At 66.9% G+C, this 114,502-nt stretch carries 102 protein-coding genes and 1 tRNA gene (2 of these 103 cut by a window edge); 37 read left to right on the plus strand and 66 right to left on the minus strand.

The features are described 5' to 3' along the window. Positions 1 to 104, plus strand: partial view of a Yip1 family protein gene (locus BLT71_RS17400; protein WP_091722784.1) — the 3' portion only. Its footprint begins 793 nt before the window's first position; the window shows 104 of its 897 coding nt (coding positions 794-897); the start codon falls outside the window, past its left edge; it ends in the stop codon at positions 102 to 104. Positions 105 to 152: 48 nt separating this feature from the next. Here the strand turns inward: BLT71_RS17400 and BLT71_RS17405 are convergent, their stop codons facing one another. After that, the gene (locus tag BLT71_RS17405; RefSeq protein WP_091722786.1) at positions 153 to 857 is read right to left on the minus strand and encodes a redox-sensing transcriptional repressor Rex; all 705 of its coding nucleotides are present in this window, start codon (positions 855 to 857) and stop codon (positions 153 to 155) included. Between the two features lie 91 nt (positions 858 to 948). Then, on the minus strand, positions 949 to 1,203 hold the full coding sequence (locus tag BLT71_RS17410; RefSeq protein ID WP_015938254.1) for a glutaredoxin family protein: 255 nt from the start codon (positions 1,201 to 1,203) through the stop codon (positions 949 to 951). 88 nt (positions 1,204 to 1,291) lie between these two features. Here BLT71_RS17410 and BLT71_RS17415 point away from each other — a divergent pair, with 88 nt between their 5' ends. Then, on the plus strand, positions 1,292 to 2,110 hold the full coding sequence (locus tag BLT71_RS17415; RefSeq protein ID WP_091722788.1) for an HAD family hydrolase: 819 nt from the start codon (positions 1,292 to 1,294) through the stop codon (positions 2,108 to 2,110). 78 nt (positions 2,111 to 2,188) lie between these two features. Here BLT71_RS17415 and BLT71_RS17420 read toward each other — a convergent pair whose 3' ends face one another. The 12 genes from BLT71_RS17420 to BLT71_RS17475 form a co-directional block, all read right to left on the minus strand. After that, positions 2,189 to 2,287, minus strand: a complete 99-nt coding sequence (locus BLT71_RS17420; protein WP_003792170.1) for a 30S ribosomal protein bS22 — start codon at positions 2,285 to 2,287, stop codon at positions 2,189 to 2,191. A 192-nt stretch (positions 2,288 to 2,479) separates the two neighbouring features. Then, positions 2,480 to 2,692 carry a helix-turn-helix domain-containing protein gene (locus BLT71_RS17425; protein WP_045729294.1) on the minus strand — a complete coding sequence of 71 codons (213 nt, stop codon included), beginning with the start codon at positions 2,690 to 2,692 and terminating at the stop codon, positions 2,480 to 2,482. Positions 2,693 to 2,874: 182 nt separating this feature from the next. Further along, the gene (locus tag BLT71_RS17430; RefSeq protein ID WP_091722790.1) at positions 2,875 to 3,978 is read right to left on the minus strand and encodes a 3-deoxy-7-phosphoheptulonate synthase; all 1,104 of its coding nucleotides are present in this window, start codon (positions 3,976 to 3,978) and stop codon (positions 2,875 to 2,877) included. A 216-nt stretch (positions 3,979 to 4,194) separates the two neighbouring features. Then, positions 4,195 to 5,523, minus strand: a complete 1,329-nt coding sequence (locus tag BLT71_RS17435) for a glycoside-pentoside-hexuronide (GPH):cation symporter (protein ID WP_091722793.1) — start codon at positions 5,521 to 5,523, stop codon at positions 4,195 to 4,197. Between the two features lie 52 nt (positions 5,524 to 5,575). After that, the gene (locus BLT71_RS17440) at positions 5,576 to 6,595 is read right to left on the minus strand and encodes an acetylxylan esterase (RefSeq protein ID WP_091722809.1); all 1,020 of its coding nucleotides are present in this window, start codon (positions 6,593 to 6,595) and stop codon (positions 5,576 to 5,578) included. A 9-nt stretch (positions 6,596 to 6,604) separates the two neighbouring features. Further along, positions 6,605 to 7,258: a LutC/YkgG family protein gene (locus tag BLT71_RS17445; protein ID WP_091722812.1), complete on the minus strand. Its 654-nt coding sequence runs from the start codon at positions 7,256 to 7,258 to the stop codon at positions 6,605 to 6,607. Then, the gene (locus BLT71_RS17450; RefSeq protein WP_091722815.1) at positions 7,255 to 8,727 is read right to left on the minus strand and encodes a LutB/LldF family L-lactate oxidation iron-sulfur protein; all 1,473 of its coding nucleotides are present in this window, start codon (positions 8,725 to 8,727) and stop codon (positions 7,255 to 7,257) included. Before BLT71_RS17450 ends, BLT71_RS17445 begins: the two co-directional genes overlap by 4 nt. Further along, positions 8,727 to 9,530, minus strand: coding sequence for a (Fe-S)-binding protein (locus BLT71_RS17455; RefSeq protein ID WP_091722817.1), 804 nt, complete (start codon positions 9,528 to 9,530; stop codon positions 8,727 to 8,729). Before BLT71_RS17455 ends, BLT71_RS17450 begins: the two co-directional genes overlap by 1 nt. Positions 9,531 to 9,534: 4 nt before the next feature. Then, entirely contained in the window at positions 9,535 to 11,034 is a 1,500-nt protein-coding gene (locus tag BLT71_RS17460) for a rhamnulokinase (RefSeq protein WP_091722820.1), read from the minus strand. Next, a complete protein-coding gene (locus BLT71_RS17465; RefSeq protein ID WP_091722822.1) occupies positions 11,031 to 13,067 on the minus strand; it encodes a bifunctional aldolase/short-chain dehydrogenase in 2,037 nt (678 codons plus the stop codon). Before BLT71_RS17465 ends, BLT71_RS17460 begins: the two co-directional genes overlap by 4 nt. Before the next feature lie 5 nt (positions 13,068 to 13,072). Next, positions 13,073 to 14,239 carry an L-rhamnose isomerase gene (gene rhaI / locus BLT71_RS17470; protein ID WP_091722825.1) on the minus strand — a complete coding sequence of 389 codons (1,167 nt, stop codon included), beginning with the start codon at positions 14,237 to 14,239 and terminating at the stop codon, positions 13,073 to 13,075. 77 nt (positions 14,240 to 14,316) lie between these two features. Then, entirely contained in the window at positions 14,317 to 14,664 is a 348-nt protein-coding gene (locus BLT71_RS17475) for an L-rhamnose mutarotase (protein ID WP_091722826.1), read from the minus strand. 151 nt (positions 14,665 to 14,815) lie between these two features. Here BLT71_RS17475 and BLT71_RS17480 point away from each other — a divergent pair, with 151 nt between their 5' ends. Beyond that, complete coding sequence (locus BLT71_RS17480; RefSeq protein ID WP_091722829.1) at positions 14,816 to 15,829, plus strand: LacI family DNA-binding transcriptional regulator; 1,014 nt, start codon at positions 14,816 to 14,818, stop codon at positions 15,827 to 15,829. A gap of 6 nt (positions 15,830 to 15,835) precedes the next feature. Here the strand turns inward: BLT71_RS17480 and BLT71_RS17485 are convergent, their stop codons facing one another. The 6 genes from BLT71_RS17485 to BLT71_RS17510 form a co-directional block, all read right to left on the minus strand. Further along, on the minus strand, positions 15,836 to 16,510 hold the full coding sequence (locus BLT71_RS17485) for a DUF1961 family protein (RefSeq protein WP_091722832.1): 675 nt from the start codon (positions 16,508 to 16,510) through the stop codon (positions 15,836 to 15,838). Continuing rightward, on the minus strand, positions 16,511 to 17,212 hold the full coding sequence (locus BLT71_RS17490) for a rhamnogalacturonan acetylesterase (protein ID WP_091722834.1): 702 nt from the start codon (positions 17,210 to 17,212) through the stop codon (positions 16,511 to 16,513). It abuts the gene before it with no gap. 26 nt (positions 17,213 to 17,238) lie between these two features. Continuing rightward, positions 17,239 to 18,111, minus strand: a complete 873-nt coding sequence (locus BLT71_RS17495; protein ID WP_015938269.1) for a carbohydrate ABC transporter permease — start codon at positions 18,109 to 18,111, stop codon at positions 17,239 to 17,241. After that, on the minus strand, positions 18,111 to 19,088 hold the full coding sequence (locus tag BLT71_RS17500) for an ABC transporter permease (RefSeq protein ID WP_091722837.1): 978 nt from the start codon (positions 19,086 to 19,088) through the stop codon (positions 18,111 to 18,113). The genes BLT71_RS17495 and BLT71_RS17500 overlap by 1 nt, the downstream gene beginning before the upstream one ends. Beyond that, entirely contained in the window at positions 19,089 to 20,621 is a 1,533-nt protein-coding gene (locus BLT71_RS17505) for an extracellular solute-binding protein (RefSeq protein WP_091722839.1), read from the minus strand. A gap of 185 nt (positions 20,622 to 20,806) precedes the next feature. Next, positions 20,807 to 21,544, minus strand: coding sequence for a YesL family protein (locus BLT71_RS17510; protein ID WP_231994348.1), 738 nt, complete (start codon positions 21,542 to 21,544; stop codon positions 20,807 to 20,809). 180 nt (positions 21,545 to 21,724) lie between these two features. Here BLT71_RS17510 and BLT71_RS17515 point away from each other — a divergent pair, with 180 nt between their 5' ends. After that, the gene (locus BLT71_RS17515) at positions 21,725 to 23,032 is read left to right on the plus strand and encodes a Gfo/Idh/MocA family protein (RefSeq protein WP_091722845.1); all 1,308 of its coding nucleotides are present in this window, start codon (positions 21,725 to 21,727) and stop codon (positions 23,030 to 23,032) included. Further along, positions 23,032 to 26,391 (plus strand): family 78 glycoside hydrolase catalytic domain, encoded by a 3,360-nt coding sequence (locus BLT71_RS17520; protein ID WP_091722848.1) that lies wholly within the window; start codon positions 23,032 to 23,034, stop codon positions 26,389 to 26,391. The genes BLT71_RS17515 and BLT71_RS17520 overlap by 1 nt, the downstream gene beginning before the upstream one ends. Positions 26,392 to 26,401: 10 nt before the next feature. Here BLT71_RS17520 and BLT71_RS17525 read toward each other — a convergent pair whose 3' ends face one another. The 6 genes from BLT71_RS17525 to BLT71_RS17550 all read right to left on the minus strand — a co-directional run bounded on the left by BLT71_RS17525 (position 26,402) and on the right by BLT71_RS17550 (position 32,969). Beyond that, positions 26,402 to 27,688 (minus strand): ABC transporter substrate-binding protein, encoded by a 1,287-nt coding sequence (locus BLT71_RS17525; RefSeq protein WP_091722851.1) that lies wholly within the window; start codon positions 27,686 to 27,688, stop codon positions 26,402 to 26,404. Positions 27,689 to 27,778: 90 nt separating this feature from the next. Further along, positions 27,779 to 29,065 (minus strand): MFS transporter, encoded by a 1,287-nt coding sequence (locus BLT71_RS17530; protein ID WP_091722853.1) that lies wholly within the window; start codon positions 29,063 to 29,065, stop codon positions 27,779 to 27,781. Positions 29,066 to 29,125: 60 nt separating this feature from the next. Then, positions 29,126 to 29,758: a Poxvirus protein I5 gene (locus tag BLT71_RS17535; protein ID WP_091722855.1), complete on the minus strand. Its 633-nt coding sequence runs from the start codon at positions 29,756 to 29,758 to the stop codon at positions 29,126 to 29,128. A gap of 23 nt (positions 29,759 to 29,781) precedes the next feature. Then, positions 29,782 to 30,699 carry a carbohydrate ABC transporter permease gene (locus BLT71_RS17540; protein WP_091722858.1) on the minus strand — a complete coding sequence of 306 codons (918 nt, stop codon included), beginning with the start codon at positions 30,697 to 30,699 and terminating at the stop codon, positions 29,782 to 29,784. Further along, positions 30,696 to 31,649: a carbohydrate ABC transporter permease gene (locus BLT71_RS17545; RefSeq protein ID WP_091722860.1), complete on the minus strand. Its 954-nt coding sequence runs from the start codon at positions 31,647 to 31,649 to the stop codon at positions 30,696 to 30,698. The genes BLT71_RS17540 and BLT71_RS17545 overlap by 4 nt, the downstream gene beginning before the upstream one ends. 30 nt (positions 31,650 to 31,679) lie before the next feature. Continuing rightward, entirely contained in the window at positions 31,680 to 32,969 is a 1,290-nt protein-coding gene (locus BLT71_RS17550) for an ABC transporter substrate-binding protein (protein ID WP_091722863.1), read from the minus strand. Positions 32,970 to 33,145: 176 nt separating this feature from the next. On the opposite strand from BLT71_RS17550, the gene BLT71_RS17555 reads away from it, so the two are divergent. Then, complete coding sequence (locus BLT71_RS17555; protein ID WP_091722866.1) at positions 33,146 to 35,161, plus strand: beta-galactosidase; 2,016 nt, start codon at positions 33,146 to 33,148, stop codon at positions 35,159 to 35,161. 89 nt (positions 35,162 to 35,250) lie between these two features. On the opposite strand, the gene BLT71_RS20445 is transcribed toward BLT71_RS17555, so the two are convergent. From BLT71_RS20445 to BLT71_RS17570, 4 genes are all read right to left on the minus strand, one after another. After that, positions 35,251 to 35,556 (minus strand): hypothetical protein, encoded by a 306-nt coding sequence (locus BLT71_RS20445; protein WP_157693499.1) that lies wholly within the window; start codon positions 35,554 to 35,556, stop codon positions 35,251 to 35,253. Between the two features lie 195 nt (positions 35,557 to 35,751). Then, positions 35,752 to 37,107, minus strand: coding sequence for an ABC transporter substrate-binding protein (locus BLT71_RS17560; protein ID WP_091722868.1), 1,356 nt, complete (start codon positions 37,105 to 37,107; stop codon positions 35,752 to 35,754). Positions 37,108 to 37,371: 264 nt separating this feature from the next. Then, positions 37,372 to 38,313 carry a carbohydrate ABC transporter permease gene (locus tag BLT71_RS17565; protein WP_091722871.1) on the minus strand — a complete coding sequence of 314 codons (942 nt, stop codon included), beginning with the start codon at positions 38,311 to 38,313 and terminating at the stop codon, positions 37,372 to 37,374. Then, on the minus strand, positions 38,303 to 39,247 hold the full coding sequence (locus tag BLT71_RS17570; protein WP_091722873.1) for a carbohydrate ABC transporter permease: 945 nt from the start codon (positions 39,245 to 39,247) through the stop codon (positions 38,303 to 38,305). The genes BLT71_RS17565 and BLT71_RS17570 overlap by 11 nt, the downstream gene beginning before the upstream one ends. 366 nt (positions 39,248 to 39,613) lie before the next feature. On the opposite strand from BLT71_RS17570, the gene BLT71_RS17580 reads away from it, so the two are divergent. The 4 genes from BLT71_RS17580 (at position 39,614) to BLT71_RS17595 (ending at position 45,309) form a co-directional block, all read left to right on the plus strand. Continuing rightward, positions 39,614 to 40,882, plus strand: coding sequence for an ABC transporter substrate-binding protein (locus BLT71_RS17580; protein ID WP_091722878.1), 1,269 nt, complete (start codon positions 39,614 to 39,616; stop codon positions 40,880 to 40,882). An 81-nt stretch (positions 40,883 to 40,963) separates the two neighbouring features. After that, positions 40,964 to 42,106 (plus strand): acetylxylan esterase, encoded by a 1,143-nt coding sequence (locus tag BLT71_RS17585; protein ID WP_091722881.1) that lies wholly within the window; start codon positions 40,964 to 40,966, stop codon positions 42,104 to 42,106. 27 nt (positions 42,107 to 42,133) lie between these two features. Next, entirely contained in the window at positions 42,134 to 44,200 is a 2,067-nt protein-coding gene (locus tag BLT71_RS17590) for a DUF6807 family protein (protein ID WP_172830002.1), read from the plus strand. Then, positions 44,197 to 45,309: a M24 family metallopeptidase gene (locus BLT71_RS17595; protein WP_091722884.1), complete on the plus strand. Its 1,113-nt coding sequence runs from the start codon at positions 44,197 to 44,199 to the stop codon at positions 45,307 to 45,309. Before BLT71_RS17590 ends, BLT71_RS17595 begins: the two co-directional genes overlap by 4 nt. 119 nt (positions 45,310 to 45,428) lie before the next feature. On the opposite strand, the gene BLT71_RS17600 is transcribed toward BLT71_RS17595, so the two are convergent. The 5 genes from BLT71_RS17600 to BLT71_RS17620 are packed head-to-tail and all read right to left on the minus strand — an operon-like array spanning position 45,429 to position 51,357. Next, positions 45,429 to 46,880 (minus strand): aldehyde dehydrogenase (NADP(+)), encoded by a 1,452-nt coding sequence (locus BLT71_RS17600; RefSeq protein ID WP_091722887.1) that lies wholly within the window; start codon positions 46,878 to 46,880, stop codon positions 45,429 to 45,431. 58 nt (positions 46,881 to 46,938) lie between these two features. Next, complete coding sequence (locus BLT71_RS17605) at positions 46,939 to 48,042, minus strand: mandelate racemase/muconate lactonizing enzyme family protein (RefSeq protein ID WP_091722890.1); 1,104 nt, start codon at positions 48,040 to 48,042, stop codon at positions 46,939 to 46,941. After that, positions 48,042 to 48,944 (minus strand): 5-dehydro-4-deoxyglucarate dehydratase, encoded by a 903-nt coding sequence (locus BLT71_RS17610; RefSeq protein ID WP_091722892.1) that lies wholly within the window; start codon positions 48,942 to 48,944, stop codon positions 48,042 to 48,044. The genes BLT71_RS17605 and BLT71_RS17610 overlap by 1 nt, the downstream gene beginning before the upstream one ends. Continuing rightward, positions 48,941 to 49,906 (minus strand): NAD-dependent epimerase/dehydratase family protein, encoded by a 966-nt coding sequence (locus tag BLT71_RS17615; RefSeq protein ID WP_091722895.1) that lies wholly within the window; start codon positions 49,904 to 49,906, stop codon positions 48,941 to 48,943. Before BLT71_RS17615 ends, BLT71_RS17610 begins: the two co-directional genes overlap by 4 nt. Positions 49,907 to 49,944: 38 nt before the next feature. Then, a complete protein-coding gene (locus BLT71_RS17620; protein WP_091722898.1) occupies positions 49,945 to 51,357 on the minus strand; it encodes a Gfo/Idh/MocA family protein in 1,413 nt (470 codons plus the stop codon). Positions 51,358 to 51,715: 358 nt separating this feature from the next. Between BLT71_RS17620 and BLT71_RS17625 the strand changes: the two genes are divergently transcribed. Continuing rightward, positions 51,716 to 52,750, plus strand: a complete 1,035-nt coding sequence (locus BLT71_RS17625) for a LacI family DNA-binding transcriptional regulator (RefSeq protein WP_091722901.1) — start codon at positions 51,716 to 51,718, stop codon at positions 52,748 to 52,750. A gap of 6 nt (positions 52,751 to 52,756) precedes the next feature. Here the strand turns inward: BLT71_RS17625 and BLT71_RS17630 are convergent, their stop codons facing one another. Further along, positions 52,757 to 53,449, minus strand: coding sequence for a FadR/GntR family transcriptional regulator (locus tag BLT71_RS17630; protein ID WP_091722903.1), 693 nt, complete (start codon positions 53,447 to 53,449; stop codon positions 52,757 to 52,759). 67 nt (positions 53,450 to 53,516) lie between these two features. Between BLT71_RS17630 and BLT71_RS17635 the strand changes: the two genes are divergently transcribed. Continuing rightward, positions 53,517 to 54,878, plus strand: a complete 1,362-nt coding sequence (locus BLT71_RS17635) for an alpha-hydroxy acid oxidase (protein WP_091722906.1) — start codon at positions 53,517 to 53,519, stop codon at positions 54,876 to 54,878. A 3-nt stretch (positions 54,879 to 54,881) separates the two neighbouring features. On the opposite strand, the gene BLT71_RS17640 is transcribed toward BLT71_RS17635, so the two are convergent. Both BLT71_RS17640 and BLT71_RS17645 read right to left on the minus strand, forming a co-directional pair. Beyond that, the gene (locus tag BLT71_RS17640) at positions 54,882 to 55,583 is read right to left on the minus strand and encodes an ArsR/SmtB family transcription factor (RefSeq protein ID WP_091722908.1); all 702 of its coding nucleotides are present in this window, start codon (positions 55,581 to 55,583) and stop codon (positions 54,882 to 54,884) included. 77 nt (positions 55,584 to 55,660) lie between these two features. Continuing rightward, a complete protein-coding gene (locus BLT71_RS17645; RefSeq protein ID WP_091722911.1) occupies positions 55,661 to 56,872 on the minus strand; it encodes an acetoin utilization protein AcuC in 1,212 nt (403 codons plus the stop codon). Positions 56,873 to 56,976: 104 nt separating this feature from the next. On the opposite strand from BLT71_RS17645, the gene BLT71_RS17650 reads away from it, so the two are divergent. Together BLT71_RS17650 and BLT71_RS17655 are read left to right on the plus strand one after the other, a co-directional pair. Further along, the gene (locus tag BLT71_RS17650) at positions 56,977 to 58,410 is read left to right on the plus strand and encodes a TrkH family potassium uptake protein (RefSeq protein ID WP_091722913.1); all 1,434 of its coding nucleotides are present in this window, start codon (positions 56,977 to 56,979) and stop codon (positions 58,408 to 58,410) included. A 40-nt stretch (positions 58,411 to 58,450) separates the two neighbouring features. Further along, entirely contained in the window at positions 58,451 to 59,089 is a 639-nt protein-coding gene (locus tag BLT71_RS17655; RefSeq protein ID WP_171059109.1) for a potassium channel family protein, read from the plus strand. Here BLT71_RS17655 and proC read toward each other — a convergent pair. The 5 genes from proC to BLT71_RS17680 form a co-directional block, all read right to left on the minus strand. Continuing rightward, entirely contained in the window at positions 59,086 to 59,919 is an 834-nt protein-coding gene (proC, locus tag BLT71_RS17660) for a pyrroline-5-carboxylate reductase (protein WP_091722916.1), read from the minus strand. The two genes, BLT71_RS17655 and proC, sit on opposite strands and share 4 nt — an antisense overlap. Positions 59,920 to 60,132: 213 nt before the next feature. Beyond that, positions 60,133 to 61,122, minus strand: a complete 990-nt coding sequence (locus tag BLT71_RS17665) for a Ppx/GppA phosphatase family protein (RefSeq protein WP_091722918.1) — start codon at positions 61,120 to 61,122, stop codon at positions 60,133 to 60,135. A gap of 7 nt (positions 61,123 to 61,129) precedes the next feature. Then, complete coding sequence (locus tag BLT71_RS17670; RefSeq protein WP_091722920.1) at positions 61,130 to 61,549, minus strand: SseB family protein; 420 nt, start codon at positions 61,547 to 61,549, stop codon at positions 61,130 to 61,132. A gap of 52 nt (positions 61,550 to 61,601) precedes the next feature. Beyond that, positions 61,602 to 64,340 carry a type I DNA topoisomerase gene (gene topA, locus BLT71_RS17675; protein ID WP_091722922.1) on the minus strand — a complete coding sequence of 913 codons (2,739 nt, stop codon included), beginning with the start codon at positions 64,338 to 64,340 and terminating at the stop codon, positions 61,602 to 61,604. Positions 64,341 to 64,474: 134 nt separating this feature from the next. Continuing rightward, entirely contained in the window at positions 64,475 to 66,115 is a 1,641-nt protein-coding gene (locus BLT71_RS17680; RefSeq protein WP_091722925.1) for a DUF7059 domain-containing protein, read from the minus strand. Positions 66,116 to 66,159: 44 nt separating this feature from the next. Here BLT71_RS17680 and BLT71_RS17685 point away from each other — a divergent pair, with 44 nt between their 5' ends. Next, a complete protein-coding gene (locus BLT71_RS17685) occupies positions 66,160 to 66,663 on the plus strand; it encodes a hypothetical protein (RefSeq protein WP_091722926.1) in 504 nt (167 codons plus the stop codon). 76 nt (positions 66,664 to 66,739) lie between these two features. Beyond that, entirely contained in the window at positions 66,740 to 67,312 is a 573-nt protein-coding gene (locus tag BLT71_RS17690) for a hypothetical protein (protein ID WP_091722929.1), read from the plus strand. Between the two features lie 27 nt (positions 67,313 to 67,339). Here BLT71_RS17690 and trhO read toward each other — a convergent pair whose 3' ends face one another. Beyond that, positions 67,340 to 68,233 (minus strand): oxygen-dependent tRNA uridine(34) hydroxylase TrhO, encoded by an 894-nt coding sequence (gene trhO, locus BLT71_RS17695; RefSeq protein ID WP_091722932.1) that lies wholly within the window; start codon positions 68,231 to 68,233, stop codon positions 67,340 to 67,342. Positions 68,234 to 68,349: 116 nt separating this feature from the next. Between trhO and BLT71_RS17700 the strand changes: the two genes are divergently transcribed. Both BLT71_RS17700 and BLT71_RS17705 read left to right on the plus strand, forming a co-directional pair. Continuing rightward, entirely contained in the window at positions 68,350 to 69,042 is a 693-nt protein-coding gene (locus BLT71_RS17700; protein ID WP_091722935.1) for a GNAT family N-acetyltransferase, read from the plus strand. Between the two features lie 84 nt (positions 69,043 to 69,126). Beyond that, entirely contained in the window at positions 69,127 to 71,514 is a 2,388-nt protein-coding gene (locus BLT71_RS17705) for a DEAD/DEAH box helicase (protein ID WP_091722938.1), read from the plus strand. 25 nt (positions 71,515 to 71,539) lie between these two features. Here the strand turns inward: BLT71_RS17705 and BLT71_RS17710 are convergent, their stop codons facing one another. The 7 genes from BLT71_RS17710 to ssd form a co-directional block, all read right to left on the minus strand. Further along, positions 71,540 to 72,028 carry an Rv3654c family TadE-like protein gene (locus tag BLT71_RS17710; protein ID WP_322788296.1) on the minus strand — a complete coding sequence of 163 codons (489 nt, stop codon included), beginning with the start codon at positions 72,026 to 72,028 and terminating at the stop codon, positions 71,540 to 71,542. Continuing rightward, complete coding sequence (locus tag BLT71_RS17715) at positions 71,932 to 72,375, minus strand: TadE family type IV pilus minor pilin (protein WP_231994349.1); 444 nt, start codon at positions 72,373 to 72,375, stop codon at positions 71,932 to 71,934. The genes BLT71_RS17710 and BLT71_RS17715 overlap by 97 nt, the downstream gene beginning before the upstream one ends. Continuing rightward, positions 72,372 to 72,716, minus strand: coding sequence for a DUF4244 domain-containing protein (locus BLT71_RS17720; protein ID WP_091722943.1), 345 nt, complete (start codon positions 72,714 to 72,716; stop codon positions 72,372 to 72,374). Before BLT71_RS17720 ends, BLT71_RS17715 begins: the two co-directional genes overlap by 4 nt. A gap of 189 nt (positions 72,717 to 72,905) precedes the next feature. Beyond that, positions 72,906 to 73,514, minus strand: coding sequence for a type II secretion system F family protein (locus tag BLT71_RS17725; protein WP_091722946.1), 609 nt, complete (start codon positions 73,512 to 73,514; stop codon positions 72,906 to 72,908). Further along, positions 73,511 to 74,326, minus strand: a complete 816-nt coding sequence (locus BLT71_RS17730; protein WP_091722948.1) for a type II secretion system F family protein — start codon at positions 74,324 to 74,326, stop codon at positions 73,511 to 73,513. Before BLT71_RS17730 ends, BLT71_RS17725 begins: the two co-directional genes overlap by 4 nt. Continuing rightward, a complete protein-coding gene (locus BLT71_RS17735) occupies positions 74,323 to 75,621 on the minus strand; it encodes a TadA family conjugal transfer-associated ATPase (protein ID WP_231994350.1) in 1,299 nt (432 codons plus the stop codon). The genes BLT71_RS17730 and BLT71_RS17735 overlap by 4 nt, the downstream gene beginning before the upstream one ends. Continuing rightward, complete coding sequence (ssd, locus tag BLT71_RS17740) at positions 75,618 to 76,817, minus strand: septum site-determining protein Ssd (protein WP_231994351.1); 1,200 nt, start codon at positions 76,815 to 76,817, stop codon at positions 75,618 to 75,620. Before ssd ends, BLT71_RS17735 begins: the two co-directional genes overlap by 4 nt. Positions 76,818 to 76,946: 129 nt before the next feature. On the opposite strand from ssd, the gene BLT71_RS17745 reads away from it, so the two are divergent. Together BLT71_RS17745 and BLT71_RS17750 are read left to right on the plus strand one after the other, a co-directional pair. Then, positions 76,947 to 78,674, plus strand: coding sequence for a bifunctional 3'-5' exonuclease/DNA polymerase (locus BLT71_RS17745; protein ID WP_091722951.1), 1,728 nt, complete (start codon positions 76,947 to 76,949; stop codon positions 78,672 to 78,674). A 166-nt stretch (positions 78,675 to 78,840) separates the two neighbouring features. After that, a complete protein-coding gene (locus BLT71_RS17750) occupies positions 78,841 to 79,032 on the plus strand; it encodes a YegP family protein (RefSeq protein ID WP_056078207.1) in 192 nt (63 codons plus the stop codon). A 74-nt stretch (positions 79,033 to 79,106) separates the two neighbouring features. On the opposite strand, the gene BLT71_RS17755 is transcribed toward BLT71_RS17750, so the two are convergent. From BLT71_RS17755 to BLT71_RS17765, 3 genes are all read right to left on the minus strand, one after another. After that, complete coding sequence (locus tag BLT71_RS17755) at positions 79,107 to 79,784, minus strand: NUDIX hydrolase (RefSeq protein ID WP_091722953.1); 678 nt, start codon at positions 79,782 to 79,784, stop codon at positions 79,107 to 79,109. Next, positions 79,781 to 80,614 carry an endonuclease III gene (gene nth, locus BLT71_RS17760; protein WP_091724146.1) on the minus strand — a complete coding sequence of 278 codons (834 nt, stop codon included), beginning with the start codon at positions 80,612 to 80,614 and terminating at the stop codon, positions 79,781 to 79,783. The genes BLT71_RS17755 and nth overlap by 4 nt, the downstream gene beginning before the upstream one ends. A 68-nt stretch (positions 80,615 to 80,682) precedes the next feature. Next, positions 80,683 to 82,095, minus strand: a complete 1,413-nt coding sequence (locus BLT71_RS17765; protein WP_091722956.1) for a hypothetical protein — start codon at positions 82,093 to 82,095, stop codon at positions 80,683 to 80,685. Positions 82,096 to 82,498: 403 nt separating this feature from the next. On the opposite strand from BLT71_RS17765, the gene acs reads away from it, so the two are divergent. From acs to BLT71_RS17790, 5 genes are all read left to right on the plus strand, one after another. Beyond that, positions 82,499 to 84,511, plus strand: a complete 2,013-nt coding sequence (gene acs, locus BLT71_RS17770) for an acetate--CoA ligase (RefSeq protein WP_091722959.1) — start codon at positions 82,499 to 82,501, stop codon at positions 84,509 to 84,511. A 207-nt stretch (positions 84,512 to 84,718) separates the two neighbouring features. Further along, positions 84,719 to 86,029, plus strand: a complete 1,311-nt coding sequence (locus BLT71_RS17775) for an ABC transporter substrate-binding protein (protein ID WP_172830004.1) — start codon at positions 84,719 to 84,721, stop codon at positions 86,027 to 86,029. 137 nt (positions 86,030 to 86,166) lie between these two features. After that, a complete protein-coding gene (locus BLT71_RS17780) occupies positions 86,167 to 87,138 on the plus strand; it encodes a carbohydrate ABC transporter permease (protein ID WP_091722966.1) in 972 nt (323 codons plus the stop codon). Next, entirely contained in the window at positions 87,135 to 88,058 is a 924-nt protein-coding gene (locus tag BLT71_RS17785; RefSeq protein ID WP_091722968.1) for a carbohydrate ABC transporter permease, read from the plus strand. Before BLT71_RS17780 ends, BLT71_RS17785 begins: the two co-directional genes overlap by 4 nt. A 58-nt stretch (positions 88,059 to 88,116) precedes the next feature. Further along, on the plus strand, positions 88,117 to 88,920 hold the full coding sequence (locus BLT71_RS17790; RefSeq protein ID WP_091722971.1) for a DeoR/GlpR family DNA-binding transcription regulator: 804 nt from the start codon (positions 88,117 to 88,119) through the stop codon (positions 88,918 to 88,920). A gap of 9 nt (positions 88,921 to 88,929) precedes the next feature. Here BLT71_RS17790 and BLT71_RS17795 read toward each other — a convergent pair whose 3' ends face one another. Beyond that, positions 88,930 to 89,958, minus strand: a complete 1,029-nt coding sequence (locus BLT71_RS17795; RefSeq protein WP_407681224.1) for a LacI family DNA-binding transcriptional regulator — start codon at positions 89,956 to 89,958, stop codon at positions 88,930 to 88,932. Between the two features lie 75 nt (positions 89,959 to 90,033). On the opposite strand from BLT71_RS17795, the gene aroQ reads away from it, so the two are divergent. Beyond that, positions 90,034 to 90,495 carry a type II 3-dehydroquinate dehydratase gene (aroQ, locus tag BLT71_RS17800; protein WP_091722974.1) on the plus strand — a complete coding sequence of 154 codons (462 nt, stop codon included), beginning with the start codon at positions 90,034 to 90,036 and terminating at the stop codon, positions 90,493 to 90,495. Positions 90,496 to 90,510: 15 nt separating this feature from the next. Here the strand turns inward: aroQ and BLT71_RS17805 are convergent, their stop codons facing one another. Next, positions 90,511 to 91,695: a MarP family serine protease gene (locus BLT71_RS17805; protein ID WP_091722976.1), complete on the minus strand. Its 1,185-nt coding sequence runs from the start codon at positions 91,693 to 91,695 to the stop codon at positions 90,511 to 90,513. Between the two features lie 219 nt (positions 91,696 to 91,914). On the opposite strand from BLT71_RS17805, the gene BLT71_RS17810 reads away from it, so the two are divergent. Further along, the gene (locus tag BLT71_RS17810) at positions 91,915 to 92,592 is read left to right on the plus strand and encodes a Crp/Fnr family transcriptional regulator (RefSeq protein WP_009359192.1); all 678 of its coding nucleotides are present in this window, start codon (positions 91,915 to 91,917) and stop codon (positions 92,590 to 92,592) included. A gap of 375 nt (positions 92,593 to 92,967) precedes the next feature. Here BLT71_RS17810 and BLT71_RS17815 read toward each other — a convergent pair whose 3' ends face one another. The 3 genes from BLT71_RS17815 to BLT71_RS17825 are packed head-to-tail and all read right to left on the minus strand — an operon-like array spanning position 92,968 to position 94,584. Beyond that, on the minus strand, positions 92,968 to 93,879 hold the full coding sequence (locus BLT71_RS17815) for an NUDIX hydrolase (protein ID WP_091722979.1): 912 nt from the start codon (positions 93,877 to 93,879) through the stop codon (positions 92,968 to 92,970). A gap of 14 nt (positions 93,880 to 93,893) precedes the next feature. After that, positions 93,894 to 94,427 carry a RidA family protein gene (locus BLT71_RS17820; protein ID WP_015938334.1) on the minus strand — a complete coding sequence of 178 codons (534 nt, stop codon included), beginning with the start codon at positions 94,425 to 94,427 and terminating at the stop codon, positions 93,894 to 93,896. A 1-nt stretch (position 94,428) separates the two neighbouring features. Then, the gene (locus BLT71_RS17825) at positions 94,429 to 94,584 is read right to left on the minus strand and encodes a DUF4177 domain-containing protein (RefSeq protein ID WP_011693223.1); all 156 of its coding nucleotides are present in this window, start codon (positions 94,582 to 94,584) and stop codon (positions 94,429 to 94,431) included. A 37-nt stretch (positions 94,585 to 94,621) separates the two neighbouring features. On the opposite strand from BLT71_RS17825, the gene BLT71_RS17830 reads away from it, so the two are divergent. From BLT71_RS17830 to BLT71_RS17850, 5 genes are all read left to right on the plus strand, one after another. Then, positions 94,622 to 96,931: a transglycosylase domain-containing protein gene (locus BLT71_RS17830; RefSeq protein WP_091722981.1), complete on the plus strand. Its 2,310-nt coding sequence runs from the start codon at positions 94,622 to 94,624 to the stop codon at positions 96,929 to 96,931. Between the two features lie 6 nt (positions 96,932 to 96,937). Continuing rightward, positions 96,938 to 97,882 (plus strand): metallophosphoesterase, encoded by a 945-nt coding sequence (locus BLT71_RS17835; RefSeq protein WP_091722984.1) that lies wholly within the window; start codon positions 96,938 to 96,940, stop codon positions 97,880 to 97,882. 193 nt (positions 97,883 to 98,075) lie between these two features. Next, positions 98,076 to 99,884 carry an ABC transporter ATP-binding protein gene (locus BLT71_RS17840; RefSeq protein WP_091722987.1) on the plus strand — a complete coding sequence of 603 codons (1,809 nt, stop codon included), beginning with the start codon at positions 98,076 to 98,078 and terminating at the stop codon, positions 99,882 to 99,884. After that, the gene (locus tag BLT71_RS17845; RefSeq protein WP_091722989.1) at positions 99,881 to 101,707 is read left to right on the plus strand and encodes an ABC transporter ATP-binding protein; all 1,827 of its coding nucleotides are present in this window, start codon (positions 99,881 to 99,883) and stop codon (positions 101,705 to 101,707) included. Before BLT71_RS17840 ends, BLT71_RS17845 begins: the two co-directional genes overlap by 4 nt. Before the next feature lie 69 nt (positions 101,708 to 101,776). Then, positions 101,777 to 101,853: transfer RNA gene (locus tag BLT71_RS17850), tRNA-Pro, on the plus strand. A gap of 157 nt (positions 101,854 to 102,010) precedes the next feature. On the opposite strand, the gene BLT71_RS17855 is transcribed toward BLT71_RS17850, so the two are convergent. Further along, the gene (locus tag BLT71_RS17855; RefSeq protein WP_056078631.1) at positions 102,011 to 102,235 is read right to left on the minus strand and encodes a hypothetical protein; all 225 of its coding nucleotides are present in this window, start codon (positions 102,233 to 102,235) and stop codon (positions 102,011 to 102,013) included. 133 nt (positions 102,236 to 102,368) lie between these two features. On the opposite strand from BLT71_RS17855, the gene BLT71_RS17860 reads away from it, so the two are divergent. Continuing rightward, on the plus strand, positions 102,369 to 103,634 hold the full coding sequence (locus BLT71_RS17860) for a helix-turn-helix domain-containing protein (RefSeq protein ID WP_091722992.1): 1,266 nt from the start codon (positions 102,369 to 102,371) through the stop codon (positions 103,632 to 103,634). Positions 103,635 to 103,673: 39 nt separating this feature from the next. Here BLT71_RS17860 and BLT71_RS17865 read toward each other — a convergent pair whose 3' ends face one another. Both BLT71_RS17865 and purD read right to left on the minus strand, forming a co-directional pair. Further along, positions 103,674 to 104,615 (minus strand): phosphoribosylaminoimidazolesuccinocarboxamide synthase, encoded by a 942-nt coding sequence (locus BLT71_RS17865; protein WP_091722994.1) that lies wholly within the window; start codon positions 104,613 to 104,615, stop codon positions 103,674 to 103,676. Position 104,616: 1 nt separating this feature from the next. Next, a complete protein-coding gene (gene purD / locus BLT71_RS17870; RefSeq protein WP_091722996.1) occupies positions 104,617 to 105,933 on the minus strand; it encodes a phosphoribosylamine--glycine ligase in 1,317 nt (438 codons plus the stop codon). Positions 105,934 to 106,029: 96 nt separating this feature from the next. Between purD and BLT71_RS17875 the strand changes: the two genes are divergently transcribed. The 3 genes from BLT71_RS17875 to BLT71_RS17885 are packed head-to-tail and all read left to right on the plus strand — an operon-like array spanning position 106,030 to position 109,118. Continuing rightward, positions 106,030 to 107,616 carry a molybdopterin-dependent oxidoreductase gene (locus BLT71_RS17875; RefSeq protein WP_091722998.1) on the plus strand — a complete coding sequence of 529 codons (1,587 nt, stop codon included), beginning with the start codon at positions 106,030 to 106,032 and terminating at the stop codon, positions 107,614 to 107,616. A gap of 47 nt (positions 107,617 to 107,663) precedes the next feature. Continuing rightward, positions 107,664 to 108,680 carry an asparaginase gene (locus BLT71_RS17880; RefSeq protein WP_091723001.1) on the plus strand — a complete coding sequence of 339 codons (1,017 nt, stop codon included), beginning with the start codon at positions 107,664 to 107,666 and terminating at the stop codon, positions 108,678 to 108,680. Positions 108,681 to 108,740: 60 nt separating this feature from the next. Further along, positions 108,741 to 109,118: a sterol carrier family protein gene (locus BLT71_RS17885; protein ID WP_091723004.1), complete on the plus strand. Its 378-nt coding sequence runs from the start codon at positions 108,741 to 108,743 to the stop codon at positions 109,116 to 109,118. Here the strand turns inward: BLT71_RS17885 and BLT71_RS17890 are convergent. The 4 genes from BLT71_RS17890 to BLT71_RS17905 form a co-directional block, all read right to left on the minus strand. After that, a complete protein-coding gene (locus tag BLT71_RS17890; RefSeq protein WP_091723007.1) occupies positions 109,115 to 109,771 on the minus strand; it encodes a Pr6Pr family membrane protein in 657 nt (218 codons plus the stop codon). The two genes, BLT71_RS17885 and BLT71_RS17890, sit on opposite strands and share 4 nt — an antisense overlap. Before the next feature lie 34 nt (positions 109,772 to 109,805). After that, positions 109,806 to 110,561 carry an SDR family oxidoreductase gene (locus BLT71_RS17895; RefSeq protein WP_091723009.1) on the minus strand — a complete coding sequence of 252 codons (756 nt, stop codon included), beginning with the start codon at positions 110,559 to 110,561 and terminating at the stop codon, positions 109,806 to 109,808. A gap of 78 nt (positions 110,562 to 110,639) precedes the next feature. Continuing rightward, positions 110,640 to 111,398 carry an aspartate/glutamate racemase family protein gene (locus tag BLT71_RS17900; protein ID WP_091723012.1) on the minus strand — a complete coding sequence of 253 codons (759 nt, stop codon included), beginning with the start codon at positions 111,396 to 111,398 and terminating at the stop codon, positions 110,640 to 110,642. A 51-nt stretch (positions 111,399 to 111,449) separates the two neighbouring features. After that, on the minus strand, positions 111,450 to 113,018 hold the full coding sequence (locus tag BLT71_RS17905; RefSeq protein ID WP_091723014.1) for an NCS1 family nucleobase:cation symporter-1: 1,569 nt from the start codon (positions 113,016 to 113,018) through the stop codon (positions 111,450 to 111,452). A 329-nt stretch (positions 113,019 to 113,347) separates the two neighbouring features. On the opposite strand from BLT71_RS17905, the gene aceE reads away from it, so the two are divergent. Then, on the plus strand, positions 113,348 to 114,502 hold the beginning of the coding sequence (gene aceE, locus BLT71_RS17910) for a pyruvate dehydrogenase (acetyl-transferring), homodimeric type (protein ID WP_091723016.1). 1,611 nt of this gene lie beyond the right edge of the window; the window shows 1,155 of its 2,766 coding nt (coding positions 1-1,155); it begins with the start codon at positions 113,348 to 113,350; the stop codon falls past the right edge of the window.

Here is a 114,502-nt window from a genome sequence, read left to right on the forward strand (position 1 = left end):
CCATCGTGCTGCTGTACCTGCCGGCCGCTGCCCCGTATTTCCGGAAGCAGCAGCCCTTCGCCAACCCTTATGGTGGCGGTTTCAGCGGCCCGTACGGCCGCTGACCCTTTAGTTCCACTCCCGCGGGCGCGGGTTCCGGACCTGCCGTTTTCCTAGGCAGTCTGCTCCGGGGCCTGCGCCCGTTGTGCGTGGTAGGCAAGGATCTGCAGTTCGGTGGCCATGTCCACCTTGCGCAGGTTAACCCCCTCGGGGACCTGCAGCATCACCGGGGCGAAGCTCAGGACGCTCCGAACGCCGGCTGCCACCACACGGTCGCAGACATCCTGGGCCACGGATGCCGGCAACGCCAGCACCACCATGTTGGCCCCGGTCCGGTGCAGCACCGCCTCCAGGTCCGCGACATCGCTGACCCGCAGCCATCCCACTTCGTTTCCCACCACCATCTGGTCGGCGTCAAAGATGGCCACCACGTCGAATCCCCGGGACTCGAACCCGCCATACCGGGCCAGGGCCTTGCCCAGGTTGCCGGCGCCCACAATGGCAACTTTCCAGTCGTGCGTCAGGCCGAGGGCGGCAGCGATATGGCGGCTCAGGTACTGGACTTCGTAGCCCACTCCGCGGGTGCCGTAAGAGCCGACGTGGGAGAGGTCCTTGCGGAGGGTGGAGGAGCTTACTCCGGAGGCTTCGGCCAGCGATTCGGAGGATACCCGCTCGATGCCGTCGGCCAGCAGGGTGTTGAGGGCGCGGAGGTAGATCGTCAGCCGGGCCACCGCTGCGGGCGGAATCTGCTTGGCTGGCGTACCCGTGGCGTCCGGCAGGTCCGGGACAGCCTGGGGAGTTGAGTCCAGCGAAGTCACCAGCCCCTCCCTTGCATCGCGTTGTGCCTCCACTCTAGAGCCCCATCGCCGGTGCCAACAAAGCAGGTACCGTCACGTCGGACCGCTCCCCCTACTGCGCCATGGCCCGCTGCAGGACGCGTTCCAGCCTGGCTTCGTCGATCTTCCAGAAGTCGCGCTGCACACCGTCCACGAGGACCACGGGAATTTCCTCCGCATAGCGTTCGCGCAGTTCCGGCTGGTTGTCCACCAACTCTTCGCTCCACGTAAGGCCCAATGCGGCAGTGACCCGGCCGACGGCGTCGCGCGCGTCCTCGCACAGGTGGCAGTTCGCTTTGGTGACCAGGACAACATGGGGTGTGGGCATGCTTTAACGGTAGCGCCGTTGAAGCGCGCCCACACCACGCCCGGCATGCCGACCGCGGCCGCCCGGTGGATTGACTAGACTCAAGTCCATGCCCGAGGAGAAATACGTCGCAGTTGTGACCCGGCCGGTCGCTGCGCCGCAGCCGGGCGAGGCGGCGTTTTTCGATGTGGACAACACCCTCATGCGCGGCGCCAGCCTGTTCCATGTTGCCCGGAAGATGCACCAGCGGGGGGCGTTCACGCTGGCCGAGGCAGCCGGGTTCGCCTGGAAGCAGTTCAAGTTCGTGGCCCGCGGCGAGAACATCGACGACGTCCACGCTGTCCGTGATTCCGCGCTCACCCTCGCTGCAGGCATCGCCGTGGACGACATCAAGGCGCTGGGCGAAGAGGTCTACGACGAGATGATCGCCTCGCGGATCTGGCCCGGGGCCAAGGCACTGGCCGAACAGCACCTCAGGGTGGGCCGCCGCGTCTGGCTGGTTACCGCCACCCCCATTGAAGTTGCCACCGTCATCTCAACACGGCTGGGCCTGACCGGCGCGCTGGGAACGGTGGGCGAGGTCTCCGACGGGATGTATACCGGCAGGCTGGTGGGGGATATCCTGCACGGCTCCGCCAAAGCGGTGGCGGTGCAGGGCATCGCCGACGCCGAGGACCTGGACCTCAAGCGCTGCTGGGCCTACAGCGACTCCTATAACGACATTCCGCTGCTGTCCCTGGTGGGCCATCCGGTGGCCATCAATCCGGACGCCAAGCTGCGCCGCCACGCGCGCGACAACAACTGGCCGGTGTACGACTTCCGCGCCGGCCGCCGGGCTGCAACGTTCGGCCTCAAGGCCGCAACCATGGGCGGCGCCGTGTACGGCCTCTGGAAGGGCTTCGCGAGGATCCGCGGCCCCCGGGCGTAAGGCAGGCACCTCTGTAGGCAAAAGAAATGCCCGCCACCTCGGAAGGCGGCGGGCATTTCCACGCTGTTCGAAGTATCTCTACTTCTTATTGCGGCGCTGGTGACGGGTCTTGCGAAGCAGCTTGCGGTGCTTCTTCTTGGCCATACGCTTGCGACGCTTCTTGATAACTGAACCCACGAAAGTTCCTTACAAACTAGATGCAGTACCTGTCTGATGGAAATGGTCCGCGGACAAAGCTACGAACTGAACAACTGACAGATTCTTACAATGACGTAAAACGTTCCTTAACAGGGTACCGCTTCCGGGAGGCCGCTTCTAACCGGCACGGCGTTCACCCGGCACGAATACCGGATTTGCGGCGGGACTGGCTCAGGCGGTGCCTGCGTGCCCGTCCACCACGGCGCCCCTGAGGTACTGGTCCACAGCAGTCTCGGGCACGCGGTAGGAGCGGCCAAAGCGGACTGCCGGCATTTCACCGGAGTGCACCAGGCGGTAGACGGTCATTTTGGAGACGCGCATGACCTCGGCAACTTCTGCCACGGTCAGGAACTTCGCGTTCGAGAAGTTCTGTTCTGCGGACATTTCCCTATTTTCCTTTGCTGACGGATGGACACAGTGGACCCCAGGTTCGTACCAAATGCGGTGTTCCGATGCTGAGCCATCCACCAACCACCTATCCAGATACTCTAGATGTTCCTGTGGCAGAAGTGAAAGTAGTAGGGTCCCCCTATTTGCCCGGCGTACCACCCTTCCCGTGGGCCTCGTCAGCCGCGGCGCTTGCGGGCCGAGGCGGCCAGCTGTTCCAGCACCGATGCCGAGACGTCCCACTCCATGCACGCATCCGTGACACTCTGCCCGTAGACCAGCTCATCCCGGCCCGCAGCGTGCTCCACGACATCCAGGTTCTGGGCGCCTCCCACCAGGAAGCTCTCGAGCATGACGCCGGCGATCGCGTGCGCGGCGGGGCCGCCCTCTTCGAGCTGCGCGCCGATTTCCAGTGCCACCTCCGCCTGGCGGTGGTGGCTCTTGCCGCTGTTGGCGTGGCTGGCGTCCACGATCAGGCGCGGATTCAGTCCCTTGCCGGCCAGGGTGGCGGAAGCGGCTTCGACGTCGGCCGTCGAGTAGTTGGGGCCCTTGCGTCCGCCGCGGAGGATGACGTGCGTGTCCGGGTTGCCGGCAGTGGCCACCAACGCGGCCCGGCCGTCGCCGTCGATCCCCAGGAACGCCTGGGCTGCCGCAGCGGCACCGCAGGCGTCGATGGCAACCTGCAGGCCGCCGTCGGTCCCGTTCTTGAACCCGATGGGCATGGACAGGCCGGATGCGAGCTGGCGGTGGATCTGGCTCTCGGTGGTGCGGGCCCCGATGGCGCCCCAGGAGATGAGGTCGGCCATGTACTGCGGGCTGATCGGTTCCAGGAACTCGGTGGCGGTGGGCAGTCCAAGGGCGGTGACCTGCTGCAGGAAGTGGCGTGCAGTACGCAGGCCGGTGACCATGTCGTGGCTGCCGTCCAGCCGTGGATCGTTGATCAGGCCCTTCCAGCCCACCGTGGTGCGCGGCTTCTCGAAGTAGGTCCGCATGACGATCAGCAGGTCTTCCTTGTGCTTCTCAGCCTGGCTGACCAGCCGGCGGGCGTATTCCAGCCCGGCCTTGGGGTCGTGGATGGAGCACGGGCCCACGATCACCAGCAGGCGGTCGTCCACGCCGTCCATGACGGCGCGGACTTCATCGCGGCCGCGTTCGACGACGGCGGCCACCTGCGCGTCGAGGGGCAGGTCCGCGATCAGTTCGGAAGGGGTGGGCAGCGGGGTGAATTCGCTGACGCGCAGGTTCGAGGTGGATGGTGCTGCTGCGGCTGTTGCGGTGCTCATGTTCGGGTCCTGTTCCAGATGGGAAGCGGGCCCGGATTTCAGAACCCGCCGGAGAAACGGCGAAGGGCAGAGAATGATCTCTGCCCTGTTGGCTCTGAAGGAAAGTTGGATGCGTGTCAGTTAGACGCGGGCCCCTCCAGAGCCAACGAAAAATACGCATACCAACGGTTAGTCATGGGAAGACCATAGCCCCGGAATTGCTCCGGCCGCAAAACGTTACGCAGGATCACGCGCCAGTTCGGCCACCAGCTCGGCATGCCGGCGGTCCGTAAGGCGGTACCAGGACATGGTGACGACGGCGGCCAGCACCAGGATGGCCGGCAGCAGTCCCGCCGAAGCACGGATGGCCAGGAGGGCACCCTCCGCCTGTTCCCGGAGGCCGCCGTCGTAGGCTCCCCAGGCAAGGGCGTACGCCACCAGTCCCCCGCCGAAGCCCATGCCCAGCTTTCTGGTGGCCGCGAGGAGGGCATAGTTGATGCCCTGGACCCGCACGCCGGTCTTCCACTCGCCATACTCCACGGTGTCCGCGATGAGTGCCCAGGTGAGGATTCCCACGGTGGCGGAGGAGAGCTGGGCCAGGACGATGCCGCCCACCGCCAATGCCGGCAGGCTGGCAGGAGCCAGGAAGACCACCACCCCACCCACCACACCCAGGACGCACCCTGCCGTGAACACTGCCTTCTTGCCCCACCGTGCCACGGGCCTGGGGATCATGACCGCCAGGGTCAGGGTGATGACCACCTGGGTGGCGGCCATGACCGGAAACAGGTCCACGCGGGCCAGCACATCGCGCAGGTAGAAGAATTGGGCAGCGCCGGTGGCGGAGTTTCCGGTCACGAAGAGCACGGAACTGACGCAGAGCACCAGCAGCGGCGAATTGGACTTCAGGGCGTCGATACTTTGGCGCAGCGTGATCCGGGGAATGCTTGCCCCCGACTGTTCGCGGCAGGCACTGCCGGTGAATACGTAGAGAACCGAGCCGACCCCCACGAACACGAGGGTGAGGATGGTGAAGATCTGCTGCATGTCCCCGCCGGCGCCGAGCAGGGGTGCGATGACGAATCCCAGGACCGCCCCGGCGGAGAGGCCGCCGATGGTCCGGGCACCGGCCAGCCGTGCACGTTGCCGCGGGTCACGGGTCATGGCCCCCACCAGGCAGCCATACGGAACGTTGACCAGGCTGTACGCCAGGCACACCAGCCCGTAGGTGCAGTAGGCGTAGAGGAGTTTCAGGCCGGGATCCACGTCCGGGACGTGGAACACCGCTGCGCTGAGCACCAGTGGCACGAAGCCGAACATGAGGAAGGGCCGGAACTTGCCCCACCGTTTCCCCTGCACACGGTCCACGAGGCGGCCCGCGGCGATATCCGTGACGGCGTTGAACACGCGGGCCACCACCAGCAGGGTGCCCGCGGCGGCGGCAGCGATGCCGGCAACGTCGGTGTAGTACACCAGCAGGAACATGTTTGCGGTGCTGATGATCATGCTGTTGGCGGCATCGCCGGCGCCGTACGCGACGATGCTGCGCCTGGTGAGCTTCTTCATTTCTCCCTCGCTGCAGGCTTAGAAACCGCTTTCTCAGCCTGCAGGAAGGAAGTTACCCCAAAATCTTGCGCAGAAACAACAGCTGCCTGATCCACTGGTGTTCCTGGCCGCCTTCGTGGTTGTTGAACCGGTAGACCTCGATCTCCTTGGCCGCCCCGGTTCCGGAAGAACCGGCGTCACCCGCGCCGTAGGCGTTGAAGCTGGCGAAGACCGTGGACGGTGGGCAGATGTCATCCATTTGCGCCACCGAGTAGAGCGCCGGCACGGTTGCCCAGCGGGCCAGGTTCACGCCGTCGAAATACCGCAGGACTTCGAGGATGGAGTCGTAGCGGTCGCGGTGGCGGCCAAGGAACTGGGCGATTTCCGGGTAGGGGCCGCGGGGTGTGATGTCGATGGCGCGCGGGAAGTCCTGCAGGAAGGGGACGTCGGGCAGCGCGGCGATGACGCCGTCGAGCCTTCCGGCCGCAAGGCCTGCCGTGGCCACCACAATGCCGCCGCCCTGGCTGACGCCGGCCAGCACCACCTTGCGGGGGTCGACGCCGGGATGGGACTGCGCGGCCTCCACGGCCCGGAAGGCGTCCACGTAGACGCGCCGGTAGTAGTAGTCCTCCCTGCTTCCGGCACCCCGGGTCATGAGGCCCGCGTGGGCTACGTCCCCCGCGGAGGGGTGCGGGTCCGGCGTATCGCCGATGAGGCCGCCGTAACCCTGTCCGCGGGTGTCCATGATGAAGTGCGCGTAGCCTGCCTGGGCCCAGCGGGTGTCCTGGTTGACCAGGCCGCGGCCACCGGAGTATCCGGCATACTGGACCACCACGGGCAGGCGTGCACCCGGTTCGCGGTTGGCCGGCAGGTGCAGCCAGCCTTTGATGGGCGCCCCGCCGTACCCGGCAAATGTGGCGTCGAACGTGTCGATGAGGGTGAGGTAGTTCTCGACAGGTTCGAAGGTGGCTTCCAGCGGAAAGGCCCGCGCCTCTTCGATGGTCGTGTCCCAAAACGCTGCAAGGTCGTTGGGCGGTGTCACGTCGGAGGTATAGCCGCGGAGCTGGGCCAGGGGAAGGTCAAAGAGGGGCATGGCTAGATCCTATGACGCGGGCAGGTTCCCGGACTGCTTGATGATGATGACGTCCAGCCGGCGTGGCCCGTGGACGCCTTCAACGCGTTCGAGTTCGATGTCCGAGGTGGCGCTGGGGCCGCTGATCATGGTGAGCGGGCGGGTGCCGTCCAGGCGGCGGAGGGCTTCGGGGAGGATCTGGGTGATGTCGCGGCTGTGGACCACGCAGATGTGGTGGTCCGGGATCAGCGAGATGGCGCGGCGGCCCTGGTCGGGGCTGCCGTCCAGGATGATGGTCCCGGATTCGGCGACGGTCACCGCGCTGGAGGTCACGACGGCGTCGGTTGCGTCGAGTTCGGTGACGGACCGCGCGCCGTGCCCGCCGCCGTCGTACTTCACCCTGGAAGGTTCGGTTTCCCACGCGAGCCAGGCCGGGTCCAGCCCGGCGGGCACCACGTAGGAGCCCGCGCCGGCGAGGAGGCCCTGGATGGTGGCCGGAACGGCGGATCCGTCCACCACCGTCACACCCGCTTTATAGTCCTCCAGCCGGTCCACCAGCACGTCGATGCGTTCCTGCGCGTTGAGGTCCCCCTCCAGCCGGTAGTCCCGCGGGATGTCCGGGACGGCGGGAGCGTCCTGCAGCGCGGTGCGGACGGCGGCGAGGATGTGTTCGCGGGTGCTCATGATTCCTTGTGCTCCTTGGCCCACCAGTCGCGGAAGGACCGGGACGGGGGCGCGGGGATGTCGCGGCTCTGGGTCCAGCCGGCGGCGATCCCCGGCAGTTTCTTGATCTTCTTGTCCTTGCCGGCGGCGGCGCGGCCCAGGGGCAGGAGCTTTTCAACGGCGCCCAGCCGGCGTCCGTCGGACAGCGCCCAGGAGGCTGCCTTGAGCCCGACGTCCATTTGGGACGGGAGTCCGCCGCGGTGGGCGTCCACGTCCTTTCCGCGGAGGTGGACCAGGATGTCAGGGATGTTGATCTTGACCGGGCAGGCGTCGTAGCAGGCCCCGCAGAGCGAGGACGCGTACGGCAGTGAACCGTTCTCCTCGGCTTCGACGCCGGTCATCAGCGGCGACAGGATGGCGCCGATGGGGCCCGGGTACGTTGAGCCGTAGGCGTGGCCACCGGTGCGTTCGTAGACGGGGCAGACGTTGATGCAGGCGCTGCAGCGGATGCAGTGGAGGGCCGAGCGGCCCATCTCATCGGCCAGGGCGTTGGTCCGTCCGTTGTCCAGCAGGATGACGTGGAACGTGGAAGGCCCGTCCCCTTCGGTGACCCCGGTCCAGAGGGAGGTGTAGGGGTTCATCCGCTCGCCGGTGGAGGAACGCGGAAGGAGCTGCAGGAACACCTCAAGGTCGGAAAAGGTGGGCAGCAGTTTCTCGATGCCCATGACCGTGATGAGGGTTTCGGGGAGCGTGAGGCACATGCGGCCGTTGCCTTCGGACTCCACCACGCTGAGGGTCCCGGAGTCTGCGATGCCGAAGTTCGCGCCGGAGATCGCCACTTTGGCGGTGAGGAACTTGGCGCGCAGGTGGGCGCGGGCGGCCATGGCGAGGCAGCGCGGTTCGTCCGTGAGGTCCGGATCGACGCCGGGCATGTCCTTGAGGAAGATGTCGCGGACTTCGGTGCGGTTCTTGTGGATCGCCGGGACCAGGATGTGGCTGGGCTTGTCGTGGTCCAGCTGGACGATGAGTTCTGCCAGGTCCGTCTCGTAGGCGGCGATGCCGTGTTCTTCGAGGTACTCGTTCATGCCGATTTCCTGGGTGGCCATCGACTTGACCTTGACAACCTCGTTCACGCCCTCGGCCTTCACCAGGTCGTGGATGATGTGGTTGGCCTCGCTTGCGTCCCGTGCCCAGTGCACCGTGCCGCCGCGGGCGGTGACGTTGGCTTCGAAGGCTTCCAGGAGTTCGGGCAGGCGCGCCATCACCGAGGTCTTCAGGGCGCTGCCGGCCTCGCGCAGTTCCTCCCAGTCCGGCAGTTCCCCGGTGACGTTGAGGCGCTTGGTGCGGATGGTGGAGGTGGCGTGCTTCAGGTTGCGGCGGAGCTGGCTGTTTCCCAGCTCCCGCCGGGCCGCCGAGGGGAACTTTTCCTCAGCGAAGAGGTTCCCTGAGCCGGGCCGCAGGCCGGGCATTCCAAGTGCGGTGCGGGACATTATTTGACCACTACTTTCACGGTTTGTCCGGCGGGTCCTGGAACGGTGACGGGTTCGGCTTCGGTGCTGGCGAGGATCTCGGCCAGGTGCAGGGTGGCCACACCTGAGTCCTCCCGGGAGAGGCCACCGCCGATGTGCATCAGGCAGGAGTAGTCCCCGCCGGCGCATACGGACGCCCCGGTGCTGCGGATGTTCGCCGTCTTGTCTGCCAGCATCGCTGAAGAAACGTCGGCGTTCTTCACGGAGAACGTGCCGCCGAACCCGCAGCACTGGTCCGCCTCGGGAAGGTCCAGCAGCTCCAGGCCCTTCACGCCGCGGAGCAGGCCGGCCTGCCGGTCGCCTAGCTTGAGCAGGCGCATGCCGTGGCAGGAGGGATGGTAGGTCACCGTGTGCGGGAAGTAGGAGCCCAACTGTCCGGCGGGATCGGTGACGCCCAGGACGTCCACCAGGAGTTCGGACAGTTCGTAGGTTTTCTTCCCGACGGCGGTTGCCCGCTCCTCGAGCCCGGCATCCCCTGCGCGGCGGGCCACCATGGGGTGCTGGTGCTTCACCGACGCCACACAGGATCCGGACGGCGCCACCGCGACGTCGTAGTCCTCCGATTCGAAAGCCCGGACGTGGTTGGCCACCACGGGCACGGCTTCCTTGAAGTAGCCGCTGTTGACGTGCATCTGGCCGCAGCAGGCCTGGCCCTTGGGGAAGACCACCTCGTGGCCCAGCCGTTCCAGGACCGCCACCGTGGCCTGGGCGGCCCGCGGATACATGCCGTCCACGATGCAGGTGGCGAATAGTGCGATTTTCATAGTGTCAATTCCGGGAGGCGGTAACGGGGAGGTCGAGGGGCTCGTAGCGGTGCAGGCTGGCTCCGGCGGCGATGATGCGGCGCAGCTCAGGCAACCCGCCTGCCACGGCGCCTGCCGCCCGGGCCTGGACGAGCACGTTGCCCAGGGCTGTCGCTTCCACGGGCCCGGCGATGACCGGGCGCCGGGTGGCATCGGCCGTGAGCTGGCAGAGGAGCGCGTTCTGCGATCCGCCGCCCACCACGTGCACCACGCCCGCCGAGCGGTCCGCCAGGCGTTCGGCGTCGGCCAGGGTCCGGGCGTATCCGGCAGCGAGGCTGTCCATGATGCACCGGGTGATCGCTGCGGGATCGTTCGGCAGCACCTCACCAGTTCGCCGGACTGCCGCCCGGATGCGTTCGGGCATGTTGTCCGGGGCGATGAAGTACGGATCATCAGCGTTGATCTGCGGTCCGCCGGCGGGCAGCGCGGCGGCCGCGGCCAGCAGGGCTGTCAGGTCCGGCTGGAACCCTTCCGACGCCCAGGTGCGCTGGCATTCGCTGAGCAGCCAGAGCCCACCGATGTTGCGCAGGTAGCGGACGGTGCCGTCCACGCCGCGTTCGTTGGTGAAGTTCGCCTCCCGGCTGGCTTCGGTGAGGACCGGGTGCGGCAGTTCCAGGCCCACCAGGGACCAGGTGCCGGAGGAGACGTAGGCGAAGTCCCCGCCGTCGGCGTCCGTGTCAGCCGGGACGGCGGCGACGGCGGACGCGGTGTCGTGCGAGCCCACGGCCACCACAGGGGTGCTGGAGGGCAGGCCCACCTCTTCGGCAATGGCCGGGAGGAGGGTGCCGAACGTTTCGCCTGGGTGGATCAGCGGCGGGAACAGGTCCTTCCGCAGTCCCAGGGCCGCCAGGAACTCGGTGGCCCACTCCCCCGCCACGGCGTCGAACAAGCCGGTGGTGGAGGCGTTGGTAGCCTCGGTCCGGCGGGCGCCCGTGAGCAGGAATGCGATGAGGTCCGGGATCAGGAGGGCCTGCAGCCCGTCCAGGTCCTTCTCGGTGGCCAGCTGGTAAATCGTGTTGAACTGCAGGAACTGCAGGCCGGTGGTGGCGTACAGCCGCTCCGGGTCCAGATTCCGGTGGACAGGCTCCACGGCGGCCCGGCTGCGGTCATCGCGGTAGCTGAACGGCTGCGCCACGAGGTTCCCGCCAGCGTCCACCAGGCCGTAGTCCACGGCCCAGGTGTCGATGCCGATGCTGGCGATCCGTTCGCCCTGCCCGGCGGCCACCGTGGCGGCCGTGCGGAGGCCTGCAAGCACCTCCGCGAAGAGGGCGTCGAAGTTCCAGCGGAGGCCGCCGTCGATCTCCACCACGCCGTTGGGGAAGCGGTGCACGGTTTCCAGCGACACCCCGGACTCCGGTGATACACGGCCGAGCATGACCCGGCCGGACGAGGCGCCGATATCGACGGCGGCGAACACACCAGGGGCAGTGTCCGCGCCGTCGATATCGCGTGACAACGTGCTCACCGGAGGAATGCTGCGGCCACTCCGGCGTCCACGGGGATGTGCAGGCCGGTGGTGTGGGACAGTTCGTTGCTGGTGAGGACGGCGGCGGCGTTGGCCACGTGCTCGGGGAGGACTTCGCGCTTGAGCAGGGTGCGCTGGGCGTAGTACTCGCCCAGTTTCTCTTCGTCCACGCCGTAGACCGCGGCGCGCTTGGCGCCCCAGCCGCCGGCGAAGATGCCGGAGCCGCGGACCACACCGTCGGGGTTGATGCCGTTGACGCGGATGCCGTGCTCGCCCAGTTCGGCGGCGAGCAGGCGCACCTGGTGGGCCTGGTCTGCCTTGGTGGCGGAGTAGGCGATGTTGTTGGGGCCGGCGAACACGGAGTTCTTGGAGGAGATGTAGATGATGTCCCCGCCCAGGCCCTGGGCAATCATGACCCTCGCAGCGGCCTTGGCCACCAGGAAGGAGCCCTTGGCCATCACGTTGTGCTGAAGGTCCCAGTCCTTTTCCGTGGTTTCCAGCAGCGGCTTGGAGATGGACAGGCCGGCGTTGTTGACCACCAGGTCCACGCCGCCGAACGCGAGCACCGCGGCGTCGATCGCTGCGGCCACCTGCGCTTCGTTGGTGACGTCAGCCTGGACGCCGACGGCAACGTCGGAACCGCCGAGTTCCTCTGCCACCTTCTGCGCGTTCTCCAGGTTCAGGTCGGCGATGACCACGCAGGCGCCTTCCGCGGCGAGGCGGGTGGCGATGGCCTTGCCGATGCCGGATGCCGCACCGGTCACCAGGGCGATGCGGGTGGCGTGCGACTTCGGCTTGGGCAGGCGGGCCAGTTTGGCTTCCTCCAGGGCCCAGTATTCGATCCGGAACTTCTCGGATTCCTCGATGGGGGCGTAGGTGGAGATCGCTTCGGCGCCGCGCATCACGTTGATGGCATTGATGTAGAACTCCCCGGCCACCCGGGCGGTCTGCTTGTTCGCGCCGAAGGAGAACATGCCCACGCCGGGAACCAGCACGATGGCCGGGTCCGCGCCGCGCAGGGCCGGGCTGTTTTCGTCCTTGTGGCGGTCGTAGTAGGCCTGGTAGTCCTCGCGGTAGTCGGCGTGCAGCTCATGCAACCGGGCGATCGAGTCTTCGATGGAGGCATCGGCGGGCAGGTCCAGGATCAGCGGCTTGACCTTGGTGCGCAGGAAGTGGTCCGGGCAGGAGGTGCCCAGCGCGCCCAGCCGCGGGTGCTCGGCGGCTTCGAGGAAGTCGAGGACGACGGCGTCATCGCTGAAGTGCCCCAGCTGCGGTTTGTCCGTCGAGGCAAGGCCGCGGATCACCGGCGCCAGGGCAGCGGCCTTCGCGCGGCGTTCTGCCTCGGGCAGGGCTGCGTAGCCCGGGAGCTTGGCACCGAAGGGTTCGGCCGCGCCGTTCTCGGCGATGTACTGCTCGGCCTGGTCGATGATCCAGAGCGAGTTGGCCTCGGCCTCTTCGCTGGTGGCGCCCCAGGCAGTGATGCCGTGGCCGCCGAGGATGGTGCCGATGGCCTGCGGGTTGGCGTCCTTGATCGCAGCGATGTCCAGGCCCAGCTGGAAACCGGGGCGGCGCCAGGGAACCCAGACCACCTTGTCACCGAAGACCTTTGACGTCAGCGCTTCGCCGTCCACCGCCGTCGCGATGGCGATGCCGGAATCCGGGTGCAGGTGGTCCACGTGCGCGGCGTCCACCAGGCCATGCATGGCAGTGTCGATCGACGGGGCTGCGCCGCCCTTGCCGTGCAGGCAGTAGTCGAAGGCGGCCACCATTTCATCTTCACGGTCGACGCCCGGGTAGACGTTCTTCAGCGCGTTCAAACGGTCCAGCCGCAGCACCGCAAGGTTCTGCGCCTTCAGCGTGCCCAGGTCACCGCCGGAACCCTTCACCCACAGGAGTTCAACGTCCTCACCGGTGACCGGATCCTTCTCGGTGCCCTTGGCGGACGTGTTGCCGCCGGCGAAGTTGGTGTTCCGCTTGTCCGCGCCCAAGCGGTTGGAACGCGCAATCAGGTCTTCAACAGTCTTGTTGCTCATAGGAATTAAGCGCCCCATCCGGCTTGCTGGCCGCCTGCGCGGTCCTCATTGATCTGTTTCTGGTAACCGCTGGCCTTGTAGGCAGCCATCGGGTCCGCGGGCAGGCCGCGGGATTCACGCCACTCGGCCAGGGCCGGACGGACGTCCGTGTAGAAGGCATCGTTGAAGATGCCGTTGGCGGCCAGGACATCCCCGGCGCGCTGGGCCTCGGTCAGGGCAGCGGTGTCGATCAGCAGGGCGCGGGCCGTCATTTCCTGGACGTTCAGCACGGACCGGATCTGGCCCGGGATCTTCTCTTCCAGGTTGTGGCACTGGTCCAGCATGAGAGCCACACCGGATTCCTTGCCGAAGCCGCCGCCGCGGATCACTTCGTGCATGATGCGGAAGAGCTGGAACGGATCGGCGGCACCCACGATGAGGTCGTCGTCGGCGTAGAAGCGCGAGTTGAAGTCGAAAGAACCCAGCTTGCCCAGGCGCAGCAGCTGCATCACGATGAATTCGATGTTGGTGCCCGGGGCGTGGTGGCCGGTGTCCAGGCAGACGAACGCCTTCTCCCCCAGTGCCAGGGTCTGGGCGTAGGACGTGCCCCAGTCCGGAACGTCGGTGTGATAGAACGCCGGCTCGAAGAACTTGTACTCCAGGACCAGGCGCTGCTCGTCACCCAAGGCCGCGTAAATTTCCTGCAGGGACTCGGCCAGGCGGTCCTGGCGGCCGCGGAGATCATCCTGGCCCGGGTAGTTGGTGCCGTCCGCCAGCCAGATCTTCAGGTCGCGGGAGCCCGTGGCGTGCATGATGTCGATGCAGTCCAGGTGGTGCTCGATGGCGCGGCGGCGCACGCCCTCGTTGGAGGACGTCAGGGAGCCGAACTTGTACTCGTCATCCTGGAAGGTATTGGAGTTGATGGTGCCCAGGCCAACACCCAGGCCCGCGGCGTACTCCTTCAGGGCGGAGTAGTCGTCCACCTTGTCCCACGGAATATGCAGGGCGACCGTGGGCGCGAGGCCGGTCAGCTCATGGACCTTGGCGGCGTCGGCCAGCTTCTCCTGGACCGTCCGCGGCGTGCCGGGCGTGCCGAACACCTTGAACCGCGTGCCTGAATTTCCATAGGCCCACGAAGGGACCTCGATGGCAAGCTCTCCGAGCCTGCCCAGCGCCTTTGCTACGTCATTCATGATGGTTCTTTCCGGTGTCTTGTGCTGCTGTGGTCTGTTGGGTAATGCCCCGCTGCAGGAGCTGGGTTTGGCTTTAGTTACTGGGTTGTGGAGCCTGCGGCCGCAAGCTGGCCGTCAAGGTTGAACACTTCTTCCAGGACCTGGAACCCCTCGTCGGGCGCCTGGCCGGTGTTCTCAAAAAGCGTGGCCATCTCGGCCTGCCAGCGCGCGTTGACGTCGGTCAGGGCCATGCGGGCACGAACGGCGTCGAAGTCGTCGCATTCGACGTAGCCCACCAGGAGCCCGTCGTCCGCCAGGAACAGGGAGTAGTTGTTCCAGCCCGCTTCCTTCAGGGCAAGAAGCATCTCCGGCCACACCGCGGCATGGCGCCGCTTGTACTCGTCGATCAGCGCCGGCTGGATCGAGGACCGGAAGCACACCCTCATCTGGAACTCTCCTGAACTCGCGGATATTTGAATCGTTTCATTGGTACGATTCAAAGTACTCTTGAACCTGAGTAGGTGTCAAGCATTTCCACCCGGCCCCAGCAAATGGCCCGTGGAAGTCAGGGCATCCGGACCAGCAGCTCGGAGAATCATGAACCGCACCGCCAGTATCAAGGACGTTGCCAACCACGCCAGCGTTGCCGTGGGCACCGTCTCCAACGTGCTGAATTACCCGGACAGGGTGTCCCAGCGCACCAAGGAACGCGTCCTGAAGGCCATCGACGAACTGGGGTTTGTCCGCAACGACGCGGCCCGGCAGCTCCGCGCCGGCCACAGCCGCACCGTGGGGCTGATTGTCCTGGACGTGGGCAACCCGTTCTTCACATCGGTGGTGCGGGCGGCTGAGGATGCCGCCAGCGTCCAGGGCAGCGCGGTGCTGCTGGGCGACAGCGGGCACGACGCCGGCCGCGAAGCCAATTACATCGATCTTTTCCAGGAGCAGCGGGTCCAGGGCCTCCTCATTTCCCCCGTTGGCGACGTCACCGAGCGGCTGGACCTCCTCCGCGAGCGCGGCGTGCCCACGGTCCTGGTGGACCGCCTGGCGGACGAGTCCAGGTTCAGTTCGGTTTCCGTGGACGACGACGCCGGCGGGTACCTGGCCGCGCGGCACCTGCTGGACACCGGCCGCCGCCGGCTCGCGTTCGTGGGCGGCCCCACGTCCATCCGGCAGGTATCGGACCGCCTGCAGGGTGCACAGCGCGCCGTCAAGGAGGAGCCGGACGCAACACTGGAAGTGCTGGCGTCGGAGGGGATGACCGTCCTGACCGGCCGCAGCGTGGGCAACATGCTGGTGGAACGCAGGCCGGAGGAGCTGCCGGACGGCATCTTCTGCGCCAACGACCTCTTGGCCCTCGGCGTCATGCAGTCCCTCACCATGACCCATACCTTCCGCATCCCGGAGGACGTGGCGCTGATCGGGTATGACGACATCGACTTTGCCGTCTCGGCAGTGGTTCCGCTGTCCTCCATCCGGCAGCCCACCGAGGCGCTGGGCCGCACCGCCATCGAGCTCCTCACCGAGGAAGTGGAGTCCCAGAACGCCACGCATCGCGCGGTGGTGTTCACGCCGGAGCTCGTGGTCCGGCAGAGCACCGGCAAGGCTTAGGACGCGTCAGCGCAGCTTCTCCACCACCAGGTTCCGGTAGGCGGCCCGCAGCGGGGCCATCTGCCGGAACCCGATGTGGCCGCCGCCGAGGACCTTGCCCGAGGAGTCTGTCCACTCGAACAGGGTCAACCCGTTGATGGCAAAGGACACCAGCGGGCCGTCCTTCACCACTTCCAGGCGATAGAAATCCACCGCGTCTTCCGTGGGCGGCAGCGGGTCAGCGCCCTGCGCCACCAGTTCAAAGCCTTCACTCTTGCGGAGGTTGCACGTCCGGAAGGCCCGCTCCGATTCGTACTTGTGCCGGAAATACGAGACGTGCAGGGCATCAATGTCCCCCGAATGGTACTGCGGGTAGAACCCGGTCCGCGGGGCCAGGTCCGGGCTGAAGAGATCCAGCCCGCCCTGGCCGGCGGCTGCAAAGAACAGCATGGCCAGGCCCGGCTCTTCGAGCGGCCGGAACTCCCAGCTGATGCGGATTCCGTCCGGAAACTCCTCCGGGCACCAGAACGTCCAGTGCGCGTGGTCGCCGAATTCGGCGTCGTCCAGTGCGCCGGACAGCTCCAGCGCCCCGGAGTGGGCGCCAAGGGTCAGCGGCCCTTCGGCCACCCAGTCCGCGACGTCCGCCGGACCGCCCAGCCCATTGCTGTACAGCACACCGGCGTCCCGTATGGCGGTGCCCACTCAGGCGCGTCCCGCCGTCGTACCCGCAAGGGCCGGGGCGGCGGGCCCCAGCTCCGCAAGCCCGGCGGCCACGTGCTCCGCCACCACTGCGGCACCTTCCTGGGAGAAATGCGTGTTGTCCGCCAGCCCGTCCGGCCAATAGGCATGCTCCCCCGGCGCGAAGTGGCAGAACAGCGCCATGGATTCCTCCCGGCCCAGGCGGACGTAAAGCTCCCGCGTCCAGGCATTGAGGTCGATCACCGGGACGCCGAGTTCCAAGCCCAGTTCGCGCACCACCTCGGGGTAGTCCTCCAGGCTTTCCTCCAGTACGTCGCCCATGCCGGCGGACGACGACGGCGCGTCCCGGAAGTGCCGCCGTTCCACGGAGGTGCATAGCACCGGAGCCGCGCCCAGGGCACGCACCTCCCCCACCATGGTGCGCAGGTTGGCCGCGTAGCCGGTGCGGGCTGCCAGGTGCTGCTTCTTCTGGTCGTTATGGCCGAACTGGAGGAGGACCAGGTCGCCTTCGCCGGCCTCTGCCAGCAGCGCCGTCCACAGCCCTTCCTCGCGGAAGGACTCGGTACTGGCCCCTCCCTTGGCGAAGTTGTGGACCGCTGCCCGCCGGTAAACGTGCGGGGCCAGCTGCGCGCCCCACCCGCTCATGGGGTACTCGTGCGTGGGGCAGTTGGCGACGGTGGAATCACCGGCGAGCAGGATCTTCATGGTCTTCTTTCTGTGAGTGGGGGTTTCTAGCCCTTGACGGAGCCGATGAGCATGCCCTTGGCGAAGTGCTTTTGCAGGAAGGGGTAGAAGATCAGGATGGGCAGGGTGGCCACCACGATCACGGCGAACTTGATGCCCTGTTCCGGCGGAATGTAGTTGGGGTCCACGTTGCCGGTTCCCAGCAGGTCCGAGGCCGCAGTGACCTGGCGGAGGTACATCTGCAGGGTCCACTTGGAGTTGTCGCTGAGGTACAGCAGGGGCGACATGAAGTCGTTCCAGATTCCCACGGCATAGAACAGTGCGAACGTGGCCAGGACCGGCTTGGACAGCGGCAACAGGATCCGCCAAAGGATGCCGATCTCCGTGGCGCCGTCCATCTTGGCCGATTCCTCCAGCTCCGCCGGGAGCTCCTGGAAGAAGTTCTTGATGATGATCAGGCTGAACGGGTTGATCGCCGCCGGCAGGATCAGGGCCCAGTAGGAGTTGAGCAGGCCCAGGTCCTTGACCAGGAGGAAGGTGGGGATCATGCCGCCGGAGAACACCATGGCGAAGACCACTAGGGACAGGATGAGCTTGCGTCCCCGGAGGGTCTTCTTGGCCAGCGGGTAAGCCATGGTCACCGTGAACGCCAGCTGGACCACCGTGCCCACTGCGGTGACCAGGATGGTGGTGATGAGCGCCCTGGTGAAGGCCGGCGTCGAGAAGATGTACTCGTAGGAGCCCAGGCTGAACTGCTCGGGCCAGACGAAGAACGCCCGCCGGGTGATTTCCGCTTCGGTGGCGAACGAGCCCGCGAAGACGTAGACGAACGGCAGCAGGGTAACGATGCCCACCAGGGACAGGAAGACGTAGTTGGCGGCGTCGAACACCCTGCCGCCGGTGGTGTTGTGGATCTTCATTAGAACAGTCCGCTCTGGTTGAACCGCTTGGCCAGCCAGTTGGTGCCGAAGATCAGCACCAGGCCCACCAGGGATTTGAACAGGCCCACCGCGGTGGAGTAGGAGTAGGCGCCCTGGGTGATGCCCACGAAGTACACGTAGGTGTCAAAGACATCCGCGACGTCCCGGTTCAGGGCGTTGGTCATCAGGTAGATCTGTTCGAATCCGGTGTTGAGCATCTGCCCGATCGCCAGGATCAGCATCACGATGATGGTGGACCGGATCCCGGGCAGGGTGATGTGCCAGACCCGCCGGAACCGTCCCGCGCCGTCGATGATCGCAGCCTCGTACTGGTCCTGGTCCACCGTGGACAGGGCGGCGAGGAAGATGATGGTTCCCCAGCCGGTGTTCTTCCAGATCTCCTGCAGCACGATCAGCGGCCGGAACCAGGCGGGATCGGACAGGAAGTCGATGTTGGTGCCCATCACGTTGTTCAGGAACTGGAACATCGGGCCGATGTCCAGCGCGAACAGCAGGAAGCTCAGCGACGCCACGATGGTCCAGGACAGGAAGTGCGGGATGTACACCAGGGTCTGGACCGTGCGCTTGAGGACGGAGAGGCGGACCTCGTTCAGCAGCAGGGCCAGCACGATGGTCAGCGGGAATGCGATGCCCAGGTTCAGGAACGCCAGGATCAGCGTGTTGCCCAGCAGGCGCGGGAAATCCGGGTTGGAGAAGAAATCCTCGAAGTGCTGGGTCCCCACCCACCGGCTGCCGTTGACGCCCAGGAACGGGACGTAGTCCTTGAAGGCGATGGACACGCCATACATGGGGCCGTAGCGGAACACAGCGAAGTACAGCACGCCCGGCAACAGCAGCAGGTACAGCCACTTGTAGTGCGCGAAGTGGACGGAGAACTTGGCGTTCTTCCGCTCCCGGGCGGGCGGCCGGCTGGCCGCCCGCCCTGAGGTCTCAGCCTCGACGACGGGGGCTGCCATTTACTTGTTGTCCTGCCAAAGCTTGTTGATCTCTTCTTTGACCTTGTTGCCGCCGCTGGTGTCCCAGAGCTTGATGGCGTCCTTCAGGCCCTGCTCATCGATCTGTCCGGCGAGGTACTTGATCCGGGCGTCCGCCACGATGTTGTCCAGCTGTGCGCCCTTGGCCACGTAGGTGGCGGAGACGTACGGGGCGGCGGGGTTGTACACGGCGCTCTTGAGGTCCTCGGCCATGACTTCGGTGCGCTTGTCGAAGACCTGCTGCTCGTAGTCGCTGGCCTGCTTGACCGGGTAGAAGTTGTTGCCGGCCACGTTCATGCCCAGCTGTGCGTAGCTCTTGATGTCGGTGCTGACGGCCTTGCCCTCGGGGGTTTCGGGCTTGATGGTGGCGGCCTTGCCGTCCTCCACCGTGAAGTTGACGCCCTCGATGCCGTTGTTCAGGAGGGTGGCCACCTCCTTGCCGTTCAGGGTGTTCAGGACCTCAAGGACCTTGTCCAGCTCGGCCTCGGTGCGGACGCTGGACTTGGGGACGGCCAGGAAGCCGGAGTAGCCGTCGGTGGGGTGGGCGTGGAGTTCGCCGTCGGGGCCTTCGAGGTTGCCCACGAAGCCCACCTTGTTCTGGAAGTTGTTGGGATCGGCCTGCTTGAAGAGGTTGACCAGGACGCTGACGCGGGAATCGACGTCCACAATGATGCCGCCCTTGCCGTTGAAGAACGGCTCGTTCCACTTGGTGCCGTCGAACGTGGCGAAGTCCGGGTTGATGAGCTTCTCGTCCACCATCTTCTTCACGAACCGGTTGGCCTCAAGGAACTCGTTGGTCTCGAAGCTGGGGATCAGCTTCCCGTCTTTCTCGGTCCACCGGTTGCCGGCGCCGTACCATTCCTCGATCAGGTCGTAGGGGCTGTTGGTGCCCAGGGCTCCCCACTTGGGGATGGTGATGCCCCACGTGTCATTCTGGCCGTTGCCGTCCGGGTCCTGCTCGGTGAACGCCTTGGCCACCTTGTAGAGGTCCTCGGTGGTCTTGGGCGGCTGGAGGCCCAGCTTGTCCAGCCAGTCCTGGCGGAACATCACCGCAGCACGCATGGGCGCGCGGCCACGGTAGACGCCGTAGACCTTGCCGTTGATGCTGGCGTTCTCCTGGATGTCGGGGAACGTGGTCTTCAGGTTCGGGTACTTGTCGAGCTTGTCCGTCAGGTCCCAGAAGGCGCCCGCTTCGGCGTTCTTGACGAAGCCGGGGGTCTTGCCCTGGATGACCATGATCTGCGGGATGTCGGAGCCTGCCAGCGTGATGTTTGTCTTGTCCTCGTACGAGGAGTTGGGCGTCCAGTTGATGTTGATGTCCTTGCCGGTGAGTTCTTCCAGCTTCTTCTGGACGGCGCCGTCCGCGCTGGGCGGCTGGGCCTCGAGGAACGGGGCCATGATGGACACGCTGGTGAGGTCCGCGGCGGGTTCATTGCCGCCGCCGCTGCAGGCGGTGAGGGATATGGCGGAGATGGTGACGACGGCGGCCGCCAGGGTGAGTTTCCTACGGATCATGGCTTTTCCTTTTCCACTTCTTCGGGGTTTCGTTGGTCATTCAGACGGGGTTGATACGTTTCATTTGTGGACGTGCGGGCAGGACGAGGGTGCGGGGTGGTGCTGGTCAATGGGACGGGCGCTCCGGGGGCCCGCCGAAGTGGGGCTGGGCCGGGAGACGCGCCGCCGGTCAGGCGGTCAGCCGGTCAAGCCGTGGAGACGGCGACGGGCACGGTCCCGGTACCGGCAGCGGCCGGCTCGGCATCGGCGGCAACCGACTCGTCATTGGCGGTAAAGAACCGGTCGCAGAGCCAGCCGGTGGTGTAGAGCCACGCGCCGATGCTGAAGAACGGAATGAGTCCGGGGACGGTGGTGCTGGCATACACCACGGCCGCCGAGACGAACAGGAGGATGACCGTCCCAGCCAGGTGCCGCATGGCAAAGCGGGACGAGAGCATCAAGTACTGCCCCAGGGGCAGTTCGTAGCGGGCATACATCGGGAACACGTAGCAGGCTGCACCCGCCAGGAAGATGGCCGTCACAAAAATTCCGGCCGCCATCAGCTGCGAGAAGAGGTCCCGCCCGCCGGAGAAGAAGTTCCAGTTCATTGCCAGCGCCACTGCCACTGCCAGCAGCGGCAGGGCAAGGACGTTGGCGCGGCCGAAGTTCCGGAAATACTCCGCCGCGAACCCGCGCAGCAGTGGCGCCGCTTCCCCCCGGGCCCGCTTGCGCACCAGGATCTGCGCCGCCGCAGTGGCAGGTCCGATCCCGGCTACGCCCAGCCCGAGGAGGGTGAACACCAGCCACAACAGGTTGAGGCATGCGATCCACAGAAGGGTGTCAAAGAACGAATAGGCCCGAGCGGCGAAGGTTCCGGACAGCATGGCACTTCCCTTCCGTTTCTCCATCGTTGCAGAGGCGAGGGCGCGAGTGGTCCGCGTCACGCCGGTAATCGGTTTCTCGAAAATCTAGACCCAATCCGAGTGTGGGGTCAAGCCATTTTTTGAATCGTTACATAACTGGACTCTGCCGCCAGGGGTGGCGCACACTAATGGTTGGAAAGCGCTTGCTGCACTCAGCCGGCGCGCCTGTAAGCGTGCCCTCGAGGGCAGAATGGAGAACCCATGGGAACGCCCGCTGGCACCCACCTTCCCAACGTTTCCGCCGGTAATGCTTCCGGCGGTAATGCTTCCGGCGGTAATGCTTCCGCCAGTAACGCTTTTACCGGTGAGGCGGCCGAACCGGCAGGACTCCGGACCGGCCCGCAGGGCTCCGGCCCGGCAGCCCGGATCGCGCTGGTAGGCGTGCACGGCTTCGGCACCCACCATCTCCGGAACCTTGCGCGCCTGCAGGCAGCCGGCGCCGTCGAACTGGCGGCCGTCGCCGACCCGCAGCCACCGGCACCCGGTTCCGTGCCGCCGTCGGCCGCTGTCCATCAAGGACTGGAGGACCTGCTGGCCGCAACGGCCAACCTGGACCTCGTCATTGTGGCAACCCCCATCCAGACGCACGCCCCGCTGGCACTGGCCGCCCTGGCCACGGATGCCGAGCTCTACCTGGAGAAGCCACCGGTGGCCTCGCTGGCGGACTTCAACCGGCTGTGCGACGCCGCTGCAGCGTCCGGGCACGGGGTCCAGATCGGTTTCCAGAGCCTGGGCTCGCATGCGCTGACGGCCATCGCGGAACTCCTGGCCGCCGGCACTATTGGAAACCTGGAAGGCATCTCCGCCACCGGCCGCTGGGTCCGTGACCGGGCGTATTACAAGCGGTCGCGCTGGGCGGGCAAGCGCAGCATCAACGGCGTGGACGTAGTGGACGGCGTGGCCACCAACCCGCTCGCGCATGCTGTGGCAACGGCGCTGCGGATCGCCGGAGCCCGCACCGTTGCCGATGTCGCGTCCGTGGAAACCGAGCTGTACCGGGCCAATGACATCGAGTCTGACGACACCTCGGTGATCCGCATCCGCACCACGGCCGGACTGCCCATCACCTGCGCCCTGACCATCTGCGCCACCGAATCCGTTGAGCCGTACGTGACCCTCCACGGCTCCGCCGGCACTGCAGTCTTCCACTACACCGAGGACCGGCTGGTGGTGGAAACAGCCTCCGGCACCACCGAGCAGACCTACGGCCGGGACGACCTCACCGAGAACCTGCTCAAGCACCGCAGCGCCGGCACCCCGTTGCTGAGCTCCCTCCTGGACAGCGGGGCGTTCATGCTGGTGCTCGAGGCAGTCCGGACCGCGCCGCTGCCAGCGCCGATCGATCCCACCTACGTGCAGTGGGAGGGTGAAGGCGAATCCGCCCACGCCGTGGTGGCCAACATCGAGGACGCGCTGGAGCGTGCCGGGCGCGAACATTCAACGTTCAGCGAGCTGGGGCTCCCCTGGGCCACGTCCACACCGGCCTCCTTTCCGGTGCCGTCCGCCTGATGTCCCCTTCAGGCGGCGCAGCCCCCACCGCAGCGGACACACCACAGGAAGCTGCCGGGGCTCTGCTCGCCACCGGCCTCCTGACCGACGGCTTGGCCATGTGCCTCACGGCGTCCGGGCAACCCACGTTCAGCTGGCAGCTGGAGCAGCCGGACGGCACCGACCCCTCCCGGGCCAGCCAGGCGGCGTACGAAGTCTCCGTGCAGGACGCCGGCGGCCATCAGGTGTGGAGCTCCGGGGGCGTGCCCTCAGCTTCGCAGCGCGGTATCTATGGCGGGCCCGTTCTCGACGATGACGCGGACTATTCCTGGCGGGTGCGCCTTCGCGACGCGGCCGGCGTCCAAGGCGCGTGGTCTGCCTGGCGCACCTTCGGCACGGGGCTTTCGGACTCCGCCTGGGAGGCCGACTGGATCAGCCGCGCCCCGGGTGGCCGCGCCCCGCTGGAGATCCTGGACAACGCCCTCAGGGTGGCGGGATCCCCCGGGCTGCCACTGCCGTGCCCTCCGGTCCGCGGTTTCCGGCTTGAGGCGCGGGTGCGGCCCGTGATGGGCTGGGCCGGCCTGATCCTCCGCAGCACCGGCCCCGGAACGGGGCTGCTGCTCGAACTCAACACGGCCGGCGAGCTGCTGCTGCGGCAGGTGCCGCAGTGGGACATCCCCGCCGCCTCCACGCCGGACACCCCCGTCCTGGCCAAGGCCCGCGCAGACCGCACCCACACAGTCCGGCAGGAACGGCTCCCGGGCAAGGACCTGGTTCCGGGGACGTGGCAGGACCTCACCGTCACCGATGACGGGCACACCATCCGCGCCTCCCTGGACGGCGACGAACTGCTGGTGTTCGAGGAGCCGCTCCCGGCAGGCGCTTCGGGCAGGCTGGCCCTCCACCAGGGTCCCCGGAGCCAAGCCGAGTACGCCCGGCTCCGGGTTTCGGAGCCAGGCGCTAGCGCAGACACCGGCACCGTCCTGTTGGACCACCGATTCGATGCCGGCGAACACCACGCACGCGCTGCCCTGGCTCACTGGCCACGCACCACAGCACACCGCCAGCCAGACGAATGGACCCTGTTCCGCACCTCGATCCGGCTCAGCGGCACCGTCCGGCGGGCACGGCTCTACGCCGCCGCCCGGCACCATGCCCAGCTGTCCCTCGCCGGCACACCCTGCCTCACCACCACATCCTTCGGCTATCCCGGCGAGGGCTACTACGATGCCGCGGACGTGACGGAACTGCTGGCATCCCAGCAGTCAGGCGGGGACGCACCAAACAGCGGGGAGGCACCAAACGGCGCGGACATTCCGCTGGCGGCGCTGCTGCATTGGTACGGCCCGGGACAGGGACGGGCCGCGGGCCTTCCCGGCCTGCTGGTCCGGCTCAGCGTGGACTATGCGGACGGCCGCCGCGACGTGTTCGGTTCGGGTCCGGGCTGGCGTGCTGCCGAGGGCCCGTACGGCCAGGCCGGGTACCGGAACGACGAAGGCGACCCCGTTGAGCACCTGGACGGGCACGCTGCCGCCGCACTGGCCGCCACTCCCCTGCAGGACCTGCCGCCCGCCGTCGGCTGCGGGAGCCACCCCACCCCCGAAAGCCCCGCGCTGCATCCGCGCCGGACCTCCATGTCGGAGGAATTCGTCGCTCCCCGCGCATTCCTGACGGCTGATGACGGCACGCTGGTGGCGGACTTCGGCCAGGTGCTTCCCGGCCGGCCCGAGGTGGATTTCCTCGACGGCGTGGCCGGCCGCACGGTAATGATCCGGGCCGGCTACAACCTCCGGAACGACGGCCGGGTGGACACCGGCAAGACACCCACCCAGAACACCGATATGTCCTTCCCGTACACCCAGGCCGCCGGGCCGCAGCAGTACCGGGCCACCGTGCACCTTGGCTTCCGCTACCTGGAGCTTCCCGGTGTGGACGCCGCGGACGTGTCCCGGCTCGGCGCCGTCGTGGTTCACGGCAGGCACCCCGCCGAAGGCAGCTTCAGCAGCTCGGACCCCACACTGGACGCCGTCTTCGGCCTCCTGCGCGACTCGGCGCTGTACGGCGTGCAGGAGCAGTTCGTGGACACCCCCACCCGGGAAAAGGGCCAGTTCCTGGCGGACGCCGTGAACATCTCCTACGCCACCATGTCGCTTTTCGGCGAGCACGCCTACACGGCCCAGGCGCTGCGGGAGTTCGGCTGGTCGGCGGGCAGGTACTGGACCGCGGGCGGGGACAGGGGCCGCTACAACGCGGTCTATCCCAACGGTGACGGCAAACGCGACATCCCGGATTTTTCGCTGATGCTGCCGGAGTGGGCCGAGGAATACCACCACCGCACCGGCGATCTCGCCCTGGTTCGGGAGCTGCTGCCGCACCTCTGCGATACGGCCGACTACGCGCTGCGGTACATTCCGGCGGAAGGCCCGACGGCGGGGCTGGTCACCAGGCTGGGCGGCGGGTCCGGCCCCTACCTGCACGGCATCGTGGACTGGCCGGCACCGGGGCGATTCGGTTACGACATGGAGTGCGCCGCCAAGACCACCGTCAACGTCCAGGCCTACTCCGCACTGTTGTCCACCGCCCGGCTCTGCGGCGTTGCGGGCCAGCACGAAACCGCCGCCCGCTACGCCGAGGCTGCCCGCACGCTGGCGGCGGCCATCCGTACCCGGCTCCGGGTGGACGGCATGATGGTGGACGGACTCCACGGCGACGGCTCCCCCAGCGCCCATGCTTCACAGCATGCGGCATCGTTCCCCCTGTCCCTGGGCATCACGGACGCCAGGTTCGCTGAGGCCGACTCCCGGCGGATAGCGGACATGGGGATGCGGCAGGGGCCACTGACGGTCCACCGCCTGGTCCGGGCGCTGCTGGCACAGGGCCTGACTGACGCGGTCCTGGACCTTCTGACCTCACGCGACCAGCCCGGCTGGGCGCGGCTCCTGGAACGGGGCGCCACCTTCACCTGGGAGGCCTGGGACCTGGAGCCCGGCACCGACTACAGCCAATCCCACGCCTGGTCCGCCTCGGTGGTCAAGGAAATCCTCGAGCACCTGCTGGGCATCCGCTTCCAGTCCCCCGGTGGCAGTGAACTGCTCATCCAGCCGCCATTGTGCCGGTTGGAGCACGCCCGCGGAAGCATCCCGGTGGCCAACGGCTACGCGGAGACCAGCTGGCGGCGCAGGGGCGGCCTGGTGGAGCTGGAATGCACCGTCCCCGCCGGCGTCACAGCGGTTGTCCGTTTGCCCGCCGGCACTTACGGAATTAAGGGACCCACGCCGGATGCCGCCGTCGTGCGTTCCCTCCCGGACGGCGCGCAGACCGCCGCGACGCGCGACTTCCGCGTGCACACCGGCACCTGGAGCTTCGAACCGCAGGCCTAGCCGAAACCGGTCAGAGCAGCGCGCTCTTCGCTTCGTCCAGGGCCTTCTTCGCGGCCTCCTGCGGGGAGAGCCTGTTGAAGTGCACTTCCAGGGAGTAGCGGGTCAGTGCCTCCACCGCGGCGCTTCCTCCGGCCGGCGGAACCGGAACGGCACCGCCCAGTTCGCTGGAGATCTCGTCGATGAACTTCGCCGTCTTGGCATCAGCCGGGGTCAGCTTGGAGACCACCGCAGCACGGATATCCGAGTTTGCGGGAATGCCACGGTCAGCCAGCCCGATCTCCCCCGCCTTGGCGTTGTTGGTCACGAAGTCAATGAACTTCTGCGCCTCAGCGGGGTGCTTGGTCCGTGAACTGGCGGACCAGAACATGGACGACTTATAGAACTGCTGGGCATCCGCCGCCTTGCCGTCCACGCTCGGCGGCCGGCGGATTTCCAGGTCCTGCCCGGAGGCCTTGCTCAGGGCGCCCAGCTGGTTGGACCAGTACATGTTCATGGCGAACTTGCCCGTGGACAGACCCTGCTGGTCAATCGAGGCGGTGGCGTCTTCGGTGATCACCGATGCCGGCGGGACGGCCTTGGAATCCCGCATCCTGGCCTGGTATTCGTACCATTCGGCCAGGTCCGACTCATCGAACCCGAGCTTGCCGTCGCCGGTGAAGAGGGATTTGCCGTGCTGCCGGAACCACAGGTTGGCCGCGGCGTCGGAATTGACCTGGCCCGTGCCGTACACCTTCCCGCCACTGGCCTGGGTGATCGCCGCAGCCGTGCTGTCCAGCTGGTCCCAGGTCCAGGTCTTGTCATCGGGAAGTGCCACGCCGCTGGCAGACACCAAGGCCGGGTTCGCCATCACCACCATGGCGTTGACGCCGCTGGTCACGGCGTACTGCTTGCCCTCCACCTTGCCGGAATCGGCCACAGGCTGGTCAAACTTGGAAAGGTCAACGTCCTTAAGCTCCAGCAGTGCGCCGCGCCCGGAGTACTCGCCGAGGTACGCGGCGTCCATCTGGATGATGTCCGGGGCATCCTGCGATGCCACCTGGGTGGCCAGCTTGTCCCAATAGCCGCTCCAGTCGCCGTATTCCCCCTTGACCTTGATGTTGGGGTTCTCGGCCTCGAACGCCTCGATCAGCTTTTCGGTCATCTTATGCCGGGTATCCGAGCCCCACCAGCTGAAGCGCAGGGTCACCGGGCCGTCCGAAGCCTGCGGCGAGCCTCCGCAGCCCGTCAGCGTCAGCGCGAGGACAGCCGCCGCGGCGGCAGCTTTGGGCAGCAGGGGCTTTCGGGCGCGAAACATCATCGTCTGTCCTTTGGCGTCGGGATGCTGGTACCAGATAGAAACCGGTTTCCCACAGCGTAGGTGTGATCCAGCGCACGCGTCAAGGACTGCTCAGGACTCCGTCAACCCGGCTCCCCGGGCCTTCGCAGCCCTGCCGTGCCGCCACAGCAGGAAGCCGATGGCAGCTGCGGACAGCATGCCCAGGGCACCCGTAACCACCAGTCCGGTGCGGACGCCAAACTGTTCGGTCAGCCACCCGGCCAGAAGGCCGCCCAGGGCATGCCCTCCCAGCAACAGCGGCAGGTACAGGGCCATCACCCGGCCGCGGATGGCGGGGCCGGCTTCGAGCTGGACGGCTGTGGCCGCACTCGTCAGGAACAGGAGCGTCATGAGTCCCACCACCACCAGCATGGCGATGAACAGCGGGAGCGTGGGCATGAGGGCTGCCACCAGTTGGGACAGTCCGAACAGGCCGGCCGCGGCCACAATCCCGCGCCTGCCCATGTTCCGGAGCCGGGCCGCGATCAGGGCACCGGCAAGCGCGCCTACGGCACTGACGGTGTTGAAAAGGCCGAAGCCTTCCACGCCGTTGTGCCACACCCGCTCCGCGAAGGCTGCCAGGACTACCGGCCCGTTCATGCCGAAGGCGCCCAGCAGGCCCGCGAGCAGGATGAGGAACAACAGCCGGGGCCGCTCCCGGACGTATGCGAAGCCGGCCAGCAGCTGTCCGCGGCCCCTGGCAGCGGGAATGCCGGGAAACAGCTCAGCCGTACGGATGGCGGCGATCAGGCCAAGGACCAGCACGCCAATGGCGGCGTTCGCGGCGAAGGCTGCGGCGGGGCCGGCCTGGGCGATCAACACCCCGCTGAGGGCGGGCCCTGCCATGGCACCGAGCTGGCTGAGGGCATTGTTGAGACCGATGGCTGGACGCAGGGCCGCGTCACCCACCACTTCGTTGACGAACACCTGGCGGGCGGGGCCGTCGATGGCGGAGGTAATGCCCAGGGCGACGCAGCTCGCGTACACAGCCCACACGGTGATGGTTCCGCTGGCCACCCACGCGGCAAGGCCCAGGGCAAGGACCACGATCACGGACTGGCACACCATCATGATCCGGCGCTTGGGGAACAGGTCCACCACCAGCCCGGACAACGGCCCCACAATCAGCATGGGGAGGAACTGGAGGGCGACGGCGACACCTACGGCCGCGGGACTGCCTGTGAGCTGCAGGACCATCCAGTCCTGGGCGAGGCGCTGCATCCAGACGCCTACGCTGCCCGCTACCTGCATGCCCAGAAAGAGCCTGTAGTTGTGCCTGGTCAGCGGCTGGTACCACCGCGGCTGGCTGTCGTGGGAAAGGTGGACGGACTGCTCGGAATTCGGGCGGTCGGAAGGCACGTCTGACTCAACTCGGTTGTGGGACGGAAGGTGTAGTGAAGCGGTTGAGCCGGGGGCGGGTCAGGTGTGGCGGGCGGAGCGGATCTTGACGGCCGCCGAGGCGAGGATCAGGGTGCCCGGAACCACCACGAAGAGCGCCACGAGCATCCAGACGAACACTGCGGCGCCGAACAGTGCGGCGGCGAGCAGGGCCGAGCCGGACCAGTCCCTGAGGAACAACGCGCGGCCCGTTTCCAGCGCGGACGTCCACCGCTCCTTCGCCTCCGAGCGGTCACCCGGGAAATCGGACCACGCCGCGGCAGTACGCAGCAGCAGGATGGCGCCGCCGGCCGCCAGGACCAGGGTGGCAGGGAGCACCACTTCGCGGCCGGGCAGCTGGCCCACCCATGCCAGCAGCAGGTTCATGACGATGACGACGGCGGCTCCGGCCGTCAGCCCGCCAAGTTTCCAGCTGCCGGGCAGGGCAGCCTTGAAAGTCCCCCACAGGCTGCGGACGGAATCGTCGCGGCCGTCGAGGTGCCGCTCCAGGTGGGCGATCCCCGCCGCGTAGGCCGCGGGGATCGTCACCAGGGGCACGGACAGCACCAGCACCAGTACCCCTGCCAGGAGGGTTTCGGAGAACAGGGCGAACCGGTTCACCGGAATGGGTTCGTGGTGGTTCGATGCGGGTGTGGTGCGGTCCATGATGCTCATTTCCTTCGTGCTCCCTTGTCCCGTTAGCCCTTGAGGCCCTGGGTGGAGACGCCTTCAACAATGTAGCGCTGGAAGATCAGGAAGAAGATCAGCACGGGGAGCAGGGCCAGGACTGACATGGCGATCATGGCGCCGTAGTCAGAGGACTGGGTCTGGTCCTGGAAGAGCCGCAGCGCGAGGGGCAGCGGGTATTTTTCCGGAGTGTTGAGGTAGAGCAGCGGGCCGAGGAAGTCGTTCCAGCTCCAGATGAAGGAGAAGATCGAGGTGGAGATCAGGGCCGGTTTCATCAGTGGCAGCATGATGGAGCCAAAGATCCGCACGTGTCCGGCGCCGTCGATCCGTGCCGCTTCGTCAAGCTCTGCGGGCAGGCCGCGCATGAACTGGACCATGAGGAACACAAAGAACGCGTCGGCGGCGAGGAACTTGCCGATCAGCAGCGGGATGTACGTATCCACCAGGCCCAGCTGCTGGAAGATGATGTACTGCGGAATGATGACCACATGGAAGGGCAGCAGGAGCGTGGCGATCATCATGCCGAAGAACACGCTCCGGCCCGGGAACTTGATCCGGGCGAACGCGTAGGCCGAGACGGACGCGGAGAGGATGGTGCCCACCACCGCACCGAGGGCCAGGATCAGCGAGTTGGTGAAGAACTGCATCGTGGACACCCCGCCGATGCCGTCCAGAGCGGTGACGAAGTTATCGAAGCTGAAGTTCTCTGACCACAGCGAGGTGTTTCCGCCGCCGATTTCGGAGTTCGGCTTGAACGCCGAGGCGATCATCCACAACCCCGGGTACAGCACGATGCCGGTCAGGATGAGGGCAACGATGTGGAAGACGGTGCTCTTGGCCCGCTTAGCGCCGACGGACTCGGATTTCGGGTTGTACACCGGCGTGCCGGCGTCCGGTGCGGACTTGGTAGGCGTTGCCATGGTTGTCATTTCGAATCACCGCTGTAGTGGACCCAGGACTTGGACGTTTTGAAGAAGATCAGGGTAATGATGCCCACCACGATCACCAGCAGCCAGGCCATTGCCGAGGCATAGCCCATCCGGAAATCGCTGAAGCCGCGCAGGTACAGGTAGAGGGTGTAGAAGAGGGTGGAACCGGCCGGGCCGCCTTCACCGTTGGAGATGATGAACGCCGAAGCGAAGATCTGGAAGGCGTGGATGGTTTCCATCAGCAGGTTGAAGAAGATCACCGGGGAGAGCATGGGCCAGGTGATGTTGAAGAACTTCCGTACCGGCCCGGCACCATCCATCGACGCTGCCTCGTAGAGTTCGTTCGGGATCTGCTTGAGCCCGGCGAGGAAGATGACCATGGGTGCACCGAACTGCCACACCGTGAGCAGGATAAACATCGGCATGGTCATGGTGGGGTTGCCCACCCAGCCGCCGAGGTTGATCCCGAAGAAGGACAGGCCCTGGTCCACCGGGCCCGAATCGCCGAACATCGCTTTCCACACGATCGCGATCGATACCGAAGCGCCGATCAGCGAGGGGGCGTAGAACGCGGAGCGGTAGAAGCCCTGGCCACGGCGCTTGCTGTTGAGCAGCATCGCTACCGCCAGCGCGGCGGCGAGCTTGAGCGGAGTACCGAAGACCACGTAGCCCACGGTCACGCCGACGGACTGCAGAAACCGTTCGTCCTGGAACAGGGTGATGTAGTTATCCAGCCCGATCCACTTGGGCGGTTCGAAGAGGTTGTAGTTGGTGAAGGACAGGTAGAGCGAGGAAATCATCGGCCCAACAGTGAGCGCGATGAATCCCAGCAGCCAGGGCAGCAGGAAAGTGTAGCCGGCGCGGGCATCCACCCCGCCCCGCCTCGACTTGCGAAGCGGGGCAGGACCGGATGGCGTCGAACGCCTGCTCAGGGTTGGGCTTTGAGTCACGAGTTCAGTCCGTCAGTTGTGAAGCCTGTATCAGGCGTTCTGCTTGATAAGGTCTTCGGCTTCCTTGAACCAGGCATCGGTGGCACCGTTGATGTCCAGCTTGCCGTAGTTCAGGTCCGAGGCGATGCGCTTGAAGGAAGTCTCCAGCGTGCCAAAGCCGACGATGGGCGGCTCGGGAGCGTCCTTGAGGTACTGCGAGATGGACGTTTCGTAGTCGACGACGACCTTGTCCGTACCTTCGAAGGTGGTGCCGTCACGCTGCGTCTTGGATGCAGGCACGCCGCGGGAGGTCTTGAAGATCTGGCCCACCTCGGGGTCATTGACCATGAAGTCGATGAAGCGGGCGGCGGCGTCCTTGAACTTGGTCTTGGCGCTGGCCACCATCAGCATGGAGGGCTTCAGGAACAGGCCCAGGTTGTCCGCATCGTCCGACGGGACGGGAACAAGCTTGAGTTCCTTCGCACCGCTGTCGCCGAGGTAGCCGGCCATGAAGTTGTCCCAGGTGACTTCGGTGGCGGTGACATTGGAGCCGAACGGCGACTTCGGGGCCAGCTGGGTGACGCGCTCTTCGGAGACGATCGCCGGGGTGCCGCGAAGATCAGCGGTGAGGTTCCACCACTTCTTCAGGTCGTCCTTGCTGAAGCCGAGCTTGCCGTCGGCGGTGAAGGCCTCGATGTTGTTCTGCCGCAGCCAGACGTTGAACATCCACCAGACGCCCGTGTAGTCGGTGCCGCCGAAGAGGGCGCCCTTGCTCTTGCTGCCCACCTCGGTGAGGAAGGTGTTGAATTCCTTGTAGGTCCAGCTTCCGTCCGGTTCAGCGATGCCCAGGGAGGCCAGCTTGGCGGGATCGTAGTAGACGGCAAAGGCATTGGTGCTGGTGGGGATGCCGTAGGTCTTGCCCTTGATCTGGCCGGAAGGCAGCAGCGACTTTTCGAAGGCATCGGTGTTGATCTTGACCGTGCCCAGGTCCAGCAGCTGGTTGCGCTGGCCGTAATCGCGCAGGTAGGAAAGGTCCCACTGCATGACGTCGGGCAGGCCGCCGCCGGCAGCTTCGGTGGCACGCTTCTGCCAGTAGCCGGCGAAGTCTGTGAAGTTGCCGTTGACCTTGATGTCCGGGTTCTTCGATTCGAACAGGGCAATGGCCTTGCGGGTGCGCTCGGCACGGTCGTCGTTGCCCCACCAGGTGTAGTTGATGGTAACGGGGTTGTCCGCCGAACCGGTCTGTCCTGAGGTGCTGGATCCGGTTCCGCAGGCCGCCAGTACGCCGGCAGATGCGGTGCCGACGGCTACGGTTGTAAGGAAATGCCTTCTGTTGATCACGGGAGCCTCCTTGCTCAATGTGTGCAATCCCTAATCTCATCTACAACGTAAGTAGTGAGCTGGCTTACACGGCTTCTGAAACGATACAATATCGGCATTCCGGGAATTGGGCAAGCGTTTTCCAATCCACAGGTTTTCCCATCCCGTTCCACTGGTTCAGCAGACATAGGAGTCCCATGGCAACGCAGGAAATTAACGGTCCGGCAAGTGTTTGGAGCAACGTCGAAGGCCTTGGATTCGGCGGCGACTACAACCCCGAGCAGTGGCCCGTGAGCGTCCGGCTGGAGGACCTCGAGCTGATGCAGGAAGCCGGAGTGAACTTCCTGAGCGTGGGGATCTTCTCCTGGGCGCTGCTGGAACCGGTTGAGGGCCAGTACGACTTCGGCTGGCTTGATGAGGTGCTGGACAACCTTGCGGGCATCGGCGTCAAGGTTGCCCTCGCCACCGCAACCGCCGCTCCCCCGGCGTGGCTGGTCCGCAAGCATCCGGAAATCCTGCCCGTCACGGCTGACGGAACCGTGCTGGGACCGGGCTCACGGCGGCACTACACGCCGTCGTCGGCCGCCTACCGGCGCTACGCCACGGGCATCACGCGGGTCCTCGCCGAACGCTACAAGGACCATCCGGCGCTGGCTCTCTGGCATGTGGACAACGAGCTGGGTTGCCATATTTCCGAATTCTACGGCGCAGAGGACGCAGCCGCGTTCCGAAGCTGGTTGGAACGGCGCTACGGCACCATCGGCGGGCTCAACGCGTCCTGGGGCACCGCATTCTGGAGCCAGAACTACGCGTCGTTCGAAGAGATCCTGCCGCCCTCGGTTGCCCCCAGCACGCTGAACCCCGGGCAGCAGCTGGACTTCCAGCGTTTCAATTCCTGGGCGCTGATGGACTACTACCGCGAGCTCGTGGCCGTGCTCCGCGAGGTGACCCCGGGCGTTCCCTGCACCACCAACCTCATGGCCTCCAGCGCCACGAAGTCCATGGACTACTTCAGCTGGGCCAAGGACCTGGACGTCATCGCCAACGACCACTACCTCGTGGCCGCCGACCCCGAACGGCACATTGAACTCGCGTTCAGCGCGGACCTGACCCGGGGCATTGCGGGCGGTGACCCGTGGATCCTGATGGAACACTCGACGTCGGCCGTCAACTGGCAGCCCCGCAACCAGCCGAAGATGCCCGGCGAAATGCTCCGGAACTCGCTGGCGCATGTGGGCCGCGGCGCGGACGCCGTGATGTTCTTCCAGTGGCGGCAGAGCTTCGCGGGGTCCGAAAAGTTCCACTCCGCGATGGTGCCGCACGGCGGCCGGGACACGCGCGTGTGGCGCGAGGTGGTGGACCTGGGGGCGGCGCTGAAGCTGCTCGAACCGGTCCGCGGTTCCCGGGTGGAATCCAGGGCGGCCATCGTGTTCGATTACGAGGCGTGGTGGGCCAGCGAGATCGATTCGAAGCCGAGCATCGACGTGAAGTACCTGGACCTGCTGCGGGCGTTCCACCGGTCGCTGTTCCTGAAGGGCGTCTCCGTGGACATCGTCCACCCGTCGGCGCCGCTGGAGGGCTATGACCTGGTGCTCGTCTGCACGCTCTACGCCGTATCCGACGCCGATGCCGCCAACATCGCCGCGGCAGCCGCCGCCGGCGCCACGGTCCTGGTCAGTTACTTCAGCGGGATCGCGGACGCGCACGACCACATCCGGCTGGGCGGGTATCCGGGAGCTTTCCGGGACCTTCTGGGCGTGCGGGTCGAGGAGTTCCATCCGCTGCTGGCCGGATCGCAGCTGAAGCTCGACGACGGCACCGTCTCTTCGGTGTGGAGCGAACACGTTCACCTGGCCGGCGCCGAAGCGGTTCAGGCTTTCACGGAGTTTCCGCTGGAGGGCGTCCCGGCCCTGACCCGCCGGTCCGTGGGCAGCGGTGCCGCCTGGTACCTTGCCACGTTCCCCGACCGCGACGGCATCGATGCACTGGTGGACAGGCTGCTGGCCGAATCGGGCGTCTCCCCTCTTGCCTCAGCTGACGCCGGCGTTGAGCTGGTCCGTCGGCGCTCGGACGACGGGCAGGGCTTCCTGTTCGCCATCAACCACACCCGCTCCTCCGCCGCCGTTTTCGCCACCGGCACCGATTTGCTGACCGGGGAGCCCTTTGGCGGCTCCGTTCCGGCGGGCAGCATCGCGGTGATCAGGGAGGGCTAGGCGCGTTCGCTTTACATACGTACGACGGCGGCGCCTCCTTGGGCGCCGCCGTTTTGCTTTCGTGAGGGTCAGGGACGCAGCTCTGGACGCTACCGACTCTTGGCAGCGTTCTCTTCCAGCCGTACCGTGGCGGCATGTCGATGTTCCTGGATGCGGTCGGGGCTGTCATTCAAGCCCTCGCAGAAGCGGTCGCCGAGCTTCTCTGGCCGGGCGGCGAAGAAAGGCAGCAGGACGACGACGTCCCGGACCCTTAGCCACTCCGGTGCCGGTTTAAAGCACCTGCTGGACGGCCCTGTTGCCACTACTTCGGGCTGCAAAGTCTTGTTTCGGGTTTTATCCACATAGGGCTTTGGGGGCGCCGGAAATGTCGGTGGGTGCTGGAAGACTTTGGTCATGGACGCCCGTAGGCAAAGACCCCGGCGGCTGCACTTGGACTAAGCAGCCTCGCCTTAAACAGCTCCGTCCCGGGAGGAACCAAAGGTTCCTCCCGGGACGGAGCTGCCACCCGCCGTCGGACGCCTGGCCGGAGGAGGCTTCCTGCCAGGCTGTCCAGAGCCGTGTTGGCGGCGTGAAATCTGGTCGCTGCGGGATTAGCTGCTGATGGCCGACTTCATTTCGTCGACGGCCTTCTTGCCTGCTTCATCCGTGGACAGCCGTTCGAAGAGCACCTCGGAGGTGTACCGCTTGATGATCTCCTGGATGGCGCCTGCACCCTTCGGCGGCGGGGCCGGAGCCTCACCGAGTTCGTCCTTGATCTGGTCGATGAACTTGACCACCTTCACGTCCGCCGGGGTCAGCTTGGATTCGATCGCAGCGCGGACTTCCGAGTTGGGGTAGACGCCACGGTCTGCCAGGAGGGTCTCGCCGGCCTTGACGTTGTTGGCCAGGAAGTTGATGAACTTGGCAGTTTCCTCAGGGTGCTTGGTCCGGGAAGATGCGGACCAGAACTGGGATGCCTTGTACCAAAGCCCGGCGTCGGCGGAGGATCCGGTCTTGGAGGGGAACCGCAGGATCTTCAGGTCCGCACCGGATGCCTTTTCAAGGGCGGGTGCCTGGTTGGACCACCAGAATGCCAGCCCGTTCTTGCCCGTGGCCAGGCCGCTCTGGTCCAGCGGTGCTGCCTCGGCCTCAACCACCTCGGATGCCGACGGCACTGCCTTGTTCTTGCTGAGCTCCTTCAGGAATGCCCACCATTCGCTGATGTCGCTTGGCTCGAAGCCGAGCTTGCCGTCGGAGGTGTACAGGGACTTGCCGTTCTGGCGGAGCCAGACACCCAGGGAAGCCTCGTCAGTGCCGTAGGCGGCAGCTCCGTAGGTGCCCTTGGGCGACTTCTCAGTCACCTCGGCGGCGATGCGGCCAAAGTCTTCCCAGGTCCACTTGGAGTCGTCCGGCAGCGGAACACCGGCAGCTTCGAACACCTTGGGGTTGGCCAGGATGGTGGCGGCGTTGATGCCGGCAGGAATGCCGGTCAGTCCGTCGTCGCCCTTGCCGGCGTTGAGGGCGGCTTCGTCCAGCTTGGACGTGTCGATGTCGTACTTGGAGAGGTCCAGCAGCGCGCCGCGGCTGGAGTATTCGGTGATGTACTTTTCGTCCATCTGGATGATGTCCGGTGCGTCGTTGGCGGCAACCTGGGTGGCCAGCTTGTCCCAGTAGCCGCTCCAGTCGCCGAACTCCGGCTTGATCTTGATCTTGGGGTTCTCTGCTTCGAACTGCTTGATGGCTTCCTGAGTCAGCTGGGCGCGCTTGTCGCCGCCCCACCAGGAGAACCGGAGCTCGACCGTTCCGTCGGCACTCTGCGGGGCGGATCCCCCGCCGCAGGCGCTGAGGGCCATGACGACGGCGGCTGCCGCTGCGACGGCGCCCGTCTTGCGGAAACGGCGGGCCGGGCGGGAGGAAGGGGTCTCTGCAGGCTGCCGGGCAGCTGCAGGACGGGGAAATAGCGGCACTGGGTACTCCGATCTTCGTTGATCTGTGGTGCTGGGGATGATGCTCGTAGGTGCTGTGATGCGAGCGGAAGGGCGCCTCCGGGAAGCCTGGAATCAGATCCGGGAAAACGCTTTCTAGATGCAATGCTACAAGTGCCGAACTTGTAGTACAAGATGTCCGGGCAAGAACTTTTGTCTCAATTTGATAGAGGGTTGCCCCGGCAATGGGGAACGGCCCGCCGCAGGGGACGGGCCGTTCCAGGGTAGTGCGTGAAGCGTGTGCGGTTACTTGATGCCGGTGGTGGCGATGCCTTTGATGAGGAATCGTTGGCCGAAGAGGAAGACCAGGAAGACCGGGAGCAGGGACACGATGGACATGGCGAACAGTGAGCCCCAGCTGGTGGCGGACTGGGAGTCCACGAAGGCGCGCAGGGCCACGGGGACGGTGAACATGTCCGGGTCCGTGAGGTAGATCAGGGCGCCGAAGAAGTCGTTCCAGGTCCAGATGAACGTGAAGATGGTGGTGGTGGCCAGGGCCGGGACCATCAGCGGCAGGATGACGCGCAGGAAGATGCGCGGGTGGCCGGCGCCGTCGATGCGGGCTGCCTCGTCCAGGTCCTTGGGGATACCGCGGATGAACTGGACCATCAGGAACACGAAGAACGCGTCCGTTGCGAGCAGTTTGGGGACCAGCAGCGGCCAGAAGGTGTTCACCCAGCCGATCTGCGAGAACAGGATGTACTGCGGGACGATGACCACGTGGAACGGGAGCATGATGGTCAGCAGCATGATGCCGAAGAACAGCTTCTTGCCGGTGAACTGCAGCCGGGCGAACGCGTACGCGGCCATGGAGCACGAGATCAGGTTGCCCAGGATGGACCCGATCACCACGATGGCCGAGTTGAGCATGTAGTGGCCGAACGGGTGGGTCAGCGCGGACCAGCCGGAGGTGTAGTTGCTCATCTCGAGGCTGTTCAGCCACAGCCCGGGTTCGCGGAAGATCAGTTCGTTGGGCCGCAGGGACGAGACGACCATCCACAACAGCGGGTAGATCATCAGGCCGCCGGCGAGGATGAGGACGGCGTGCTTCATCAGTGACTTGGTCCGCTGCGCCCGGCTGAAGGCCAGGGTGCCGCGGGACTCGCGGGGCTTGCGGTGGTTCGTAGGCTTACCGGATCCTGCGGACTTCTTGTCCGAGGCGGGCAGCGTCTCCAGGTTAGTCGTCATAGAAAACCCAATACTTAGAAGCGATGAAGTTGATGGCGGTGAAGACACCGATGATGAGCAGCAGGACCCACGCCATGGCGGATGCGTAGCCCATGTCGAACTGGCCGAAGCCCTTCTGGTACAGGTACAGCGTGAAGAACATCGTCGAATCCGACGGGCCGCCGTTGCCGCCCGAGACGATGAACGCCTGCGTGAACGACTGGAACGAACCGATGATCTGCAGGACAAGGTTGAAGAAGATGATCGGGCTCAGCATCGGCATCGTGATCCGCCAGAACTGCTGAAGCGTCGAAGCACCATCCACCCTGGCCGCCTCGTAATACATCACCGGGATCTGCCGCAGGCCCGCCAGGAAAATGATCATCGGGGCACCGAACGTCCACACGTGCAACAGGATGATCGACCCCAGCGCGGTACCGGGATCAGAGATCCAGCCCGGACCCTGAATACCGAACATCGCCAAAACCTGGTTCACCAGGCCGGTAGTGCCGAAGATCTGCTTCCAGAGAATCGCCACCGCCACCGAACCACCCAGCAGGGACGGCAAATAGAACACCGAACGATAAAACGGCAAACCACGCAGGCCCTTATCGAGCACCAGCGCGATCAGGAGCGCCACCGCCAACTGCAGCGGAACACCCACGAACACGTACGTGAACGTCACCCGCAACGAGTTATGCAACCGCGCATCGGAAAGCATCCGGATGAAGTTATCCGCCCCGGTCCATTCCGGCGGCTGGAGCAGGTTGTAATCAGTGAAGGACAGATACAACGACATCAACATCGGGCCGATAGTGATGGCAACCAGGCCCACCAACCACGGCAACAGGAAAATATAGGCGGCCTTGTTATCCCGGCCGTTGGCCTTCTTCTCCTCGGCAGTGGCCTTGCCCTTCCGCCGGCTGATGGAACTCAGTTCGCTAATAGCGCTCACTGCTGCTCCCCCGCTCCGGGCGTCAGGCCCGCCGCACCCGGCATTCCTGCCGGGCACAGTGCCCTGGGTATGTGCTTTACGGCCATGTGGTCTCCTTTGGTCATCGTGGCCTCCACGGTGTGGTCATCGCCTGGGCGATGAGTGTCAGCTCCCCGCGCCGTCCCGGCGCCGGCTTGGAAATCGGCTGGGACCGGCCGCAGGTGGTGCTGAATGAAAAAGCGGCTCCGTACCAAAGTAAACGGTTTCTTGACTCCTGTATAGCCCTTTGTTAGTTTTTGAGAAAGCGTTTTCTGTAATGGGCATCACTCAACTGTAGAACACCACCTGAGGGGCAGGACAATGAGGTTTCGTCGGAAGAAGACAGTAATGGGGGTTGCTGCGGCAACGGCGGTCCTGGCCTTGGCGCTGACGGGCTGCGGCAGCAGTCCGCAGGCCGCAAAGGTGGGTACGGCGGAGGATCCGGTGACCATCCGCTTCGCCTGGTGGGGCAACGATTCCCGCGCGAAGACCACCCTTGAAGTCATCAAGGACTTCGAAGCGGCCAACCCCACCATCAAGGTGCAGGGCGAGAACACCGAGTTCAGCTCCTACTGGGACAAGATGGCCACCCAGATTGCCGGCGGCACCACCCCGGACGTCTTTGCCATGAGCGGTTCCTACCCGAGCGAGTACGCGTCCCGCGGAGTGCTGCTGGACCTCGACAAGGTCAAGGACCAGATCGACACGTCGAAGTTTGCCGACGGCACCGTGGAACTAGGCCAGCTCGATGGCAAGCAGTACACCATCACCGCAGGCGTGAACGCCATGTCCATGGTCCTGGATCCCACGGTGTTCGAAGCCGCAGGCGTACCGCTGCCGGACGACGAGACTTGGACTTGGGACGACTACGTCGATATCGCTGCCAAAATCAGCAAGAACTCGCCGGCCGGCACCTTCGGCACCACGCCGATGTCCAACGATTCGTTCGTAGCAGTATGGGCACGCCAAAGCGGCGAAGAGCTGTACACGGATGACGGCAAGAAGATGGGCATCAGCGAGGGCACCCTCGCCAAGTGGTTCGAGTTCAACAAGAAACTCATGGAAACCGGCGGCGCACCTTCGGCTTCGCAGACCGTCGAGGACGGCTCCGCACAGCCGGAACTGACGCTTATGGGCCAAGGCAAGCAGGCCATGAAAGTCTCGTGGAGCAACCAGATGACCTCATACTCGGGTGCTCCCCTGACCATGGTGAAGCTGCCCGGCGAGAGCAAGCAGCCGGGCACCTGGCTGCGGTCCTCCATGGAATACGCCATCTCGGCCAAGTCGGCCCAGTCCAAGGAAGCTGCGCTGTTCATCAACTACCTGGTGAACAACATGGACGCCGCCAGCAAGATCAAGAGCGACCGCGGCATGCCGGCCAACACCGAACTGAAGGCCGGCATCACTCCCCTGCTGAAGGAAACCCAGCAAAAGGAAGCCGCGTACCTGGACCGGGTTGCCGAGCTGAACGTTCAGCCGCCCAAGCCGTTCCCGGCAGGTTCCTCTTCCACGCTGGAAGTTTTGAACCGATACAACACCGATGTACTCTTCGGAAAGATTTCACCGCAGGATGCGGCGAAGGGCGTCATCAGCGAGGTCAACTCGAACCTGGGCTAAGCCCGGTACCGGCCGCGGTCAGCCCGACCGCGGCCGGTTCTTCTTCACCCCACGGCATTTCAGCAGACAGGAGGCAGGCCAGTGGCAGCCGATACAAAGGAATCCAGGCCCAGCGCCATTGCCGGCCATGAGGACTGGCCTGCCTATGTCCGCAATCATCCGCGGTACACCGCCGCCACTCCCGCCGCGCAGGGCCTGGCAGACGCGCTGGGCGTCCCCGGCGCATCCGGCCGGCCGGACGTCACGGTGCACTGGGAGGTAACGCACGACGACGTCACCACCTCCCAGCTCAGCTGGCAGTTGGGCTTCGGCCCGCGGACCACTGGCTGGCTGGCACGTCCGGCCGGAAGTACGGAGACCCTGCCGGGCGTCCTGGCCCTGCACTGCCACGGCGGCAACAAGTTCGGCGGGGCGGACCGGCTGATGGACCTTCCTGACAGCCACCCGTCCGCTGCTGCAGCCCGCGCGGGCCACTACGACGGCCGGTCACTTGCCTCCGAGACCGCCCGCCAGGGTTTCGCCGTGCTGGCCCATGACTCCTTTGCCTGGGGCAGCCGCCGCTTCGACCTCTCAACCCCGCCGTGGCGCACCGCCTCCGCACTGGAGGCGCGGCAAGCGCAATGGCGGCAGGACGGCGTCGTACCTTCCGAAGCGGACCACTACAACGCGGCAGCCGGGTTCCACGAGGACACCGTGGCCAAGACCGCCGGACTGCTGGGCACCAGCCTGGCCGGCATGGTGGCCCACGACGACCTTGCCGCCCTGGACATCCTCGCCCACCTGCCCGGCGTCGACGCGGACCGCCTGGGCTGCGTAGGCTTCTCCGGCGGCGGCGGCCGGTCCCTGGCCCTCGCCGCCCTGAGTCCCCGCATCCGCGCCTCGGTGGTGACCTGCATGATGACCACCTTCGAATCCCTGCTGCCCGCCTACCTGGACGCCCACTCCTGGCTGCTGCAGACTCCGGGCCTGTGGAAGCTGGGCGACTGGCCGGAACTCACGGGCGGCTCCGCCGCCCGGTTCCTGGTGCAGTACGCGCTGGCCGACGAACTCTTCCCTGAGGACGGCATGCGCCAGGCCCACCGAACCCTTGAAGCACTGAACGGCGGCGGCCGCTACACCGGAAGTTTCTGGCCCGGCGGGCACGTCTTCACTGCGGCCATGCAGGATGAAGCCATCGGATTCCTGGCCGCGTCCCTTGCCCTTGCAGCGTCACCCGCCTCCTGACCACCCCAACCCCACAAGGACCCTTTGATGATTTCGCACTCCGCCACCGCGGAACCGGGCAGCCGCCCCGAGGACCGTGCCGCTGCCGGCACCGCAGTCCCCCGCATTGCCCTGGTGGGCGTCCACGGCTTCGGCGAACGCCACCTTGCCAACCTGGCCCGGCTGGAAGAGGCAGGGGCACTGGAGCTCGTGGCCGTCGCCGATCCCAACCCGCCGGCGCCCGGCCGGCTCAAGGACACGGTGGCCGTCTTCCCGGACCTCAACAGCCTCCTCGCAGCGCAGACAACTGCCGAAGCGCGCGCAGACATTGTCATCCTCGCCACCCCTATCCAGACCCACGCGCCGCTGGCCACCGCCGCCCTCGCAGCCGGGCTGGATGTGTACGTGGAGAAGCCTCCCGTAGCGTCAATGGCCCAGTTCAATGACGTTCTGGCCGCGGCAGAGTCCTCGGGCCGGCTGGTCCAGGTGGGCTTCCAGAGCCTGGGGTCGCATGCCCTCCCGGCCATCAGGAACCTCGTGGAGTCCGGCGGCATCGGGGAGGTGCTGGGCCTCAGCGCCAGCGGCCAGTGGGTGCGGACCAAGGCCTACTTCAAGCGGTCCCGGTGGGCCGGCAAACGCAGCCTGGACGGCATCGACGTGGTGGACGGTGTAGCCACCAACGCGCTGGCCCACGCCGTAGCCACCGCCCTGCACATGGCCGGGGCGCACACGCTGGCCGATGTGGCCTCCGTGGAAACAGACCTCTACCGCGCGCATGACACCGAGAGCGACGATACGTCGGTGATCCGGGTCCGAACCGCCCACGGCACCACGCTGCTGTGCACCCTCACCCTGTGCGCTCCGGAGCAGGTAAACCCGTCCGTCTCCGTCCACGGTACCCGCGGCGAGATCACGTTCTTCTACACCGAGGACGAGGTAGTGGTCAGCACGCCCGACGGCGAGCGCCGGGAGAAGTACGGCCGCACCGACCTGTTGGAAAACCTGCTCGAGGCCCGCTCAACCGGAGCCCCGCTCCTGTCCGCGGTGGCGGACACGGGCGCCTTCACCTCGGTCCTCGAAGCCATCCGCACGTCGCCGGCGCCGGAGCCGATTGATTCCGCGCACATCACCTGGGAGGGCGAAGGCGACGACGCCCACCCCGTGGTGCACGGCGTCGTGGACCTCTTCGACCGCGCCGCCAAGGCTCAGGCCACGTTCGCCGAACTCGGCGTTCCCTGGGCGCGGCAGCTTCCGCCCGTCCGGACGCTGACGGTGGACGGGCACCCCGTGGCCGACTACCAGGACGGCAGCCACATCCGCGCCGTCTCCTCGCCGCGCCCCTACCTGCACCCCGTCCGCACCCTGGCCGGGACCGTGGTCACGGACCACCAGCCGTTGGACCACGTGTGGCACCTTGGCGCCGGCGTGGCCCTGCAGGATGTGGACGGCATCAACTTCTGGGGCGGCCGCACCTACACCCGTGAAGCCGGGCAGTACGTTTGGCGGCCAGACCACGGCAGCATCGCCGTCACCGGCACTGATGCCGGGCAGGATGGCCGCCTTGAGGAACTACTGACCTGGAACGGGCCCGACGGCGGCCCGATCCTCGTGGAGGAACGCCGCTGGAGCTGGTCCGGCGTCAACGCGTCGGCCTGGCGCCTGACCCTCGACTTCGCCCTCTCCCCCGCCGGAGACCAGCCGGTCAGCCTGGGCAGCCCGGGTTCCAACGGCCGCTTCGAGGGCGGGTACGGCGGATTCTTCTGGCGGCTCCCGGAATGCGGTGGCGCAAAGGTCTGGTCACCGGCCGGGACCGGTGAAGCAGGGGTCCACGGCACGGTGTCCCGGTGGCTTGCCTGGACGGGATCCTTCGGTGCAGGAACGGAGCGGGCCAGCGACGCCACGCTCGTGTTCTTTGCCCCGGAATCCTCCACCGACCCCTGGTTTGTCCGGGTGGACGGCTACCCCGGAGTGGGCCAGTCCCTCGCCTGGGACTCGCCTGTTATCGCAGAACCCGGCAGCCCCGTGCGCCGGAGCATTTCCGTCCTGGTGGCCGACGGCATCCTGGGCACAAACGACATCGAAGCACTGATCACTCAACAGGGGGACCTCTCATGACCCAGACAACAGCTGCACCGCCGCAGGCTGTCCGCATCGCCCCGGCCTCGGTCCGGGACCGCGCGGTGAAGCGCCGGCGGGTGCTGGACATCCTGGACGCCTCGGGCAAGGACGCCCTGCTCCTCACCACTCACACCGCCCTGACCTGGTACCTGGACGGCAGCCGCGTCCACATCAGCCTCGCCGGCGATCCCATCGCCGCGCTGCTGGTGGACCGCTCCGGCGACCACCTCGTGACCTTCAACAACGAAGCCGGACGCATCGCCGCAGAAGAACTGCCCGAAGGCGTGGCCCTCCACAGCGTGCCCTGGTACGGAAACCTCCACCAGGCCGCGGCCGCCGTCGGAAGCGTCCCCGGCGGATCCCTCCTGGCCGAAGCCGACGCCGCCACCGAGCTGCGGGCGGCGCGCCAGCAGTTGCTCCCGGCCGAGAGCGCCCGCTACGCCCGGCTGAGCGCCGACGTCGCCGCCATCATGACCGATGTGCTGTCCTCGGCACGGCCGGAGACCACGGAGTTCGAGCTGGCGTCGGCGCTGGCGGCCCGGGTGGTTTCCGTGGGCGCTGAGCCCCTGGTGCTGCTGTGCAACGGCAGCGGCCGCAGCGAGTTCCGGCACCCGCTGGCCACGCACGCGCCGCTGGGCCGCCGTGCCATGGCGGTCATTTGCGCCCGCCGCGACGGCCTGGTTGCCAACATCACCCGCTGGGTAAGATTCGACGCCGGAACACCGGAAGAGCGCGACGCCGAGTCCCGCATCGCGGCAGTTGAAGCCGACATTTTCGACGCGACGGTTCCCGGCGCCCGGCTGGACCGCATCTTCACCGAGATCCAGGCCGCCTACACCCGGCACGGCTTCGGCGCCGACCAGTGGGAACAGCACCACCAGGGCGGCCCGGCCGGCTACGCAGGCCGCGATCCCCGGGTCACCGCCGCAGCCACGGACACTGTGGTTCCCGGCCAGGCCTTCACGTGGAACCCTTCCGGCCCGGGCGTCAAGATCGAGGACACTGTGCAGCTCACCGAGAACGGGCTCCAGGTCCTGACTGTCGATCCCCGCTGGCCCGCCACCACCGTGAACGGGCTGGACCGGCCCGCGACACTGCAGCTGTAAGGGCAGACGCGCGCTCACATCATGCGCTTAAACCCCAAACGCCCGCTCACTAGTGGCCGCTAAGACGGCCCCCGGTGAGCGGGCGTTTCGGTTATACCGCCATCAAGTGAGCGGGCGTTTCAGGGAAGTACCAGTTCGCCGTCCACGCGGCGCGGAATGCCCAGCGGGTTGTCCTCGCGCAAGGCGGGGTGGAGCACCGTTTCCGGGGCGTCCTGGTAGGCGACGGGGCGCTGGAAGCGGCGGACCGCCGTCGCGCCCACCGAGGTGAACAGGGACGTGGTGGCCGGGTACGGGCCGCCGTGCTGCTGCGCCCAGTTCACGGCAACGCCGGTGGGCCAGCCTTCGAACAGGACCCGGCCGGCGAGACCGGACAGCTGCTCCACGAGGGCACCGATCTCCTCACCGGGCTGGGCGTGGAGTGTGGCGGTCAGGCTGCCCGGTACCTTGGCCAGGACCTCTGACAGTTCTGCCTGGTCCGTGTACTCGATGAGCATGGTGGTGGGGCCGAAGCACTCCTCCAGCAGCTGCTCCGGGCGTTCCAGCACCTTCGCGGCAGTGGTGGAAAAGACCACCGGCGCCGCACCGTTGGCCGCAGCGTCCTGGTCCACGGTGCCGCCCACCACGTCCACGCCGTCCACCGACGCAAAGCTGCGCAGGCCATCGGGGTAGGCCTCGGCGATGCGCCTGGTGAGCATGCCGTGGGCCGGCTTGTCCTTGCTGGCCTCGGCCACGTCCGCGGCGAAGGACGTCCCGGCCGGGATGAACACCAGGCCCGGCTTGGTGCAGAACTGTCCGGCGCCCAGGGTGAAGGAGCCTGCCAGCCCGGTGGCGAGTTCACCTGCCCGTTCCTTCAGTGCGGCGGCCGTGATGACCACCGGGTTGAGGCTGCCGAGCTCGCCGTAGAACGGAATGGGCTCCGGGCGGGACGTCGCGAGGTCGAACAGTGCCCGGCCGCCCGGGATGGAGCCTGTGAACCCGACCGCCTTGATGGCAGGGTCCTGCACCAGTGCCGTCCCCATTTCCCGGCCGCTGACCAGGGCGAAGAGGCCTTCCGGTGCGCCGGCGCCACGGAGCGCGTCAGCGACAATTTCCGCCGTCCGCTCCGAAAGCCGCACGTGGCCGGAGTGGGCCTTGACGATGACGGAGCAGCCAACAGCCAGGGCCGAGGCTGTGTCGCCGCCGGCAACGGAGAAGGCGAACGGGAAGTTCGACGCCGAGAACACAGCCACCGGGCCAATGGGCTTCAGGATGCGGCGCAAGTCGGGCTTTGGCGGGGTGGAGGACGGGTCCGCGTGGTCGATGATCGCTTCGAGGTAGGAGCCCTCGGTGATGACGCGCGCAAACAGGCGCAGCTGGCCGGTGGTGCGGGCCACCTCCCCGGCCAGCCGGGCAGCGCCCAGGCTGGTCTCGGAATCGGCGATCTCCACCAGTTCCGCGGCGTTCGCGTCCAGGGCGTCGGCCACCGCATTCAGCCAGCCCGCCCTCTCGGCGTCGGAAGCTGCTGCCGACGTACGGGCGGCGTCGGTAGCCGCCGTGGTCAGTTCGGACAGGGAAAGCGTTGCAGTTGTCACGTCAGGTACCTGTTCTGTTTATGTACGTTCTTCGTTACAGTGCGTGGTTGCCGTGTGCTCACACAACATCCCGGAAACGGAAGCCCAGTCCGGGCCGGTCCGCCAAGGTCACCCTGCTGTTGCTGAACCGGACCGGCGACGGCCCGTCCAGGATGCCCAGCTGTTCGAAGGACGCCTCTTCAACGTCCTCCACCAGCGTGGGCTCCGCCAGGGTCAGCGCCAGCTGCCCGGACAGCTCCGGCAGCAGGTGCGGCATCACCTTGATGCTGTTGGTCCGTGCCAGCTCCACGATCCGCCGGAACGGGGTGATTCCGCCAACCCGGATGATGTTGGGCTGGATGATGTCCACCGCCTCCGCCTCAATGAAATCGCGGAACCGGTAGATGGTGTGCAGGTTTTCGCCGAGGGCGATGGGCACTGGTGAGTGCTTCCGCAGCCGGCGGTAGGCCCAGAGGTCGTCCGCGCGGAGGGGTTCCTCCAGCCAGTCCAGCCCGTATTCGGAGAGCACCTCCAGTGCCCGGAAGGTGGTGGGCAGGTCCCACCGCTGGTTGGCGTCGATCATGAGCCGGCGGTCCGGTCCCAGGACGGAACGGACGGCGGCCACGCGTTCAGCATCTTCGCGGAGGTCCGGCTTGCCCACCTTGATCTTCACCGCCTGGTGGCCAGCGGCCACCCAGCGTTCGGTCTGGGCCACCAGTTCGTCCAGGGTGTAGTGCAGGTTCACCCCTGATCCGTAGACCTCGGCGGACTCCTGCCGCTGGCCGATCAGGCCGGTTACCGAGGTGCCGGCGTTGCGCGCCTGCAGGTCCCACAGGGCAAGGTCGAGTCCGGCCATCGCAATGGTGGTCAGTCCCCCGCCACCGGCCTCATGCAGCCGCTTCCACACCGCGTCCCACACCGTTTCCGGGTTGGCCGGAAGGCCGGTGACGAACGGTGCGATGTCGTAGTCCAGCAGCGCCTTGACCGCCTGCGGGCCAATGGTGGGGGTCCAGGAAAAACCGAGCCCCGCGCCGCCGTCGTCCGTGTGGATCTCCGTGGCGATCACGTGGTTCTCCGGCGCCTCCGCACCCCAGTGCCGGCGGAGCGGGACGGTCAGGAGCCGGGTGGTCAGCCCGGTGATCCGTGGAATGGTGCGGACGGCAACGGCTGCGGGGGCACTCATCAGCCGGCCAGCTCGTAGCCCCTGGCCAGGATGGCCTTGAGCTCCACCAGCTGTTCCTCGGTGGGATCCACCAGCGGCGGACGGACCGGGCCCACGGGGAGGCCGCCCAGGCGCAGGCCCGCCTTGATCAGCGAGACGCCGAAGCCCGGGGTCTGGTCGCGCAGGCGGACCAAGGGAGCGTAGAAGCCTTCGAGCAGTGCATTGCGCCGGTCCTCGTCATCGGAGACGTAGGCGGCGTAATAGGCCTTGGCGATCTCCGGTGCCATGGCGAACGCCGCCGAGGAGTAGAGCGGAATGCCCAGGCCGCGGTAGGCGCCCTGTGTGAGCTCGGCGGTGAGCAGGCCGTTGAAGAAGGCGAAGTCCTCGCGTCCGGTGGCCCTGACGGCGGAGACGATCTCCTGCGCCAGGCCCACATCGCCCAGTCCGTCCTTGAAGCCGACCACCTTGGGGTTGGCGGCCAGGCGCACCATGGAGGCGGCCGTGAACTTGGCGTTGCCACGGTGGTAGACGATCACCGGCAGGCTGCTCGCGTCGGCAACGGCTTCAATGTAGGCCACCAGGCCGTCGGTGGGGCCGGTGACGAGGTAGGGCGGCAGGACCAGGAGGGCGTCGGCCCCTGCTTCCTCGGCTGCCCTGGCGGCGGCGAGGGCGTGGCCCAGCGGCCCGCCGGCACCGGCAACCACGGGAACCTTGCCTGCCACGACCTCGACGGCGGCCGTCACCACGGTGCGGACCTCCTCGATGCTGAGGGCGTGGAATTCGCCGGTGCCGCAGGCGGGGAAGACGCCCCCGGGGCCGAACGGGAGCCGTGAAGCTATGTGCTCCTTGAGCAGGTCCACGTCAACGGCGCCTTCGGCCGTGAACGGTGTGACGGGGAAGAAGAGTACGCCGTCGAATTTCATGATGTCTCCTTGGTTCCGCTGCCGGCGGTCACCAGCGCGGAGGTCTCGTCGTTGAGGGTTTGGTGGGACTTGAGTTCAGTGCGCCAGCTGCGCTTGGGCTGCCAGCCCAGCAGTTCCTGCGCCTTGGCGATGGAGAAGGCGGGGCTGGTGCCGGTGAGGCCGCCGCTGATGGCGTCGCTGCCGGGCAGGAACCGGGGCATGAGTTCTGCCAGGGGCGCGGTGGCCAGGGCATCGGCTGCGCCCACGAAGAAGGTCTCGCCGTTCGGGATGGACTCCATCCTGTCCAGCAGCAGGTCCAGGAACTCCGCCACATCACGTGCGTCCACGTAGTTGAACAGGGCCGGCGCGGACAGTGCGGGATCGGCAAGCCGCTCGGCAAGGGTGTGGCCCTGCTGGGTGGGAGCGCCTTCCCATTCCTCAGGGGAAATCACGAAGCACGGGCGGAACGCCGCGTAACGGATCCTGTCCCCTTGGGCTGCGGCGAACATCTGGACTGTCTGCTCCGCGATGAGTTTGGACAGGGCATAGGCGTTCCACGGCTTGGCAGGCGTGCGCTCATCCAGCGGGAACGACGGCGGGAGCCAGCCCGCGGGCGACCCGTAGCCGAGCACCGTGGGGCTGCTGGCGGTGATGATCTTCGGCACGCCCAGCTCCGTCGCCGCGCTGACGACGGCGAAGGCGAGCCGCGTGTTCGTGGCAAAAATGACGTCCTCGGGTGCGCTGAAAGGCACGGCGATCGCGGCGAGGTGGATGACGGCGTCGGGCCTGGCGTCCCGGAGGAGGCGAAGAGCCTCCCCCGGTGCCAGCAGGTCAGCGGTTGCCTGTTCTACGCCAGCCGGCAGCAGCTCGGCCGGCAGGGCGTCGCGGTCCACCGAGATGACGTGGTGGCCGGCTTCGGCGAGCCCCGCCACCACACTGCGTCCCAGCCGGCCGGAGCCGCCGGTGACAAAGATCCTGCTCATGGTTGTTCCTTAGGGTCCGGTGATCGTGGGTGCGGGCATCAGGGGGCGCGCCGGAGGTCGACGCCGAGGTCCAGGTCCTCGATGCGCACGGGCAGGGATGATTCGAGCGAACGGTTGCCGGCGATGCCGACGGAAACCGAGCGGAGGCCGTCCAGGTAGCCGGAGGGCCGGCCCAGCGGGTCCTCGCCGGGGCCGTTGAAGAGGTCGGAGAGCAGGAGGGCGTCGCCGCCGCCGTGGCCGCCTTCGCCGTTGACGATGGGCACCTCGTAGGCAGGCTCCCAGTGGCGCTGGACCACCAGGCGCTCACCGTTGCGGCGGACGGCGTCCTCTTCCTCGACAGGTGTGGCGCTGGGATCAACAACGGTCTTCTTGTCCGTGCTGTGCAGGACGGCGGCGCGTTCCACCACCTCGAGTTCGGCCCGGCCTTCGGTGCCGTTGACCGCCACGCGGTAGCCCTCCCAGGGGCTGTGGGCGTTCAGGGAGTAGCTCAGGCGGGGACCGCCCTGGTACTCCACCACCAGTGCCAGGTTGTCCTCGATGGTGATGCCGCCGGTGAAGACGTCCTGGTCACGGCGGTAGCCGTCGTAGTGCTCGTTGTCCAGGAAGAGGGCCTTGAGCCGCTCATCTTCACGCAGGTCGAGGGCGAACGGATCCCGTTCGCCGGCAGGGGTGTCCGCAGCCGGGGTGCCGCGTTCGGGACGGGCGCCGAGTCCCCGTTCAGCCGCGTTGGTGTCACCGTAGAACTTCAGGCCGCCGGACGCGAAGACGCGCTCGGGGACGTCGTCGATCCACCAGTTGACCAGGTCGAAGTGGTGGGAGGCCTTGTGGATGAGCAGGCCGCCCGAGTTCTTCTTTTCCCGGTGCCAGCGGCGGAAGTAGTCGGCGCCGTGGACGGTGTCCAGGACCCAGCTGAAGTCAATGGAGGTGACCTTGCCGATCACGCCGCTCTGGATGATTTCCTTGAGGGCGCTGTTGCGCGGCGAGTAGCGGTAATTGAAGGTGACCACCACGTTGCGCCCGGTCTCCTGCACGGCCTGGGTGATGCGGCGGCAGCCTTCGGCGTCGATGGTGAGCGGCTTTTCGACGACGACGTCGGCGCCGGCGCGCAGCCCCTCGACAATGAAGTCGGCGTGCGTGTAGTCCGGCGTGGTGACCACGACGCGGTCAATGTTGTTGGCCTGGACGAACGCCGTCAGGTCCTTGGGGTCGAACGAGGCGATGGGCCCCGGGGCGCCGAGTTCCTGGATCAGCTTCTGGTAGAACTCCACCCGGCCGGGGTTGACGTCGGAGAAGGCCACGAGTTCCGCGGTGTCGGCGTGCTTGCCGAAGATGGCGCGGATGTACATCTCGGAGCGTCCGCCGGTACCGATCAGGGCGAAGCGGGCCTTGCCGCCGTTTCCGGGGTGGGCTCCGGTGGCCACTGCTGGACTCGATTCGGCTGTGTTGACCATGGGGTCCCTTTCAAAGACTGGTGCCCGGCCTGCTAGGTGATCCGGGGAGGTGGCGCCGGCGCACTGCAGCACCGTTGAGAAAGCGTTTTCTCAGTTCGCTATATGATTTGTATCAACAGCAACCTGCTTCCGTCAACCATTATGGGCACTGGGAGAAAGCGTTTTCTATCCCCGGCGCGTCCATGGGTTCACGGAAAAGCGGGAAAAGCGTGGGAAAACACGGGAAAACAATAGAAATCGCTTTCCCATCGCGTTATATGCTGTCTCTCAACACACCGCCATCAGGCGGCCGGAAGCTGCTGCAGCGCTGGCAATCCGGCCGGGGACCCGAAGTCCGTGGCGCTAGGAAAGGTTCCCTATGGTCAGGAAATCGGCAACCGGCCGAATCGGCATCGCAGATGTCGCCGTGAAGGCGGGCGTCTCGCACGCCACGGTTTCCCGCGTCATGAACGGCAACTACACGGTGGACCCGGAGATCGCCTCCCGCGTCCGCGCGGCGGCGGCCGAGTTGAAGTACCAGCCCAACCCCGTCGGGCGCAGCCTGGCGCTGGGCAAGACGGACACCATCGGGATTGTGGTGCCGGACCTGGCCAACCCCACCTTTCAGGCGATCCTGCGCGGGCTGAGCCGCGCCGCCGCCCAGGATGGCTACCGCGTTTTGATCGCCGACTCCTTCGAGGTCTCCAGTGAGGAGGCCATCCTCGCCGGTGAGGCACGCCGCCGCTGCGACGGCCTCGTCCTGTGCGCACCCCGCATGACGGATGCCGAGCTGGAAGAAATCGCGCCGTCCCTGCACCCGCTCGTGCTGATCAACCGCACCACCGCCACCACTGGCGTGCCCAGCCTGGTGGTGGACTACGGGCAGGGCGTCCAGGACCTCGCCGAACACCTGGTGGAGCTGGGCCACACCAGGCTGGCGTTCCTGGCAGGGCCGCCGCGGAGTGCCTCCAACGGCATGCGCCTGCAGGGCCTGGAAACGTTCAAGACGGCCCACCCCCACGTGGATGTCACCATGCTTGAAGGCGGCTCGGACTTCGATACCGGCCACGAGGCCGTGGACGCGGTCCTGGAATCAGGCGCCACAGGCATCCTGGCCTTCAACGACCTCGTGGCCATGGGGCTCATGAGCGGCCTGCATGAACGCGGGATCAACGTCCCGGGCGACATGTCCGTCACCGGCTTCGATGACATTCCTTTTGCCAAGTACACGACGCCGGCCCTCACCACCGCGGCGGTGCCCATCACCGAGCTGGGCGAGCAAGCCTGGCGCCAGCTCCGGGCCCTCATCCGCAAAGAGGAGAACGACGCCCCGGGCAGCAGGTACCAGCCGCGGCTTGAGGTGCGTTCCAGCAGCGGCCCCGCCAGGGCAGCGCGGACTGCTGTCCACGGCTGAGCGGGGTCAGCGGCCCGGGGCCAGCCCGGCTTCCTGGTAGAAACCCTCGATGTGGGCAGCAACCAGCAGTGCCGCGGTCCCGCCGTCGCCCGCCCTGATGGCGGCAAGGATGTCCCGGTGCTCCGTGCGCAGCCGGCATGACGTGGCTTCCCAGTCCGGCAGGTTGGCGGTGAGATCAGCCGCGTAACCCTGGATCGATTCCCGCAGCGAACCCATCATGGCGCTGACCACCGCATTTCCCGCGGCATCGGCAAGCGCCAGATGGAACCGCACGTCGAGGGCCAGGAAGTCGTTGGCGGGGAGGCTTTCCGCCGCCATGGCCTCCAGCAGCGCCGCAGCCTCATCCAGCACCGGCGCGTCCGGGAGCGCTTTGGCAGCTGCCCAGGACTCCAGCAGCACGCGGGTCTCCACGATGTCCGCCACCGGCAGGTGCCGGGTTGCCACATGCAGCCGCAGCGCGGAGCCGAGGGCCGCGGCGGGGTCCGAAATCACCACCGTGCCTGCCTCCGGCCCCGATCCCACGCCGGCCCGCACCACCCCCATGGCTTCCAGGACCCGGATGGCTTCACGCACCGACGTCCGCGAGACCTTCAGCAGCTCGGCGAGGCTGCGCTCGGCCGGCAGCCTGCCGCCCACGGCCAGCCTGCCGGCTGAGAGTTCGTTCTCGATCCAGTGCAGGACCAACTGGTGGGTGCGCATGGATGAATAGTACTTGATGTGGTTGGACCACAGAGTCTAGAGTGTGGTTAGACCACAGGAGGACGACATGACCCACACCATCCAACCCAACAATCCGGACGCCACCCCCGGCCCGGAGGCCACGGACATTCCCGCAGCCCAGGCACCTGCCGGGGCTCCGCCGTCGTCCGCCCCTGCCGGTTCCGCCGCCGCTGCCCTGCCTGCGGCGCTGCGCCGCCGTGTCCCCAAGTACTCGGACCTGGCACCGCTCATGCAGTTCAAGAAGCCGGACTTCAGCAGGGACGCCCGGCTCAAGCGGGCCAGCACCATCTGGGAACTCCGGGACATCGCCAAGCGCCGCACCCCGCAGGCGCCCTTCGACTACACCGACGGCGCAGCCGAAGGGGAAATCACCCTCCGCCGCGCGCGCCAGGCTTTCCTGGACATCGAATTCCGGCCGGGCATCCTCCGGAACGTGTCCGCCATCGACCTCAGCACGGACATCCTGGGCAAGCCCTCCCGCCTCCCGGTGGGCATCGCGCCCACCGGCTTCACGCGGATGATGCAGTCCGAGGGTGAGTACGCCGGTTCCCAGGCGGCCGAGGCTGCGGGCATCCCCTACACGCTGTCCACCATGGGCACGGCCTCCATCGAGGACGTGGCCGCTGCAGCGCCGAACGGCCGCAACTGGTTCCAGCTCTACCTGTGGACGGACCGGGACCGGTCGCTGGAACTCATCGAACGCGCTGCGAAGGCCGGCAATGACACCCTCATGGTCACCGTGGACACCGCCGTGGCCGGCGCCCGCCTGCGGGACGTCCGCAACGGCATGACCATCCCGCCGGCGCTGACCCTCAAGACCGTCCTGGATGCCTCGTACCGGCCCGCCTGGTGGTTCAACTTCCTCACGCACGAGCCGCTGACCTTCGCCTCACTCTCCCGCTACACCGGCACCGTGGCAGACCTCATCAACTCCATGTTCGACCCCACGCTCACGTTCGAGGACCTCGACTGGCTCAGGGAAACCTGGAAGGGCAAGTTGGTGGTCAAGGGCATCCAGACGGTGGAGGACGCCCGCCGCGTGGTGGACCACGGCGCCGACGGAGTGGTCCTGTCCAACCACGGCGGCCGGCAACTGGACCGGGCACCCATCCCCTTCCACCTGCTCCCAGAAGTCCGGCAGGCCTTCACCGCGGACAACACTGACGCGGCCATCATGCTGGACACGGGAATCATGAGCGGCGCGGACATTGTGGCGGCGCTGGCACTGGGCGCCGACTTCACGCTGATCGGCCGGGCCTACCTCTACGGTCTGATGGCTGGCGGCCGCACTGGCGTGGACCGCACCCTGCAGATCCTGGAAAAGGACATGGCCCGCACCATGGCGCTGCTCGGCGTGAGCCGGATCGCCGACCTGACGCCGGAGCACGTCCGGCTGCTGGGGAGGTAGGCCCTACTTCTTGCGCCCGAACTTCGGCAGGTTGGGGAGGTTGGCCAGCAGGTCGGCGGCCCGGGTGGCGGCACGCCCCACCGACCTGCCGATCTGCTGCGGAACGCTGTCATCGCTGAGCGGCGCCGAAGTGCCGCCCGGAATGACGACGGCGGGACTCAATTCTGCGCCGTCCCGCACCAGGACGTCAGCGGACACAGCGCCGGCGGGGACCGCTTCGGGCATCCGCTCGCCGACGCTGGCTCGTTCGGTGGCAGCGGATTCGGCGTCGGCGGTTTCGGCGTCGGCGGATTCGGCCGGAGCAGATTTAGCCGGGGCAGATTGAGCGGCGGCAGGTTCCGGGGCAGCAGTGGCCGCGGCCGGCTTCTGTGCGGCGGATCCGGCGGGCATCGTGCTGGCTGTAGCTTCGGTCGCGGCGGCGGCTTCAGGCACCGTGGCGGGAGCGCCGACGTCGAACATCCCCAGCCAGCTGGCCACGCCCTCAAGGGGCTTCCGGTTCAGCGCGTAGTAGCGTTTTTGGCCCTGCGCGCGCATGCTCACCAGCTGCGCCTCGCGGAGGACTTTCAGGTGCTTGGAAATGGTGGGCTGGCTTGCTGCCAGTTCCTCCACCAGTTCGCCCACGGCTTTGTCCCCGTTGCACAGCGAAACCAGGATGTCCCGCCGGGTTGATTCCGCAATGACGGCAAATACGTCGTCTGTCACCATGACTCCCACCCTAACGACATATACGCCGAAAGGCATCAACTATTTCGGGGTCTGGAGGGAATGGGACGGAGGCCACGTCAGTCGAACCAGGGGTCCAGTCCATGCAGCGGAAAAACGGCCTTGCGGGTGGCCATCACCGTGCGGTCCACGGCGTCGTTGGGGTCGAACCCGACCTCCCAGGAGCGCCACCACAACTCGACGTCGTCGCCCATCAGCTCCGGCGCGGTGGCACCGTATTTGGCTTCGACATAGTCGCGCCAGTCCTGCGGCACCGGGGTGCGGAGGGGCACCGGACGGCCCGCCGCGATGGCCACGAGGTGGCTCCAGGCGCGGGGCACCACGTCCACCACGTTGTATCCGCCGCCGCCGGTGGCGATCCACCGTCCGCCACAGAATTGCGCAGCGAGGTTAGCGACGGCGGACGCGGCCTCACGCTGGCCGTCCACGCTGAGGTTGAGGTGGGTCAGCGGATCCGTCCGGTGCGAATCGCAGCCGTGCTGGCTCACAATCACCTCCGGTGCAAAGGCGGCCACCACCTGGGGAACCACCGCATAAAACGCCCGCAGCCAGCCGGCATCCCCGGTTCCCGAGGGCAGGGCCACGTTTACTGCCGTCCCCTCGGCCTCCGGGCCGCCGATCTCGTTGGCGAAGCCTGTACCGGGGAAGAGGGTCATTCCCGATTCGTGCAGCGAGAGTGTCAGCACCCGGGGATCGTTCCAGAAGATGCTTTCCGTTCCATCGCCGTGGTGGGCATCGACGTCGATGTACGCCACCTTGCGGACGCCGCCGTCGAGCAGCTTCTGCACGGCCAGTGCGGCGTCGTTGTAGATGCAGAAGCCGCTGGCCCTTTCCCGGGCGGCGTGGTGCATGCCTCCACCGAAGTTGACGGCGTGCACGGCCGAGCCGTCCAGGATCCGGGAGGCCGCCAGCAGCGAGCCGCCGGCCAGCCGGGCGGCGGCCTCATGCATGCCGGCAAACGCGGGGTCGTCCTCGGTGCCCAGGCCCCTCGATTCATCGGGGGTGGACGGATCGGCGCTGACCTTCCGCACCGCTGCCACGTAGTCCGCCGAGTGGACTGCTTCGAGTTCACTGTCCGTTGCCACGCCCGGCGCTTCCACCGCCACATGGTCCAGGTGGAACAGGCCCAGGCTTTCCGCCAGGCGCGCTGTGAGCTCCATCCGCGCGGGCGCCATGGGGTGCCCGTGGCCAAAGTTGTACGCCGTCATGTCAGCGCCCCATGCCACCATCGTTGGCGGCGCGGGCTGGCGGAGGCCGGGCAGGTATGTCATCAATCACAGGCTACCTGAGCACAGCACCCTGCCGGCCCGGCCATGACGCGGCCTTTAGTGGTTTACTACTGGGGGAAGCAGATTCGACCGAGGAAAAGCCACACATGACGCAAAGCCAGTCGAGGCCCCGGACCCCGGCCAGCTGGCACCCCCCAGCGCAGGAGCGGGAGGGCCTCTGGATCTTTACCCGGTTGCGCGACTTCATCGACGACATCGCCAACACCTCCCCCGCCCGGCTCGCCCTCAGCGCATTCGCCGGGGTGTGCCTGGTGTTCACCTTCCTGCTGTCCCTTCCGGTGTCCTCTGCCTCCGGCACAGCCACGCCGCTGCACCAAGCCCTGTTCACGGCCGTTTCGGCGGTCTGTGTCACCGGGCTGACGGTGGTGTCCACTGCGGTCCACTGGTCCTTCTTCGGACAGCTGGTGATCCTGGTGGGCATCTTCATCGGTGGTTTGGGCACCCTCACCCTGGCCTCGCTCCTGGCGCTCATGGTCAGCAAGCGGCTCGGCGTGCGCGGCAAGATTATCGCCGCCGAGTCCATGAACAACGCAGGGCGCCTGGGCGAGGTCGGCACCCTGCTCCGGATCGTCATCACCACGTCGGTGGTCATCGAAGGCATTCTGGCCCTGACCCTGATCCCCCGCTTCCTCACCCTCGGCGAGGGCTTCTGGCAGTCCGTCTGGCACGGCATCTTCTACGCCATTTCAGCGTTCAACAACGCCGGCTTCACGCCGCACTCGGACGGCATCGTGCCCTACGAGACAGACTTGTGGATCCTGATTCCCCTCATGGTGGGAGTCTTCCTGGGCAGCCTCGGCTTTCCGGTGGTGATGGTCCTGCAGCAGAACGGGCTGAACTGGAAGAAATGGAACCTGCACACCAAGCTCACCATCCAGGTCTCCTTCATCCTCCTGGCCGCCGGAGCGTTCCTCTGGGCGCTGATGGAGTGGGACAACGCCCGCACCATCGGGCCCATGGGGCTCGGTGACAAACTGACCCATTCCCTCTTTGCCTCCGTCATGACCCGATCCGGCGGCTTCAACCTGGTGGACCAGAACCACATGGAATCAACCACCAAGCTGCTCACGGACGCACTGATGTTCGCCGGCGGCGGCTCGGCATCGACGGCGGGCGGCATCAAGGTGACCACCATTGCCGTCATGTTCCTGGCCATCATTGCCGAGGCGCGCGGCGACGCGGACGTGAAGGTGTACGGCCGGACCATTCCGCAGGGCACCATGCGGGTGGCCATTTCCGTGATCGTTGCCGGTGCCACACTGGTTTCCGTCTCCGCCTTCCTGCTTCTGCAGATCAGCGGCGCGTCCCTGGACCGGGTACTGTTTGAGACGATTTCGGCCTTCGCCACCGTTGGCCTGAGCACCGGGCTCAGCGCCGAGGTGGCGCCCGAAGGTGTCTACGTCCTCACCGCGCTCATGTTCGCAGGCCGCGTGGGCACCGTGACCCTCGCCGCTGCCCTGGCCCTGCGCCAGCGCAGCCAGCTGTACCACTACCCCGAAGAGAGGCCCATCATTGGCTAGTTCGTCAGAAGCTTCCCGGCGCCCCGCCCACAACGCGCCGGTGCTGGTTATCGGGCTGGGCCGCTTCGGCTCGTCCACGGCCGAGCAACTGGTCAAGCAGGGCCGCGAGGTCCTGGCGATCGAGCGGGACCGGAGCCTGGTGCAGAAGTGGGCTCCGCTGCTGACCCATGTGGTGGAGGCGGACGCCACCAACATCGACGCCCTGCGCCAGCTCGGTGCGCAGGAATTCAGCTCGGCAGTGGTGGGCGTGGGCACCTCAATCGAGTCCTCGGTGCTGATCACGGTGAACCTGGTGGACCTTGGCATCGAGCACCTGTGGGTGAAGGCCATTACGCCGTCCCACGGCAAGATCCTGACCCGGATTGGCGCCAACCACGTGATTTATCCGGAAGCGGACGCCGGCGTCCGGGCGGCGCACCTGGTGTCCGGCCGCATGCTGGACTTCATTGAATTCGATGACGACTTCGCCATCGTCAAGATGTACCCGCCACGCGAAACGGTAGGCTTCACGCTGGATGAATCGAAGGTCCGCTCGAAGTACGGCGTGACAATCGTCGGTGTGAAGTCCCCGGGCGAGGACTTCACCTACGCCCGCCCGGAGACCAAGGTTTCCTCCCGCGACATGCTGATCGTCTCAGGCCACGTGGACCTGCTGGAGCGGTTCGCGGCCCGCCCTTAGCCGAGCTGCTTGGTGATTTCCGCTGCCCGGTCCGCTGCTGCCCGCGCGCCGGCCGCGATGATGGACGGAATGCCCTGTTCATCGAAGGTGGCAATGGCGCGTTCGGTGGTGCCGTTGGGGCTGGTTACTGACTTGCGGAGCGCCGACGGATCCGCGCCGGGCTCTGCCAGCATAAAGCCGGCGCCCGCCACGGTCTCCCGTGCCAGCAGCACTGCGAGATCGCGGTCCAGGCCCAGCTCTTCCCCTGCCGAGGCCATGGCCTCAGCCAGGTAGAAGGCGTAGGCGGGGCCGGAGCCGCTGATGGCCGAGAGCGCGTCCACCTGTTCCTCGGGCACTTCGACGACGGTCCCCGCACCTTGGAAGAGGTCCTTCACCTGCTGGAGCTGGCCGGGTGTGCAGTTGGTGCCGGGCGAGACGGAGATGACGCCGCGGCCCAGTTTCGCCGGGGTGTTGGGCATGGTCCGGATAACGGGCTGCCCCGCCGGGAGGGCGGCTTCAAGCTGGGCGATGGAGACGGCTGCGGCAACGCTGACTACGATCGTGTCCGGGGTGAGCGCGGGGCTGATCTCCCGGGCAAGGTCCGCAATGCCCACCGGCTTGACGCCAAGGATCGCGACGGCGGACCCTTTCGCGGCCTGCCGGTTGTTGTCCGGTTCCTCCTCGCCGGCGATCGCGGTGATGCCGTGGTACCGCTCGGCCAGTTCAGCGGCACGCTCGGCCCGGCGGACTGTTGCCACGATGTCTGCCGGGTTGGTGCCGGCTTCCACCAGGCCGCCGAGGATGGCTTCGTTCATGGACCCACAGCCAAGGAATGCGATTCGGTTGCTCATGGCTCCATCATTGCAGGCTGCCCCCATTCACAGGCAACTCCCATGTTCAGTGCAGGGAGCGCACAACTTGCGGTCCTAATGTAGTTATTACCTCATTGAGGGTGCGAGTGATGCGGCAGGCATGGGGATGCCTGCCAGGGCACCGGCGGTGGCAACAGGTTTTCCCCCATTTTCCTGTTGCCACTGCCGGTGCTTCCGCTTTTAAGTGGTCCTTTAGAAAGTGGGCTGCACGGCCGGCGGCGCCGCAATGTGGGGCGCAGGCTCCAGTGGCCCGGCGAACACCAGCTGGTCCAGCCGGCGCAGGATGAGGCCCTCACGCAGGGCCCACGGGCAGATCCGGAGCTTCTTGAACTTGAACAGCTCCAGGGCGGCCTCCGCCACCAGCGCACCGGCCAGGAGCTGGTGGGCCCGAGCCTCGGAGACGCCGGGCAGGTGCAGCCGGTCCTCGGCCTTCATGGCGGAAATGCGCTGCGCCCAGACGCCGAGGTCCGTGGCGTTCAGTTCCCGTTTGACGTAGGGGCCGGCTGCGCTGGGCGCTGCACCGGCGATGCGGGCCAGTGAGCGGAAGGTCTTGGACGTTCCGGCCACCAGGTTGGCCCTGCCCAGGCCATCGAACTCGCGGACCGCAGGCTTCAGCGTTGACCGGATGTACCGCCGCAGTTCCTTGACGCTCCTGGCCGAGGGCGGGTCCTCAGCCAGCCAGTCCCGGGTGAGCCTGCTGGCGCCCAGCGGTACCGAGGTTGCGACTTCGGGGAGCTCGTCCTGGCCGAAGGCCATTTCGAACGAGCCGCCGCCGATGTCCAGGTTCAGGATGGGGCCGGCGCCCCAGCCGTGCCAGCGCCTGACGGCAAAGAACGTCATGGAGGCCTCTTCGCTGCCGGTCAGTTCCTGGAGCGTCACAGTGGTTTCGTGCTTGACGCGCGCCAGGACCTCGGGGCCGTTGGTGGCCTCGCGGATGGCCGAGGTACAGAAGGCCAGGAGGTCCTCGGCCTTATGGCGGGCGGCGAACTCCCAGGCTTCCAGGACAAACTCGGTGAGCTCGTGCTGGCCCTCGTCGCTGATGCTGCCGTCCGGTTCCAGATACTGCACCAGGGACAGCGGCCGTTTGTGCGAGGCGAACGGCAACGGCCGCGCCCCGGGGTGGGCATCCACCAGGAGGAGGTGGACAGTGTTTGACCCGATATCGAGGACGCCTAGCCGCATGGTGACATTATTGCTCGTCAGCGCGCTTGAAGTCGCGTTTGATGTTCGCCACGCCTTCCGGGTTGATCTCAAATCCGTAGGCTGCGCCGGGGTTGATCACCAGGCCCAGTTCCTCGCCGATGTTGGCGATGATGGCCGCGCCCTGGGTTCCCAGCACGTTGGGCGCTGCATCCAGGTACTGCTGGTCCACCCGGGTGGGGTGCGAGAAGACGGCCAGGACGGGGGCGCCCTCGGAATTGCCCAGGACCAGGGGCTCCACCTGTGAGTCCTCGCCCTCGATGCCGTCGGAGCTGATGATGTAGACCTCGCTGTTGAGGAACGACAGGATGACGTCCACTGGGTTCGCGTCGGGATCGTTGCCCGTGGCGAGCTTCTCCTCGAGGTCGTTGAGCGGCGTGGGATCGGCGATTCCGGTCTGTTCAGTCATTCCCCTAGCCGATCACGATACGGTGGCCGGCGCAAACGCGCCGGCCCCGCTGCTACTTCTTGGCCGTTGCCTTCTTCTTGGCCGGCGCCTTGCGGGTGGCGGTCCGCTTGACCGGGCCCTTGGCGCGTTTCTCGGCGAGCAGCTCCACCGCCTGTTCGCGGGTGAGCTCCTCCAGCGAGGTGGCCCGCGGAACCGTGATGTTGGTGATGCCATCGGTGATGTACGGGCCGAACCGCCCTTCCTTCACCACGATGTTCTTTTCCGACACCGGGTCCGGACCGAACTCGGCCAGCGGCGGCACCGCGGCACGGGCACCGCGCTGCTTGGGCTGCGAGTAGATCTCCAGCGCCTGTTCGAGCGTGATGGTGAAGATTTCCTCTTCGGTCCCGATGGAGCGGGAGTCCGTTCCCTTCTTCAGGTACGGGCCGAACCGTCCGTTCTGGACGGTGATGAGGTTTCCTTCGGAGTCCTCCCCCAGTGCCCGGGGCAGGCTCATGAGCTGCAGCGCCTCGTCCAGGGTGACGGACTCAACCGTCATCGACTTGAACAGCGACCCGGTGCGCGGCTTGGCCTTGACCGGCTTCTTGGGCGGCTTGGGCTTGCCGTTCTTGTAGTACTCCACCGGCTGGGCAGCGATCTGTTCCTCGGTCATCTCGGGAATGACCTCGGTGACGTAGGCGCCGTAACGGCCATTCTTGGCGACGACGGTGTGCCCGGTGTGCGGATCAGCGCCCAAAACGCGTTCCTCCGGCGCCGCCGTCTCCATCAGTTCCACGGCCTTGGCGGCGGTGAGCTCGTCCGGGGCCAGGTCCTCCGGGACGTTGGCACGCGGGGACTCGACGATCTCGCCGGTTTTGGGATCAACCGTGGCCGCAGAGCTTTCCAGGTAGGGTCCGAACTTGCCCACCCGCAGCGTTATTTCGTCCGTGATGGGGATGGAGTTGATCTCGCGTGCGTCGATCTCACCGAGGTTGTTCACGATGCTCAGCAGGCCGGGGTCCGAGTCTTCACCGAAGTAGAAGTGCCGCAGCCACGAGGTTCCGGCGGCCTGGCCGTTGGCGATCTTGTCCAGGTCGCCTTCCATGTCCGCCGTGAACTCATAGTCCACGTAATCCGAGAAGTGCTGCTCGAGCAGGCGGATCACGGAGAACGCGATCCAGCTGGGCACCAGCGCGGAGCCCTGCTTCCGGACGTAGCCGCGGTCCTGGATGGTGGAGATGGTAGAGGCGTAGGTGGAAGGGCGGCCGATGCCCTTCTTTTCCAGCTCCGCCGTCAGGGACGCTTCGGTGTAACGCGGGGGCGGCGAGGTTTCGTGGCCCACTGCCACGATGTCCGAGGCCTTCAGCGTGTCGCCCTTGGCCACGTTCGGCAGGCGGCGGGCTTCGTCGGAGTCGTCGTCGCCGCGGCTTTCGTCCTTGCCTTCCTCGTAGGCGGCCAGGAAGCCGGGGAACGTGATGACGGTGCCGGAGGCGCTGAACTCGGCATCGCGGCCGGCAGCGTCGCCGCTGACAGCCACGGCACCCAGGCGGATGGTCGCCGTCGAACCCTTGGCGTCCGCCATCTGCGAGGCGACGGTGCGCTTCCAGATCAGCTCGTAGAGGCGGAACTCGTCGCCGCGGAGCTGGGAGGCAACCTGGGCGGGGGTACGGAAGGAGTCACCGGCGGGGCGGACGGCCTCGTGGGCTTCCTGTGCGTTGGCTGCCTTGTTGGTGTAGACGCGGGGGGAACCGGGAATGTATTCGGGACCGTAAAGCTCGGAGGCCTGGCGGCGGGCTGCCGTCAAGGCTTCGTCGCTCAGCGCCGAGGAGTCGGTACGCATATAGGTGATGTAGCCGTTTTCATACAGCCGCTGGGCGATCTGCATGGTGCTCTTGGAGGAGAAGCGCAGCTTGCGGCCGGCCTCCTGCTGCAGCGTGGAGGTGGTGAACGGCGCGGCGGGCCGGCGGGTGTACGGCTTCGTTTCAACGGAGCGGACCGTGAAGGGGGCGTCCTGCAGCCCGGCGGCCAGGGATGCGGCCAGCTCCTCGTTAAGGTGCGCCACGTTCTTGGACGTGAGGACGCCGTCGTCGTTGAAATCGCGGCCGGAGGCAACCTTGGCGCCGTCCACGGAGGCCAGCTTCGCTTTGAAGGAGCCGGAATCCGCGCCGAACTGTCCGGTCAGGTCCCAGTAGGACGCGGACTTGAAGGCCATGCGTTCGCGTTCGCGGTCCACCACCATGCGGGTGACCACGGACTGCACCCGGCCGGCGGAGAGGCCGCGGGCCACCTTGCGCCACAGCACCGGGGAAATTTCGTAGCCGTAGAGGCGGTCCAGGATGCGGCGGGTTTCCTGGGCGTCCACCAGGTCCTGGTCCACGTCGCGCAGGTTGCCCATGGCGCGCTGGATGGCTTCCTTGGTGATTTCACCGAAGGTCATCCGGTACACGGGGACCTTGGGCTTGAGCACTTCCAGCAGGTGCCACGCGATGGCTTCGCCCTCGCGGTCCCCATCGGTTGCGAGATAAAGTTCGTCGGCGTCCTTGAGCGCAGCCTTGAGCTCAGTCACCTTTTTCTTCTTGTCCGGCGACACCACGTAGTAGGGCTTGAAGTCGTGGTCGATGTCGACGGCGAACTTGCCTACCGAGGTTTTCTTGAGTTCGGCGGGGAGCTCCGACGGCTGCGGCAGGTCGCGGATATGACCGATGGAGGCCTCAACAATGAAGCCCTCGCCGAGGTACTTGGCGATGGTCTTGCTCTTGGCTGGAGACTCCACAATCACGAGTTTCTTGCCGGTTTTGGCCTTGCTTGGCACGGTGCTCCTACAGAAAAAGGTTGCTGGGGCAGATGAGCCCATATTGGCCTAGTTCACCATATTTTGGACAATCCTGCGCATTCATGTGGAAAACGGGGGGTACCAAAAGGGGTGCGGAGACCACTGGTGGAAGGTCAGTTTTCGGCTGGCAGGAGGAAGCCGTCGCGGACCAGATTTTCGACGTCGGCCAGCAGCCTTCCGCGGAAGGAGTCCTCTCCGGATCCGTCGTCCCCGCTGCCCAGCAGCGCCTCAAGGGCGCCGGCAATCTGGCCGGCGGTCAGGTCGCCGTCGCACGCTGACACGAACCCGGCAAGTTCGGTGCTGAGGAGGTTGGTACGCCGCAGCCCGGCACCCTGCCGCAGCAGGATCACGCCCGGGTGCTCGGCACCGGGCCGCTGGTGGCGCTCCTCCGTGACATCGCCGGCCACCAGCAGGTACGTGTCCGCCACAGAGTGCGCCGCCAGCCAGTCGCTGCGTTCGACGGCGGCGCCCAGGTGGGGGCTGACAGGCTGCTCGATGGGGTAGCTGATTTCCTCGAAGCGGCGAAGCACGGGCTGCGCTTCTTCCGCCGGGCGCCGGAGCCACACCATGCCGAAGCCGATGCCTTCGACGTTCCGGGAGGCGAAGTCGGCAAGGTACGCCCCATAGGCGTAGCGGTAGTGGTCGCGGTCCCTGCCCTCGGAAGCGTCCTGCAACCAGGTCTCCGCGTACTGTTCGGGGCTGACCTGCTCGCGCTGGATGAACCAGGCGTCGGTGCCGGGCCGGACCCATGACTGCGGCCGTTCGTGCCATTCGGTACCGGCTGCCACTTCCCAGTTGCCCAGCATCTGGGCCGTGCCGCCGGGCGCCAGCACCGTGGGCAGGTCCGCCACGAGGGAAGCGACGATTTCGTCGCCCGGCAGGCCGCCGTCGCGGTAGGTGAACTGGTCCGCGGCGTCCTCGCCGGCACTGCGCGGGGTGATGACGAACGGCGGGTTGGACACCACCAGGCCGAATTCGTCGCCCGCCACTGGCTCCAGGAGTGAACCGAGCCGCAGGCTCACGCGGTCGGCCAGCCGGCCGGGGTCGACCGAGAGGGCCTCGGCGTTGAGCAGGATGTTGAAGCGGGTGAACGCCAGGGCACGTGCTGAAATGTCGGTGGCCGTGACGTGCTCGCAGTGGTGCAGCAGGTGGAAGGACTGTATTCCGCAGCCGGTTCCCAGGTCCAGGGCGCGGGCGGTATGCCGGCGGACGGTGGTCTGCACCAGGGTGGTGGAAGCCTGCCCGATGCCCAGGACGTGGTCATGCCGCAGGACACCGGACTGCTGGTGCGCGGCGAGGTCGCTGGCCACCCACAGTTCGGCGCCGCCGCTGCCGTCTTCATTCTTCTCCCAGCCGTAGGGCCGCAGGTCCGCCTTGGCGGACAGCCGGCCGGTGCCGGGTACGGGCTGCAGCAGCCCCAGCTCTTCCAGGCCTTCCGCGCGGATCCCCGGCAGGGCGGCGTCGAGCGTTGCCCTGTCCTGCGGTTCTGCCAGGAGCCAGAGGCGCACGACGGCGGCCAGCGGCGCCGCGGCGGCGTCCTCCCGGACGGCGCGGTCCACGGCCAGCATCGCAGGGATGATCTGGTCCCGGTTCAGCGCGGCGGACGCTGACGGGCCCAGGAGGCCCGCGACGCCGTCGAGCTTGTAGTCCAGCCGCCGCAGGTCCGCGGCAAGCGCCCGCAGCAGGTGGGGCAGGTCGCTGCGGGGAGCGTCGGGAGTGTTGCCGGCAGTGAACTCAAAAGGGGTTTCAGGCACCGGACAAGTTTAGTCCGGGACCGGACAGCAGGTAGCGTTGAGGCATGCCTTCCAGCCTTCCCTTCCTGGCGCGTGCCCGCGTGCGGTCCCCCGCCCACCCTCCGGAACGGTCCGGCGGGCCGAAGCTGAAGGCCCTCGCCGCCGCTGCTGCCGCGCTGGCTGCCCTGGCCCTGGCTGGCTGCTCATCAGTTGTTTCGGTGGAAAACGCCGACGTTCCGCAGTGGCGCACCACGGCGCTCCCCACGGCCCCGGACTCGGTGCTTGACGACGCCGGCAAGATCCTCAACCGCGACCGCATCGTGCAGGAGGCGGCCGACGTCCCCGCGGGCAATTACACGCTGACGGCCACCTGCGACGGCGGCGGAAAGGCCTTCTTCGCGGTCTCGCTGAACGGTGCCGCGATCACCGAGGCGGGGGCTGCCTGCAACGGCAGCAAAGAGACGTCCAAGGTTGCGCTCCCCGAAGCGGGCCGGCTCGAAATCAGCACTTCAAGCGTTGATGCGCCGCTCATTTATGCCTACCAGCTGGCTCCGGCGGCAGCGCGTTAATACGGTGGTTCCTGCTCTGGCAGGCGGGCGCCCGCAGGCATAAAGTCGGGATATGCCCAGTGTGCGGAGATTCTCCGTGCCCCGTCCCGTGGGAGTACCTCGCGAAGCGACAGCACGAGCGACAGCACGGGCGACGCCAGCGCGGAAGCCGGCCGGCGCCGTCGTTGGCGTTGTGCTGGCGGCCGGCCTGGCGCTGGGCGGCTGCGAATACACGTACGACGACGGCCGGAGCTACGCCGCGTCGGCGGGGGCCGAAGCGACCGCCGACCCCGGTCCCCTCTTCACCAGGGACCCGCTGACGCGCGACCCCGTGGGCCAGGATGAGCTGGACGGGTGGGTGGCCCGCACGCTCCCGGAGGCTCCGCAGCCCGCCGTCCACATCGGCGCCGGCGTGCTGGCTGCCGGCGAAATGCGGTCCGACTCCTCGCCCGCCCTGGGAACAGGAACCTACGCGTTGACACTTGCATGTCGGAGCCAGCGCCGAGTGAACTTCACCGTCCGCAGCGATACCCTGACCCTGGTGGATTTGGGCCTGCGCTGCGGCATCAACCGTGAGAACGTCATCTACCTTTCGGCGCCGACTGCGCTGACCGTCACGGTGGAGGCCAGGACGGGAGCGAACTACGCGTTCCGGCTCCGCAAGTTGTAAGCCGGCGGACTTTGGTGGTGCGGCCGGTCAGGCCGCGCAGCCCCCGGGGCAGCGGAGGGTTTCCGGGCTGGCGGCGCAGTCCGCGCAGTACAGCGTGAGGGTGCGGCAGCTGGGATTGGAGCAGTTCTCGAACTTGCTGGTGGGCGCCTTGCAGCGGACGCATTCACCGATGGTTTTGGCGTCGTCGCTGAATTCGAGGTGCATGCGTTTATCGAAGACGTACAGCGAGCCCTCCCACAGGCCCTGGTCCTTGAAGGCCTCGCCGTAGCGGACAATCCCGCCGTCGAGCTGGTAGACCTCCGTGAAGCCGCGGTTGACCATGAGGCTGGACAGGACTTCGCAGCGGATTCCACCGGTGCAGTAGGTGACCACCGGTTTGTCCTTCAGGGCGTCGTATTTGCCGGAATCCAGTTCCTTGATGAAGTCATGCGTGGTGGCCACATCCGGCACCACGGCGTCCTTGAACCTGCCGATCTGGGCCTCGAAGGCGTTGCGGCCGTCAAAGAAGACCACTTCTTCGCCGGACTGCTTCCGGGCTTCCACCAGTTCGTGCAGTTCCTCCGGCTTCAGGTGTGTTCCGCCTCCCACCACGCCGCCGGCGTCCACGGTGAGCTCGCCGGGCGCGCCGAAGGAGACAATTTCGTCGCGGACCTTGACGCTCAGCCGGGGGAAGTCCTCCGCGCCGCCGTCGGACCATTTCACGTCGATGCCGTGGAAGCCCTTGTATTCGCGGGTGGTCTTGACGTACTGCTTGACCGCGCCGATCTCGCCGCCCACGGTGGCGTTGATGCCGTCCTTGGAGATGATGATCCTGCCGGTCAGGCCGAGCTTCTCGCAGAGGGCACGCTGCCAGAGCCGCACTGCGTCGGGATCCGGGATGGGGGTAAAGCCGTAAAAAAGGACGATTCGGTTCAAAGCCACGTATTTAAGGGTATCCGTCTTTCCACGGGCCGTGTCCGCGTCCGCTCCATCACGAATTGCATAAGCTCTGGGGCGCACCCTGTTGCTTGTGATCGGGCTGGCATAGTCTTCATGCCATGAGTCCGGAAACGTTGATTGAAGACATCACTGGCCTTCTTGAAGTGTGGGTGGCGGGCTGGGCCGGCTGCCGCGGGTACCAGACATCAACCGAGGGCCGCTTCCCCGCCGCCCTCCGGTCCGACACCAGCGGGGAATGGGAATACTTCGCCGCCGACCCCACTGACCAGGAATTTGGTGAGCTGGCCGCCAGGACTGCGGAAGCCGCGCCGCGGGTCCTGACCATCCTCACCAATGACATTCCCCGCTACACGGCGCTGGCGGCCAGGCACGGGCTGAACGTCACCTCCGGTTCCCAGACCATGATGATCGTGGACATGGAAACGCAGGATGCCGAGGACCCCTGGCTCTCCGACGACGACCTGTCCCTGACCACGTCCACCCACCACGGCGTGCACTATGCCGAGGTCAAGTCCGGTGAGGCGCTTGCCGCCAGCGGCAGGGTGTTCGTGGTGGGCGAGACGGCGGTCTTCGACAAAATCATCACCGAGCCGGCGTTCCAGCGCCGCGGACTGGGCAGCTTCATCATGCGGGCCCTGGCAGCGCAGGCCTTCGAACACGACGTGCAGACGGGGCTGCTGCTGGCCTCCATCGACGGCCAGAAGCTGTACTCCCACTTGGGGTGGAGCACTGTTTCGCAGGTGCTGATGCTCTCGGCGTCGCACGACGGTTCGGACCTGTCCCTGAGCTGACTCCGCCGCCGATCTGCACGCAGGTCCGTTACCCCGATGGCGAACCCGGCCGGCGGTGTCCGTGCCGGGTGAAACAATGTTGGGGTGAATCCCCATGACTCCCTGATCCCGTTGCTGGGCCGCGGCCCGGACCCGGAGCAGCTGCGTCATGTCCGGACCATTCCCGCGCGCGCCGCGGTCCATGAGCCGTGGCCGGACTGGGTGCACCCGGACCTGGTGGCGGCCTACGGCTCGCTGGGGATCGGCGAACCGTATCGGCACCAGGTGGAGGCGGCAGACATCGCCCATGGCGGCGGCCACGTGGTGGTGGCCACCGGAACGGCGTCGGGAAAGTCGCTCGCCTACCAGTTGCCGGCGCTGGACGCCATCCACCGGTCCGAGCTGCGGGTGCTGGCCGAGCCCGGGAAGATCCACGACGACGGAGCGGTCACCCTGTACCTCTCCCCCACCAAGGCCCTGGCCGCGGACCAGCACAACGCCATCCGTGCGCTCAGGCTGCCCACTGTCAGGGCCGAAACCTACGACGGCGACACGGACCCCGCGTCCCGGCGCTGGATCCGCGACCACGCCAACTTCATCCTCGCCAACCCCGACATGCTGCACTTCGGCATCCTGCCCAACCATGCATGGTGGGCGGGATTCTTCCGCCGCCTCCGGTACGTCATCGTGGACGAGGCCCACAGCTACCGCGGCGTGTTCGGCTCCCATGTGGCCAACCTGCTGCGGCGGCTCCGCCGGATCTGCGCCTACTACGGGGCCGGCAGTTCCTTCCCTGAGCCGGTGTTCATTGCCGCATCCGCCACGGCGTCTGACCCTGACACGTCCTTCTCCCGGCTGATCGGTGCACCGGTCAAGGCCGTTTCCCGGGACGCCTCGCCCCACGGTTCCACCACTGTGGCGTTCTGGGAGCCTGCGCTGACCGAGTTGCGCGGTGAAAACGGGGCGAAGGAGCGGCGGACCGCTGTGGCCGAAACCGCGGACCTGCTGGCCAACCTCGTCTCGGCCCAGGTCCGGACCATCGCGTTCATCAAGTCGCGGCGCGGAGCCGAAACCATTTCGACCATCACCAAACGCCTGCTGGACGAGGTGGATCCCAGCCTGCCGCAGCGGGTGGCCGCCTACCGGTCCGGCTACCTGCCGGAGGAACGCCGGGCAGTGGAGAAGGCCCTGCGGTCAGGCCAGCTGCTGGGGGTTTCCAGCACGTCGGCGCTGGAACTGGGCATCGACATATCCGGGCTGGACGCCGTTCTGGTGGCGGGCTGGCCGGGGACCAGGGCGTCGCTGTTCCAGCAGATTGGCCGTGCCGGCCGGGCCGGGCAGGATGCCATTGCGGCCTTTGTGGCCAGCGACGATCCCCTGGACACCTTTTTGGTGAACCACCCCGAGGCTATTTTTGATGTATCGGTGGAAGCCACGGTCTTCGACCCCGCCAACCCCTATGTACTGGGTCCGCACCTCTGCGCTGCCGCAGCCGAGCTTCCCCTCGGTCCGGGCGAGCTGGGCCTGTTCGGCGCCACCGCCGAGGGGTTGCTGGACCGGCTGGTCGCGCAGGGGTACCTGCGCCGGCGCCCGGCCGGCTGGTTCTGGACGCACCCCCAGAGCGCCGCAGCCATGGTCAACTTAAGGGCCGACGGCGGCGGTCCCGTCAGCATCGTGGACGCGGACACCGGCTCGCTGCTGGGCACCATGGACTCCCCCCAGACCCACTACCAGGCTCACAACGGGGCCGTGTACATCCACCAGGGCGACAGCTATGTGGTGGAAGACCTGAATGAGGAGGACCACTGCGTGGTGGTCCGCCGGGCCAACCCCGATTACTACACCACGGCCCGGGACGTCACCCAGATTGAGGTGCTGGAAACACAGCGGACCATGCAGTGGGGCGACATCACTGTCCACTTCGGTGACGTGAAGGTGACCACCCAGGTTGTCTCCTTCCAGCGCAAGGCCCTGGTCTCCAATGAAATCCTGGGCGAGGAGCCGCTCGAACTCGGGGCAAGGGACCTGTTCACGAAGGCGGTCTGGTTCGTGGTGGACAACCGCTCCCTCACCGCCGCCGGTCTCATCGAGGCCCAGTTCCCCGGGGCCCTGCATGCTGCCGAACACGCCGCGATAGGCCTGCTGCCGCTGGTGGCGTCCAGCGACCGCTGGGACATCGGCGGTGTGTCGACGGCCCTGCACGCAGACACCGGGGTGCCCACCATCTTCGTGTACGACGGGCACCCCGGCGGCGCCGGATTTGCTGAGCGCGGTTTCGAGAAGGCCAAGGTGTGGCTGGCGGCCACCCGTGCCGCCATCGAAGCCTGCGAGTGCGAGTCCGGGTGCCCGTCCTGCGTCCAGTCACCCAAATGCGGCAACAAGAACAACCCGCTGGACAAGGCAGCCGCCATCACCCTGCTGGGCGTCCTGCTGAAGGACGCCACAGAGTCCGCGCCGGTTGAACAGCCGGACACAGGATCCCGGCTCACCTAGGTTCCCTGCCGTCGCCGCAGGCAGCCTAGGGCGGCGGTCCGGCACGAGCTCGCCCGGTGGCCGCGCCCAGCATCGATCGTTCGTGCAGTTCCGTCCTGACCTCGAGGGTCAACCCGGGGCCCTTTACGCAGCTGAGGACCCGTGCCGCGTGCCGGGACGCGACGTCGTTGGCCACGGTGCAGGGCTCGCCTGCCGAGATTCCGCGCAGGGCGTCGGCCCCTGCGAGCGCTGCCAGGTCCGCGGCCGACGCCGCACGGCTGGCCTGCACCGCTGACTGGGCCAGGAGCATCACCAGCACGGCTGCCATCAGGACCACCAACGCCAGCCCGGCCGCGAGAACGGTGCCTGATCCCCGTTCCCGGTGATCGGGGCCAGGACGGGCTTGCTGACCACGGCGTTGACCCGGGCGGCCCGCTGTCACCTGTTCCCCTTTCCGTCGGTGAGGCCGCTGCTCCCTGCTGGCGCACCGGCCGTGCGCTCCGCTCGGGTGGACGCCCGGGCAGTGAGGGTCCACGGGATGGATGTTCCCAGCGGGCCTCCCACGCGGTCCGTCACGGTGACGTTGAACCATTCGCCCTCGGCTGCCACCGTGGCGGCTGCTGTTCCACCCGCGAGGGTGCGGACGGTCTGCGCCACGGTGGCAGGGTCTTCGCCCCTGGCCAGGGCCCTGGCGCCGGACCGCGCCCCCTCCTCGATCCGCAGCTGGGTGACACCGGCGGCGGCTCCAGCCAGGAGCATGGCCAACAAGGCCACCACGACGGGAAGGGTGACGGCGAACTCGGCTGTGACCGCACCCCGGCACGCAGCTGAACTATTCGCCCGCCGCGGAGCGGCTCCCCGCGCGGCCGGCGCAGCTGTCACGGCAACGCCAGTGCCGTACGGATCAGGTTCAGCAGGAAACCCCGGACTTCATCGCTGCGGAGGATGAAGACCAGAAGGCCCGCGAATCCGACCGCGGCGAGGGTGGCGATGGCGTACTCGGCGGTGGCCATTCCGGCTTCCGACCCCATCAGCCGGACGGAGCGCCGCCGGCGGCGGGACGTACCGGCCCCGGGCCGCAGCTCCACGACGTTTGCCGGCAGGGTGCTGTCCCGTGCGCGGCCGATGGACTGTGGCCCGCCGGCGCTGCGGCCTGCGGGAGCGGGCCGGGCGGCGAGCGCGGACGTGCCGGCAAAGGTGTGACGGTGGTGATTCGTGGACATGTGGTTTTTCCTTCCGTAGCGCCGGAGGTTCTTCCGGCTGGTGATGACTCTTCCGGCGCGGGCGGCGGCCGGTAAGGTCCCTGTTTCGGTAAGTGGATAAGCAGTGGCGGCCAGCCGCTGTGGAGGACTGGACAGCGGGCTCCTGCCCGGGGCCGCTGGAGCCCCGCTGCTGCGGTCAGGAGCCCCCGGTCAGGAGCCTGAAGGCACCAGGGCCAGCAGTACGGGGACGACGCCGAGGCAGATGAAGGCGGGGAGCGAACACAGTCCCAGCGGAATGACGAGCTTGACGCCCAGCGACGCGGCACGCTTTTCGGCGGCCCGGAAGCGTTCCCGGCGGAGCCTGGCCGCCTGGGCGTAGAGGATGGCCGACGACGGCGCGCCGGTCAGCGCAGCGAAGCCCAGTGCATCCCGCAACTCGAGGATGTCGGGCCGGCGGACGGCGGAGCTGCGCCAGGCCGTTTCCCAATCGGCACCGATGGCCAGGGCTGAAACCACCGGCCGCAGTGATTCGCTGTACTTCGCCGAGGCGGACATGGAGACCAGTTCCAAGGCGCGGCCGATGCTGGAACCGGCGTCGAGCATGGCCGCTACAAGTTCGAGCATCATGGCGGTGTCGGCAAGGCCGGGTCCGGCCCGGTTGCGGGGTTCCGGGATTATTGGCGTATGCCCCGGGCCCGGGTCATGTAATTCGAGGGTGCGGAGCCGTGTCCGGGCCCTGCCTCGTCCGGCGCAGGCCAGGAACGCTGCGGCGGCAAGGACGGCGAACAGCCCCAATGCTGCGATGCCGGTGCCCGTCACAGCTTCCCGGTTCCCGCGGCAGTTGCCACCAGGCGCGAGGACCAGAGCCTGCCGGCAACGGTCAGGGCCACGCCGCCCAGCAAGGCAGCCAGGCCAAGGGGCGTACCCAACAGCATGGCAAGCGGGTCAACGCCCAGTGCCATCCCGAGCCCAAGGCCCATCAACGGCAGCCAGGTCAGCAGCGAGACCGTGGCTTTTGGACCGGCCAGGGCAGTCTGGCGCGCCGCGTCCGCGTCGGCCTCCACCTCGAGCTGGGCCGCAAAGCGGGTGAGCACATCAGCGAGGGGGCATCCGCTGGCCTCGGCGATATCGAAGCAGGCTGCCAGCTCGGACCAGATCCTTGCCTCCCGGTGCCCGCCTGGAAACACCTCCGGCAGCGCCCGCCTGATGGCCGCCGACACCGGTGTGCCACGCGCCGCGGCACCGCGTGCTGCAGCCAGCACGGCAAGGGAACCGTCCGACAGCCCTCCCTTGGCCGGACCGGCAGCAGCATCCCCCGCAGATGGTTGCGGGCCGTCCGTTCCATAAACGATCCAGAGTTCGTCCCACAGCCTGGCAAGTGTCCGGCCTCCTTTCAGCAGTGCAGCCAGCTGCTGCACCAGGACGGTAAGGGGTGTCCCCACAGTGGCGTTCTTTCCCGATCCCAGTTTCTTACGGCGGGTGAATCGCCTGGAGGCGGGCCTGCCCATCAGACCGGATGCCCGGGCTGGCGGCCGGCCCGCGGCACGGTGCAGCCGCGCGGCAGCACCCCGGGGCGGCTTGAGCAGCAGCAGCGCCGCCAGGGACAGGGCAAGCGCCAGCAGGACAATCACCGGATGTCCTCCGGGTCCATGCCGAGTCGCGCGGCCAGCGCCGGCCACGCGGGTCCTGCGACACCGGCCGCAGTTTCCAGGGCCGGCACCACAGTCAGCCCCTCCGGCGAATCGACGAAAACACCGATGCACGTGACCTCGCGTCCCCGGGGTGTCAGTTCGACGTGGATGGCCACGTCCAACGCACTGGCTGCCTGCAGCCGCACACCGTCCGGGCTCAACCCTGCCAGTGCACCAAGGGCCGTGAGCCTGGCCGGAACCGAGGCCGCTGTGTTGGCGTGGATGGTGCCGCCTCCGCCGCTGTGGCCTGTATTCATGGCGGTAAGAAGCTCCCGGACCTCGGCGCCGCGGCACTCACCCACCACCAGCCTGTCGGGTCGCATGCGCAGGGCCTGCCGTACCAGTTCGCCCAGGTCCACTTCGCCGCCGCCTTCCAGGTTTCCGTGCCTGGACTCCAGGGAAACGATGTGCGGGTGGACAGGATTCAGTTCCGAGGCGTCCTCGATGAGGACCAACCGCTCCCCCGCCGCACACAGCCCCAGCAGCGTTGACAGCAGGGTGGTCTTTCCGGAGCCGGTGGCGCCGCTGACCAGGAAGCTCAGCCTCTGCTCCACTACGTTCTCCAGTACGTCCCGGACCGGCCCGCTGAACATGCCTCCTTCCTGCAGTTCAGCCATGCCGAAAACGTGCTCGCGCCTGATGCGGATACTCAACAGGGTCCCCGCCGTGGAGACGGGCGGCAGGACAGCGTGGACACGGTAGCCGCCCGGGAGGCGGACATCAACACAGGGCGACCCGTCATCCAGCCGCCGGCCGCCCGCCGCCACCAGCCTGCAGGCGAGCGCGCGCAGCTGGGATTCGCCCTCGAATGCCACCGCCACACGCTCGATGCCGCGCCCCCGGTCCACCCAAACGGAGTCCGGGGCATTGGCGAAGATGTCCGTCACGGCGGGGTCCCGGGTGAGCTCCTGCAGGGGACCCAGTCCGTTCAGTTCCGCGCTGATCCGTTCCACTGCGGCGAGCGCTCCCGCAGTTCCGAGCAGCTTTCCGGTGGCCTGGACCGCAGCGGCCACCCGGGACGGAGTCACAGCCCCGGCTTCGGCCATCATCGATTCGCGCACCGATTCCAGGAGGCCCGCATCGACAGGACGGCCCCGGGCAGGCGTCCCGCCCTGATGGGGTCCGCGCCGCTGCCCTTCCAGGATCCGGGCACTTCGCCGGGACCGTGGCGGCAGCGCGGAAACATCGGGAGGTGCCGCAACAGCCCTGGATGCCTCCCCTTCGCCCGGGGTCATACCGGTTCTCCCACGGGCAGCCCGTCACCGAGGGAATCGAGCACCGTGCCGGCGAAGCGCCGCACGCTGCGCCGCCTGCCAAGATCCAGGAGCCTGCCGGATTCCACTGCGGCAGCCATGCCGCGCAGTTCCGGCACCCGGCCCAGGACGGGAAGCCCGATGGCGTCGGCGAGGAGCGGGCCGTCAATGGCGGCCCCCGGTTTGCCACGCATCAGCACCGACGCTTCCACGGGCGGGAATTCCTGCAGCAACCGCACCGCGGCCACGGCGGCCTTCAGCTGGGCCGGAACCACCACAAAGATGCGGTCGCAGTCCCAGGCGAACGTCTTCAGCGGCTCGGCGCGGCGGCCAATGTCCACCACCACGAGTTCGTAACCCCGCCGGGCAGCGTCCAGGACACCGGCGGCAGCTGGCCCTGCCACCTGATCGGGCTGTTCGCGGCTGGCGGGCCAGGACAGGAACGAGAAACCGCCGGACACAGGCAGGGAGTCGGCCAGCTGGAGGGGATCGATGCTGCCCCGGGCGTCGGACAGGTCCGGCCAGCGCAACCCCGGGTAGTCCTCGGCGGCGATGGCCAGTTCCAGCCCGCCGCCCCAGGGATCGCCATCCACCAGCAGTACGCGCACACCCATGCCCGCCGCTGCCTGCGCAATCCAGATGGCCGCCGTGGTGGCTCCTGCACCGCCACAGCCGCCGGTCAAGCCGAGAACCAGCCCACCGGGCCCCGGCGACCGTGACCGGCTTAGATGGTCAGCCAGCCAGGCAGCCGCATCCGGGAGCACGGCCACGCGTTCGGCTCCAAGCGCGGCGGCCAGATGCCACAGGCTGTCCCCCTCGCCGTCCAGGCCGACGAGGACGGCAGGCGCCCGCCGCCGGGGCGGCAGCTCCCTGATGTCACTGCCCACCAGCACCGCCGCCGCCCCGTCCCAGTGACGGCCGCCCTCTGCTGCATCCACGGCCACGCGCAGGCGTCCGCCGGCGGCAGCAACAATCCGTTCCACCTCCGAGCGGAGGAAAGCCGACGCCGTCACCAGCAGCACTTCGCCGGATGCGTCCGGCAGCCATGCGTCAGCGGCCCCGTCCGCCGGGCCGGCGGGTGCACGCGATGTACCAGCCGGCGGCGAGCCTGGGGCGTAGCCGGCGGACCCGGCAGGGCCCTGCCCCGACGGTGGCGGAAGTATCTGGTGCCTGCTCATGGAGCCACTCTCCATGCCGGTGCGGTGGCAGGTAAGGTGCGCCGTCAGCTATGTGGATAAAGCCGACGTGGACAAGGCGGACGGGAACCGCCGTACAGAGGCGTCCCGCCAAGCGTGCACAATTGGAGCATGTATGTCCTGCTCGCCGCCCACCCCTCCGGGGCCGCGCTGCAGGAACTCACCCAGGCGGGCGAACCCCAGCCGGCCAATCCCGAAGTCCGCGTCGTCAGCATTGGCGACCTTCCCGCCGTCGTCCGCCAACTGGAAGGCGGCCCGACGCCGCCCCGTTGGATCTGGCACCGTACCCAGGACTGGTACCCGGCGCTGCTGCGGGCCGGCGTGGAGCTGGAGCGCTGCTACGACCTCACGCTCTGCGGCAACATCCTGGCGTTTTCGCAGTTCACCGCCCACACCGAGTACGCCCGCACGTCGGACAGGACCCCAGCGGACGATCCGGTCCTGCCGCCGAAGTCGCTGCTTCCCCCTGCTCCCCCGGCGGACCAGGGCGCCCTGTTCGAGGACCCGGGCAGCGCGCCGCCCCTGCGCCATACCCCGGAAGAGCTGCGGACCGAGTACGCCACACAGCAGTCCGCCCTGGCCGGGGCCGGCACCGATGGCAGCATGCGCGGCCGCCTGCAGCTGCTGCTGGCAGCTGAATCAGCAGGCGCGATGATCGCCGCCGAGATGCAGTACGCGGGCGTGCCGTGGCGGGAGGATCTGCACGAGGAAATCCTGGCCGGCTACCTTGGCCCGCGTCCGCCCGCCGGGCAGCGGCCGGCACGGCTGGAGGCGCTGGCCGCCGAACTGCGGCAACTGCTTGGCTCCCCCATGCTGAACCCGGACTCCCCGCAGGAACTCATCCGCGCCCTGCACCGCAACGGCATCGAGGTGAAGAGCACCAGCAAATGGGAGCTGAAGGACTCTTCGCACCCGGTCATCGGCCCGCTGCTGGAGTACAAGAAACTGTCGCGGCTGCATACGGCGAACGGCTGGTCGTGGCTCGATGCCTGGGTGGCGGGCGGGAGGTTCCGGCCAGAGTACGTGGTGGGCGGAGTGGTGTCCGGCCGCTGGGCCTCGCGGGGCGGCGGCGCCCTCCAGATCCCCCGGCAGATCCGTGGTGCCGTGCACGCGGATCCCGGCTACAAGCTGATCGTGGCCGACGCCTCGCAACTGGAGCCGCGGGTTCTGGTGGCGCTGGCACGGGATTCGGTGATGGCCGAAGCCGCGCGGGACCAGGATCTCTATGCGGGCATCGCCGCCAAGGGCTTCGGCGGTGACCGCGCGAAAGCCAAGGTGGCCCTGCTCGGGGCGATGTACGGTGCCACGTCCGGCGAATCCGGCCGCCTCATGCCGCAGTTGGCGCGGACGTATCCGCGGGCTGTGGACTTCGTGGAACAGGCCGCCCGGGCAGGCGAGGCCGGTGGCACGGTAACCACCCGGCTGGGGCGCAGCAGCCCGCCGCCGTCGGAGCGCTGGTACCAAAGCCAGCGCTCGGTCACCGCTGAAGAGCAGCGCCGTGCCGAGTCGATCGCCAGGTCCCGGGGCCGGTTTACCCGCAACTTCGTGGTCCAGGGCTCGGCTGCGGACTGGGCGGCATGCTGGCTGGCGGAATTACGACGGCGGCTGCGCACCCTCCGCGCGGACGGCACCGGCGCAGGGGCCGGCGGTGCCGGTCCGGAACTGGTGTTCTTCCTCCACGACGAAGTCATGGTGCACGCCCCGGCCGGCGCGGTGGACGAGTGCATCAGGGCGATTGAGGACGCCGCCGGTGCCGCGAAGGACCTCCTGTTCGGTCCCATCCCGGTGGAATTTCCCGTCAGCGTCGCTGTGGTGGACTCCTACGACCTGGCCAAGTAAGCCTCCAGCGCGGACAGGTCAAACCCGGATTCCTACCCATATGACGGATAAAGTAACCTACCGGGCAGTAGCTCGACGCACCGCGTGACGCGGATTACAGTCTGTAACGGCGACTGATGCAGACCGGTCGGGCTGATGCGACGACGCATACCAGGGGAGGTCCGGCATGGCGGGCAGATTCGAGATTCACCGGGCAGGAGACGAGTCCTACCGGCTCCGGCTTACCGACGCAGAGGGCAACATCGTTGCCGTTTCACCAAGCTTCAAATCCTTGAACAAGCTGATGGACGGCGTCAACGCAATGCGCGAGAACGCCGCGACAGGAATCGTGGTCGACCTGCGGCAGCAGCAGGCCTGACCCATCCATACGGCCTGAAAAGGCCCCAACAACCGGGTGGCCGCGCTCAATGGCGCGCGCGGCCGCCCTAATACCTACACGCTGATGGGGTGCAGCCTGGTGCTGTCCCAGGGCACGGACCAGCCCAGCTGGTCGAAGAGGCCACTGAGCACGATGCCGGTGAAACCCCACACCACCACGCCGTTCACCGTGAATGCCGGGCTGTCGAACGCACGCCCGGCCCGGTGGACGGTGGCCATGACCCGGTTGTCCGGGTCCAGCAGATCGCGGACGGGGATCCGGAAGACCTGGGCGGATTCTGCATAGTCCACCACGCGCACCGGCGACGGCGACGCCCACCACCCGAGCACAGGGGTCACCAGGAAGTTGCTGTGGGCCAGGCCGAGCTGCTGCAGAGTACCCAGGACTTCAACGCCGCCCGAGTCCAGGCCGGTTTCCTCCTCGGCCTCCCGGAGGGCTGCGTCCACGGCGGATTCACCCGCATCCAGGCTTCCGCCTGGGAAGGCGACCTGGCCGGGATGCGACCCGAGCGTATGGGCCCGTTCCAGCAGCAGCACGTCGAGATCCGCCGGGGCCAGGGGCTTGCCGGAAACCGCCGGGACGTCGTCCAAGGCGCCGAAGAGCATCAGCACGGCAGCACGGCGGGCCAGGTTCGCGTCGACCGTCAGGGCCGCCCACCGCGGGTCCGGGGTGGTGTTGGAACCGGACGCCGCACGCCGCGCCAGCCCCAGCAGGTCTTCCCTGGCGCTCACAGGCTTTCCCCGGCGCTCTCAGGTCCTCCCCGGAGCTCCAAGGGCCGCCGCTGCGACGCCATCCGGATCTCGGCCGCCCGGTGCGTGTCAGCCTGCAGCTGCTCCAGCAACGCCTCATTGCCCGGCGCGAGCTCATATTTGAGGAGCTTCGCGGCCTTCACCGGATCCAGTTCGCCGAGCCCATAGCTGGGGCACCAGTTGGCCACCGGGCAGGCGCCGCAGGCCGGCTTCCGGGAGTGGCAGACGCGCCTGCCGTGGAATACCACCCGGTGCGAGAGCATGGTCCAGTCGCGCGGCTCGAAGAGTTCAGCCACGTCCGATTCGACCTGCACAGGATCGTCCGACTGCGTCCAGTTAAACCGCCGCGCCAGCCGCCCGAAGTGGGTGTCCACGGTGATTCCGGGGATTCCGAAGGCGTTGCCCAGCACCACGTTGGCAGTTTTGCGGCCCACGCCGGGCAGCGTGACCAGGTCCTCGATCCGGCCGGGGACCACGCCGTCGTACTCGTCCACCAGGCGGGTGGCCAGGGCCAGCAGGTTCCGGGACTTGGCCCGGAAGAACCCGGTGGGCTTGAGGATTTCCTCAAGCACGGCCGGGTCCGCTTCGGCCATGGCACGGGCGTCCGGGTAGCGTCCGAAGAGCACCGGCGTGACCAGGTTGACGGTGACGTCGGTGGTCTGGGCGGAAAGGACCGTGGCCACCAGCAGCTCAAACGGGTTGGTGAAGTCCAGTTCCGCGTGGGCGTACGGGTACTTTTCGGCCAGCGCACGGTTGATCCGCCGGGCACGCCGCTTCAGGGCCAGTGCCGACTCGGACGAAACCACCGGCATCCCTGCCGCCTGCCCACCGGACACAGCCTGCCCGCCCTTTCCGGTGCCCCGCGGCGCGGCCATGGGGGCTAGCCGCGCTCGATGTTGCTGAGGTCGCGGAGGACGCCCAGGCGTCCGTCGGTGTGCTGCACCAGGAACTCGTGTCCGCGGTCTTCCAGGGCCAGGACCCAGCCGCCGGGCTCAATAACGAAGGCGGGGGAACCGCTGTGCGGATCGAACGCGGTGCGGTGCTGGGCCACGGCAAACCAGAAGGCCTCGTGGACGGGGTGCTCGTCCTCGGCGTCGTGGCTCGACGGATCGACGGTGGCGCCGATCGGTTCTTCGACCCGGACCTGCTGGTGCACAGCGGTGGCGGCCGGCGGCTCCCACGTGCGCTGCGGAGCCGGGGCAGCCGGGGAACCTCCGGCGCCGTGCGTCGCCGTCTGCTGGCCCGCGGAGGCGGCGGGGACGTTGGCGCGCTGCGTTTCCTCCGCGGCCGGTGCCTCGGCAGGGCGGACGACGTCGGCGGCCTGGGTTGGCGGGCCGGCGTCCACCTCGGGAGCGTGGTCGGCTGCTTCGGGCGCGGTGGATACGGGAGTGCCCGCAGCTGCTCCTGCTGTTGCTGCCGGAGCCGGAGCCGCAGTGGGAACGGCAGCGGTGGCGGGCGCCACGGCGTCCGACGGGCGTGCCGCCGGTACGGTGGCCGCCGCCGGTGCGTGCTGCGAAGGCTCAGGCGCTTGGTGCGAGGATTCGGGGGTCACCGCGGAAGATCCGGCACCGGCCCCGCCGAACAGCTTGCCGCCCAGCCGGGACTTCGGGGTGGCTTCGTGCTTGTGGTGGGAGCCCGTTTCAGGGTGGGTTCCGGGCTTTTCCGCCGTTTCAGGCTTGGGCTGCTTCGGGGCTCGGGGCGCCGGTGCGGGTACTGCAGACTCACGGGCTGTAACGTGCGCCGGTGCTTCGGCGCGGCCCAGGAAGTCGCTGGCGAGATAGGGCACGAACCGGCCCAGGACGGTGGCGACAAACAGGATGATGGAACCGATCAGGCCCACCAGCAGGCTGGGAACGTAGGCCCCGGCAACGGAGATGAAAAAGAACGCCACTGCGAAGCACGCGGACACCGAGGCGAACTGGTCAACGGAGAGGGAGCCCACGCGGATCTTCGTGGCGGGCGCCAACCGGCGGGCAGCGAACAGTGCACTGACAATCAGCGGCAACAGGATGCCGAGGCCCAGGAAGAAGAGGTTGTTCAGGTTCCACAGGTTGTAGCGTGCGCCGAAGATGGGCAGCAGCGAAGCAACGAACAGGACGATGGTGGCCACGAAGACCGTCAGGTCCCGCACCGTGAAGGGGCCAAGCACTGCCTGGTTGGAATCCTTGGCGAGGCGGAAAGGCGTCCCGGCGCCTTGAGGCGCGGCCTGCTGGCCTGCCCCGGCGGCGCCGGCCTGGCCGGCACCCGTTTCCGTGGCGGGGCCGGTTTTCTGGCCGTAGCTGGGCTGATTCATTCTGCTCTCCTTAGCATGGCGGCACGGAACCGGCCTGGGCCGATCCACGATGTGCCGTCGAAACACCGTTCCCCCGGCCGGGCACGGAGCCCGGCCCGCGGGCCCGAAGTAAAGTCACAATTTCATTTCAGCCTAGTCAACAGCCCGGCTGATCACTAGCTGAAACGGCGGCAGGGGGACCTCCCCGAACTGCCACAGAAACCATTCACCGCACAAAAAATGCCGCTTACGGGCACAACTGTGACAAGGCACACATGGCCGTGCCGGCAAGAGTTAGGGTGTATTCCGGAACAGCTCTTTGCGGTATGTCCGTGATCGGCCGGTGCCCGGTGTCGTGCTTGCGGCCCGGCACGGCCGTGGCCTGCATCCCGCGCAGCAAAGATCGATGAATGATGAGGTTCACATGTCCCAGGACACTCCAAGCTCCACGGCCACCGTCCCCGCTGCCCCGGCAGGACAGGGTGCACAGCAGGGCGACGCGTTTGAAAACCTGCTGCATGAGACCAGGACCTTCCCGCCCACGCCGGAGTTCGCGGCCAACGCAGTGGTCAAGGCCGGCGATTACGCAGAAGCCGACGCCGACCGGCCGGCTTTCTGGGCCAAGCAGGCCCGCGAGCTGCTCACCTGGAGCAAAGACTTCAGTGAAGCCCTTGACTGGTCCAACCCGCCGTTCGCCAAGTGGTTCGTGGGCGGCGAAGTCAACGCCGCGTACAACGCGCTGGACCGGCACGTGGAAAACGGCCTGGGCGACCGCGTCGCCATCCATTTCGAAGGCGAACCGGGCGACAGCCGCAGCTACACCTACGCCGAGCTGACCGAGGAAGTGAAGAAGGCAGCGAACGCGTTCGAGTCCCTCGGCGTGTCCAAGGGCGACCGTGTGGCCGTGTACCTTCCCATGATCCCCGAGGCGGTCATCACGCTGCTCGCCTGCGCACGGATCGGCGCGGTCCACTCCGTGGTATTCGGCGGCTTCTCCGCCGACGCCCTGCGCTCACGCATCGACGATGCTGAGGCCAAGCTGGTGGTCACCGCTGACGGGACGTACCGCCGCGGCAAGCCAAGTGCGCTGAAGCCGGCAGTGGACGAAGCCCTGTCCCAGGATGGGCACACGGTCCAGAACGTCGTGGTGGTCAAGCGCAACGGCCAGGACGTGGACTGGCACGAGGGCCGCGACCACTGGTGGGACGAAACCGTCGGTGAAGCGTCCACCGAGCACACCGCCGTCGGGCATGACTCCGAGCACCCGCTGTTCATCCTGTACACCTCCGGCACCACCGGAAAGCCCAAGGGCATCCTGCACACCACCGGCGGGTACCTCACCCAGACCGCGTACACGCACAAGGCGGTATTCGACCTGCACCCGGAGACGGACGTGTACTGGTGCACGGCCGACGTCGGCTGGGTCACCGGGCACTCCTACGTCACCTACGCACCGCTCATCAACGGCGCCACCCAGGTCATGTACGAGGGCACCCCGGACTCACCGCACCAGGGCCGCTGGTGGGAGATCGTGGAAAAGTACAAGGTCTCCATCCTGTACACCGCCCCCACCGCCATCCGCACCTTCATGAAGTGGGGCCGGGACATCCCGGACAAGTACGATCTGTCCTCCATCCGGGTCCTCGGCTCCGTGGGTGAACCCATCAACCCCGAGGCGTGGATGTGGTACCGGACGGTCATCGGCGGGGACAAGGCGCCCATCGTGGACACCTGGTGGCAGACCGAAACCGGCGCCCAGATGATCGCCCCGCTTCCCGGCGTCACCGCAGCGAAACCCGGCTCCGCCCAGGTGCCGCTGCCGGGCATCGCCGTGGACGTGGTGGACGAGATGGGTCAGTCCGTACCCGACGGGCACGGCGGGTTCCTGGTGATCCGTGAACCGTGGCCGGCCATGCTCCGCGGAATCTGGGGCGACCCCGAACGGTTCAAGGACACCTACTGGTCCCGGTTCGAAACCATGTATTTCGCCGGGGACGGCGCCAAGAAGGACGAGGACGGCGACATCTGGCTCCTCGGCCGGGTGGATGACGTCATGAACGTCTCCGGGCACCGGCTTTCCACCACGGAAATCGAGTCCGCCCTGGTCTCCCACCCCGCCGTGGCCGAGGCCGCCGTCGTGGGCGCCTCGGACGAGACCACCGGCCAAGCCGTCGTGGCCTTCGTCATCCTCCGCGGCGACGCCGCGAACAACGGCGACGAAACCGTCCAGGAACTCCGGAACCACGTGGGCAAGGAAATCGGCCCCATCGCCAAGCCCAAGAACATCCTGGTGGTCCCGGAACTGCCCAAGACCCGCTCCGGCAAGATCATGCGGCGCCTGCTCAAGGACGTCGCCGAAGGCCGCGACCCGGGCGACGCCACTACCCTGGCCGATCCCACGATCATGCAGCAGATCGCGCAGTCGCTCAGAAAGTAACACTGGCTTAGTAATTGCCGCAGCATCGACGGATGGCCCCGTTTACCCCGTATTTCCGGGATAAACGGGGCCATCCGGCATTTGTGACGATTCAAAAATAACAATTGCAAACGTGTTATTAAGCGTTCTTCCATGTTCTGTTTTGCGAGGTTATAGTCGTACTGATGTGAGGTGCCTCACATGCTGCTATTACTCAAGGGAGAGAACATGGCTTCACCGTTTGATGCGTCCGCAACTGCCTTCCCGAGCAGGCGGAGCATCCTCAAGACCGCCGGCGTTGGCGCTGCCAGCCTGGCCGGCATCCCGTTCCTCGCAGCCTGCACCGGCGGCAGCGCACCGTCCGCAACAGGTACCGATTCCGGCGGACTGACCTTCGGCTCCGGCTCCTCCGACGATGTGCCCAAGCGGGCCTACCAGGCGGTCACCGATGCCTTCACGGCCAAGACCGGTAAGAAGGTCACCACCAACACGGTCCCCCACAACGACTTCCAGAACAAGATCAACTCCTACCTCCAGGGCTCCCCGGATGACACCTTCACCTGGTTTGCCGGCTACCGGATGCAGTACTACGCCGGCAAGGGACTCCTGGCTCCCATCGACGACGTCTGGGAAACTATCGGCGCGAACTACTCCGATGCCCTGAAGAAGGCCTCCACCGGGCCCGACGGCAAGCTGTACTTCGTCCCCAACTACAACTACCCGTGGGGGTTCTTCTACCGGAAGAGCCTGTGGGCCGAGAAGGGGTACGAGGTCCCGGAAACCTTTGACGCCCTCAAGACCCTCGCCGCCAAGATGAAGGGGGACGGCATCATCCCCATCGGCTTCGCGGACAAGGACGGCTGGCCGGCCATGGGCACTTTCGACTACATCAACATGCGGCTGAACGGCTACCAGTTCCACGTGGACCTGTGCGCGCACAAGGAATCCTGGGACCAGCAGAAGGTCAGCGCCGTCTTTGACACCTGGTCGGCGCTGCTGCCGTTCCAGGATCCCGGGGCCCTAGGCCAGACCTGGCAGGATGCCGCCAAGTCACTTGAGTCCAAGAAGACCGGCATGTACCTGCTGGGCTCGTTCGTCACCCAGCAATTCACCGATGCGGCAGTGCTGGCCGACATCGACTTCTTCGCCTTCCCGGAGATCGCCATGGAGGGCCGGGACGCCGTCGAGGCCCCCATCGACGGCCTCCTGCTCTCCAAGAAGGGCGGCGAGAACAAGGCTGCGCGGGACTTCATGGCGTACCTGGGCACACCCGAAGCGCAGGACGCCTACGCCGCAGTGGATGCCTCCAACATCGCCACCGCCAAGGGGACCGACACCTCCAAGTTCAGCCCGCTGAACAAGAAGTGTGCCGAAACCATCGCCGATGCAAAGTACATCAGCCAGTTCTTCGACCGTGACGCGTTGCCGGCCATGGCCAACAACGTAATGATTCCCGCCCTCCAGAGCTTCATCAAGGACGGCAAGATGGACGTCAAAAACCTCGAGGCGCAGGCCAAGACCCTCTACGCCGCGCAGTAGCCGCCCACAGCATACCGGCACCGCAACACTGCAGGACGGACGACGGCGGCGCACGCCCGCCGTCGTCCGTTCCCTTCCAGCGTCCCCACCCAGCAGCACCGCCCCAGCGGCGTCCCACCAGCAGAGGGAAGATTTCCATGAGCAGCACCGCGCAAGAACTGATCCCGCCGGAAGCGCAGGAACCCGGCGGCGGCCGGATCGGCCGGACCAGGGGCGGCCGGGTCCGCCGCCTGACGGGCCGGGACAAAGTGGTCCTGTCGCTGATGGTGGGCATCCCCACCCTGATTGAGCTGGCCCTGGTGTGGCTGCCGACGCTGATGTCCATCGGGCTCAGCTTTACCCGGTGGAACGGCCTGGACCTGGCCGACATCCGTCCCGCCGGCACCGAAAACTACCAGTACATCACCCAGGACTACCCGCCCTTCTGGCCGGCCGTCCAGCACAACCTCATGTGGCTCCTCTTCCTGGCCCTGATCGCTACGCCGCTCGGCCTGCTGCTGGCGGTGCTGCTGGACCAGAACATCCGCGGCAGCAAGATCTACCAGAGCATCTTCTTCGCACCCGTGATGCTCTCCCTGGCCCTCATCGGTATTATCTGGCAGCTGTTCTACCAGCGCGACAACGGCCTCCTGAACTTCCTCCTCGGCACTGCGGGGACGCCGCAGGCCGTCGACTGGTTCGGAGACTCGTCCGTGAACATCTGGGCCGCCATGATCGCGGCCACCTGGCGGCACGCCGGCTACGTCATGCTCCTCTATTTAGCCGGCCTGAAAGGCGTGGACCCCAGCCTGCGGGAGGCGGCATCCATTGACGGTGCCAATGCCGCGCAGACCTTCTTCCGGGTGGTGTTCCCGGCCATGCGCCCCATCAACATCGTCATTGTGGTGATCACCATCATCGAATCCCTGCGGGCCTTTGACGTGGTGTACGTGATCAACCGCGGCACCAACGGCCTGGAGATGCTCAGCGCCCTGGTGATCCAGAACCTCGTCGGCGAAGGCCAGGTGATCGGCGTCGGCTCCGCCCTGGCTGTGGTGCTGCTGGTTATCTCCCTCGTCCCCATCGTCTTCTACCTCAGCCGCACCTTTGGCAAGGAGAACAGAGTATGAGCACCACCCCAGCACCCACGGTCCGCACCGGCAGGACCCCGGCGGCTGCCGCTCCGCGCACCGGCAGCAGGCCCAAGCGCCACTACGGCACGCACATCTTCCTCGTGGTCATGGCGGTGATGTGGCTGGTTCCCCTCGGTTGGTCGCTGTACACGGCGCTCCGCCCGGTGGCCTCCACGAACGAACACGGGTACTTCAGCTTCGCCGGTGACTTCAACTTCGATAACTTCGTGCAGGCCTGGACGCAGGGCGGGTTCGCCACGTACTTCTGGAACTCCGTCATCATCACCGTCCCGGCCGTGCTGCTGACCCTGTTCCTGGCGTCCCTGATGGCCTTTGCAGTCAGCCGGGTGAGCTGGAAGTTCAATGTCACGCTGCTCATCATGTTCACCGCCGGCAACCTGCTGCCCCCGCAGGTCCTTGCCGCGCCGCTGTTCGAAATGGCCAAGCACTTCGAAGTGCCCTACTCGTTCAGCGACTCCGGGAACATGCTGAACACCTACATCATCGTCATTGCCGTCAACACCGCCTTCCAGATGGGTTTCTGCACGTTCGTGCTGTCCAACTACATGAAGGCCCTCTCGGCGGACCTGACGGAGGCGGCGCTGGTGGACGGCGCCGGGATCTGGCGGCAGTACCGGGAAATCATCATGCCGCTCTGCCGGCCGGCCTTCGCCGCACTCGGCACCCTCCAGGTCATCTTCATCTACAACGACTACTTCTGGCCCCTGATCTTCATCCAGAGCGGCAACCGGCTCCCTATCACCACAGCCATCAACAACCTGCAGGGCGAGTTCCTGAGCAACTACAACCTCCTGGCGGCGGGGGCGGTCATCACCGTCATCCCCACGCTGGTGATCTACCTGCTCCTGCAACGGCAGTTTGTTGCGGGCCTGACTCTTGGTTCCAGCAAGGGGTAGACCATCATGGAAGGTGACGGGGAGACCGCTCCCCCACCGCAGCACGAAAGGATCTCCAATGCTCCCCGCAGCACGCCACCAGGCAATAGTGGACGTCGTCCAGCGCGAACGGGTAGTCCGCGTCTCGGACCTCGCCCAGCAACTGGGCGTCTCACTGATGACGGTACGCCGGGACATCGAACTGCTGGAGGAGGGCGGCAAGCTGGAACGCATCCACGGCGGGGCCAAGCTTCCCGGCGATGCCAGCACCCACGAGCCCGGCTTCGAGCAGAAGTCCACCCAGCTGACAGCGGAGAAGCGGGCCATTGCGGTGGAGGCTGCGGCGCTGGTCCAGGAAGGGATGGCGGTGGGGCTGAGCGCCGGGACCACCACGTGGGCGCTTGCCAAGGAACTGGTCAACGGGCCGCCCATCACGGTGGTCACCAACTCGGTGCGCATCGCGGACCTGTTCCACCATGCCGCTTCCACGGGCCCGGCCCGCTACAGCTCCACGGTGATCCTGATCGGCGGCCAGCGCACGCCCTCGGACGCCCTGGTGGGGCCCATCGCCACGAGCGCCCTCAAGCAGCTGCACCTGGACCTGCTGTTCCTCGGTGTCCACGGCATGGACTCGGTGGCCGGTTTCACCACCCCCAACCTCCTGGAAGCCGAGACCGACCGGGCCTTCGTGGCCGCAGCCCGCAGGACCGTGGTGCTGGCGGACCACACCAAATGGGGTGTGCTGGGCATCAGTTCCATTGCGTCGCTGGACGACGTAGACGAGGTCATCAGCGATCCCGGGCTCGGTTCCGATGCACAGCGCGTCCTGCAGGACAGGGTTGGCAGGCTGCGGCTCGCGCCCGCCCTCGGCCAGCCTGCCTGAGGCAGGTAGTCAGGGGCAGCCGCAGGATTGGCGGACCTGGAGGTCGGCGGGGAAGATGAGGTGTTCGGGGGTGTTGCCGCGGCCGGTGCCGATCAGGGCGTTGACCGCGGCTTCGGCCATGGCTTTTGCCGGCTGCTTGACCGTGGTCAGGGGCGGCCAGCTGTACTCCGCTTCCGCCGACCCGTCGAAGGACGCCAACGCCATGTCCTTCGGTACGGACAGGCCCGCCTCGTGCAGCGCCCGGAGGATCCCCACGGCCTGCAGGTCCGACGTCGCAAAAATAGCCGTGGGCCGCTCCGCCGCGGCCAGCAGGCGCTTGCCCGCAGCGTAACCGCCCTCCCGCGTGAACGGGGTCCGCACAATGGGGCCCTCCGGCAGGCCCGCGCCGGCCAGGGCCTGCAACCAGCCCTCCTCCCGGCCGTCATAATAATTACCCGTGTTCGTTCCCATCGCCAACGCGATCCTCGTGTGCCCGTGACCGATCAGGTGCTCCACGGCAGCCCTTGCACCGGCCACCAAATCCACGCCCACACTGTTGAACCCCGGCGCCTCGGCACTGTGGTTCAACAACACCACCGGGACCTCCGCCGACTCGAAGTCCGCCGCCCCGGGCTCCATCAACACACTCGAGACGATCACGCCGTCCACCTGCCGGGCCGCCAGGTTGCGGACGTTCCGGCGTTCCTTGGCCACGTTCCCGTCCGAATTGGTCAACACCAGCGCATACCCCAAATCCGCTGCGGCCTCTTCCACCGCGTGGGCCAGCAACGAAAAGAACGGGTTGCTGTTATCCGGAATGACCAGCCCGATGGTCTCACTCGAGCCCAGCTTCAACGCCCGCGCCGCAGCATTGGGCCGGTACCCCAACCGCCGGATGGCATCCTGGACCTTCGCCTCCGTAGCCGGCGCCACCCGCTTCGGACCACCATTCACCACATAACTCACCACGGCAGTACTCACCCCGGCGAACCGCGCAACATCCTTACGCGTCACAGGCCCCCGGGGCCCCGGCACAGCCGAAGTGGTCATGGGATACATGCTAGCTCCAGGCTCCGACAGGAGGAGGCACGTAAGAATGCACGGCACGCCGGGCCAGCCGATAGATTGGCAGGCATGACTGAAGCCTCCACCCCGGACACCGGCCGCGGCACCATCCTGGTAATCAACGGCCCCAACCTGAACCTGCTCGGCACCCGGGAGCCCGAAAAGTACGGCACCTCGACGCTCGCCGATGTGGAGCAGCTGGCACGCTCAGCAGCGGCGGCGCACGGGTTCGCGGTGGAATGCGTCCAGTCCAACCACGAAGGCGTCCTGCTTGACGTCATCCACGCCGCGCGCGAAACAGCGGCAGGCATCGTCATCAACGCCGGCGCCTTCACCCACACCTCTGTGGCACTGCGTGACGCCCTCGCCGCGGTGCAGCTTCCCGCCGTCGAGGTCCACATCACCAACGTGCACCAGCGCGAGGAATTCAGGCACCACTCCTACCTGTCGCCCGTGTGCGCGGCCGTCATTGTGGGCGCGGGCGTTACCGGGTACCGGCTGGCCATCGACTACCTGGCCGAGACCCTCTAGCTGCTTCGGGAGCCCCTACTTCTGGATGCACTGGCCGGAGGACACCGGCGCGCTCAGGGAAGATGCCTGCGCGGCCACCGGGTTCAGCTCATCCATGGTGATGGCGAAACCCACGTCCGAGTCCGTTGTGGCCTTGGCGAAAATGACTCCGGCCACCTGGCCGTCAGTGGTGAGCAGCGGCCCGCCGGAATTGCCCGGCTGCACGTCACCGGCCAGCCGGTAAATGTCTTCGGGGGCCGGGTTGTTGCCGTAGATATCGGGCACCAGGACGGTGGCGATGTCCTGGACGGTGGCCGGCTTGGACTGGAACGGTCCGCCGTGGGGGTAGCCGGAGAACGCGGCGGGGCTGCCACCGGGAAGGTCTGCCGACAGGGACAGCGGCTGCGCAGGCAACCCGTCGACGGCCAGCACCGCGAGGTCGTGCCTGCTGTCGAAGTAGACCACACGCCCGGGGATGGCATCGCCGTCGGGCATCTCCACAACGGGCTGCGACACGCCCGCCACCACGTGCGCGTTGGTGACCACGCGGTCCTCGGACACCACAAAGCCGGTGCCGGTCTGGTTCTGGCCGCACTCGTACGCAGTTCCGGCGATGCGCAGCACCGATGCGGCGGCACGGTTGAGTGCGGGCGTATCCGTGCTGGCGTTGGGAACGGGAACAGCCGGACCCTGCCCCAGGCCCTCGATCAGGGTGGGGATGCCGTTGCCGATCACCGTGGAGCGCAGCTGCGCCATGGTGGCCTTGACGGGGATGGGAGTCAGTCCGTCGATGAAACGGATGACCTTGGATTCGGCCAGCTGCTGCGACACCATCGGCACACCCAGGGAGCTGACGCTGAAAGCCAGCATGGACATCACCAGCGCCGCAACAACCACGTTCACGGCCCCACCCACCAGCCGGTCCACGGCGCGGAGCGGCCGGATCCGCACGGCGCCCCGGACCTGCCGGCCCACCATGGTGCCCAGGCCGTGGCCCAGCACCACCAGTACGACGGCGGCAGCCACGATGGCGGTCAGCCTCCATCCGGAGTCCGCAACGAAGCCGCTGACCAGCGGGACGGCGAAGAAGGCGGCGACGGCGCCGGCTGCAAAACCGACCAGGCCGCCAACAGTGACGAGGAAGCCGTTCCGCAGCCCGTAGACCAGGTAGGACAGCAACGCCAGGATCAGGATCAGGTCCAGGACAGTCAAGCCGACCACGAAGGCTCCTTATAAACAGTTGAAACCTCATTCTAATGGGGGTCCCTGACAATCCTCTGTGACGTCATCCCCGTCACAGAGGGCCTCCCGGCCGGGACAGGCAAGCCCCGTCGCAGGCCGTCTTATAGGCGTTTCGGCTGCCAAGTTCGTCACAGAAGCTTGAAAATTCTGAAACAATGGCAAAAGCGCCACAGACGATACTTTTACTCAGGAGATTTCATGGACATCGAGGTACTGCGCCGAGCACCCCTTTTCGCCACGCTCGACGACGACGCATTCCGTCTGCTGACGGACGAGCTCACCGAGGTGGACCTTTCCCGCGGCGCGTCCGTGTTCCGCGAAGGCGACCAGGGTGACCAGCTCTACTTCATCGTCTCCGGCAAGGTGAAGCTCGGCCGCACCTCCCCCGACGGCCGCGAGTCCCTCCTGGCTATCCTCGGCCCGGGCGAGCTCTTCGGCGAGATGGCACTGTTCGACCCCAGCCCGCGCACCGCCACGGCCACCGCCGTTTCCGAGACCCGGCTGGCCGGGCTCAAGAACGAGAGCCTGAACAACCTCCTGCGCACCCGCCCCGAGGTTTCCGCGCAGCTGCTGCAGGCCCTGGCCCGCCGCCTCCGCCGCACCAACGACTCCCTGTCGGACCTCGTCTTCTCGGACGTCCCCGGCCGTGTGGCCAAGGCCCTCCTGGACCTCGCAGACCGCTTCGGCCGCCCGGCAACCGACGGCGTCCTGGTGGCCCACGAACTCACGCAGGAAGAGCTGGCGCAACTGGTGGGCGCCTCGCGCGAAACCGTCAACAAGGCCCTGGCCGAATTCGTCCAGCGGGGCTGGCTCCGCCTGGAAGCCCGCGCCGTCGTCATCCTGGACATGCAGCGCCTCCGCCAGCGCTCACGCTAAGCGCCGCGCACCTCAGCGAAACGGAAAAGGCCGCCCTTCCTCGGTGGAAGGGCGGCCTTTCTGCTCCCCGTTGCCCGGACACGCCCGCTCACTACTGACGGCATCCCACCCGACGCCCGCTCACTACTGACGGCATCCCACCCGACGCCCGCTCACTACTGACGGCATCCCAACCGACGCCCGCTCACTACTGACGGCATCCCAACCGACGCCCGCTCACTACTCTTGAGAGAGTGAGCGCGCGTTTGGGATTTGCCCGCCAAGTGAGCGCGCGTTTGGGATTTGCCCACCACAAGAGAGCGCGCGTTTTCGATTTGCCCGCCACAAGTGAGCGCGCGTTTGCGATTTGCCCACCACAAGAGAGCGCGCGTGACGTTAGCGTTCGCGCTGGGGGTCGCCGGGGGTGGTCTTGGCGGCTTCCACTTCGAGCATCAGCTGTCCGTCCTCTTCCACGAGGGCCGGCTGGTAGACGTGCGCCTTGCGCTTGTAGCTGAGGTAGGCGATGCAGCCGTTGGCCGATGCCATCTTTTCGAGCATGATCTCGGAGCCCGGCACCAGAAGCTTGCCCAGGGTCTGCCCGGTGGTGTTCTCCTGCCCCGCTTCATCGCCGAGGGCCGTGGTGTTGCGTCCTTCGATGACCTGCGCGGCGTTGACCCAGCGGCCCCAGATGCCTTTGCCGTCCAGCAGCGTAGGTTCCTGGCCCATGGGGACCGTAGCGGCGAAGTAGCGCGTATCGAAGCGGCGGTGCGCGAAGTCGGGGGTGCGCCAGTTGACCAGGGACTTCAGCAGGTCGGTCCGCAGCAGGAGGCCGCGCTTGTCCAGCACCTGCGCGAGGGTCTTTTCCTGTTCGGCCACCGCAACGCGGGCACGCATCCACTCGGTGGTGGAGGTGGCCTCCACGGTGCTGGACATGTCTGGCCCGGCCAGCAGGATCCCGGTTTCTTCGAAGAGTTCGCGGATGGCGCCCACGACGTGCCGGCGCGCCAGCCCGACGTCGTCCGTTCCCATCTGCTCAGCCCAGTGCTGGGGTGAGGGGCCCAGCCAGCCCATGGGATCGTCGTCGGCCGTGTCCAGCGATCCGCCGGGGAACGCAAGAACCCCCAACGGCGAGGAACCCGGCCGGTAGGCCAGCCAGGTTTCCAGGCCGTTGGGGGAATCCCGCAGCAGGACTACAGAGGACGCCAGGCGTGCGGCCCGGGGTGTCCGCTCGCCGTGTTCAAGCCAGCTTTGCGCTGCTCCAACAAGTTCCTCGGGGAGTGCAAAAAGACGGCGGGCGAGCTGTGGCAAGGAAAGGACCGGTCCTAGCTGAATTCGGCGATCAGTTCGACTTCCACCGGGGAGTCGAGGGGAAGGACTGCAACGCCGACGGCGGAACGGGCGTGCTGGCCTGCGTCGCCGAGGACGCGGCCCAGCAGTTCCGAGGCTCCGTTGATCACGGCGGGCTGCCCGGTGAAGGTGGGGTCGGAGGAGACGAATCCCACAACCTTGACGATCCGGGTGATCCGGTCAAGGTCGCCGATGACGCTCTTGACGGCGGCGAGGGCGTTCACAGCGCACACTGCGGCGTACTTCTGGGCGTCTTCGGGGGAAACCGTGGGCTCGTCGGCGAATGCTTCGGCACCGGCGGCCACCTTGCCCGTAGCTTCGAGTTTGCCGTTAATAAACGGCAGCTGGCCGGAGGTGTAGACGTGGTTGCCGGAGATGACGGCGGGAACGTAGGAGGCCACGGGGGCGGCAACCTCGGGGAGCGTCAGGCCGAGCTCGGCCAGGCGCTGCTCAACAGCCGAAACGGGGGCTGATTCCGCGCCGGTGCGGGCTTCTGCGGGGGTGCTCATGCTACTGCTTCTCCCTCTTGAGGTAGGCAACCAGGCCGTTTCCGTCCGGTCCTGTGACGACCTGGACGAGCTCCCAGCCGTCTTCTCCCCACTGGTCCAGGATCTGCTTCGTGGCGTGAATAATGAGCGGAATCGTCGCGTACTCCCATTTGGTCATGAGAGAAAGACTAGTCCTTGCCGGTAAAGTGGAAAACATGGCAACTCGTAAGAACCCCTTATTCGACACTGCCACCACCCTCGGAAAGATCCTCATTTTCCTTGGCGTGAGTGCTGTCTGCGGTGTCCTGGTGGCCGGCCTCCTGGTGCCGGCCGCTGCCGTCTCCGGCAGCGCAGCGAGCGGTTCGATCGAGTTCTTCGACACCCTCCCGGCAGAACTGAAGGTCGATCCGCCCAACCAGACCACCAGGATCTTGGCCGCGGACGGCAGCGAGATCGCCAGCGTCTACACGGAAAACCGCACCAAGGTTGCCCTGGACCAGATCTCCCCGTTCATGAAGGAAGCTGTCATCGCCGTCGAGGACAGCCGTTTCTACGAGCACGGGGGTGTGGACACCACCGGCATCCTGCGTGCCTTGGCTGCCACCGCCCGCGGCAACAAGCAGGGCGCCTCCACCATCACGCAGCAGTACGTGAACAACGTGCTGAACGCCAACCTCGCCGCCGAAGGCAACGAGGACCAGATTAAGCTCAACGGCGTCAACAAGGGCGTGGGCGACAAGCTCCGCGAGATGAAGCTGGCCATCGCCCTCGAAAAGGAGTTCAGCAAGGACCAGATCCTTGAGGGCTACCTCAACATCGTCTTCTTCAACCGCGACGCGTACGGCATCGAAGCCGCCTCGCGGTACTTCTTCAGCACCACCGCCAAGGATCTGACGCTCCCCCAGGCAGCGCTCCTGGCCGGCCTGGTGAACAGCCCCTCCGCTTTTGATCCCATCACCAATCCGGAGAGCTCCAAGCAGCGCCGCGACCTGGTGCTGGGCCTGATGCTGAACCAGGGCAAGATCACCAAGGAAGAACACGACGCCGCAGTGGCCACCCCGGTGGAGCCCAAGGTGACCCAGCCCAAGCAGGGTTGTGCGTACGCGTCCTCCGCCCCCTACTTCTGTGACTACATCCTGCACCTGCTGGAGAACAACCCGGCCTACGGCGCCGAACGAGAAGAACGCCAGCGCCTGATCTACGGCGGCGGCCTGACCATCACCACCACGCTTGACCCGAAGGCCCAGGCTGTTGCCCAGGACCAGGTCAACGCTTCCGCAGGTGCCAACCCCGACAAGTGGGGCGCCGCCCTGGTGTCCGTCCAGCCGAACTCGGGCAAGATCATTTCGATGGCCCAGAACACCACCTTCCTGCCGAACCAGGGGTTCGATTCGCAGCTGAACTTCAACGTGGACCAGATGGACAAGGACGGCAACGACCTCAACGGCATCGGTGGTTTCCAGCCCGGTTCCACCATGAAGCCGTTCACGTTCGCGGAGTGGCTCAATGAGGGCAAGTCCATGAACACCGTGGTCAACGCCGCCCAGCGGGTGTACCCGTTGAGCTTCCCGTGGCGGAACACCTGCGGCAAGGTAACCGGCGGCTACAGCACCGCGCAGAAGAACGCGGGCCTCGGCACCGCCGACGACCTGCAGAACGCCGAGCCGCAGTGGTACAGGAACCTCTCCGTCCTGGAAGGCCTCTACAACTCCATCAACACGGTCACGTTCGCTTCGGCAGCCCAGCTGGACTTCTGCGGCATCCAGAAGGTGGTTGACGCTGTAGGACTCCACAGCGGCCTGCCCTCGGCAGACGGCTCGGATCCCAACCCGAAGATCGACATGAACCTGCTGGGCAACCTGCTGGGTTCCACCCAGACGTCGCCGCTGACCATGGCCAGCGCGTTCGCCACGTTCGCCAACGACGGCAAGTACTGCGAGGCCATCGCCATCACGTCCGTCACTGACGCTACCGGCAAGCAGCTGCCTGCGCAGTCCACCAACTGCCGGGACGCCATCAAGCCCGAGGTTGCCCGCGGCGTGAACTACGCACTTCAGGAAGTCCTGAACCGCGGCTCCGGTTCGCTGATCCAGCCCCGGATCTCCACCCGCACCAGCTTCCCCATCGGCGCCAAGACGGGTACGTCCAACAACAACGGCTCCACCTGGGTTGTTGGCCACACCAGCGGCCTTGCCACCGCCACCTGGTTCGGTGACGCTTTGGGCGCCCAGGGCCGCCCGGGCCAGAACATCACCGTCAACGGCAAGTTCTACCAGGGCATTGACGGGTACATGATTGCCGGGCCGATGTTCTCGAACTACATGTCCCAGATTGCCCCGGGCTACGGTACCGACCCGTTCCCGGCACCGCCGAGCAACCTGGTGAACGGCACCACCCGGAGCACCACTCCGGCCACCACTGCTCCACAGGCCACGCAGGCACCGTCCGCCCCGGCAGCAAGCCAGCCAGCCCCCCAGCCGAGCAACAACGGCAACGGGAATGGCAACGGCAGCGGGAAAGACTAGCCGGCCATGACCATGGACACGTTGGTAAGCCGCGCCCGGACTATCGGGCGCGGCTTTGCCGTAACCGCAGGAGCAGGGACAGCGGCCGGGCTGGCCGCCTTCGGGTACGGCCTGTGGGAGAAGAACCAGTTCGGCCTGCGTGAAGAGACGCTGCCCATCCTTCCCCCCGGCAGGGATCCGTTCCGCATCCTGCACCTCAGCGACATCCACTTTGTTCCGGGCCAGGACAAGAAGGCTGCCTGGCTCCAGCAGCTGGCCACCCTCCGTCCGGACCTGGTGGTGAACACCGGAGACAACCTCAGCCACATCAAGGCCGTGGATCCGCTCCTGGCTGCCCTCAAGCCGCTGATGGAGTTCCCGGGCGTCTTCGTCCCGGGTTCGAACGACTACTTCGCCCCCACCTTCAAGAACCCCGCTTCCTACCTGATGGGTCCGTCCAAAGCCAAGCCCAAGCCGGTGGCCCTGGACTGGCCGCGGCTGCGGTCCGGCTTCGGAATGGGCGGCTGGGTGGACCTGACCAACCGGAACCAGTCGCTGGTCCTGAACGGCATGCGCTTCGACTTCTCCGGCGTGGATGATCCCCACCTGAACCGGGAGCGCTACGCAGGCTGGCCCCGCGGAACCCGGAACCAGGACGCCAAGGACCACCTCCGGGTGGCCGTCATCCACGCGCCCTACCAGCGGGTGCTGGACCACTTCACGGACGAGGGTGCGGACCTGCTGTTGGCCGGCCACACCCACGGCGGGCAGCTTTGCATCCCCGGCTACGGTGCGCTCGTCTCCAATTGCGACCTCCCCACCTGGCGCGCCAAGGGCCTGAACGATTGGCAGAGCAACGGACGTACGACGCCGGTCAACGTCTCCGGCGGCATCGGCACTTCGCGCTTTGCTCCAGTCAGGATCGCTTGCCGCCCCGAGGCCGTCCTGCTGACCCTCACCTCCCCTTCCTGACCACCGTTGCCCATCAGATCGGGCACCCAAAACTGGGTTTTGGATGCCCGATCTGATAGGGCAACGGGCATTACGGAATGCAATAAGTCAGCAAGCTGGCTGATGTGCTCTGGATCCTGTGAATCGTCTCACGTGATGGCATAGGGTAGTTGCTACGGGAAACTACATTCGTTTTAGAGCTTTAGAAGCGGGCATGGCGAAGCAAACTCCATTTTTCAGGTCAATAAGCCGTCTCTACCCCCATGTCCGGCCCATCATCCCCCGGCTGCTGCTCGGGCTCCTCTGCGCATTGATGGCAAGTATCGTGGCCCTCACCATCCCGCAGGTCCTGCGGGTGCTGGTCAACGAATCACTGAAGCCCGGCGGCGCATCCGATGCTGTGTGGATCTCGGCCGGCGTCATCCTGGTCCTCGGTGTGGCAGAAGCGGGCCTGGTGGCGTTGCGCCGCCAGTTCGTCATCAACCCGGCCACCACCGTCGAAACCCGGATGCGGGTGTCCCTCTACGACCACCTGCAGGACCTGACCGTATCGTTCCACGACCGGTGGGGTTCCGGGCAGCTGCTGTCCCGCGCAATGACGGACCTGAACTTCCTCCGCCGCTGGATGGCTTTCGGCGCCATCATGCTGGTGGTCACCACACTGACGGTCATCATCGGCATCGTGGCCATGTTCGCCATGAGCTGGCAGCTGGCCCTGATCTTCCTGGCCGCCGCCGTTCCCATCACCATCAACAGCTTCCGGTTCCGCACCCGGTTCAGCAAAGTTGCACGGCGCAGCCAGGACCAGGCCGGCGACCTTGCCACCACCGTGGAGGAGTCCGTTCACGGCATCCGCGTCCTGAAGGCTTTCGGGCGCAGCCGGGAGGCTCTGGAGAACTTCAACGAGCAGGCGGAGGAACTCCGCCAGACAGAGATCGAAAAGGCCCGCCACCAGGCGACCTTCACCATGGTGGTCACCCTGCTCCCCGAGCTCGCCCTGGGCGCCGGACTGGTGGTAGGCGTCATGCTCTGCGCCAGCGGCCAGCTCAGCATCGGTTCGCTGGTTGCCTTCTTCGCCACGGCAGCCGTCATCGCCTCTCCCGTGGAGTTCTCCGGAATGCTGCTGGCCATGGCGCTCACCGCTAAGACCGCCATCGACCGCCACTACGAGGTGATGGACACGCAGAACACCATCACCAGCCCGCCCCAGCCCCGCACACCCGCCACGCTGGCGGGAACGCTGCGCTTCAACAACGCCTCCTTCGCGTTCGAGGACGCGCCGGACAAACCCATCCTGAAGAACATCAACCTCGAGGTCCGCCCCGGGGAAACCATGGCTCTGGTGGGCATCACCGGCAGCGGCAAGAGCGCCCTGATCCAACTGGTCCCCCGCCTGTACGACGTCAGCGACGGTTCCATCACCATCGACGGCGTGGACCTGAAGGAGTTCGACGTCGGAGAGCTGCGGCGGCTAGTGGGCGTCGCCTTCGAGGACACCACGCTCTTCTCCAATTCGGTCCGGGACAACGTCCTCCTGGGTGCCCGGGAACGGACGGACGACGTCCTGGAGGAGGCCTTGGACGTTGCCCAGGCCCACTTCGCGCACTCCCTGCCCGAGGGCGTGGACACCCTCATCGGCGAGGAAGGGCTCAGCCTCTCCGGCGGCCAGCGCCAGCGGATCGCGCTGGCGCGTGCCATCGCCGCCCGGCCCCGCGTCCTGGTGCTCGATGACCCGCTCTCCGCGCTGGACGTGCACACCGAGGAACTCGTGGAGGCACGCCTCCGGGAGGTCCTGAAGGACACCACCACACTGATCGTGGCGCACCGCCCCTCCACCGTGGCGCTGGCGGACCGGGTGGCCCTGCTGGAGGACGGCCGGATCGCCGCCGTTGGAACACACACCGAGCTGCTGGCAAGCAACGCCCACTACCGCTACGTCATCGCCAGCCTGGACCAGGAGCCGCGGGACCTGGACTCCGAACTGTCGGAGCTCGAGGACCAGGCCGAGGAAGTGACCCGATGAGCACAGCAACGTTCGGTACCGCCAACGAAGACAACGCCCACCTCAGCAAGAGCGACAGCCGCGCAGTACGGCGCCGCTCACTGGCCCTGCTGCGCTCGCTCATACGCCCGGTCCGGGTACGGTTCTGGCTGACCATCGCCATGGTGGTCCTCTCCCAGGCCGCCCGCGTGGCAGGCCCGGCGCTGATCGCCTTCGGCATCGACCGCGCACTGCCCGCCCTGCAGGCCGGAGACAACCTGCCCTTGGTGTTCACCGGCGTCGCGTACCTGCTGGCAGCGGTGGCGACGGCGGGACTCACCGCCCTGTACGTCACCTCCACTGCGCGGCTCAGCCAGGCAATGCTGCTGGACCTGCGGGTGCGCGTTTTCCGGCACACCCAGCGGCTCAGCCTCGAGTTCCACGAGAAGTACACCTCCGGCAGGATCATCGCCCGGCAGACCTCAGACCTCGAGGCCCTTCGCGAACTCCTGGATTCGGGCGTCAGCTCGCTGGCCTCCGGGCTGCTGTTCATGGTGTTCACCGCAGTGACCGTCTTCGCCCTGGACTGGCGCAGCGGCCTGCTGGTCCTTGCAGCCGGGGTGCCGATGTTCTTCCTGGCCCGCTGGTACCAGAAGCACTCGCAGATCGCCTTCCGGGAATCCCGGGTGGTGTCCGCGCGGCTGATCGTGCATTTCGTGGAGACCATGACCGGCATCCGCGCCGTCAAGGCCTTCCGTAAGGAACGCGAGAACGCGGAGACCTACGGGCAGCTGGCCGAGGACTACCGCAAGGTGACGGTCCGTTCCATCAACCTCAACGGCATCTTCCAGCCGGGCCTGGTGCTGATCGGCAACGTATGCGTGGCGGTGGTGCTGCTGTTCGGCGGATTCCGGGTCCTCTCCGGGGACCTCGCCGTCGGCGTCCTGCTGGCCCTGATCCTTTCCACCAAGCGCTTCTTCCAGCCCGTGGACCAGATGGCAATGTTCTACAACTCGTTCCAAAGCGCCCAGGCGGCCCTCGAAAAAGTCTCCGGCCTGCTGGAGGAGGTCCCCACCGTGCGGCCGCCGAAGAATCCGGTGGCCCTGGAAAACGCCCGCGGCGGGATCGACTTCAACGGCGTGGAGTTCCGCTACGGCTCCGGCCCGCTGGTGGTTCCCCGGCTGGACCTGCACATCCCCGCCGGGCAAACCGTGGCCCTGGTGGGCCAGACCGGCGCCGGAAAGTCCACGCTGGCCAAGCTGATCGCCCGCTTCTACGACGTCACGTCAGGGACCCTGACCCTGGACGGGGTGGACCTGCGGGACCTCAGCAGCACGGACCTGCGCCGCAACATCGTCATGGTCACCCAGGAGGCCTTCCTGTTCAGCGGCTCGGTGGCGGACAACATCGCCCTGGGCCGTCCCGAGGCGTCGAGGGACGAAATCGAGGACGCCGCCAAGGCCGTGGGTGCCCACAACTTCATCCTGCAGCTGCCGGAAGGCTACGACACGGACGTCAACAAGCGCGGCGGCCGGGTCTCCTCGGGCCAGCGGCAACTCATCAGTTTCGCCCGGGCGTTTCTGGCCCGGCCTGCGGTGCTGATCCTGGACGAAGCCACCTCGTCCCTGGACATCCCGTCCGAGCGGCTGGTGCAGAGCGGGCTGGCACGGCTCCTGGCAGGCAGCGATTCCGCCGGCAGGACAGCGCTGATCATCGCCCACCGGCTGTCCACCGTGGAAACCGCGGACCGGGTGCTGGTGGTCCATGACGGCCGCATCGTCGAGGACGGCAGCCCGGCGGATCTGATCGGCGGCGGCGGACGTTTTGCGGACCTGCATGGGGCGTGGAAGGACTCACTGGTCTGAAGTCGCCCACGATTTCGCATCGGGACCCAGCATCGGCTATTCTTGTAAAGTTGCTTTTGGGCAACGGATCGGGATGTAGCGCAGCTTGGTAGCGCGCTTCGTTCGGGACGAAGAGGTCGCAGGTTCAAATCCTGTCATCCCGACCACACTGAAAGAGGGTCTCCTTGCGGAGGCCCTCTTTTGCTTTACCTGCCACGTTGCTTAGCGGCGAAGACGCACGAAGCCCGGGCAGGGCCGGGTTAAAGGAAACAGCCCCGGAGCAATGCTCCGGGGCTGTCCTCGCCTCCTTGGTTGAGGAAGCTGTTACATCGGGTCCGGCCAGTTGCCAACGTACGTGGTGTACGTGGTACCGGAGGTGTCCTTCTTGGTGTCCTTGACCTTCTTGGACATCGGGTCCGGCCAGTTGCCAACGGCTACCGAAGTACCGGTGGAATCAGCAATGGAACCGGCGGACAGTACGGCCGGAGCCGCAGCAGAAAAAGCAAGGGCACCGGCCAGCGCAGCCGCTGTTGCGATCTTCTTCAACATAAATAGGTTCCTCAATACGAGTCGGATTCGTTACAAAGCCAGCACTGTCCTTGTTGACATACATTGTAAAATGTTTTCCACAGGGACTGTCAAGCATTTGGTGGAAAGACTGTCCGGAAGAGGAGGAAACGCCGTGGGCAACGGATTCGGGGAGAAGCTCCGCGCGGAGCGTCTCGAACGGGGGTTGACGCAGGCTGAACTGGGCAAGGACCTGTATTCACCCAGCTACATCTCACTGCTCGAAACCGGCCGGAGGGAACCCACGGCCGAAGTGATCGAGGAGCTGGCACGCAGGCTGGAGCTGGCACCCAAGGCACTGGAAGCCTGGAGCCAGCCCATCTCGGTAAGCGACGCCGAATACGTCCTGGCCGGCCTGTACGCCCGGCAGGCCTGGGACCTGCGGGATTACCCGCTCGCCGCCAGCCACGCCGCCACGGCCGCGCAGATCGCGCTGGACGGCAGGAACACCAGCGCCTGGTGGAACATGACTTACATGCAGGCCGAATGCCTGATCAAGCAGGGCAACTGGCAGGAATGCCAGCGCATCATGCAGCACCTCCTGGAACACCCCATGGCCACCGAATCGGCCGGGCTCGCTGTCCGCGCCCGCCAGATGCTCGCCGGCATCTGCCAGGGCCAGGGCCAGCTCGGCGCCGCGGTGGACCACGCCCTGGAGGCCGTCAAACTCTGCGCGCAGCTGCCCAAGGGTTCCACCCTCATCATCGGCGCACACCGGGCCCTGATCGGCGCCCTGGCCGAAAGCGGCCGCCTGGATGAGGCCTGGAAGTACTGCCAGGACATGAACGACCATGTGGACGAACACTCCATGTCGCAGCTGGCCGGTGAGGTCGCCTGGGTGATCGGCAACGTGGCCTTCATGCGCCACGACTACCAGGAGGGCATCAAGCACCACGAGCGCGCGGCACGCCTGCTCTCCCCCGCCAACGACATCGAACTGTGGGCACGGTTCAACAAGGCCTCCGCCGCGGTACGGCTCTCCTCGGGGATCGTGGAACCGGAAACCCTGTCATCCATCGAGCGGGCCGAGCTGGCCCTGTCCATCGTGGGCGGCAACAAGTCGGATCAGCTTGAGGTAGCCTTCATCCGCGCCCGGTGGCTGTACCTGACCGGGGACATTGTGGCCGCCGTCGAAAAGCTCCGCGAAATCCATGCCGAGCGGGCCTCACTGGCCAAACACACGGCAGGCGAGGTTTCGCTGCTGCTGGGCAAGTCCCTCAAGGCCGCCGGTGAGTCGGAAGAGGCGCTGATCCACCTCCAGGAAGCGCAGAAGGCCTTCAGTGCAGCAGGTGCGGCGGACCGCGTCCAGCAGGCACTGGACGCGGTCCTGGAGATCAAGCTGGCCCAACGGCGCGCCGCCAACGCTGCGAAGGCCAGCTAGCGCAGCAGCACCAAGCCGGAGCGGGCAGCCGGGGCCCGGTCAGGCGAAGGTCTTGCCCGTGATCTTCTCGTACGCCTCGACGTAACGGCTGCGGGTGCGCTCCACCACTTCAGCCGGAAGTGCGGGCGGCGGCGTATCCGAGGCCCGGTCCCAGCCGGATTCGGCGGACGTCAGCCAGTCCCGGACATACTGCTTGTCGTAGGACGGCTGGGCCTGCCCCGGCTGGTAGGTGCCGGCGTCCCAGAACCGTGAGGAGTCCGGCGTCAGGACCTCGTCACCCAGCGTGATGGAACCGGAGACGGCGTCATAGCCGAATTCCACCTTGGTGTCGGCCAGGATGATGCCACGCTCGCGGGCAATCTTTTCCGCGGTGGTGTAGATCTTCAGCGTCAGTTCGCTCAGGCGGGCCGCAATGTCATCCCCCACCAGCGCCACGACGGCGTCGTAGGTGATGTTTTCGTCGTGCTCGCCAACAGCTGCCTTTGCCGACGGAGTGAAGATGGCATGCTCCAGCCGGGAACCGTCCACCAGGCCGTCCGGCAGCGGGATGTTGCAGACGGTGCCGGACGCCCGGTATTCGAGCAGCCCGGATCCGGTGAGGTAGCCGCGGGCGATGCACTCCACCGGGAACATGTCCAGCTTCTTGCAGATCATGGCACGGCCCTCGACTTCGGCGGGGACCCCTTCTTCGACGGTGGAGCCCAGGACGTGGTGCTCCACGCCCAGCTGGTCGAACCACCACAGGCTCAGCTGGGTGAGGATGCGGCCCTTGTCCGGGATCTCGCTGGAGAGCACATGGTCGTAGGCGCTGATCCGGTCGCTGGCCACCACCAGCACACAGTCCTGGCCCACGCGCTCCTTGACGGACTCGTCGGCGGGCTCATACAGGTCGCGGACCTTGCCGGAATAGACGTGGGTCCAGCCCGGCAGGTCCAGGGTGCCGGCGCTGCTGAAGCCGCGGGATGCGGGAGTTTCGCTCATGCTAGGCCTTCGCTTTCGTGATGGGCAGCGCACCCGTGGCGGCGTACGGCACCTTGATTTCGCCACGGGCGGCCTTGCGGCCGATGTCGCTGCGGAACTGTCCGCCGTCCAGCTGGACCAGTTCCACGCCGTCGTAGGCGCGTTCGCGCGCCTCCACCAGGTCGCTGCCCAGGGCGACCACCGCCAGGACGCGGCCGCCGGCGGAAACTACCTTGCCGTCGTCGTCCAATGCCGTTCCCGCATGGATGACGTGTACGCCGTCCAGCGTCTCGGCCTTCTTGAGGCCGCGGATCCGGTCCCCGGTGCGCGGAGTGTCCGGGTAGTTTTCGGACGCGACCACGACGGCGACGGCGGTGTCCTTGGACCAGCGCAGCTCTTCGGCGGTCTCCAGTTCGCCCTTGGCGGCGGAGAGGAGCAGGGAGCCCAGCGGCGTCTTGAGCCGTGCCAGGACGGCCTGGGTCTCGGGGTCGCCGAAGCGGACGTTGAATTCGATGACCCGCGTGCCGCGGGAGGTCAGGGCCAGGCCAACGAACAGGACGCCCACAAAAGGCGTGCCGCGGCGGGCCATTTCGTTGACGGTGGGCTGGGCCACCCGGTCGATGACTTCCTGGACGAGGCCTTCGGGGGCCCACTCAAGCGGGGTGTAGGCGCCCATGCCCCCGGTGTTGGGGCCTTCGTCATTGTCGAAGATGCGCTTGAAGTCCTGGGCGGGCGAAAGTGCCACGGTGTTGTGCCCGTCGCAGAGGACGAAGAGCGATACCTCGGGGCCGTCGAGGAATTCCTCGATCACCACCGACCCGCCGGCGTCGAAGCAGGACTGGGCGTGGGCCAGGGCTTCCTCGCGGTTGCGTGTGACCACCACGCCCTTGCCGGCGGCGAGGCCGTCGTCCTTGACCACGTAGGGGGCACCGAAGGTGTCCAGTGCGGACGCGGCCTCTTCGGCGTTGGTGGCCACCAGGGCCATGGCCGTGGGCACACCTGCCTCGGCCATGATCTCCTTGGCGAACGCCTTGGACGCTTCCAGCTGCGCGGCGGCCTTACTGGGGCCGAACACGGGAATGCCCGCCTCACGGACAGCATCGGACACGCCTGCGGCCAGCGGCGCTTCGGGTCCCACCACCACGAGGTCGACGGCCAGCTTGGTGGCCAGCCTCGCGACGGCGTCCGGATCGTTGCCGTTGATCTTGTACGTGGGGACCAGCTTGCTGATGCCGGCGTTACCGGGCGCTGCGTGGACCTCGGACACGTTGGGGTCGGCGAGCAGGGAGCGGACAATGGCGTGTTCGCGGCCTCCGGGGCCGATGACGAGTACCTTCACAGTCTCCAAGGGTACTTTGTGGACCCTGCCCGCTCCTAAGCTGTGTCCTTGCCGCCCGCTGCCATCCGCAGGCCTGTCCCGCTCCGAACACCTGCCATGACAACGCTACGGAACCGCCTCACTGGACCCGCTCCCCTGGCTGCGCTGGCAGGTGTGGTGGCTGCCGCCGTCGTACTGGCCGTGGCGGAGCTGCTCGGCGCCTTCTTCACCGCCCGCGCCACACCGCTCTTTGCACTGGGCTCCACGTTCATCGATTTCACCCCGGGGTGGCTGAAGGACTTCGCCATCGCCACGTTCGGCACCAATGACAAGGCGGCCCTGTTCGTCGGCATGGGCCTGACCATCACCGTCCTGGCCTGCGTCCTGGGTGTCGTGGCATACCGGAAGTGGGCGTTGGGCGTCCTGGGCGTCCTGTTCATGGGCGCCGTGATCGTAGCGTGCGTGGTGACGCGGGCGGGTGTTTCGGCCGCTGATGCCATCCCCGCGGTCCTCGGGACCCTCGCGGGTGTGGCCGTGCTCCGTTTCCTGGTGAACCGGGTGCAGGCCCTGAAGGCCTGGCCCGAGGCGCCTGCAGACCTGGCGGACGACGCCGATGCACGGGTTGGGAGCGCAGGCAGCAGCCGCCGGAGGTTCTTCGCCGCGGCCGGAATCACCGCTGTTGCGGCCGGCGTCGCGGCCACGGGCGGCCGGCTGCTCGGCGCCGCACGCAGCAACATCGCCAAGGCACGGGACGCGCTCCAGCTCCCCGCGCCAGCCACGGCTGCCCCTGCCATTCCCGCCGGCGTCCAGTCCCCCGTGGACGGTGCGCCGCCGTGGGTGACCCCCAACAACGACTTCTACCGCATCGACACTGCCCTGAGCGTTCCCGAGATCAATGCCGACGACTGGGAACTGCGGGTCCATGGCCTGGTGGAGGAAGAGGTGCGCCTGACGTTCCAGGACCTGCTCGACGCCGACCTGATCGAATCGCATGTAACCCTCACCTGCGTCTCGAACCCGGTGGGCGGAAACCTGGCGGGCAACGCGAAGTGGCTGGGACTGCCGCTCCGGGAGGTGCTGAAGCGGGCCAAGCCCAAGGACGGCGCTGACATGGTCCTCTCCACCTCCATCGACGGCTTCAGTGCGTCCACGCCCCTGGAAGTACTGCAGGACGGCCGGGACGCCATGCTGGCCATCGGCATGAACGGCGAGCCGCTGCCCCTGGAGCACGGCTACCCGGTGCGGATGGTGGTGCCGGGCCTGTACGGGTTCGTCTCCGCCACCAAGTGGGTGGTGGACCTGGAAGTCACCCGGTTCGCGGACAGCAAGGCGTACTGGACCGAACGCGGCTGGTCCGAACGCGGGCCCATCAAGACCATGGCACGGGTTGACGTGCCCAAGTCCTTCGCCAAGGTCCCCGCCGGAAAGGTTGCCGTGGGCGGGACTGCCTGGGCCCAGACCCGGGGCATTACCAAAGTGGAAATCCAGATCGACAACGCGGACTGGGTGGAGGCCACACTGTCCACCGAAGCATCGCTGGTGACCTGGCGGCAGTGGTCCTACGAATGGGACGCCACGAAGGGCCCCCACTACATCAAGGTCCGCGCCACGGACGGCACAGGCGAGGTGCAGACCGAGCAGCGCGCGGACCCCGTCCCTGACGGCGCCTCGGGCTGGCAGTCCGTAATGGTCACGGTGGAGTGACGCCGCGTCGGCCGGTCCGGCCCGGGGGTTCCCCCTAGACTGGCAGCATGCCGCACAATCCCCACGCCACCTTTACCGTGGACTCCGCCGTCGAACTGGCCGTAATCGAGCGCAGCGGCTTCGTGGAGTCCCGGCACATCGGCTCGGCAGTCCTTCTTTCCGCTGACGGATCCGTGGTGACGGAGCTGGGCGACATCAACACCCCCATCTACGCGCGGTCTGCCCTCAAGCCGTTCCAGGCCCTGGCCTCCATGCAGTCCGGCGTCCCGCTGCGGGGAGCCCAGGTGGCCGTTGCCTGCGGCAGCCACACGGGCTCACTGGACCATATGGACGTGGTGGCGGGAATGCTGAAGGCCGCCGGGGTGCGGGAGGACCAGCTGCAGTGCCCCGAAGCATGGCCGCAGGACGAAACGGCGCGCAACTGGCTGGTCCGCTCCGAGAAGGGCAAATCCCGGCTCGCCTTCAACTGTTCCGGCAAGCACGCCGCGTTCCTCTGGGCCTGCACCGAAAACGGCTGGGACACGCACAGCTACCTTGAGCCGAACCACCCGCTGCAGCAGCGCGTGCGGAGCGTCATCGAGGAATACACCGGCGAGAAGATCGCGCATCTGGGCATCGACGGCTGCGGCGCACCGGTGGCGGCCCTGTCCCTGAAGGGACTGGCGCGGGGGTATTCCCTCCTGGCCAAGGCCCCCGGCGACCAAAGCTCCAACGCCCGCGCCGCCACCATTGCCACGTCCATGCTCGATTACCCGTGGGCGGTGCAGGGCCGGGGCGAGGCCAACACCCTGGTGATGGATGAGCTGGAGGTCATTGCCAAGATCGGCGCCGAGGGCGTGCTCGCCATGGCCACCCCGCAGGGTGTCTCGGTGGCCGTCAAGATCCTCGACGGGAACCTTCGTGCCACCTCCCTGGTGGCGCTGACGCTGCTGGCCGCTGCAGGCGCCGTGGAAATCCCGGGTGTGGCCAGCGTCCTCGAAAAGGTGGTGGACCCCGTGCTGGGCGGCGGCCGTCCCGTGGGCAGGATCCGCCTGGGCCCCGCGGTTTCCGCTCTCCTGGACTGACCGACGCCGCGCTGACCGACCCGCATTGATCGAACCGCCACCGGAACTAAGGATGGAACCATGGCAACCGCCCGCCGCCGCGTCGACGTGAAGGAAGGCAAAGCGGCCCTGGACGCGTGGCTGGAAGCGGCCCGGTCGCCGTCGGACGCTCCCCTCCCGCGGACCGTCCTGGCCACTGCCGTGCGCTACACCCTGGAGGAAGTCACCGCCCGCGCGCCGGGCAACTCCGTGGAGGTCCGGGTGCCGCCCTTCGGCGTCAGCCAATGCGTGGAAGGGCCGCGGCACACCCGCGGCACACCGCCGAACGTCATAGAGTGCGACGCCGCCACCTGGCTTGCGATGGCCACCGGCGGGCTTGCCTGGGCGGACGCTGTCGGGGCTGGCAAGGTGGCCGCGTCAGGTCTCCGCGCAGACCTGTCGGGCCTCCTGCCGCTCTAGGGCTGCGCCTGCTGTTCCACTGGGACACTCGCGGGATGCGGCACCGAATTCTGCAACCGGGTGGACAGCGCGGCCACGGCCGCGAAGGCAAAGGCTCCGACGGCAATCAGCAGGGACATCACCGCAACAGTGCCGTAGCCGGAACTCCGCGGATCCAGGAACGGGTAGGAATACCAGCCCACCAACGGGCCGCGGAGCAGGCTGTAGACGAGGTACAGCAGCGGAAACGCCAGCCACACCAGGGAGGTCCGGACAGGGATCCGTTCCCTGGGCAGGTCCACCAGCCAGTCGATCACCATCACGGTGGGCACGGTGTAGTGCAGGACCACGTTGACCCACGGGATGGGGGTGTTGACGTCGATGTCGCTCAACAGGAGGCTGTAGGTGATGCCGGTGATGGTCATGTACACGGTGGCGGCACCGCGGAGGAGCTCCAGCCAGCGCGGGCTGGCGCCCTGCCAGGCGTACCAGCCGGCGATGCCCAGGGTCACGAAGGCGATGATGTTGGACTCGATGGTGAAGTAGCTGAAGTAGTTTCCGGCACTGGCTCCCGGAACGTTCTGCACCAGGTGCAGGAACTGGAAGAGCACCGCCACGAACCCCAGCAATGCGAACCAGAATCGGAAAAGAGCAAGCCCCCTGTTTGCGGTCATGTGCTGAGCATAGCCGCGGGGAGGCCCGGGCCGGTCAGCCGCGGCCGATGAAGGGCATGCCCGCGGCCGTCACCACCACGGAGCCGACGCTGGCCGACGCCGGCATGTTGGCCATCATCAGTACCGCACGGGCCGCGTCCGCCACCGGAAAGGTCGGTTCCACCCGGCGGGTTCCGTCGGCCTGCAGCGCACCGGAGCCCACGCCGATGGTGTCCATAATCTCCGTGCTGGTGTTGCCGATATCGATCTGCCCGCAGGTGATCCCGAACCCGCGTCCGTCCAGTTCGATGCTCTTGGTCAGGCCCGTCATGGCGTGTTTGGTCACCGTGTAGGCGACGGTCCGCGGCCGGGGCGAGTGGGCCGCGATGGACCCGTTGTTGATGATCCGGCCGCCCTGAGGTTCCTGGGCCTTCATGGCACGCACCGCGGCCGCCGCGCACAGCATGGACCCTGTCAGGTTTACGGCCACGGTGGCGTTCCAGTCGTCCACGCTGATCTCGTCCACGCTCGCGGCGGGGCCAAACACGCCGGCGTTGTTGAACAGGACGTCCACGCGGCCCCACCGTTGCAGGGCGGCGGCGAAGAGGCGTTCGACGTCGTCCGGCCGGGAGACGTCACACGCCACCACGAACGCGCCGGGATGGTCTGCCGCGGTTTCCTTGAGCGGAGTTTCCCGCCGGCCGGCAAGGACCACCCGGTACCCGTCGGCCAGCATCTGGCGTGCCACCTCCCGCCCGATGCCGGAGCCGGCGCCGGTGACGACGGCCACCCGCCCTTCGGAGTGGGACATGCTCACGTGTGCTCCTCGTTCTACGGCTGGTTGTTCTGCGGCTGGTTGTTCTGCAGCTGGTTGTCCTGCAGCCGGGTCCTACGGCCGTGTGTTCTGCAGCTGTGCTGCCGTTCCGGCGCTGTTCAGCGGCCAGCCTATGACGGTCTTGGGCCGGGGCGCAGCGTAGGTCCGGATCTTGGAGGTGGACAGCCGCATCCGCACCAGCGACTCCGCGATGGTGACGGCCGAGGCCACGCCGTCCACCACGGGAACCCCTGCGCGCTGCCGGATCTGCTCATCCAGGCCGGCCATCCCGCCGCAGCCCAGGACAATCACCTCAGCTTTGTCCTGGGTGACGGCCCGCATGGCCTCGCCGACGATCGCCTCCACGGCCCGCTCCGGCTCTTCCTCAAGTTCCAGTACCGCCATGCCGCTCGCCCGGACCGAGGCGCAACGGGCGTCCAGGCCGGCGAGCTTGAGCCGGTCCTCGATGAGCGGTACGGCGCGGTCCAGGGTGGTCACCACGGAGTACTTGTGGCCCAGGAACATGGCGGTGCTGGCCGCGGCCTCCGTTATGTCCACCACCGGGACGTCCAGGAGTTCCTGCAGCCCTTCCCGGCCGTGCTCGCCGTAGCCGGCCTGGACCACCGCATCGAACGGCTCCGGGTAGGACGTCACCGCGTCCATAACGGCGATGGCCGCCAGGTAGCTTTCGAAGTTTCCCTCACAGGAGTCGGCGCCGAAGCGGGGCGTGATGCCCACGATCTCCGTGCCCGGCGCGGCAACCGCACGGGCAGAGGCGGCGATGGATTCGGTCATGGACTCGGTGGTGTTGACGTTGGCAACGAGGATGCGCATGGTGTTTCCTTTGCGGGGCTGCGGCGGTGGGCGCCGGTGGGTGGACCCTGGTCAGTGGGTGCTGGCGACGGCGATGGACTCGCCGTCGCGGTCTTCCAGCCGTTGCGTCCGGTCGGCAGCGAAGTAGTACACCACTGCGGCGATGCTGGCCGCGAAGAACCAGGCGAAGGGCGCCACGGCGGCCAGCGCCGGAACAAAGGCGATGCATAGGGCCACGACGGCGGCCGGCACCATGGCGGTGATGGCCCGCGGGTTGACGCCGTTGCGGTAGAAGTAGGCGCCGTCGGGTGAAGCTGTGTAAAGCTCCGGAACGTTGACCTTGCCGCGGCGGATCAGCCAGTAGTCGGCCATGACCACGCCGAACAGCGGGCCGAGCAGCGCACCGAGGCCGCCCAGGAAGTAGAGGATGACCAGGGGGTTGTTGTAGAGGTTCCAGGGCAGGATCACCAGGCCGATGACGGCGCTGACGACGGCGGCCCGGCGGAAGTTGAGCCGCGTGGGGAACAGGTTGGTCAGGGCGTACACGGGGGCTACGAAGTTGGCCATCAGGTTGACTGCGATGGTGAGGATCAACAGGGCCAGGCAGGCCAGGACCAGGAAGAGCGTGTTCGGGATGGTCTGGACGATGTCCGACGGGCTCTGGATGATGGTGCCGTTGATCTTGAACTGGCCGCCGGCCATGACCACCACGATGGCACCGAAGAGCAGCATATTGATGGGGATGCCCCAGAAGTTGCCCCGCACCACTGCGTTCTTGGAGACGGCGGACCGGGTGAAGTCGCAGAAGTTCAGCACGAACGTGCCGTAGATGGATACCCAGAGGGCACCGCCGGCGAAGATGGTCCGCCACATGTCCAGCCCTTCCAGGGCGTTGTTCGATGACCAGGCGATGGACCCGCCCGCTTCCATGAAAATCCAGATGGCCATGGCTGCCATGGTGGCCAGGATGACGGGCCCGGCGAAGGCTTCGTACTTGCGGATCATCTCCATGCCGAAGCTCACGATGACCAGCTGCACCACCCAGAGGACCAGGAACGCGGCCCAGCCAAGGGTGGACAGCCCCAGGATGGAGTCTTTATCCAGGTCGGCCAAAGCGGGGAACATGGCCACGAGCATTACGCGGAACACGACGGAGGCAAGGTACGTCTGGATGCCGAACCAGGCCACAGCGACCGCGCCGCGGAGGAGGCTGGCGATCTGGGCTCCCCTGATGCCGAAGCTGATCCGGCTCATCACCGGGAAGGGGACGCCGGTCTTGACGCCCATGAAGCCCGAGAGTGTAAGCAGTCCGAACAGCAGCGCCGCTCCGATGCCCAGTGCCAGGAGGATCTGCCAACCACCGAGGCCGAGGGCGAACAGGCCGATGGCGAAGGCGTAGTTTCCGAGGCTGTGCACATCGTTGGCCCACAGCGTGAAGATGCTGTAGCTGGTCCAGCTGCGGCCTTCACGCTTGGTGGGGGCAAGGTCCACGTTGTAGAGGGTGGGGCTGATGCTCTTGCCTGATGCTGCGCTTGCTGCGTCGCACAGGTCGTCAACGCTGACGGACGGATGGGTGGGAGCAACTGACGGCGCTGTCAGGTCCTGGGCCGCGTCAACGCCCGCCGAAGGAGGGGTCTTCATAAGGGGGTCTCAATTCGTTGGGGCTTCCGGGGTGGTGAGACCGACCTGGGAATCAGCGCTGCTGGCCCCTGTCGTTTCTGTTATTCCACTCTGCGGAATCGAGATATTGAATAGTGAAAACCAGCGTATGACCTGGGTCACGTACCGTCAAGGCAATGCCGCCCGCGCGAACAGTCACAAATGGTTGGCAAGGCCCCAGCCGCGGCCATAGGTGGAAGTGGCGGGCGGCCGCATTGACCGGACCCTCACCTCGCGGATAATCTCGTCATACAGAAATGTTTTCTCACAATACGAAAACATGGGCCATTCGAAGATGAAAAGAGGCTCCCGTGGCTGCAGGAGAAGATACCTCCCATATCCTCAGCGGGTTGACTGACCAGCTGCCTGATCGTGATCCGGAAGAGACTGCGGAGTGGGTTGAGTCCCTGGATGCGTTGATCCGGGAACAGGGTACCGAGCGTGCCCAGTACATTATGCGGAGCCTGCTGCAGCGTGCGGGCGCGCAGAGTGTCGGGGTGCCGATGGTGACCACCACCGATTACGTGAACACGATCCCCGTGGACCAGGAAGCACCGTTCCCGGGCAACGAGGAGTACGAGCGCCGGTACCGGGCGTACATGCGGTGGAACGCCGCGGTCATGGTGCACCGGGCGCAGCGGCCCGAGATCGGGGTGGGTGGGCATATCTCCACCTACGCCGGTGCTGCGACCCTGTACGAGGTCGGCTTCAACCACTTCTTCCGCGGCAAGGACGCCCCCGGCGGCGGGGACCAGGTCTTCTTCCAGGGCCACGCCTCCCCCGGCATGTACGCCCGGGCGTTCATGGAAGGCCGCCTCACGGAGGAGGACCTGGACGGGTTCCGGCAGGAAAAGTCCCGGGCCGGCCACGCGCTGTCCTCCTACCCGCACCCGCGCCTGATGCCGGACTTCTGGGAATTCCCCACCGTGTCCATGGGTATCGGCCCGATGAACGCGATCTACCAGGCCCAGTCCAACCGGTACCTGCACAACCGCGGCCTGAAAGACACCTCCGACCAGCAGGTCTGGGCGTTCCTGGGCGACGGCGAAATGGACGAGCCCGAGTCCCGAGGCCTGCTCCAGCTCGCCGCGAACGAGAACCTGGACAACCTGAACTTCGTGATCAACTGCAACCTCCAGCGCCTCGACGGGCCGGTCCGGGGCAACGGGAAGATCATGCAGGAACTCGAAGCGTTCTTCCGCGGCGCGGGCTGGAACGTGATCAAGGTCGTCTGGGGCCGGGAATGGGATGACCTCCTCACCCAGGACACCAACGGGTCCCTGGTGAAGATCATGAACGAAACCCCCGACGGGGACTACCAGACCTACAAGGCCGAATCCGGCGGGTTCGTCCGCGAACACTTCTTCGGCAAGGACCCCGCCACCAAAGACATGGTCGCGGACCTCACCGATGACCAGATCTGGAACCTCAAACGCGGCGGCCACGACTACCGCAAGGTCTACGCA

It is taken from the genome of Pseudarthrobacter equi, assembly GCF_900105535.1.
GTDB lineage: Bacteria > Actinomycetota > Actinomycetes > Actinomycetales > Micrococcaceae > Arthrobacter > Arthrobacter equi.

Bases quoted from the DNA above. Each gene is read 5' to 3' on its own strand.
- ssd (WP_231994351.1), bottom strand. From the start codon at position 76,817: ATGAGCAGGCACCAGATACTTCCGCCACCGTCGGGGCAGGGCCCTGCC.
- BLT71_RS17750 (WP_056078207.1), top strand. From the start codon at position 78,841: ATGGCGGGCAGATTCGAGATTCACCGGGCAGGAGACGAGTCCTACCGG.
- BLT71_RS17415 (WP_091722788.1), top strand. From the start codon at position 1,292: ATGCCCGAGGAGAAATACGTCGCAGTTGTGACCCGGCCGGTCGCTGCG.
- BLT71_RS17610 (WP_091722892.1), bottom strand. From the start codon at position 48,944: ATGAAATTCGACGGCGTACTCTTCTTCCCCGTCACACCGTTCACGGCC.
- BLT71_RS17595 (WP_091722884.1), top strand. From the start codon at position 44,197: ATGACCCAGACAACAGCTGCACCGCCGCAGGCTGTCCGCATCGCCCCG.
- BLT71_RS17645 (WP_091722911.1), bottom strand. From the start codon at position 56,872: ATGACATACCTGCCCGGCCTCCGCCAGCCCGCGCCGCCAACGATGGTG.
- BLT71_RS17465 (WP_091722822.1), bottom strand. From the start codon at position 13,067: ATGAGCAACAAGACTGTTGAAGACCTGATTGCGCGTTCCAACCGCTTG.
- BLT71_RS17855 (WP_056078631.1), bottom strand. From the start codon at position 102,235: ATGTTGAAGAAGATCGCAACAGCGGCTGCGCTGGCCGGTGCCCTTGCT.
- BLT71_RS17795 (WP_407681224.1), bottom strand. From the start codon at position 89,958: ATGTATCCCATGACCACTTCGGCTGTGCCGGGGCCCCGGGGGCCTGTG.
- nth (WP_091724146.1), bottom strand. From the start codon at position 80,614: ATGCCGGTGGTTTCGTCCGAGTCGGCACTGGCCCTGAAGCGGCGTGCC.
- BLT71_RS17790 (WP_091722971.1), top strand. From the start codon at position 88,117: ATGCTCCCCGCAGCACGCCACCAGGCAATAGTGGACGTCGTCCAGCGC.
- BLT71_RS17845 (WP_091722989.1), top strand. From the start codon at position 99,881: ATGAGCACAGCAACGTTCGGTACCGCCAACGAAGACAACGCCCACCTC.
- BLT71_RS17480 (WP_091722829.1), top strand. From the start codon at position 14,816: ATGAACCGCACCGCCAGTATCAAGGACGTTGCCAACCACGCCAGCGTT.
- BLT71_RS17775 (WP_172830004.1), top strand. From the start codon at position 84,719: ATGGCTTCACCGTTTGATGCGTCCGCAACTGCCTTCCCGAGCAGGCGG.
- BLT71_RS17865 (WP_091722994.1), bottom strand. From the start codon at position 104,615: ATGAGCGAAACTCCCGCATCCCGCGGCTTCAGCAGCGCCGGCACCCTG.
- BLT71_RS17565 (WP_091722871.1), bottom strand. From the start codon at position 38,313: ATGACGACTAACCTGGAGACGCTGCCCGCCTCGGACAAGAAGTCCGCA.
- BLT71_RS17410 (WP_015938254.1), bottom strand. From the start codon at position 1,203: ATGCCCACACCCCATGTTGTCCTGGTCACCAAAGCGAACTGCCACCTG.
- BLT71_RS17505 (WP_091722839.1), bottom strand. From the start codon at position 20,621: ATGATCCGTAGGAAACTCACCCTGGCGGCCGCCGTCGTCACCATCTCC.
- BLT71_RS17490 (WP_091722834.1), bottom strand. From the start codon at position 17,212: ATGAAGATCCTGCTCGCCGGTGATTCCACCGTCGCCAACTGCCCCACG.
- BLT71_RS17765 (WP_091722956.1), bottom strand. From the start codon at position 82,095: ATGAATCAGCCCAGCTACGGCCAGAAAACCGGCCCCGCCACGGAAACG.
- BLT71_RS17605 (WP_091722890.1), bottom strand. From the start codon at position 48,042: ATGAGTGCCCCCGCAGCCGTTGCCGTCCGCACCATTCCACGGATCACC.
- BLT71_RS17650 (WP_091722913.1), top strand. From the start codon at position 56,977: ATGACGCAAAGCCAGTCGAGGCCCCGGACCCCGGCCAGCTGGCACCCC.
- BLT71_RS17895 (WP_091723009.1), bottom strand. From the start codon at position 110,561: ATGTCCCACTCCGAAGGGCGGGTGGCCGTCGTCACCGGCGCCGGCTCC.
- BLT71_RS17520 (WP_091722848.1), top strand. From the start codon at position 23,032: ATGTCCCCTTCAGGCGGCGCAGCCCCCACCGCAGCGGACACACCACAG.
- BLT71_RS17625 (WP_091722901.1), top strand. From the start codon at position 51,716: ATGGTCAGGAAATCGGCAACCGGCCGAATCGGCATCGCAGATGTCGCC.
- BLT71_RS17430 (WP_091722790.1), bottom strand. From the start codon at position 3,978: ATGAGCACCGCAACAGCCGCAGCAGCACCATCCACCTCGAACCTGCGC.
- BLT71_RS17535 (WP_091722855.1), bottom strand. From the start codon at position 29,758: ATGAGCATCATGGACCGCACCACACCCGCATCGAACCACCACGAACCC.
- BLT71_RS17445 (WP_091722812.1), bottom strand. From the start codon at position 7,258: ATGAGCACCCGCGAACACATCCTCGCCGCCGTCCGCACCGCGCTGCAG.
- BLT71_RS17840 (WP_091722987.1), top strand. From the start codon at position 98,076: ATGGCGAAGCAAACTCCATTTTTCAGGTCAATAAGCCGTCTCTACCCC.
- BLT71_RS17450 (WP_091722815.1), bottom strand. From the start codon at position 8,727: ATGTCCCGCACCGCACTTGGAATGCCCGGCCTGCGGCCCGGCTCAGGG.
- aroQ (WP_091722974.1), top strand. From the start codon at position 90,034: ATGACTGAAGCCTCCACCCCGGACACCGGCCGCGGCACCATCCTGGTA.
- BLT71_RS17635 (WP_091722906.1), top strand. From the start codon at position 53,517: ATGACCCACACCATCCAACCCAACAATCCGGACGCCACCCCCGGCCCG.
- BLT71_RS17455 (WP_091722817.1), bottom strand. From the start codon at position 9,530: ATGAAAATCGCACTATTCGCCACCTGCATCGTGGACGGCATGTATCCG.
- BLT71_RS17880 (WP_091723001.1), top strand. From the start codon at position 107,664: ATGCCGCACAATCCCCACGCCACCTTTACCGTGGACTCCGCCGTCGAA.
- BLT71_RS17590 (WP_172830002.1), top strand. From the start codon at position 42,134: ATGATTTCGCACTCCGCCACCGCGGAACCGGGCAGCCGCCCCGAGGAC.
- BLT71_RS17685 (WP_091722926.1), top strand. From the start codon at position 66,160: ATGCCTTCCAGCCTTCCCTTCCTGGCGCGTGCCCGCGTGCGGTCCCCC.
- BLT71_RS17435 (WP_091722793.1), bottom strand. From the start codon at position 5,523: ATGAAGAAGCTCACCAGGCGCAGCATCGTCGCGTACGGCGCCGGCGAT.
- BLT71_RS17630 (WP_091722903.1), bottom strand. From the start codon at position 53,449: ATGCGCACCCACCAGTTGGTCCTGCACTGGATCGAGAACGAACTCTCA.
- BLT71_RS17525 (WP_091722851.1), bottom strand. From the start codon at position 27,688: ATGATGTTTCGCGCCCGAAAGCCCCTGCTGCCCAAAGCTGCCGCCGCG.
- BLT71_RS17735 (WP_231994350.1), bottom strand. From the start codon at position 75,621: ATGACCCCGGGCGAAGGGGAGGCATCCAGGGCTGTTGCGGCACCTCCC.
- BLT71_RS17440 (WP_091722809.1), bottom strand. From the start codon at position 6,595: ATGCCCCTCTTTGACCTTCCCCTGGCCCAGCTCCGCGGCTATACCTCC.
- acs (WP_091722959.1), top strand. From the start codon at position 82,499: ATGTCCCAGGACACTCCAAGCTCCACGGCCACCGTCCCCGCTGCCCCG.
- BLT71_RS17890 (WP_091723007.1), bottom strand. From the start codon at position 109,771: ATGACCGCAAACAGGGGGCTTGCTCTTTTCCGATTCTGGTTCGCATTG.
- BLT71_RS17495 (WP_015938269.1), bottom strand. From the start codon at position 18,111: ATGAAGATCCACAACACCACCGGCGGCAGGGTGTTCGACGCCGCCAAC.
- BLT71_RS17830 (WP_091722981.1), top strand. From the start codon at position 94,622: ATGGCAACTCGTAAGAACCCCTTATTCGACACTGCCACCACCCTCGGA.
- BLT71_RS17615 (WP_091722895.1), bottom strand. From the start codon at position 49,906: ATGAGCAGGATCTTTGTCACCGGCGGCTCCGGCCGGCTGGGACGCAGT.
- BLT71_RS17875 (WP_091722998.1), top strand. From the start codon at position 106,030: ATGACAACGCTACGGAACCGCCTCACTGGACCCGCTCCCCTGGCTGCG.
- BLT71_RS17780 (WP_091722966.1), top strand. From the start codon at position 86,167: ATGAGCAGCACCGCGCAAGAACTGATCCCGCCGGAAGCGCAGGAACCC.
- BLT71_RS17810 (WP_009359192.1), top strand. From the start codon at position 91,915: ATGGACATCGAGGTACTGCGCCGAGCACCCCTTTTCGCCACGCTCGAC.
- BLT71_RS17785 (WP_091722968.1), top strand. From the start codon at position 87,135: ATGAGCACCACCCCAGCACCCACGGTCCGCACCGGCAGGACCCCGGCG.
- BLT71_RS17620 (WP_091722898.1), bottom strand. From the start codon at position 51,357: ATGGTCAACACAGCCGAATCGAGTCCAGCAGTGGCCACCGGAGCCCAC.
- BLT71_RS17670 (WP_091722920.1), bottom strand. From the start codon at position 61,549: ATGACTGAACAGACCGGAATCGCCGATCCCACGCCGCTCAACGACCTC.
- proC (WP_091722916.1), bottom strand. From the start codon at position 59,919: ATGAGCAACCGAATCGCATTCCTTGGCTGTGGGTCCATGAACGAAGCC.
- BLT71_RS17885 (WP_091723004.1), top strand. From the start codon at position 108,741: ATGGCAACCGCCCGCCGCCGCGTCGACGTGAAGGAAGGCAAAGCGGCC.
- BLT71_RS17905 (WP_091723014.1), bottom strand. From the start codon at position 113,018: ATGAAGACCCCTCCTTCGGCGGGCGTTGACGCGGCCCAGGACCTGACA.
- BLT71_RS17555 (WP_091722866.1), top strand. From the start codon at position 33,146: ATGGCAACGCAGGAAATTAACGGTCCGGCAAGTGTTTGGAGCAACGTC.
- BLT71_RS17825 (WP_011693223.1), bottom strand. From the start codon at position 94,584: ATGACCAAATGGGAGTACGCGACGATTCCGCTCATTATTCACGCCACG.
- BLT71_RS17640 (WP_091722908.1), bottom strand. From the start codon at position 55,583: ATGGTGACAGACGACGTATTTGCCGTCATTGCGGAATCAACCCGGCGG.
- BLT71_RS17500 (WP_091722837.1), bottom strand. From the start codon at position 19,088: ATGGCAGCCCCCGTCGTCGAGGCTGAGACCTCAGGGCGGGCGGCCAGC.
- BLT71_RS17835 (WP_091722984.1), top strand. From the start codon at position 96,938: ATGACCATGGACACGTTGGTAAGCCGCGCCCGGACTATCGGGCGCGGC.
- BLT71_RS17540 (WP_091722858.1), bottom strand. From the start codon at position 30,699: ATGACAACCATGGCAACGCCTACCAAGTCCGCACCGGACGCCGGCACG.
- BLT71_RS17900 (WP_091723012.1), bottom strand. From the start codon at position 111,398: ATGCGCATCCTCGTTGCCAACGTCAACACCACCGAGTCCATGACCGAA.
- BLT71_RS17820 (WP_015938334.1), bottom strand. From the start codon at position 94,427: ATGAGCACCCCCGCAGAAGCCCGCACCGGCGCGGAATCAGCCCCCGTT.
- BLT71_RS20445 (WP_157693499.1), bottom strand. From the start codon at position 35,556: ATGACCAAAGTCTTCCAGCACCCACCGACATTTCCGGCGCCCCCAAAG.
- BLT71_RS17665 (WP_091722918.1), bottom strand. From the start codon at position 61,122: ATGCGGCTAGGCGTCCTCGATATCGGGTCAAACACTGTCCACCTCCTC.
- BLT71_RS17580 (WP_091722878.1), top strand. From the start codon at position 39,614: ATGGGGGTTGCTGCGGCAACGGCGGTCCTGGCCTTGGCGCTGACGGGC.
- BLT71_RS17425 (WP_045729294.1), bottom strand. From the start codon at position 2,692: ATGTCCGCAGAACAGAACTTCTCGAACGCGAAGTTCCTGACCGTGGCA.
- rhaI (WP_091722825.1), bottom strand. From the start codon at position 14,239: ATGAATGACGTAGCAAAGGCGCTGGGCAGGCTCGGAGAGCTTGCCATC.
- BLT71_RS17700 (WP_091722935.1), top strand. From the start codon at position 68,350: ATGAGTCCGGAAACGTTGATTGAAGACATCACTGGCCTTCTTGAAGTG.
- BLT71_RS17475 (WP_091722826.1), bottom strand. From the start codon at position 14,664: ATGAGGGTGTGCTTCCGGTCCTCGATCCAGCCGGCGCTGATCGACGAG.
- BLT71_RS17745 (WP_091722951.1), top strand. From the start codon at position 76,947: ATGTATGTCCTGCTCGCCGCCCACCCCTCCGGGGCCGCGCTGCAGGAA.
- BLT71_RS17720 (WP_091722943.1), bottom strand. From the start codon at position 72,716: ATGTCCACGAATCACCACCGTCACACCTTTGCCGGCACGTCCGCGCTC.
- BLT71_RS17515 (WP_091722845.1), top strand. From the start codon at position 21,725: ATGGGAACGCCCGCTGGCACCCACCTTCCCAACGTTTCCGCCGGTAAT.